Annotated in this window: 95 protein-coding genes, 2 pseudogenes and 1 riboswitch (1 of these 98 running past the window's edge); of the genes and pseudogenes, 15 read left to right on the forward strand and 82 right to left on the reverse strand. The window is 45.4% G+C overall.

Annotated elements, in window-relative coordinates; translation table 11 throughout:
* From DWZ61_RS03145 to DWZ61_RS03175, 7 genes and pseudogenes are all read right to left on the reverse strand, one after another.
* Positions 1-1,033: FUSC family protein (locus tag DWZ61_RS03145; protein WP_147354668.1), on the reverse strand; the 1,033-nt coding region annotated here is incomplete at its 3' end.
* Positions 1,034-1,066: 33 nt separating this feature from the next.
* The gene (locus DWZ61_RS03150; protein ID WP_118537367.1) at positions 1,067-2,110 is read right to left on the reverse strand and encodes a HAMP domain-containing sensor histidine kinase; all 1,044 of its coding nucleotides are present in this window, start codon (positions 2,108-2,110) and stop codon (positions 1,067-1,069) included.
* On the reverse strand, positions 2,110-2,781 hold the full coding sequence (locus DWZ61_RS03155) for a response regulator transcription factor (RefSeq protein WP_118505714.1): 672 nt from the start codon (positions 2,779-2,781) through the stop codon (positions 2,110-2,112). Before DWZ61_RS03155 ends, DWZ61_RS03150 begins: the two co-directional genes overlap by 1 nt.
* An 18-nt stretch (positions 2,782-2,799) precedes the next feature.
* Entirely contained in the window at positions 2,800-4,233 is a 1,434-nt protein-coding gene (locus DWZ61_RS03160; RefSeq protein WP_118537368.1) for a phospholipase D family protein, read from the reverse strand.
* Positions 4,234-4,430: 197 nt separating this feature from the next.
* The gene (cls, locus tag DWZ61_RS03165; RefSeq protein WP_118537369.1) at positions 4,431-5,990 is read right to left on the reverse strand and encodes a cardiolipin synthase; all 1,560 of its coding nucleotides are present in this window, start codon (positions 5,988-5,990) and stop codon (positions 4,431-4,433) included.
* 35 nt (positions 5,991-6,025) lie between these two features.
* Positions 6,026-6,345, reverse strand: a pseudogene (locus tag DWZ61_RS03170) (GTP pyrophosphokinase family protein); the annotation flags it as partial.
* A 124-nt stretch (positions 6,346-6,469) separates the two neighbouring features.
* Positions 6,470-7,723 (reverse strand): ATP-binding protein, encoded by a 1,254-nt coding sequence (locus DWZ61_RS03175; RefSeq protein ID WP_008400146.1) that lies wholly within the window; start codon positions 7,721-7,723, stop codon positions 6,470-6,472.
* Between the two features lie 913 nt (positions 7,724-8,636).
* Here DWZ61_RS03175 and DWZ61_RS03185 point away from each other — a divergent pair.
* The gene (locus tag DWZ61_RS03185; protein ID WP_118537507.1) at positions 8,637-8,825 is read left to right on the forward strand and encodes a LysR family transcriptional regulator; all 189 of its coding nucleotides are present in this window, start codon (positions 8,637-8,639) and stop codon (positions 8,823-8,825) included.
* A gap of 814 nt (positions 8,826-9,639) precedes the next feature.
* A complete protein-coding gene (aroA, locus tag DWZ61_RS03190; RefSeq protein ID WP_118537370.1) occupies positions 9,640-10,980 on the forward strand; it encodes a 3-phosphoshikimate 1-carboxyvinyltransferase in 1,341 nt (446 codons plus the stop codon).
* A 106-nt stretch (positions 10,981-11,086) separates the two neighbouring features.
* Here the strand turns inward: aroA and DWZ61_RS03195 are convergent, their stop codons facing one another.
* The 4 genes from DWZ61_RS03195 to DWZ61_RS03210 form a co-directional block, all read right to left on the reverse strand.
* Positions 11,087-12,193: a dipeptidase gene (locus tag DWZ61_RS03195; protein ID WP_118537371.1), complete on the reverse strand. Its 1,107-nt coding sequence runs from the start codon at positions 12,191-12,193 to the stop codon at positions 11,087-11,089.
* A 113-nt stretch (positions 12,194-12,306) separates the two neighbouring features.
* On the reverse strand, positions 12,307-13,674 hold the full coding sequence (locus DWZ61_RS03200; RefSeq protein ID WP_118537372.1) for a uracil-xanthine permease family protein: 1,368 nt from the start codon (positions 13,672-13,674) through the stop codon (positions 12,307-12,309).
* A gap of 145 nt (positions 13,675-13,819) precedes the next feature.
* Positions 13,820-14,845, reverse strand: a complete 1,026-nt coding sequence (locus tag DWZ61_RS03205) for a GDSL-type esterase/lipase family protein (RefSeq protein ID WP_118537373.1) — start codon at positions 14,843-14,845, stop codon at positions 13,820-13,822.
* 17 nt (positions 14,846-14,862) lie between these two features.
* Positions 14,863-16,209: an MBOAT family O-acyltransferase gene (locus tag DWZ61_RS03210; protein ID WP_118537508.1), complete on the reverse strand. Its 1,347-nt coding sequence runs from the start codon at positions 16,207-16,209 to the stop codon at positions 14,863-14,865.
* 194 nt (positions 16,210-16,403) lie between these two features.
* Here DWZ61_RS03210 and DWZ61_RS03215 point away from each other — a divergent pair, with 194 nt between their 5' ends.
* Positions 16,404-17,165 (forward strand): DUF6062 family protein, encoded by a 762-nt coding sequence (locus DWZ61_RS03215; RefSeq protein ID WP_118537374.1) that lies wholly within the window; start codon positions 16,404-16,406, stop codon positions 17,163-17,165.
* A gap of 39 nt (positions 17,166-17,204) precedes the next feature.
* Here the strand turns inward: DWZ61_RS03215 and DWZ61_RS03220 are convergent, their stop codons facing one another.
* Complete coding sequence (locus tag DWZ61_RS03220) at positions 17,205-17,843, reverse strand: TetR/AcrR family transcriptional regulator (protein WP_022312127.1); 639 nt, start codon at positions 17,841-17,843, stop codon at positions 17,205-17,207.
* A gap of 113 nt (positions 17,844-17,956) precedes the next feature.
* Between DWZ61_RS03220 and DWZ61_RS03225 the strand changes: the two genes are divergently transcribed.
* Complete coding sequence (locus DWZ61_RS03225; RefSeq protein WP_118537375.1) at positions 17,957-18,370, forward strand: hypothetical protein; 414 nt, start codon at positions 17,957-17,959, stop codon at positions 18,368-18,370.
* A gap of 19 nt (positions 18,371-18,389) precedes the next feature.
* Here DWZ61_RS03225 and DWZ61_RS03230 read toward each other — a convergent pair whose 3' ends face one another.
* The 9 genes from DWZ61_RS03230 to DWZ61_RS03270 form a co-directional block, all read right to left on the reverse strand.
* Complete coding sequence (locus tag DWZ61_RS03230) at positions 18,390-19,796, reverse strand: PLP-dependent aminotransferase family protein (protein WP_022312125.1); 1,407 nt, start codon at positions 19,794-19,796, stop codon at positions 18,390-18,392.
* A gap of 9 nt (positions 19,797-19,805) precedes the next feature.
* Positions 19,806-20,651 carry a DUF2225 domain-containing protein gene (locus tag DWZ61_RS03235; protein ID WP_022312124.1) on the reverse strand — a complete coding sequence of 282 codons (846 nt, stop codon included), beginning with the start codon at positions 20,649-20,651 and terminating at the stop codon, positions 19,806-19,808.
* A gap of 87 nt (positions 20,652-20,738) precedes the next feature.
* Positions 20,739-22,433 carry a glutamine--tRNA ligase/YqeY domain fusion protein gene (locus DWZ61_RS03240; RefSeq protein WP_022312123.1) on the reverse strand — a complete coding sequence of 565 codons (1,695 nt, stop codon included), beginning with the start codon at positions 22,431-22,433 and terminating at the stop codon, positions 20,739-20,741.
* A gap of 70 nt (positions 22,434-22,503) precedes the next feature.
* Complete coding sequence (locus DWZ61_RS03245; protein WP_118537376.1) at positions 22,504-24,051, reverse strand: DHH family phosphoesterase; 1,548 nt, start codon at positions 24,049-24,051, stop codon at positions 22,504-22,506.
* Between the two features lie 206 nt (positions 24,052-24,257).
* Entirely contained in the window at positions 24,258-25,436 is a 1,179-nt protein-coding gene (locus tag DWZ61_RS03250) for a phosphoribosylaminoimidazolecarboxamide formyltransferase (protein WP_022312121.1), read from the reverse strand.
* A 78-nt stretch (positions 25,437-25,514) separates the two neighbouring features.
* The gene (locus DWZ61_RS03255) at positions 25,515-26,222 is read right to left on the reverse strand and encodes an IMP cyclohydrolase (protein ID WP_117467003.1); all 708 of its coding nucleotides are present in this window, start codon (positions 26,220-26,222) and stop codon (positions 25,515-25,517) included.
* Positions 26,223-26,427: 205 nt separating this feature from the next.
* Positions 26,428-26,521, reverse strand: a riboswitch (ZMP/ZTP riboswitch).
* A 228-nt stretch (positions 26,522-26,749) separates the two neighbouring features.
* Positions 26,750-29,341, reverse strand: coding sequence for an EAL domain-containing protein (locus DWZ61_RS03260; protein WP_147353691.1), 2,592 nt, complete (start codon positions 29,339-29,341; stop codon positions 26,750-26,752).
* A 268-nt stretch (positions 29,342-29,609) separates the two neighbouring features.
* Entirely contained in the window at positions 29,610-31,067 is a 1,458-nt protein-coding gene (gene guaB / locus DWZ61_RS03265; protein ID WP_022153023.1) for an IMP dehydrogenase, read from the reverse strand.
* A gap of 299 nt (positions 31,068-31,366) precedes the next feature.
* Positions 31,367-31,861 carry a hypothetical protein gene (locus tag DWZ61_RS03270; protein WP_022312117.1) on the reverse strand — a complete coding sequence of 165 codons (495 nt, stop codon included), beginning with the start codon at positions 31,859-31,861 and terminating at the stop codon, positions 31,367-31,369.
* A 365-nt stretch (positions 31,862-32,226) separates the two neighbouring features.
* On the opposite strand from DWZ61_RS03270, the gene DWZ61_RS03275 reads away from it, so the two are divergent.
* Positions 32,227-32,988: a hypothetical protein gene (locus DWZ61_RS03275; RefSeq protein ID WP_118537378.1), complete on the forward strand. Its 762-nt coding sequence runs from the start codon at positions 32,227-32,229 to the stop codon at positions 32,986-32,988.
* A gap of 741 nt (positions 32,989-33,729) precedes the next feature.
* On the opposite strand, the gene gatB is transcribed toward DWZ61_RS03275, so the two are convergent.
* The 14 genes from gatB to gnpA all read right to left on the reverse strand — a co-directional run bounded on the left by gatB (position 33,730) and on the right by gnpA (position 50,434).
* Positions 33,730-35,175: an Asp-tRNA(Asn)/Glu-tRNA(Gln) amidotransferase subunit GatB gene (gene gatB / locus DWZ61_RS03285; RefSeq protein WP_118537380.1), complete on the reverse strand. Its 1,446-nt coding sequence runs from the start codon at positions 35,173-35,175 to the stop codon at positions 33,730-33,732.
* Between the two features lie 5 nt (positions 35,176-35,180).
* The gene (gene gatA, locus DWZ61_RS03290) at positions 35,181-36,614 is read right to left on the reverse strand and encodes an Asp-tRNA(Asn)/Glu-tRNA(Gln) amidotransferase subunit GatA (protein ID WP_118537381.1); all 1,434 of its coding nucleotides are present in this window, start codon (positions 36,612-36,614) and stop codon (positions 35,181-35,183) included.
* A 114-nt stretch (positions 36,615-36,728) separates the two neighbouring features.
* Complete coding sequence (gene gatC, locus DWZ61_RS03295) at positions 36,729-37,022, reverse strand: Asp-tRNA(Asn)/Glu-tRNA(Gln) amidotransferase subunit GatC (RefSeq protein ID WP_118537382.1); 294 nt, start codon at positions 37,020-37,022, stop codon at positions 36,729-36,731.
* 33 nt (positions 37,023-37,055) lie between these two features.
* Entirely contained in the window at positions 37,056-38,792 is a 1,737-nt protein-coding gene (gene aspS, locus DWZ61_RS03300) for an aspartate--tRNA ligase (protein WP_118537383.1), read from the reverse strand.
* A gap of 585 nt (positions 38,793-39,377) precedes the next feature.
* The gene (locus DWZ61_RS03305) at positions 39,378-40,427 is read right to left on the reverse strand and encodes a spermidine/putrescine ABC transporter substrate-binding protein (protein ID WP_118537384.1); all 1,050 of its coding nucleotides are present in this window, start codon (positions 40,425-40,427) and stop codon (positions 39,378-39,380) included.
* Positions 40,428-40,521: 94 nt separating this feature from the next.
* The gene (locus DWZ61_RS03310; RefSeq protein ID WP_118537385.1) at positions 40,522-41,322 is read right to left on the reverse strand and encodes an ABC transporter permease; all 801 of its coding nucleotides are present in this window, start codon (positions 41,320-41,322) and stop codon (positions 40,522-40,524) included.
* 3 nt (positions 41,323-41,325) lie between these two features.
* Complete coding sequence (locus DWZ61_RS03315; RefSeq protein ID WP_118537386.1) at positions 41,326-42,204, reverse strand: ABC transporter permease; 879 nt, start codon at positions 42,202-42,204, stop codon at positions 41,326-41,328.
* Positions 42,179-43,174 (reverse strand): ABC transporter ATP-binding protein, encoded by a 996-nt coding sequence (locus DWZ61_RS03320; protein ID WP_118537387.1) that lies wholly within the window; start codon positions 43,172-43,174, stop codon positions 42,179-42,181. Before DWZ61_RS03320 ends, DWZ61_RS03315 begins: the two co-directional genes overlap by 26 nt.
* A gap of 192 nt (positions 43,175-43,366) precedes the next feature.
* Complete coding sequence (locus tag DWZ61_RS03325) at positions 43,367-44,656, reverse strand: right-handed parallel beta-helix repeat-containing protein (protein ID WP_118537388.1); 1,290 nt, start codon at positions 44,654-44,656, stop codon at positions 43,367-43,369.
* A complete protein-coding gene (locus tag DWZ61_RS03330) occupies positions 44,607-45,080 on the reverse strand; it encodes a hypothetical protein (protein ID WP_243026338.1) in 474 nt (157 codons plus the stop codon). Before DWZ61_RS03330 ends, DWZ61_RS03325 begins: the two co-directional genes overlap by 50 nt.
* Positions 45,080-45,886 (reverse strand): carbohydrate ABC transporter permease, encoded by an 807-nt coding sequence (locus DWZ61_RS03335; RefSeq protein ID WP_022312863.1) that lies wholly within the window; start codon positions 45,884-45,886, stop codon positions 45,080-45,082. Before DWZ61_RS03335 ends, DWZ61_RS03330 begins: the two co-directional genes overlap by 1 nt.
* On the reverse strand, positions 45,879-46,757 hold the full coding sequence (locus tag DWZ61_RS03340) for a sugar ABC transporter permease (protein WP_022153577.1): 879 nt from the start codon (positions 46,755-46,757) through the stop codon (positions 45,879-45,881). Before DWZ61_RS03340 ends, DWZ61_RS03335 begins: the two co-directional genes overlap by 8 nt.
* Positions 46,758-46,830: 73 nt before the next feature.
* On the reverse strand, positions 46,831-48,186 hold the full coding sequence (locus tag DWZ61_RS03345) for an ABC transporter substrate-binding protein (protein WP_118537389.1): 1,356 nt from the start codon (positions 48,184-48,186) through the stop codon (positions 46,831-46,833).
* Between the two features lie 70 nt (positions 48,187-48,256).
* Positions 48,257-50,434 carry a 1,3-beta-galactosyl-N-acetylhexosamine phosphorylase gene (gene gnpA, locus DWZ61_RS03350; protein WP_118537390.1) on the reverse strand — a complete coding sequence of 726 codons (2,178 nt, stop codon included), beginning with the start codon at positions 50,432-50,434 and terminating at the stop codon, positions 48,257-48,259.
* A 289-nt stretch (positions 50,435-50,723) separates the two neighbouring features.
* Here gnpA and DWZ61_RS03355 point away from each other — a divergent pair, with 289 nt between their 5' ends.
* Positions 50,724-51,566 (forward strand): AraC family transcriptional regulator, encoded by an 843-nt coding sequence (locus tag DWZ61_RS03355; protein WP_118537391.1) that lies wholly within the window; start codon positions 50,724-50,726, stop codon positions 51,564-51,566.
* A gap of 76 nt (positions 51,567-51,642) precedes the next feature.
* Here DWZ61_RS03355 and DWZ61_RS03360 read toward each other — a convergent pair whose 3' ends face one another.
* From DWZ61_RS03360 to glnA, 5 genes are all read right to left on the reverse strand, one after another.
* Positions 51,643-52,758 (reverse strand): DUF6056 family protein, encoded by a 1,116-nt coding sequence (locus DWZ61_RS03360; protein ID WP_118537392.1) that lies wholly within the window; start codon positions 52,756-52,758, stop codon positions 51,643-51,645.
* A gap of 38 nt (positions 52,759-52,796) precedes the next feature.
* Complete coding sequence (locus DWZ61_RS03365) at positions 52,797-54,017, reverse strand: LL-diaminopimelate aminotransferase (RefSeq protein ID WP_022312868.1); 1,221 nt, start codon at positions 54,015-54,017, stop codon at positions 52,797-52,799.
* 216 nt (positions 54,018-54,233) lie between these two features.
* Complete coding sequence (dapF, locus tag DWZ61_RS03370; RefSeq protein ID WP_118537393.1) at positions 54,234-55,121, reverse strand: diaminopimelate epimerase; 888 nt, start codon at positions 55,119-55,121, stop codon at positions 54,234-54,236.
* 84 nt (positions 55,122-55,205) lie between these two features.
* Positions 55,206-55,754, reverse strand: a complete 549-nt coding sequence (locus tag DWZ61_RS03375) for an ANTAR domain-containing protein (RefSeq protein WP_022312869.1) — start codon at positions 55,752-55,754, stop codon at positions 55,206-55,208.
* 174 nt (positions 55,755-55,928) lie between these two features.
* Positions 55,929-57,263: a type I glutamate--ammonia ligase gene (gene glnA / locus DWZ61_RS03380; RefSeq protein ID WP_118537509.1), complete on the reverse strand. Its 1,335-nt coding sequence runs from the start codon at positions 57,261-57,263 to the stop codon at positions 55,929-55,931.
* 196 nt (positions 57,264-57,459) lie between these two features.
* On the opposite strand from glnA, the gene DWZ61_RS03385 reads away from it, so the two are divergent.
* Positions 57,460-58,176 (forward strand): hypothetical protein, encoded by a 717-nt coding sequence (locus DWZ61_RS03385; protein ID WP_118537394.1) that lies wholly within the window; start codon positions 57,460-57,462, stop codon positions 58,174-58,176.
* 351 nt (positions 58,177-58,527) lie between these two features.
* Positions 58,528-59,673 carry a DUF3880 domain-containing protein gene (locus DWZ61_RS03395; RefSeq protein WP_118537395.1) on the forward strand — a complete coding sequence of 382 codons (1,146 nt, stop codon included), beginning with the start codon at positions 58,528-58,530 and terminating at the stop codon, positions 59,671-59,673.
* A 68-nt stretch (positions 59,674-59,741) separates the two neighbouring features.
* Here DWZ61_RS03395 and DWZ61_RS03400 read toward each other — a convergent pair whose 3' ends face one another.
* From DWZ61_RS03400 to DWZ61_RS03410, 3 genes are all read right to left on the reverse strand, one after another.
* Positions 59,742-60,281, reverse strand: coding sequence for a hypothetical protein (locus DWZ61_RS03400; protein ID WP_118537396.1), 540 nt, complete (start codon positions 60,279-60,281; stop codon positions 59,742-59,744).
* On the reverse strand, positions 60,278-61,444 hold the full coding sequence (locus DWZ61_RS03405; protein WP_118537397.1) for an AAA family ATPase: 1,167 nt from the start codon (positions 61,442-61,444) through the stop codon (positions 60,278-60,280). Before DWZ61_RS03405 ends, DWZ61_RS03400 begins: the two co-directional genes overlap by 4 nt.
* A gap of 187 nt (positions 61,445-61,631) precedes the next feature.
* Positions 61,632-62,090, reverse strand: coding sequence for a hypothetical protein (locus DWZ61_RS03410; RefSeq protein ID WP_118537398.1), 459 nt, complete (start codon positions 62,088-62,090; stop codon positions 61,632-61,634).
* Between the two features lie 530 nt (positions 62,091-62,620).
* Between DWZ61_RS03410 and DWZ61_RS03420 the strand changes: the two genes are divergently transcribed.
* Positions 62,621-63,766 carry a DUF3880 domain-containing protein gene (locus DWZ61_RS03420; RefSeq protein WP_182426974.1) on the forward strand — a complete coding sequence of 382 codons (1,146 nt, stop codon included), beginning with the start codon at positions 62,621-62,623 and terminating at the stop codon, positions 63,764-63,766.
* 23 nt (positions 63,767-63,789) lie between these two features.
* Here DWZ61_RS03420 and DWZ61_RS03425 read toward each other — a convergent pair whose 3' ends face one another.
* The 9 genes and pseudogenes from DWZ61_RS03425 to DWZ61_RS20440 all read right to left on the reverse strand — a co-directional run bounded on the left by DWZ61_RS03425 (position 63,790) and on the right by DWZ61_RS20440 (position 72,650).
* Positions 63,790-64,620 (reverse strand): Rpn family recombination-promoting nuclease/putative transposase, encoded by an 831-nt coding sequence (locus DWZ61_RS03425; RefSeq protein ID WP_182426975.1) that lies wholly within the window; start codon positions 64,618-64,620, stop codon positions 63,790-63,792.
* A 266-nt stretch (positions 64,621-64,886) separates the two neighbouring features.
* On the reverse strand, positions 64,887-65,345 hold the full coding sequence (locus tag DWZ61_RS19475; RefSeq protein WP_118668973.1) for a hypothetical protein: 459 nt from the start codon (positions 65,343-65,345) through the stop codon (positions 64,887-64,889).
* A gap of 119 nt (positions 65,346-65,464) precedes the next feature.
* Positions 65,465-65,872, reverse strand: a complete 408-nt coding sequence (locus DWZ61_RS03435; protein WP_118537402.1) for an adenylyltransferase/cytidyltransferase family protein — start codon at positions 65,870-65,872, stop codon at positions 65,465-65,467.
* Between the two features lie 88 nt (positions 65,873-65,960).
* Positions 65,961-67,415, reverse strand: a complete 1,455-nt coding sequence (locus DWZ61_RS03440; RefSeq protein ID WP_182426976.1) for a CDP-glycerol glycerophosphotransferase family protein — start codon at positions 67,413-67,415, stop codon at positions 65,961-65,963.
* Between the two features lie 27 nt (positions 67,416-67,442).
* Positions 67,443-68,423, reverse strand: a complete 981-nt coding sequence (locus DWZ61_RS03445; RefSeq protein WP_147354669.1) for a hypothetical protein — start codon at positions 68,421-68,423, stop codon at positions 67,443-67,445.
* Between the two features lie 5 nt (positions 68,424-68,428).
* Positions 68,429-69,523 carry a GT-D fold domain-containing glycosyltransferase gene (locus DWZ61_RS03450; RefSeq protein WP_118537405.1) on the reverse strand — a complete coding sequence of 365 codons (1,095 nt, stop codon included), beginning with the start codon at positions 69,521-69,523 and terminating at the stop codon, positions 68,429-68,431.
* Positions 69,520-71,052: a BCCT family transporter gene (locus tag DWZ61_RS03455; protein WP_118537406.1), complete on the reverse strand. Its 1,533-nt coding sequence runs from the start codon at positions 71,050-71,052 to the stop codon at positions 69,520-69,522. Before DWZ61_RS03455 ends, DWZ61_RS03450 begins: the two co-directional genes overlap by 4 nt.
* Positions 71,053-71,060: 8 nt before the next feature.
* Positions 71,061-71,774: a phosphocholine cytidylyltransferase family protein gene (locus DWZ61_RS03460; protein WP_118537407.1), complete on the reverse strand. Its 714-nt coding sequence runs from the start codon at positions 71,772-71,774 to the stop codon at positions 71,061-71,063.
* 4 nt (positions 71,775-71,778) lie between these two features.
* Positions 71,779-72,650 (reverse strand): annotated as a pseudogene (locus DWZ61_RS20440) (choline kinase family protein).
* Between the two features lie 186 nt (positions 72,651-72,836).
* Here DWZ61_RS20440 and DWZ61_RS03470 point away from each other — a divergent pair.
* Together DWZ61_RS03470 and DWZ61_RS03475 are read left to right on the forward strand one after the other, a co-directional pair.
* The gene (locus tag DWZ61_RS03470) at positions 72,837-73,760 is read left to right on the forward strand and encodes a LicD family protein (protein ID WP_118537408.1); all 924 of its coding nucleotides are present in this window, start codon (positions 72,837-72,839) and stop codon (positions 73,758-73,760) included.
* A 2-nt stretch (positions 73,761-73,762) separates the two neighbouring features.
* On the forward strand, positions 73,763-74,689 hold the full coding sequence (locus DWZ61_RS03475; protein ID WP_172594702.1) for a LicD family protein: 927 nt from the start codon (positions 73,763-73,765) through the stop codon (positions 74,687-74,689).
* 142 nt (positions 74,690-74,831) lie between these two features.
* Here the strand turns inward: DWZ61_RS03475 and DWZ61_RS03480 are convergent, their stop codons facing one another.
* The 30 genes from DWZ61_RS03480 to DWZ61_RS03625 all read right to left on the reverse strand — a co-directional run bounded on the left by DWZ61_RS03480 (position 74,832) and on the right by DWZ61_RS03625 (position 112,025).
* The gene (locus DWZ61_RS03480; protein ID WP_118537410.1) at positions 74,832-75,650 is read right to left on the reverse strand and encodes a flagellin; all 819 of its coding nucleotides are present in this window, start codon (positions 75,648-75,650) and stop codon (positions 74,832-74,834) included.
* Positions 75,651-75,947: 297 nt separating this feature from the next.
* The gene (locus DWZ61_RS03485) at positions 75,948-76,472 is read right to left on the reverse strand and encodes a hypothetical protein (protein WP_118537411.1); all 525 of its coding nucleotides are present in this window, start codon (positions 76,470-76,472) and stop codon (positions 75,948-75,950) included.
* 376 nt (positions 76,473-76,848) lie between these two features.
* Complete coding sequence (locus tag DWZ61_RS03490) at positions 76,849-78,072, reverse strand: ATP-binding protein (protein ID WP_118502212.1); 1,224 nt, start codon at positions 78,070-78,072, stop codon at positions 76,849-76,851.
* A gap of 192 nt (positions 78,073-78,264) precedes the next feature.
* Positions 78,265-78,738: a flagellar export chaperone FlgN gene (locus DWZ61_RS03495; protein WP_118537412.1), complete on the reverse strand. Its 474-nt coding sequence runs from the start codon at positions 78,736-78,738 to the stop codon at positions 78,265-78,267.
* Positions 78,738-79,124: a flagellar export chaperone FliS gene (gene fliS / locus DWZ61_RS03500; RefSeq protein WP_118537413.1), complete on the reverse strand. Its 387-nt coding sequence runs from the start codon at positions 79,122-79,124 to the stop codon at positions 78,738-78,740. The genes DWZ61_RS03495 and fliS overlap by 1 nt, the downstream gene beginning before the upstream one ends.
* Position 79,125: 1 nt before the next feature.
* Entirely contained in the window at positions 79,126-81,264 is a 2,139-nt protein-coding gene (fliD, locus tag DWZ61_RS03505) for a flagellar filament capping protein FliD (protein WP_118537414.1), read from the reverse strand.
* 26 nt (positions 81,265-81,290) lie between these two features.
* Positions 81,291-81,743 (reverse strand): flagellar protein FlaG, encoded by a 453-nt coding sequence (locus tag DWZ61_RS03510; RefSeq protein ID WP_118502204.1) that lies wholly within the window; start codon positions 81,741-81,743, stop codon positions 81,291-81,293.
* Positions 81,744-81,865: 122 nt separating this feature from the next.
* Positions 81,866-83,068: a Wadjet anti-phage system protein JetD domain-containing protein gene (locus DWZ61_RS03515; protein ID WP_118537415.1), complete on the reverse strand. Its 1,203-nt coding sequence runs from the start codon at positions 83,066-83,068 to the stop codon at positions 81,866-81,868.
* Positions 83,055-86,297 carry an SbcC/MukB-like Walker B domain-containing protein gene (locus DWZ61_RS03520; protein ID WP_182426977.1) on the reverse strand — a complete coding sequence of 1,081 codons (3,243 nt, stop codon included), beginning with the start codon at positions 86,295-86,297 and terminating at the stop codon, positions 83,055-83,057. Before DWZ61_RS03520 ends, DWZ61_RS03515 begins: the two co-directional genes overlap by 14 nt.
* Complete coding sequence (locus DWZ61_RS03525; RefSeq protein WP_117464628.1) at positions 86,266-86,880, reverse strand: DUF4194 domain-containing protein; 615 nt, start codon at positions 86,878-86,880, stop codon at positions 86,266-86,268. Before DWZ61_RS03525 ends, DWZ61_RS03520 begins: the two co-directional genes overlap by 32 nt.
* A 1-nt stretch (position 86,881) precedes the next feature.
* Entirely contained in the window at positions 86,882-88,267 is a 1,386-nt protein-coding gene (locus DWZ61_RS03530; RefSeq protein WP_117464629.1) for a Wadjet anti-phage system protein JetA family protein, read from the reverse strand.
* Positions 88,268-88,317: 50 nt separating this feature from the next.
* Entirely contained in the window at positions 88,318-89,571 is a 1,254-nt protein-coding gene (locus DWZ61_RS03535) for an ATP-binding protein (RefSeq protein ID WP_117464630.1), read from the reverse strand.
* Positions 89,572-89,761: 190 nt separating this feature from the next.
* Positions 89,762-89,980, reverse strand: a complete 219-nt coding sequence (csrA, locus tag DWZ61_RS03540) for a carbon storage regulator CsrA (RefSeq protein WP_117464631.1) — start codon at positions 89,978-89,980, stop codon at positions 89,762-89,764.
* Between the two features lies 1 nt (position 89,981).
* On the reverse strand, positions 89,982-90,440 hold the full coding sequence (locus tag DWZ61_RS03545) for a flagellar assembly protein FliW (RefSeq protein ID WP_022313086.1): 459 nt from the start codon (positions 90,438-90,440) through the stop codon (positions 89,982-89,984).
* A gap of 32 nt (positions 90,441-90,472) precedes the next feature.
* Positions 90,473-92,053 carry a hypothetical protein gene (locus DWZ61_RS03550; protein WP_118537417.1) on the reverse strand — a complete coding sequence of 527 codons (1,581 nt, stop codon included), beginning with the start codon at positions 92,051-92,053 and terminating at the stop codon, positions 90,473-90,475.
* A 206-nt stretch (positions 92,054-92,259) separates the two neighbouring features.
* Positions 92,260-94,176, reverse strand: a complete 1,917-nt coding sequence (gene flgK / locus DWZ61_RS03555) for a flagellar hook-associated protein FlgK (protein ID WP_118537418.1) — start codon at positions 94,174-94,176, stop codon at positions 92,260-92,262.
* A 24-nt stretch (positions 94,177-94,200) separates the two neighbouring features.
* The gene (gene flgK / locus DWZ61_RS03560; protein ID WP_118502192.1) at positions 94,201-95,931 is read right to left on the reverse strand and encodes a flagellar hook-associated protein FlgK; all 1,731 of its coding nucleotides are present in this window, start codon (positions 95,929-95,931) and stop codon (positions 94,201-94,203) included.
* A gap of 49 nt (positions 95,932-95,980) precedes the next feature.
* Entirely contained in the window at positions 95,981-96,499 is a 519-nt protein-coding gene (locus tag DWZ61_RS03565) for a flagellar protein FlgN (RefSeq protein WP_022312250.1), read from the reverse strand.
* A gap of 4 nt (positions 96,500-96,503) precedes the next feature.
* Positions 96,504-96,779 (reverse strand): flagellar biosynthesis anti-sigma factor FlgM, encoded by a 276-nt coding sequence (flgM, locus tag DWZ61_RS03570; RefSeq protein ID WP_022312249.1) that lies wholly within the window; start codon positions 96,777-96,779, stop codon positions 96,504-96,506.
* A 138-nt stretch (positions 96,780-96,917) separates the two neighbouring features.
* Complete coding sequence (locus DWZ61_RS03575; protein ID WP_243026340.1) at positions 96,918-98,030, reverse strand: ABC transporter substrate-binding protein; 1,113 nt, start codon at positions 98,028-98,030, stop codon at positions 96,918-96,920.
* Between the two features lie 32 nt (positions 98,031-98,062).
* On the reverse strand, positions 98,063-99,760 hold the full coding sequence (locus DWZ61_RS03580) for a methyl-accepting chemotaxis protein (RefSeq protein ID WP_118537419.1): 1,698 nt from the start codon (positions 99,758-99,760) through the stop codon (positions 98,063-98,065).
* A gap of 104 nt (positions 99,761-99,864) precedes the next feature.
* Positions 99,865-100,890, reverse strand: a complete 1,026-nt coding sequence (locus DWZ61_RS03585; RefSeq protein ID WP_022312246.1) for a branched-chain amino acid ABC transporter permease — start codon at positions 100,888-100,890, stop codon at positions 99,865-99,867.
* A gap of 1 nt (position 100,891) precedes the next feature.
* The gene (locus DWZ61_RS03590) at positions 100,892-101,992 is read right to left on the reverse strand and encodes an ABC transporter permease (protein WP_022312245.1); all 1,101 of its coding nucleotides are present in this window, start codon (positions 101,990-101,992) and stop codon (positions 100,892-100,894) included.
* On the reverse strand, positions 101,985-103,508 hold the full coding sequence (locus DWZ61_RS03595; RefSeq protein WP_347475407.1) for a sugar ABC transporter ATP-binding protein: 1,524 nt from the start codon (positions 103,506-103,508) through the stop codon (positions 101,985-101,987). Before DWZ61_RS03595 ends, DWZ61_RS03590 begins: the two co-directional genes overlap by 8 nt.
* A 232-nt stretch (positions 103,509-103,740) precedes the next feature.
* The gene (locus DWZ61_RS03600) at positions 103,741-104,799 is read right to left on the reverse strand and encodes an ABC transporter substrate-binding protein (protein WP_117464638.1); all 1,059 of its coding nucleotides are present in this window, start codon (positions 104,797-104,799) and stop codon (positions 103,741-103,743) included.
* A 176-nt stretch (positions 104,800-104,975) separates the two neighbouring features.
* Positions 104,976-106,415: a sensor histidine kinase gene (locus DWZ61_RS03605; protein WP_117464639.1), complete on the reverse strand. Its 1,440-nt coding sequence runs from the start codon at positions 106,413-106,415 to the stop codon at positions 104,976-104,978.
* A gap of 27 nt (positions 106,416-106,442) precedes the next feature.
* Positions 106,443-108,047, reverse strand: coding sequence for a response regulator (locus tag DWZ61_RS03610; RefSeq protein WP_118537420.1), 1,605 nt, complete (start codon positions 108,045-108,047; stop codon positions 106,443-106,445).
* A 127-nt stretch (positions 108,048-108,174) separates the two neighbouring features.
* A complete protein-coding gene (araA, locus tag DWZ61_RS03615) occupies positions 108,175-109,671 on the reverse strand; it encodes an L-arabinose isomerase (RefSeq protein WP_118537421.1) in 1,497 nt (498 codons plus the stop codon).
* A 64-nt stretch (positions 109,672-109,735) separates the two neighbouring features.
* A complete protein-coding gene (locus tag DWZ61_RS03620) occupies positions 109,736-110,818 on the reverse strand; it encodes a GntR family transcriptional regulator (protein ID WP_022311774.1) in 1,083 nt (360 codons plus the stop codon).
* An 82-nt stretch (positions 110,819-110,900) separates the two neighbouring features.
* Positions 110,901-112,025 (reverse strand): guanylate kinase, encoded by a 1,125-nt coding sequence (locus DWZ61_RS03625; protein WP_117464797.1) that lies wholly within the window; start codon positions 112,023-112,025, stop codon positions 110,901-110,903.
* A gap of 358 nt (positions 112,026-112,383) precedes the next feature.
* On the opposite strand from DWZ61_RS03625, the gene DWZ61_RS03630 reads away from it, so the two are divergent.
* The 4 genes from DWZ61_RS03630 to DWZ61_RS03645 form a co-directional block, all read left to right on the forward strand.
* Complete coding sequence (locus tag DWZ61_RS03630) at positions 112,384-113,079, forward strand: hypothetical protein (RefSeq protein WP_118537422.1); 696 nt, start codon at positions 112,384-112,386, stop codon at positions 113,077-113,079.
* Between the two features lie 131 nt (positions 113,080-113,210).
* The gene (locus DWZ61_RS03635; protein WP_022311777.1) at positions 113,211-113,681 is read left to right on the forward strand and encodes a helix-turn-helix domain-containing protein; all 471 of its coding nucleotides are present in this window, start codon (positions 113,211-113,213) and stop codon (positions 113,679-113,681) included.
* 153 nt (positions 113,682-113,834) lie between these two features.
* Positions 113,835-114,677: a DegV family protein gene (locus DWZ61_RS03640; protein WP_022311778.1), complete on the forward strand. Its 843-nt coding sequence runs from the start codon at positions 113,835-113,837 to the stop codon at positions 114,675-114,677.
* Between the two features lie 143 nt (positions 114,678-114,820).
* On the forward strand, positions 114,821-115,343 hold the start of the coding sequence (locus tag DWZ61_RS03645) for an EAL domain-containing protein (RefSeq protein ID WP_118502181.1). The gene runs 1,403 nt beyond the window's last position; only the first 523 of its 1,926 coding nucleotides appear in the window; its start codon is at positions 114,821-114,823; its stop codon lies off the right edge, out of view.

Below are 115,343 nucleotides of genomic sequence, written 5' to 3' on the forward strand. Positions count from 1 at the left end.
TTTTTTTAGACATAAACCAATAAAATATAACACAAAATGCTAAAGCAAACACAACACCAAAAACATTTTGAATCACTCTAAGACTAACCGCTCCTTGTAGTCCATAAGTCTCTGCAGCAATGGCTAAAGCACCAAATGTGTTAAATACTGCCTGCCAGCCATATTGTGCTGAAAATCCTACACCGATTCCACCAAGAATTCCTATATATGCATAGATTGACGAAGGAAGCAGAAAATATAATACTGTAAAACATATAACACCTGCAATATTTCCGACAATCCTTTTACGGACTCTGTAGTGCATATCTTCCATAAACGGCAAAATCGCGGACATGGCCGCAATACCAGCCCACATTGCACGTGGCATATTACAAAGTTCTGCAATGCAAAGGACAATCGGTACGCATAAAATCTGACATATCTGCCATTTTGTTCTGGAAGAAGTGATATCAAATTCTTGTATCAGATCTTTCAGATTTCTTTTATAAGTTCTGTTTTTATGATTTCGATAAAATACGAAGCAGGTAAGTGCTGCACCTAAAGCCATTCCGACTAATCGCATCTGATAGCTTTTTCCCGTAACATCATAACCATATAGCAGTAGATACCCAAGAACCAATGTAGATTGATTAAACATGAATGGATTATGGCATCCGAACAGAATCAACACAGCCAGTGCCGCAATATTTAACAGCATTCCCAATACCGGTGAAAACTGATTTGCTAAATGCGGACATACAGTCATAATTACAAAGAACAAAGCCAAAAGCATCGTAGATTGTCCGATGTGGATCCCCAGATCCGCATTTCTAAACACCATGAGACATAATAAGACTACTACACCTACAATGCTGTTCTCCTTTCCAAATAGGATGCTGAAAATACTAACAAAGAAAAAACAAAATGCCATTGTAACAGCTATCTTCACCAGATATACCCACATATGATATAATTTTTCTTTTAGTGTTTCACTCTTTTTCAACAGGTTTTTAGAACCTGCCTGATTTAACTGCAACTCCTGATAAAATGTCATATAAATCCTCCCATCTTCTAATTTATCATAAAACTATATAATCTCATCTTTCTGCTTTGGCAGCTCTACAACAAATCTGCATCCACCATATTCACGGTTTTCTGCTTTGATTGTTCCTCCGGCACTATCTACAATCCGTTTTACAAGTGCAAGACCCAGGCCATTTCCTTCTGCTTTATGAGATCCATCTACCTGATAGAACTTGTCAAATATTCTGGATTTTACATCATCCTCTATTCCTGGTCCTTCATCTTCCAGAATGAACTTAACAGAATCCTGTTCTTGTTTCAGAAACATCGTAATTGTCCCCTTTGAAGGACTGAACTTAATCGCATTATCCAAAAGATTTATCCAGATATGCATAAAAAGTCCTTCATTCCCAGTATATTTAACTTCCTCCAATTCTACCTGAAAACCAATTTCTTTTTCTGTCCATTTTGTTTCCAATGAAAGAAATGCCTGGCGGATCTGTTCATCCAAACGATATTCTGTTTTTTTCATTGGTATGTTCTGATTCTCTAACTTGGATAACAGCAAAATATTTCCAACCAATCCGGAAAGCCTTTGGGTATTAAACAGGATTTTTTCTACATATTCCTCTTGCTCCTGAGACAGTTCCTCTCCCTGAAGAAGCATTGTATACCCTTCAATGGCATTGATCGGGGTCTTAAACTCATGAGAAACATCAGATACAAAATCCATCTGCAGCACCTCTGTTGCACGAAGTTCTTTTGTCATAACGTTAAAACTCTGATAAGATTCTCCAACTTCTGCTATACGGCTGTTCGTTTCCAAATGCTGTTCAAAATCTCCCCGAGAAACTTCCTTCATTGCTTTACTAAGTCTGGTAATTGGTTCCAGTAACTTTGCATTAATAAAGGAAGTGATCAGCCCTGCAATCAATGTATTGAAAATCAAAAGCCAGCCAAGCACAGGTATGCTGCCCGGCAGATGAAAAAAATGATTCAAAAAAGCAAATAATAAAGCAGATATGACTGTTGAAAATACAAGTGCCAGCCAGATTGCACCAGTCAGACAGGATCGGATCCGCAATCCTTTTTCTTTCTTTTGTTCCATTATTTTTTCACCACCTTGTATCCAATTCCACGCATTGTTACGATTTCAAAATCAGGGTTATCTTTCAAACGCTCTCTGATTCTTCCTATATGTACCTCTATCGTATGTGGGTCTGCCTCCGTCTCGTATCCCCATACTTCATCCATCAACTGTTGTTTTGTAAATGTTCTGCCTGGCGAAGCTGCAAGCTTATATAAAAGCAGGAATTCTTTTTTAGGCAAAACAAGACTTTCCTTATCAGTTATAACCGTCATTGCATCATAATCAAACTCTGTTGAACCGATCACAATTTTGTGTTCATTCAGTATCTGTGCACGGCGAAGCAGTGCTCCGACTCTTAAAACCATTTCATTCACATTTACCGGTTTTACCATATAATCGTCACTTCCCGAAAGAAATCCCTGGCGCATATCATCAAAGGAACCTTTCGCAGTGATCATAAGTACCGGTATCTGATATCCTGCTGAACGGAGTTCCGACACCAGTTCATAACCATCCATAACCGGCATCATAATATCGGAAATGATCAGATCAATATACTCTTTATCCAATATTTCTAATGCCAGTGCTCCATCCGATGCACTTTTGACCTGATATCCATTCTTCTCAAGCACTTTTTGGAATAGCTGGCTTAATTCTTTATCATCTTCTACAATCAATATTTGAAACACGATCTTCTTCCTCCTTTATCAGAACAGATATCTTGCCCATCCAAGCAGATGCTGTACCAAAAGTATGTTTCTCTGACGCTTCTTTGTCAATTCAATTGGCTCTACATGATACGGATCACGATAGGTTCCATCTTCCAATACCTGTCGGGACACTCTTTCATATTCCATCATGCCTTCTTCCAACTGTTTATTAATCTCTTTGCTACGTATTACAAGCATCAGTTCCGTATCCAGATACGTGCTTCTCATATCCATGTTAAAGGAACCGATTACGGATAGATCATCATCAATCAGAATGCTTTTTCCGTGGTAAGAATAGCCGCCTTCATACTCCCAGATATCAATTCCTGTATTTAAAATTCTGTTTCTGTTTCTCGCATAATCAGCAGAACCAAACGGATTTCCATTGTTGGCAACCGAATTGGTCATGATAGAAAAATCCGGAACTCTCTCCGCAATCTCTTTCCATGTATTATACATCATATCATTACAGATAATATATGGTGTATGAATTTTCACGCGCTCTTTTGCATTTTTCATTAGTTCTCCCAGTTGATACCAGACTACTGGTTCCTTGGGACCTGTGTGAATAGGATTTGACACTAATGCAATCTTTTCTGTCTCAAAAGTTTCGTCCGTGTAATCGGTATCGCAGATTCTTTCCTTATTCTCTTCAAAATATTTCTGATAGCCGTTCTGCAGCTCTAAAACTGCGTTCTTTACAGATTGTCTATTTGCCAGTTTTTTATTGTCATGAAAATAACCACTGTCTTCTTGTTCCCATATCGTTTCAAAATACTCTAACAACTGGTTAACTGAATTTTCTTTCTCAGGTTCATCGCAAACCACTAACACGTCTCTGTCATAGTTCTTATGTCCCGGAAAATCACCCAGGAAATAATTGTATGTATTTCTTCCCCCAAGAATATATGTCTTACCATCTGCAATCAAATATTTATCATGCATTCTACCCATCATCTTCCATGGTTTCAACGGATTGGCCTTATTATATAGTTTAATTTCAACATTCTCATGGGAAGATAATCCATAGAAATACGGATTTCCTTCCATATCAATCCAGCTCTCCATTCCATCTACTAACAGACGAATATGTACACCTCTGTCTGCCGCATCATGCAGTGCTCCTAAAATCAATTTTCCACTTTCATCGGATTGAAATGCAAAAGTAGAAAGAATAATTTCCTTTTTTGCATTCTTGATCAAACGCACTCTTTGTAAAAGCGCTTCTGGATTCTTTTCTATGATTACTGCCCGTTCTGTATTTTCACTGCATTCGTTCCATGACCCATTTTTTGTTTCTTTTTTGGTTGTATTGGACACTTCCGGCTGCTTTTTATATGCAACGCAGATTCCGAGCAATTCATAAAAAGCCACACATAAAAAAATTGCCAGTATAACAAGAAGGATTTTACATATTTTATGCTTTTTCATTGTACATCACCTGATTCCTTTTTATTTCATACTTATACAATACAAAGTCAATCTCAATTTAACCTCAACAAGGTTTGTTTTTTCATCCATGCAAAATCTTCTTTGTACAACAGACTGTTAGATATAGCAAAAACGGCCTTTCAAAAACAGTTAACTTCTAAATCAACTGTTTTTTGAAAGGTCGTTTCATCAGATTCTTATAGCAATCCAGCAAATAATCTCATAAATAATTGTCCCAGTCGCAAATATGCACTTCGTCCGGTTTGATATTGGTCTGTCACATCACGACATTCTCCCATCGTTCTTATCAGATCATTTTTTATATCCACAACTGCCTGACAATCTGCCATAAAACAGCCGTTTTCAAAATGGTGATATAAACTTCGATAATCCAAATTAATTGTTCCACAAGTTGCCATACAGTCATCTGCCACACTCATTTTTGCATGACAGAAACCAGGAGTCCACTCATAAACACGAACACCATGTTTAACTAATCCATGATAAAAAGAACGAGTTATATTATAAATGAATTTTTTATCAGGAATACCAGGTGTGATAATTCTTACGTCTACCCCTCGCTTAGCAGCCAGACATAACGCATGCGTCATTTCATCTGTTATGATTAGATATGGAGTCATAAACCAACAATATTTTTCAGCTTTATTTATCATACTGATATAAACTTCTTCTCCTACTTGCTCATTATCCATAGGGCTGTCTGCATAAGGTTGAACAAACCCAGTTTGCTGTGCCGCATAATCATAGTGGAAAAGGTATTTACTAAAATCAGAATCATTAGCATCCTTATCACTTACTGCATTCCACATTTCCAAAAATGTCACCGTAAGCGACTGAACAGCATCTCCTTCTAAACGAATACCTGTATCTTTCCACTGTCCATACGGGTGTGTGTAATTAAAATATTCGTTTGCTAGATTATATCCACCTGTAAATCCGACTTTTCCATCAATAACTGTTATTTTTCTATGATCACGATTGTTCAAAAACAGATTTAAACCTGGCATAAACGGATTGAATACACGGCAATGAATTCCTATTGCCTCCATTTTTTTCACAAAATCTGTGTTAATAAAGCCTATAGAACCCATATCATCGTAGAATACTCTAACTTCCACACCTGCTTTTACTCGCTCTTCCAGAACATCTTGAATCTTATGCCATGCTTCAGCGTCTTCTATCGCATGATATTCCATAAAGATAAACTTCTGTGCTTTCTCCAAATCCTTAAGCTGTGCCTCTAATCCTTTCACTGCTTCATCAAAATACACAATATCCGTATTCTGATAGATTGGATACTGCGAATTTCTTTGTATGTAACTTGCTATATTTCCTGCTTTCGGAATTGTTTCTTTTATTCTGCTCAAACACTCCTGACTGTCCGGAAGCATTGGTAACAATTTGCTATCAATTTCTGCATATCGCTCACGCATTTTATGTGTGCCACCATTCAAACCAATCAACAAATACAGGCCTACACCCATAATTGGGAAAATCAGAATTAAGATGACCCAGGGCATTTTCATAGAGGATGTCTTATTTGATGCGTACAATCCCAAAACCAAGATTCCACTCAAAATCCTTGTAAATAAATTTATGATTTCTGCATATTCATTCAAGCGTGTTACGATAGTAATAATAAAAATCACTTCCAGAAGAATGCAGATTATGGAAAAACACAGCCGTTTTACACCATTTTTTGTTTTTGCTTTGCCCTCTAAAGTATCTTGTTTCATATATATTCCACCTTCCTACTTGCTCAGTTTTCTCCCTAAATTTCGTAGAACATACCAATTTTGTCTTTTATTCTCTGCATTTCATTATCTGCTTCAATGATAGCTCTTGCAGAATGAAGTAATTCTTCACTTATCTCATCATAGCCAGGCATTTCTTCAATTCCTTTTTTATAGCGAAGTTGATGTTCCAATGTTGCCCAGAAATCCATACCATTGGTTCGAATCTGTAATTCTACACGCATAGGTGTTTTACCCTTAGCAAAAAATACTGGTATTTCAACAATCATATGATAGCTTCATTCGATTTTTGATTTTTTATATAATCTTTTATTTCAATAACTTTAATATCATCCTGTTATCCTCCTAAATAGATTGAAATATGTCAATGAGTTTTTTTCTTGGACAATAGTAGCGCACAATTCTTTTATTTTCACTCTTTTTTGAAATAGAACAACACCACAGCAACAACTCAAATCGACTTAAAATTCCAGACTATTCGCATTCAGCAAGAAATACTTCATTCCCATGATGACAAAACCTTCATCATTTCTCCAAGGCTTTTTGCTGCCATTTACAATGACGATCTTCTTGAAAGAGTCCGGGATATTACGCAGAGAATTGAACTCCTGCGTCTGTTTTTCTTCCGAAGTCATGTCATATGCAACCTGGATATAGTATCTCTGGTTTCCTTGATTCACCACAAAGTCAACCTCCAACTGCTTGCGAACACGTTTGCCCTCTTTATCCTTATCGAAGATATCCACGACACCCACATCAACATTGTAGCCACGGATCAACAGCTCGTTATAAACAATGTTCTCCATGATATGAGTAGGCTCCTGCTGTCTGAAATTCAGACGTGCATTTCTCAGTCCCAGATCCGTAAAGTAGTATTTCAGATTTGCACCGATATACTTTCTGCCCTTAATATCGTATCGGCTTGCCTTGGAAATCAAAAAGGCATCTGTCAAATAGTCGATATGCTTGGAGATGGTTTTATTAGCATAAGTCATCTGGCGCTCACTGGCAAAGGTATTGGCAATCTTTGAAGGGTTGGTCGGTGCGCCGATTGCAGATGCAAGCACATCAACCAGAATCCCAATCTCATCCACGTTCTGAATCTTATTTCTTTCAATAACATCCTTCAGATAGACATTTGCAAAGATGTTCTTCAGATAGTCCGCTTTCTGTCGTTCGCTCTGGAAACTTACGATCTGCGGCAATCCTCCGTAGATCATGTAGTCATCCCATGCATCATCATAATCGCCGTCATAGACAGAATAAAACTCTGCAAAGGAGAGAGGGTAGATTCTAATCTCATCACCTCTGCCACGGAATTCGGTCACAATGTCGCTGGACAGGAACTTGGAATTACTTCCGGTGACATACACATCAATATTGCTCATGCGGAGCAGGCTGTTCAGCACTTCCTCAAATTGTGACATAAACTGCACTTCATCAAGAAGCAGATAGTATTTGCCATCGTCTTTCATAGCATCTTTGATGTACTTGAAACACACCTTAGGATCTCTTAGTTCCTCATTTTCAATACCGTCCAATGCAATCTCAATAATATGATCAACATCAACGCCGTTCTCCAGTAAGTATCTCTTAAAGATGGTAAACAGCAAAAAGGATTTGCCACATCTACGAATGCCGGTAATCACCTTTATCATTCCATTATCTTTTCGCAGGGTCAGCTGCTGTAGGTAAGCGTCTCTTTTAATCTCCATCGTTACGTTCCCCCTTTCCGTGCATCTGCACACTTTTTAGCAATGAGATTCTATCACAGAACGACGTGAATTTCAATATACATTCCCATTTTATGTGCATCTACACACTTTTATGTAATGTTGATAAATATATTTTCAGATTTTTTTGATTGCAGTGTCTATAATCGACTACTCCAATCGTTATTATAGGTAAACAACAAAAAGAAGATGGTTTCGATGTTTCATTAAATATGTTCGTTAGTCTTTTACGTTGTATGAATGAAAGGGGGCACATTTTATGAAGAAGATTATGAGTCTTTCTTCTGGACTGCCAGCTGATGAAACTCCTCAGACAAGTATACTCGTATGACGAAGACTGTGAAATACCACATCCGGCAGTCCTTCCCTTATTCTGTAGCTTTATTCATTGTTAATGGCTCGCCTGCTGATATTGCTTTCTGATTGAACGAGGGTTTCCTTTTTTGATTGGGAAAACGCAAATTCAGACAATATATGATGACAAAATCCGCATTCCATCTTTCCATAAAAAATACAGCCCTGCCATAAACAGGACTGTATCATAATACCACTTAAAATTACTACTTATCTTAAGGAGCAGCTCTATGTCTGTATCCCGAAAGAACACAAATTGGCGGAATATTCTCAGCTGAGTCTTTCACAGCTTAACGGTTTTAACTGCCTTCTTCGTGATGAAATCGGTTTCTGGACAAATCTGGTAAAGAGCAAAATGCCAGCATCCCGCTTTCTGATACAGACGGATGAATTTGAGTTTGAAGAATTGGTCAGGACTTCCACATTATTATGTTTTTCCAGCAGTAAAACACCCGGCTCAGAGCAGACTCTGAAAGGACGGAAACGGATTCCCCTAACTGATCCTGAAGTAAATGTTACCTATCACCTGATTAGTTCCGCTATGCTATTTAGACAGATTGAATATTTTCAGGCTATCATTGAAACAGGGAACTTTTATCAGGCTGCTGAAAAATGTAATGTTTCCCAATCAGCTATTTCCCAACAGATAAAAAAGCTGGAACAGGAGCTTGGGGTAAAACTTCTTGACAGACATAACCGGACCTTCTCACTGACACCAGCAGGAGAATAGGTGTAATGGTGTCTTGGCATCCTACGAAGTATATAAATGAAAAACTCTGGGTCACGTTTCCCCTTAAAGGCTGTACGAGTGTAATATTCATCTGCTTGTGTATTTCCTCTAAACAATTCTGTATATCCATACATGGTCATTATGGCTTGGTTGACCTTAGTCTTTGCCAGCCAGACTGTTTTTGTAGATAAGTCACAATTCTTTGCAATCTTTGATATTGATAGTTCCTCTACAAAGCCTCTTAACATTTCTTTCCATGTGTCCTCTGAAAGATGAGTGTATCGAAGACTGTCTCCATAATTTTCAGACCATGAACTATTACAATCTTTACATCGGTATCGTTGCATACCTGTGCTGGTATATCCATTTTTCTTGTAGTTGACTGAACCACACTTGATACAACAATAAACCTTGCTGTTTTCTTTTGACACAGGATGCTTATTTGATTGTAGAGGTGTTGTAGGTTCTGTATTTGATATGTTCCTACTTAGTTGATGATAGAGCTGTTTTTGTTCCTCTGGTGTAAGGTTATCTAAAATATCTTGCAGTTCTTTATTGGTGAGTGCCATGGCATGAACCTCCTTGCATAAACAAAATTCATACCCTTAAATGCACCCTATGAATATAAAAAGGCTTCCCAGATTATCTGGAAAGCCTTATGGTATTGTATTTGAATTTGGACTACTTGATTTTCTAATTGCATACGCAATTCGTGAAATGTATAATTATACTGTTGATACATCAGACACACAAATGTAAATAGGGACTATTGTAATATAAAAATATATTAAATTAAAAGGAGCCACTCAACTACATGGCAGATAAAATTTACCGCGTTCCTACTATATATAATGAAATGAAAAAAACAACTGCTCCTCTGACAGTCCGGGTGCCGGGTTCGAAGAGTATCACGAACCGCAGTCTCCTGCTGGCTATGCTGGCAGATGGCGAATCGACCTTGCGCGGAGTATTGTTCTCCGATGATTCCAGGCATTTTCTGCAGTGTGTACAGGATCTGGGATTCGAAACAACAGTGGATGAAGACAGCTACGTGGTCACTGTCAGGGGCCTGGGCGGAAAAATCCCCTGCTCCGATGCTTCCCTGAATGTAGGCAGTGCCGGGACCGCAGCCCGTTTTCTGACGGCTACCCTGGGTGTCTCTGAAGGAATCTTCCATATGGATGCCTCCGAACAGATGCGCAAACGTCCCATGGCTCCGCTTTTATCCTCTCTGAAAGAGCTTGGCTGTGAGATCACCTGCGAAAGGGAAGACGGACATTTTCCCTTTATTCTGACAGCCCACGGGTTCAGACAGGATCATATTTCCATCGATATCGGACACAGTAGTCAGTTTCTCAGTGCCCTGCTGATCGCTTCCACTTTATCCGCGGAGGATTTCACGATCCGGTTGAAAGGTACCCACGGTATGGCTTATATCGAAATGACACGGAAAATGATGGAGCAGTTCGGTGTCAGGGTGGAACATCCCGCCGCAGATCAGTTCCGTATCTGCACCGGTCAAAAGTATCGTGCACTGGATTATCAGATTGAGCCGGATGTCTCTGCCGCCTGTTATTTCTATGCGATGGTACCGTTACTGGGAATCCCGGTCTGTGTAGAGCATGTGCATTTTGAAAGTCTGCAGGGAGATGTGGAATTCCTGCGTATCTTAGAAAAAATGGGATGTACTGCACAGGATACGGAAAAAGGCGTCCTCCTGCTGCCTCCTGCCGGTTTGCCGGACGCCGGATCACAGGCTCCCGCTTTCCACGGTATCACGACGGACATGTCCTCCTGTTCCGATCAGACGATCACACTGGCAGCCATCGCACCGTTTGCCGACAGCCCCACCTGTATCACAGGCATCGGGCACATCCGTTTCCAGGAGAGTGACCGCATCCATGCCATCTGTACAGAACTGACCCGTATGGGCATCCGCTGCGAAGAGACGCAGGACAGCATCACCATCTATCCGGGGACGCCAAAGCCCTGTACCGTAGCCACCTACGACGACCACCGCATGGCTATGGGGTTTGCCCTGACTGGGCTCCGGGCCGAAGGTATCGTGATCGACGATCCCGGATGCTGCCGCAAAACTTTCGAGAACTATTTTGAAGTACTGGATCAGGTGATTGCGAAGATAATCGAAATGTAGGAATAGAATCATCCGTACTCACATAAACTATAAGTGGTTGCGCTGTGTTGCTTGCGAGGTACACAGCCAGGGGAGCCCATGCGTGGGCTCCTTTTTCACGTACAATTCACAAAGCATCCCGATATACCCGCATCACATTTCCCCAGAAAATCCCATCCAGCTGGTTTTCCGTAAAGCCGGCTGTTTTTAGTCTGTCCCACAATACCGGCATTGCCTCCGCACCGGGAAGAGCCGGATTTGTGGGGATGCCGTCGAAGTCACTGCCCAGACCCAGTATTTCCATACCGCCGACATCAGTGATATGTCTTGCCTGCCGTATCAGTGCTTCCCACAGCACCTCTGGATCTTTGCTTCCGCCATCCACCAGAAATTTATCATAATAGTTCAGTCCCATACAGCCGCCCCGCTCCGCCAGTCTGCGGACCCGGTCATCCGTCAGATTCCGGAGGGACGGACATACAGCCCTTGCGTTGGAATGGCTTGCCACGAAGGGCTTCTTCGTACATTCCCATACATCGTCAAAGCCGGCATCCGACAGATGGGAGACGTCCGGGATCATTCCGAGACGCTCCATCTCTGTGACAAAATCGCGGCCGGTTTCCGTCAGACCACACGCCGCATCCCTGCCATCGGATCCACGTATCCCAGTCTCACCTTTCTCCGTCTCTATCGCCGTTGTCGGATTTTCCCCCGCACAGCTGCTCCTCCCGGTTCCCGGTATTTTCTCCTGAACAGATTTCTCCGTTAGTCTCTCATCTACGTCGCCCCTGCTCTGCCCCAGACACCGACGCGTGGCTGGCCACCCCAGTTCATTCCGATAATTCCAGGTTAACGTCAGCATCCGCACCCCCATGTCATACAGTTCCCGTAGCCTCTCCAGACTTCCGCCGCAGACCGCCCCTTCTTCCACCGTCAAAAGTGCCGACAGTTTCCCACAGGCTTCATTTTTCAAAATGTCTTCATAGCACAGTACCGGGACAATCCGGTTCTTGTTTTTCTCCAGCTCCGTCCGGTAGACCTCATACAGAGCACACACCCGCTCCCAGGGTGTCGGTGTGCACTTTCCGATATCCACAAACAGGGCGAAATTCTGCAACAGATATCCGCTCTCCTGCATCCGCTTAAGATCCAGATGGCCGCTGTTTTTCCAAAGTTCCCCGCCCCGGTCCGCCAGTTCGGATATGGTGTCGCAATGCATATCTATGATCTTCATGTTTTCTCCTGATCCCCTATGAAAAAGAGAGCATCCACAGCTCTATGTTCCTGCCATGAATACTCCCTCTTACTTTCTTTGTTCAGTTTATGCTGTTTTCCGCAAAAAATGTCTTAGTTCTCCTGACCCTTTACTGCGAAGCATACGCCGGTGTCATCAGGCTTGTCCTCATCGAACTTGTAGTCCTTGCCGGGCAGTACTGCATTCAGGATAATACCGGTCAGTGCACCAACTGCCAGTCCGGACAGGCTGATGGTGATCTCTCCGATGTGGAATGCGATAGCACCTGCTGCACTGTAGTTGATACCGATGGACAGTACCAGGATCAGAGCGGCGATGATAACGTTACGGCTCTTGGTGAAGTCTACCTGAGTCTCTACGATGTTACGAACACCGACTGCAGAGATCATACCATACAGTACCAGAGATACACCACCACAGGTAGCAGTAGGCATACATCCGATCAATGCTGCTACCTTCGGGGAGAAGGAGAACAGTACAGCGAAGCCTGCTGCAATACGGATAACTCTGGGATCGAATACCTTGGTCAGAGACAGTACACCGGTGTTCTCACCGTAAGTGGTATTTGCAGGAGCGCCGAACAGGGATGCAATAATGGTAGCCAGGCCATCACCTAACAGCGTACGATGTAATCCGGGCTCCTTGATATAGTTGATACCAACAGTGGAAGAAATAGCGGAGATATCTCCGATATGCTCTACCATGGTAGCCAGTGCGATCGGCATAATGGTGATCACGGAAGTAATTAACAGAGAAGTGTTACCATCGGACAGTGCCCAGAAAGCAGTCTCATTCCAGTGGATGGGAAGTCCGATCCATGCAGCCTCCGCAACGGGTGCGAAATCCACACGGCCTAAGATAGCTGCCAGCACATAAGAACCGACAACACCGATGATGATCGGAACGATCTTCACCATTCCCTTACCCCAGATATTGCAGATCACTACCAGTGCGATAGCAACCACTGCGATCAGCCAGTCTGCGGAACAGTTGTCGATAGCGGACTGGGACAGGGTCAGACCGATGGCAATGATGATGGGGCCGGTTACGATGGGCGGGAAGAAACGCATTACCTTGCCGGTACCGAAGATCTTGATTAACAGGGATAATACCAGATACAGCAGACCTGAGCAGGCCACGCCGAAGCAGGCATAAGGAAGCAGTGCGGAATTGTCCGCTCCGTCTGCCATAGGGGCAATCGCGGCATAACCGCCTAAGAATGCAAAGGAAGAACCCAGAAATGCGGGTACCTTTCTCTTGGTCAGCAGATGGAACAGTAAAGTTCCCAGACCTGCAAATAACAGTGTTGTGGAAACATCCAGACCTGTCAGCATGGGTACCAGAATGGTGGCACCGAACATTGCGAACATGTGCTGAAGTCCCAGCAGAAGCATCTTGGGCATGCCCAAGGATCTGGCATCGTAAATGCCGTTTTCGCCGAGTGTAGTCTTCTCGCTCATTTTTCTCCTCCTGTGTCATAGACATGTGAACATGTAACTATTTTTCGTCGCATAAATTCGGGCAGATAGTCCTCTATCTGCCCTCACCTATGTGACTCTATTAGTTACATGATAGCTTTTCACCGTTCTACAGTCAAGAGGAAAATCACTCCACCGCATGCTCTTTCAGGAAATCCAGCCAGATAGGAATATACTGTGCCTTCAGATGCACACCGTCATAAGTATAGGAAGCCACCATTCCACCGGTCTCGTCACAGATCAGCGGATTTACATCCAGGAAAAATATCTTCCGGTCATCCGCCAGCTTTGCGATTTCTGCATTTCTGGCTTCGATTCCTTCGTTGGTGATATAGTCCCCCTGTTCGGAGCGTTCCGTTGTTACTTTCATGATGGCCTGCAGATAGATCACCGCATCCGGCTGCAATTCCTGCAAATGCTGAACCGCTTCCCCGTAAGCCTTCATAAAAGATTCCACCGTACCGGTACCCATTTCGTTGATACCGATCATCAGATAGATCTTGGCAAACTGCTTCTCCGACAAGGCTTCCTCCACCGTGATCTTTTTCTTCTGTCCAGGCACCGATACAATGGCACTGTCGAACATCTTGTAGACTGTCAGTCCGGTGGAAGCATAAAACGTGGACGTCTCCTCCAGTCCGCCGTACTCATACATGCCTACCGTCCGGGAATCCCCGATAAATACCGCATCATCAAAATAACTGTCATCCACCGTGTGATAGACCACTTCCTGCGGTATCTCTTCCACAGGAACCGTCGCGGCGGGATCCTGCGTCTCTGTTCCGGTGGTCTCCGGCATTGCGGCCTCTTCTCCCGTAACGGGACTCTGCACCGTACCCATCGTCTGATCCGTCTGGTTCCCGTCACTCACTGTATCTCCGGTCTGTACGTTTTCCCCCGGCACATTGCCGGATACGGATCCCGTTGCATCACTCTGTTCCCCGGATATTCCCGGCCATTTTCCTTCCACCAGCTGCTCCACCAGAAGCACTCCTTTCGTATAGGTCTCCTGCAGCGGTTCCGTATATACCTGCCAGTTATCCGTCCAGGTAAAGAATACAATTCCCGCCAGCAAAAGACATCCCAAAAAGGAGTATTTATGCAATTTTTCCTTCATTTTCGACCAAATATTTTTATTTTCTGCATGATTCATTGCATAATGACCTTTTCCTAAAAGCTAAAATACATAAAAGGATTATTTCCTTCTAATAAAAGTCTCCAGATGCAATACCAGAAGAGCCCCGCCAGAAGCACCTTCACCGGCAGCTTATCCTGCCACTTATGGTACAGTTTCTCAATGACCGGTGTGCAGGCCAGTCCGGAGACCAGAAGCAGTCCTCCATAGGTACTGAGTGCCTTCCAGGCATCCTCGTAACCGCCGCTGAAGCCCGGTACCAGCCACAGCATCTTATCCAGATAGACCTGTAACTGTGACAGGTCCGTGATAGCAAAGCACATCCAGCTCATTGGGATGACCAGCCACAGATAAATGTGCGGCAGTACCTTCATTTTATGTACAAATTTTAATCTGCCCAGCTGCCGTTCCAGTACGATGCAGATCCAGAGCAGTCCGCCCCAGCAGAAGAAGTTCCAGCCGGCACCATGCCAGAAAGCGGTCAGCATCCATACCACCAGGAGGTTAAAAATCGTGCGAAGCTCTCCCTGTCTGCTGCCGCCTAACGGAATATACACATATCGGCAGAACCACTGTCCCAACGTCATATGCCATCTGCGGTAAAAATCCCGGACACTTCTGGCCATATAGGGTCTGCGGAAGTTGGCCGGCAGTTCGATCCCCATCATCCGGCCCAGTCCCATGGCCATCAGGGAATAGCCCCAGAAATCAAAATAGATCTCCATGGAATAGGCGATGGCTGCCAGCCATGCTAACGGTGTCGAGATGCTTTCAAATCCGGTCACCTGCACCTCGTGCCACAAGATTCCCACCCGGTCTGCCAGTAGCACCTTGGCCGCCAGTCCCAGAATAAACAGCTTCATACCGTCTTCCAGCCTCCGCACCGTGAAAGTGCGCTTCGTCAGGCTGTCCGAGATATCGCCATATCTTGTGATCGGTCCGGAGATCAGTTTCGGGAACATGATCACATAAGTAGCAAACTTCAAAAAAGAATACTCCCTGCTCACCTCTCCCCGGTACACATCGATCTGATAAGACAATATCTGGAAGGTGTAAAAGCTGATCCCCAGCGGCAGCCCCACAGAGCCTCCCCAGTCCTTGAACCAGAGCAGTACCGCCAGATTCGCGCCAAGTGTCAGGATCAGCAGAAGCTTTTTCCGCCACAACGTCTTAGGACTGCGTTTTGCCAGATGAAGACCCAGAAAATAATTGCACAATATAGATATCATTAAAAGGGGAAGATACCTGACGTCTCCCATGGCATAAAAAACAATGCTTCCCACGAGCAGTGTCAGGTTCCTGCATTTGCGAGGTGTGATCCCGTAGACGATCAGAAAGATCGGCAGGAACCACAGCAGAAATTCAATGCTGCTGAATATCAAAAAAATCACATCTTTCTATTTCTGTTTATCTGTCTTACTATCATAGTAGCTTGAAACCGTTTCTATTACAACAAAACAATTCTTAATTTTAAATGACAGAATTTTACAACTGCTTAATCTTTTTGCAATTTTTCACCGCATCGTTTACAATAGTTTTAACACCACAGGGCTGCGCCCGAGAAAGGATATTTTCCATGAAAGAACAGTTATATACCATCCCTTTAAACGATGCCGTAAATGCACAGGACGAATGCCCTTTCTGCTTTATCCACCGCAGTATTGAACAGGATCTTCTGGATTTCGTGTTAGGCTCCGGTTCCTCTTATATGGAAGCGGACATCCGCGAACAAACCGACAAAGCAGGCTTCTGCCGGTATCATTTTCAGAAAATGTTCGACTACGGCAATACTCTGGGCAATGCCTGGATCTTAAAGACCCACTACCAGCGCATGATCCGGGAAATGCAGCAGGAATTTGCCTCCTTCCGCCCCGGCAAAAGCTCTCTCCTGGGTAAATTCAAAAAAGTCGAAGGCAATGAAAATACCATCGGCATGTGGGTCCGTGCAAAAGAGGATTCCTGCTATATCTGTTCCCAGTATAAAGATACCTACGCCAGATATCTGGACACCTTTTTCTACCTGTGGAAAAATGATGAAAGCTTCCGCAATAAAGTTATAAACGGCAAAGGCTTCTGCCTGCCCCACTTCGGCGATCTCTGCGAAGCCGCTGACCGCAAGCTTTCCGATAAGGAAAAACAGGACTTTTACGATCAGTTGCTGCCGGTCATGGAATCCAACATGCAGCGCATTTCCGAAGACATCTCCTGGTTGGTGGAAAAATTCGACTATCGCAACAAAGACGCCGACTGGAAGAGCTCCAGGGATGCCATCCAGCGCGGTATGCAGAAATTAAAAGGCGGATATCCCGCAGATCCCGCCTATAAGATGTCTAAATAACCACAAAATTTTATTCAAAAATACGATGCAATTATGATGCTATTTTTCCGTAATTTCTTCGTCAGAGGGCTGTCCGGACCGTTCCGCCAGTCTTCTGCTTAATTGCAGATACTCCAGAATTTCCTCATACAGCATCTCCGGCTGAAAGGCATCTTCCAGGATTCTCTCATTCATCAATCCCTTAATGGTCAGTTCCATCATCTTACGAAGTTTCACCACGTCTTCCGCAGCCGCATATTTTCCCAGATCCGCTCTGGCATAAATATTCTCATAAGCCTCTTCCATCTGCTGTTTTCGCTCTTCTACCGCCACCAGTGCCTCATTGACATTCTCTGCCTGTGCCCGGTTCAGGAACGGCTGCAGATAAGGATAGCCGCACATGGCATGCATTTTCCCGGTCTCCACCTGCTGCATCAGAGTGAACAGATCCGTCTCCTTCGCATCTACCGCTGTGGACAATTCCAGCAACAGATACCGTACACTGTAGTCATAGACAAAAGCATAGACTCCCAGCTTGTTCTCAAAATAATGAAATAATAATCCCTTACTGATGGCTGCCTCCCGCACGATATCATCCGTACTGGCATGACGGTAACCGTTCAGGGCAAATACCTTCAGAGCTGCATTGATCATCCGGTCCTGTTTTTCTTTTTTTAAATCAAAAAATTTCTCATTCATATCGCAACATATCCCTTTTCATTTTCATCAATAAGGTTTATTATGTAACTGTATGGGCATATGCATGAAATTCAGACCAGTTACATACACTACAACATGGAAGGAGCAACCCTATGGCTAAAAAATTTGGCAAATTTCTGCTGTTTACCGCAGCAGTAGGTACCGCAGCCGCAGCTGCTTACTACTATATGCAACAGAAAGATTCTCAGCTGAAGGAATCTTCCGATGCAGATGATGATTATGATGATTTCCACGAGGATCTGGACAAGAGTACCGAGTTCTCCCGCAATTATGTTCCTCTGAATACACCCGTGCAGACCTCTGCCCCGAAGGAAGAGACAGGCACAGAGTCCACACCGGCTTCCGCAGAGGCGGCACCCGCTTCCGCAGAGGCATCTGATTTCACACCGCTCACCGATCAGGCTACCGGATTATCCGGCGAAGAGGGCGAGACCGTCGAAGACGTGGAAGAGTTCTTCGATGAAGAAGATGCCGAGGACGAAGAGCCTCCCGTAAATGAAGAATAATCGTTCTATTTCGAAGGTCTCAGAGCCATGCTTTTTGCAAGCGTCTGAGACCTTCCTGCATTTCCGCCTCATCAATACTTCCAAAGCCCAACAGCACGGTAGCTTTCCGCATTGTGGCTTCCACCATATTCTCTGACATCCCATAGGCTTTCACTTTCTCCGCCGCTGCTCTCTCCAACAGTTCCTGTTCCGTGACATTCCCTTTCGCTGTCAACAGAAGATGCAGTCCCGCATCCTCCCCGGAGATCACAAACTGCTTCTTAAACGGTTCCAGCCCGGCCAACAGCAGGTCATGTTTGGCCCGGTAGCGCATCCGCATTTTATTCAGATGCCGCTCGAAATACCCGTCCCGGATAAATTCATTCAGGATCCTCTGGTCGATTCTGGACACCGTGCAGGAATAAAAAGAGCAATCCCTGCGGTAGATATCCAGCAGATCCCCCGGCAATACCATATAGCTGACACGGATTGCCGGTGCAATAGCCTTGGAAAATGTACCGATGTAGATCACTTTTCCCTTTTCATCGGAAGATTGCAGGGAAGGAATAGGCTTGCCCCGATACCGGAATTCACTGTCGTAATCGTCCTCGATCAGATAACGATCCGGCTCCCTTTCCGCCCAGCGAAGCAGTTCTGCTCTCCTGCCGATGGTCATGACCGCACCGGTGGGATACTGGTGGGAAGGCATCACATAGGCCACTCTGACAGGCAGTCCCGAAAGTCTGTCCGCCCGCATTCCCTTATCATCCATGTCTACCGTGTGAATGCGATAGGCAAAAGATTCAAAGATGCGGTATGCCCGCTTGTACGTGGGATTCTCCATGGCAATGCCCACATGTCTGCCCAGTATTTTCTCCAATAGCAACAGCAGATAATCGTTTCCTGCTCCTACAATGATCTGTTCCGGGCGGCAGTTCACCCCCCGGGAAGAATGCAGATACCGGCTGATGGTCAGCCGCAGATCATAATCTCCCTGAGGTTCTCCCTGCGCAAACAGGTCACTGTTGTTGTCATTCAGAATATTCTTCGTGATCCGCTTCCATACGCCCACAGGGAAACCGTTCATATCAATACCATAAGGAGAAAAATCAATGCATCCCTCTTCCGGAACAGATTCTTCTCCTGAAGTGTCCGGCTCCGGTTCGTTCTCTTCCCGCGGTTCCATGGCAAATATCCCTTCCAGACGGCAGACAAAATAGCCCTTATAAGGTCGTGCCTCGATATATCCCTCGCTTAACAGCTGGTCGTAGGCATAGTCCACAGTGCTTCTCGCCACCTGCAGATATTCTGCCAGAGAACGCGTGGAGGGAAGCCTCTCTCCTGCCAGAAGCTTCCCTTCCCTGATTTCCTGTCGTATATGCTCATATATCTGCTGGTACAGACATTTGTCACTGTCTGTACGCAGCCGGATCGTCATATCATACATACGGTTATCCTACTTTTTCTGGTTCTTCAGTTCTTCCAGAATCTGGTCTTTTAACTCTCTTGCCTTGTCCTTAGTCCGGGCATTGGCGGAAGGGGACGTCAGGATCGTGGCTACCATACGGCTGGCCACATCATATTTCTGGAATCTGGCAGCAAGTACCGCAATCAGAAATTCTACCGTGATCTCATCCATACCGCACATGGGGAATCCTTCGGTCTGCAGGGCCTCCGTAAAACCAGTGTAAGCGTTCTTCAGATAAGTCTCCTCCATGGTCTTCACTTCCCGGAGTCTGGCCATATCCGTATCCCCGGACTCTTCCAGATGCTCCTGATAACCACGCATCAGCCATCCGCTCTTCAGACAGATATAAGCCTTTTCACTGGCATGGGCCCGTTTTACCACAGCGTTGGCCAGGCAGAGCTTATAGCGCTCAATGGCTTCTTCATAGCTGTAAATATCGTCATCGTAGGTATGCAGCTGCACTTTACTGCTAATATTTTCCTTGATCAGCTTTATATAAACCTTATTCAGGCTGTTGAAATACCGGTTCAGTGCTGCATAGCCGCAATGCGGACACAGAATAACATCATATTTCACCGCATCAATGCCTTCGTATTTTGCACGAAGATCCTGATCGGTACTTAAAAGTCTTGCCTTTCCAGTCTTCATGATCTTCGCCGGGAAATCTTCTCCGCAGACAGGACAGGTAAATGTCTTGTCAAAGATCAGATCCTTTTCTTCTATTTTTTGGGCCTCGGCTGCTGCCTTCTCTTCTTTTTTATCCTGTCCGTAAATGTTCATGTTCTCCAGGTCATCCAGACCCAGACCGGCCAGTCCAAACAATTTGTCCGACATATGTCTCTCCTTTTCTTTTGTACTGTCCATTCCCGGTGACAATACGAATACAACTTTCCCAATTCCCCTTATCGGTTGTCCTACTGCTTACTTAGGCAGTACATAAGAACTCTTCAGAGATACGATACGGTTAAATACCAGTTCTCCCGGCTTGGTATCCTTGTAGTCCACGCAGAAGAAGCCCTGTCTTACGAACTGGAAGCGGTCATACGCCTGTGCCTGTGCAAATGCAGGCTCCAGACGGCACTCTGTCAGTGTGGTCAAAGAATTGGGGTTCAGATTCAGACTTCCGTCTTCATTGTATACACCCTTCTCTTCATCGATGATATTCTCATACAGGCGCACCTGTGCTTTTACAGACTGCTCTGCATTTACCCAGTGGATCGTTCCCTTTACTTTACGTCCATCGGGGCTGTTGCCTCCGCGGCTCTCCGGATCATAGGTACAATGTACTTCCACGACTTTTCCGTTCTCATCCTTGACACAGCCGGTGCATTTTACGAAATAAGCACTCATCAGGCGCACTTCGTTGCCGGGGAACATACGGAAATATTTCTTGGGAGGCTCTTCCATGAAGTCCTCTCTCTCAATATACAGTTCTTTGCCGAAGGGAACCTCGCGGCTGCCCAGAGCTTCGTTTTCCGGATTGTTAACTACAGGCAGCATCTCCGTCTGTCCTTCGGGATAGTTGTCAATTACCAGTTTCACAGGATCCAGAATAGCCATCATGCGGGGTGCCTTTGCCTTCAGATCCTCACGGATACAATACTCCAGCATTGCATAATCTGCGGAAGACTGTGCCTTGGAGATACCGCACAATTCTACGAACTTCTTGATGGATTCCGGTGTGAATCCTCTTCTGCGCAGTGCTGCGATGGATACCAGTCTGGGATCATCCCAGCCGTCCACGATGCCCTGTTCTACCAGCTTCTTGATATAACGCTTACCGGTCACCACATTGGTCAGGTACAGCTTTGCAAATTCGATCTGCTTGGGAGGATGAGGATATTCCAGTTCTCTTACCACCCAGTCATATAAGGGTCTGTGATCCTCAAATTCCAGCGTACAGATGGAATGGGTCACGCCCTCAATAGCATCCTCGATGGGATGCGCGAAATCGTACATAGGGTAAATGCACCATTTGTCACCGGTATTCTGGTGAGACATATGTGCCACACGATAGATGACGGGATCTCTCATGTTGATGTTGGGAGAGGCCATATCGATGCGGGCACGCAGTACCTTAGTGCCGTCCTCGTATTTGCCGGCCTTCATATCCTCGAACAGTGTCAGATTCTCTTCTACGCTTCTGGTGCTGCCGGGATCTTCCTTGCCGGGCTCGGTCAGGCTTCCTCTGTATTCACGGATCTGCTCCGCACTTAAGTCAGAGACATATGCCTTGCCTTTTTTGATCAGCTTTACGGCTGCTTCATACATTTGGTCAAAATAGTTGGATGCGAAAAAGAGTCTGTCCTCCCAGTCTGCTCCCAGCCACTTTACATCAGCCTTGATAGACTCTACGAACTCTGCCTTCTCCTTGGTGGGGTTGGTATCGTCAAAACGCAGATTGAATTTGCCGTTGTATTTCTGGGACAGGCCGTAGTTCAGCAGAATACTCTTGGCATGTCCGATATGAAGATATCCGTTGGGTTCCGGAGGGAAACGGGTGTGTACAGTATCGTATACGCCCTCCGCCAGATCTTTCTCAATGATCTGCTCTATAAAATTCTTCGATTCCTTTACTTCTGCGGAATCTACGATTTCCTTTTCGATCTCGCTCATGGTAATGTCCTTGCCTTTCGTTTACTTAATACTGTTTTCGTATCCTTTATCTTACCACACAAGAAAACTTTTATAAACCCTTCTCTTCAAAATAATTCAGCAAATTCTGCTCCGTCTCGATGAAGATATTGTGCAGATCATCCTCACTGGCCGCCAGATAATCTCCGGCCCTTCCGGTCATATAGCCGTCCTCGTCCCATACCGGGAACACTTTTACCCCCTGTGTCACCCGGATGGCATAGATGCGGAACTCATCCTTCGGCATGCACATGCGCACATATTCCGTGATCAGATGATTTCTGCCGTCCGTACCGTCCTTGACCCTGGGAACGTATGTCATATTCCTGCAGTAGTCCTCGGACACCGGAGCGTCGGACAGTTCCAGGATCCTGTGGAACCGCTCTCCCGCCACCCTGTGAAGTTCACCGTTTCTCTCCAGCGTGTAGCAGATATTCTGTCTGGTATCGATGTCCATGGTGCCGTTCTGGGTGCGGACGGACACCACCCTGCCAAGCTCCGCCAGATCAGAGGCCCTCACACAGGCCAGAGGGATTTTCCTTCTCTGATATCTTGTGCCCTCACTTACCGGGAATGCCCGGTCTTTGGCGTAGAGGATCCGGAACGTATCGAAATACTGCGTCATGCGGTTATTGAAATACGCTTCGGAATGCAGTGTTGGATATTTTTCCTCATATAATTTCATACTGATGTAGCCGCCGGCCTTCTCGTAATGTCCGCCGCCGGAACCGATGCCCTCCGAAAGATAATCCGACAGTTCGCTGGCATTGACCTCCCGGATACAGCTTCTGACGGAAAATTTGTATCCGCCGCTGTCCTCATTATAGACCACGCAGGTATTGACGCCCGCCACCTGCAGGAGGAAGTCGCTGATCAGGCCAAGTACATTGGGATCACAGGGCTGAGAATGGATCACGGCGAACTGGTAATCGTCGTTATAATTGCAGCGCAGCATTGCCACACCGGCAATTTCCAGCTCTCTCAGGGAAATATTGGAATTACGGAACAAGGATATCTGGTTCTTATCAAAATTCAGACTCTCACGCATATCCATGTCCACCGGGTTCGACAGTTCGGAGAACTGGTTGGTATCCATATACAGGCCGTAATACAGCGCAGTTCCCAGATCTCTGTTTTTTCCCACGGGATAATGCATTTCCTGCAGCATTGTCCACACCAGGGTTGCACAGCTTCCCATATTGGGCTGCAGACGCATCCGCTCGGTACAGATGACTTCCAGTGGATGATGGTCGATGACAGCGATCTCCTCCGCCGGGATCTTCGTCACATTGCCGGCACCGTACTGACAGTCCACCGTGATCAGCAGTCCGTCTACTGTATCTTCCATCTGAGGCTGGTACTCCAGCGGAATGTGCAGTTTCTCCACCATCAGCATCAGGTTGGCCTTTCTGACTTTATTCCGTCCGGAATACAGCAGCCTGGTATCCTTTCCCTTGTCCCGGAAAAAACAGTACAGCCCATAGCCGGAGGCTATGGCATCCGCATCCGGATTGTCGTGGCACTGGATCGTCACATGGTCATAGCCCAATAATTCATCCAGCATCATTTCTCTGCTCTTTGCATCCCCTCGTGTGTCCATAACTACGCTTTCCTCTTCTTCCTCAAAAAACTATTCAGAACCACATTCGCAAAATCGCCTTTTCAAGGCTCACCTTTTGCTCATGTGGTTACCTCGCCATATAAATCTCTAAAAGTCTGACCATAAATGGTCAGCTTATTACAGATTTACATGGCTCTGAATAGTTACAGGCAGGTCCTGTTACAGTCCTGCCCGCAAAATCTGTCTTAGTGGTGGAACAGACGGATGCCCGTAAATGCCATCACCATATCATATTTGTCGCAGCATGCAATAACATCGCTGTCACGCACGGATCCACCTGGCTGTGCGATGTATTTTACGCCGCTCTTATGTGCTCTCTCGATGTTATCGGAGAAGGGGAAGAATGCATCGCTTCCCAGAGTCACATCCTGCATCTGATCCAGCCATGCTCTCTTTTCTTCTCTGGTAAATACAGGGGGCTTTACCTTGAAGATACCTTCCCAGGTACCGTCCGCCAGCACGTCCATGTACTCATCGCCCATGTAGACATCAATGGCATTGTCACGGTTGGCTCTGCCCAGGCTGTCTACAAACTGCAGGCCCAGTACCTGGGGAGACTGACGTAAGAACCAGTTGTCTGCCTTGCTGCCTGCCAGTCTGGTGCAGTGGATACGAGACTGCTGTCCTGCACCGATACCGATAGCCTGACCATCCTTGACATAACATACGGAATTGGACTGGGTATATTTTAAGGTGATCAGAGCGATCTTCATATCGATCAGGGCACTCTCCGGGATCTCCTTGTTCACAGTCACGATATTGGACAGCAGATCGCCGTTGATATCCAGTTCGTTACGCCCCTGCTCGAAGGTGATGCCGTATACCTGCTTGCGCTCGATAGGAGCAGGCTGATAGGAAGGATCGATCTGGATGATGTTGTAGGCGCCTTTTTTCTTCTGCTTCAGCAGTTCCAGTGCTTCGTCGGTGTAGCCGGGAGCGATGACACCGTCGGATACCTCTCTCTTGATCAGGCGGGCGGTATCGGTATCGCAGATATCAGACAATGCAATGAAGTCACCGAAGGAGGACATTCTGTCTGCACCACGTGCTCTCGCATAAGCACATGCCAGGGGAGAAAGCTCTCCCAGATCATCCACCCAGTAGATCTTCGCCAGAGTATCACTCAGAGGAAGTCCTACCGCAGCACCGGCCGGAGACACATGTTTGAAAGAAGTGGCTGCGGGAAGTCCTGTAGCTTCCTTCAGCTCTTTTACCAACTGCCAGCCGTTGAAAGCATCCAGGAAATTGATATATCCGGGCTTGCCGTTCAGCACGGTCACCGGCAGATCACTGCCGTCTTCCATGAAGATTCTGGAAGGCTTCTGGTTCGGGTTACATCCGTATTTTAACTGAATCTCGTTCATCTTATTTTTCTCCTATTCTATTCTACGATATTAACTATTCAGAACCTGCATTCGCAAAACGCGTCTTCACAACCTACTTTACATATTCTTATTCACGATCTTTGTCTCATATTTACCGGTCTCGATATCAATGAAACGTACAAACAGAGAGACCTTGTTATCCTCATTCAGGCTGTTCCACAGCATATCGGTAAAAGCATCCATATCATCGGGGATCTCTACCAGTTTCGGCTCGCCCTGGAAGCTGGGCAGCGGATTGCCGTCGTGCATATAAGTGTGAATGAAACGTCCCTCTCCGGGAAGAGGATTCTCATAAGCATAAGTGAAACGCAGACAGGAATCAGGATTGCCGTTGTCACTCTTCAGAATGGACATAGCGTAATTGTACTTGCCGTTCTCGATGTGCATGATACCGGAAATTCTCGGTGTATAGTTGGGGCCGTCCGGCTCGAATTCTCTGCTGCGCAGGGACTGCTCAAAGGTCAGCTGTTTGTCCATTCCCTCGTAGATAGTATCTGTCTGGTCACCGTTGGTCACGATGGTCTTGTTACCAAGGACACGTACGGGTGCGTAGATGATCAGACTGGGATCTTCCAGTTTGGAAGGATCGAAAGCCTGGGTACGGATTCCCTCTCCTTCTGTCACGAACACACGATTGCGGCTGTTGGCGCTTCTTCCCATGATGAAATAAGCGGTCACGGCATATTTACCGTTAGCAGAACGTCCGATCACGATACCTCTGCCGGGATAAGCATTGCTTTTCAATTCCTGTTCCAGTTGTAACATAGTTTTTCCTCCGTTTACTATATATCGCGTAACTATTCAGAACCTCGTTCATAAAATCGCATCTTCGATGCTTTTCTTTTACTCATTGAGGTTACTTCGCCAAAAAATATTGCCGAATGTTCTTACGAATGCCAGCATTCGACGAACACCTGTCAATATTTTATGGCTCTGAATAGTTACAAAAAACCGCCTAAGCACCAGAAATAGACGGTGCCCAGGCGGTCGGCTTTCACTATTCTACACTCCCTGTGGGTATCTCCACTGCAGCAAGCTGCGCTCCGCCAGTCGTGTAGCTGTTTTAATAGTAGCATGGTTCCCCGATACTTGACAAGAGGGATTTTGATAATTTTGTTGCTTCCGTAACAGTTCTGCCCCAAAACATTCATAAAAGCGTCTGCTGCGCAGCCGTCGCTGCTTTGCAGCTCATCTTTTATTCATGTTTTGGGCGCTCCGCTCATAGAATAGCAAAAGCGATGCTCCGTGTGCAAGCACCCGATCATCGCTTTTACTATTCTATGGCTGAACTGTTACTTCACATATTTTGCCTCAAATGCATGCCTCTCCAAAGGACGGTCAAAATAATAGCCCTGAATGTATTTGACCTTCATACCCTGCAATACTCTGAACTGCTCCGGGGTCTCGATACCTTCCACGCAGACGCTGACGCCGATGGTCTCCGCCAGCTCCGCCACCATTTTGATAAAGGACTGGGAGTAGGCATCCTCCGCCAGATCTTTGACAAAGCTCTGATCCACCTTAATGACATCAATGGGAATCTCCCGGATATGATTCAGGGAGGAGTAGCCGGTACCGAAATCATCCAGCGCCAGCGAAACACCCAGAGATTTGATCCGGTTCAGGATCTCCTTCATGCGCTCCATATCGTTGATGGCGAGGCTCTCTGTCACTTCCAGGGTCAGATTCTTCGGGGACAGACCGGTGTCCGCAAGCGCCTTTTCCACCGTCTCCACGATGTCCGGCTGTAGGAGCTGTACTACGGAAAGATTTACGTTCACTTTATAATTCGGATAACCGGATTCGTTCCAGCGTTTGCAGCGGGTGCAGGCCTCGGTCAGCACATAATTGCCGATGGGATTGATCAGTCCCAGATACTCTGCCAACGGGATGAATTCCGCCGGGGAGATAAATCCCAGCTTTGCACTGTTCCAGCGGATCAGTGCCTCAGCTCCGGCGCAGACATCCCTGCCGCCCTGAATATCAATGATGGGCTGATAATAGACCTCGAACTCCCGGTAGCCCTCCACCGTGGCATCACGCATGTTCTTTTCCATATCCAGGCGGCGTCCCGATACGGAATCAATGCCCTCGCAGTAGGTTGCCACCCGGTTCTTACCGGTCTTTTTTGCTTCGTACATGGCAATATCCGCTTTTTTGATCAGATCAGCCACGGAATCCCCGGCATCCGGGAAAGTGACGATACCCATACTCATAGTACAGTAATAATCCGCGTCCTTCAAAAACCAGGGCTTGCTGAAGATCTTTTTAATATCTTCCACAATATTTTCAAACCGGGAATAGCTGTCGGGCGGGATCACGATGACAAATTCATCGCCGCCCATGCGGTAACAGGTATTCTCGATGCCGTTGATCCGTTTTAATGCATGGGAAATGGATTTTAACAGCACATCTCCGTACTGGTGCCCCAGTCCGTCGTTGATATGCTTGAAATCATCCAGATCCAGATACAGCAGAGCACCTTCGCCGCCGGTCTTCTTCGCCTGATCGATCTGTCTTGCCAGATCCCTCTCACAGCACATACGATTATACAGTCCCGTCAGGAAATCCGTATAGGCCTGCTGCTCGATGCGGCGCTGGTACAGTTTTTTATCTGTAATGTCATACAGAGAGTACAGATTGGCCTTTTTACCGTCCACCCAGGCAATCTCCTTGCACAGCAGATCGTACCAGGTCTCCTTCTCCGCATGGTAGACTACACTGACTGACTTGGTTTTTTCCTTGCGGACACTGCTCTGTAACAAAGCATCAAAATTGTGATCCAGCAGTTCCTTGGCAAAGGTATTTTTCAGGATCTGGTTGGCAAACAGCATCCGTCCTGTGGTCTGGTCTGTCACATAAATGGCACAGCCCACGTTGTCCAGAATCTCCTCCAATGCTGCGTAGGAACCAGCCAGGGAATTCTTCTGGATCCTTCTGGTGAGGATGCTCTGCAGGATCTTCACTGCATCCGCTGTGAACTTGATCTCCGCCATGCTCCACACATGCCCCTGGGTTCTATGATTCAGAGACAGCACCATATTTCCGCTCTCCTGCTTCAGGATCGGGAAGATCATCACGGCCTTCATGCCGATCTCCTCGATTTCCTTCGAGCCGGCATTGCCCAGGCTGTCCGTGGATACCACCAGTGGTTTCTCAGCATAAAGGAAGGAATATACTTCCACTCCGTTTATCTTGTCAAAATAAGAAATCTGTCCCGGGGCACGCCATTCACAGACCACGTTCATGGTATCTGTGTCGGAATGCAGTTGAAAAATATCCGCAGTATCTACACGGATATGCTCTGACAGGATCTTCAGCCACTTATTCATGGCAAGTTCAATCTGTTCATCACTGTCTAAGAGCTGGACGATCTCCGTGGTCGCCTCAATAGTATGGAGATTCCGACTCATCTCTTCCTCAGCGGAACGGCTCCTTCTGCTCTCTGCCTCCGCGCTGAAGCAGGACATACGATCTCTGTAAATATCTACGCTGGTATCCCGCAGCAGATCCAATATCTGATAAAAGGAAATGGTGTCGATCTTCTTCAGATCATACACCTGCCAGTACAGGATCGTGTTGTTCTCCACACTGACAGCCACTGCTGCCACATGTCCGCCGTCCGGCAGTTCTTCCACCACCTGTTCCTCCAGTGAACCGGCCTGCACTCTGTCCAGTGCCTGTGCTGCTTTCCTGCGATATTCCGTACTGATCGGATCTTCCCCATCCGGTCTCTTCCATGTCTTGTCCACATACGGCTCCGTCAACACCTGATTCTCATTGTCCAGGCAGACAGCTGCCACGCCTGTCACCTTGCAGAATTCATTCTGCAAATGCTGCAGACGTCTGGGATCGATCAATTCTCGAAATGAAATTTCAGCCACTTTTTTGCTCCCCTGCTTCTCTTTTAAATATTCGGGGAATACGCCCTTCCTCGGCACCCGAACAAATATATTTTACCATGTGACGGGAAATTCATACAAGATATTATTTTACATTTTTTGCCATATTCGTTATATTGCTTGAAAAATTGCAAAGTTTTTGTCAATTATTGCAAATATTTTGAGATTCAAATGATTTCTTTTTCCAAAAAGAGGCGGTTGCAAGTCAGACTTACAATCGCCTCTTTCATTATAGCCTTATTTTCACAACTTATTTATCATCCACGCTGTAGTTCGGAGCTTCCTTGGTGATATGGATATCATGAGGATGGCTCTCCTTCAGGGATGCTGCAGAGATCTTCACGAATCTGCCGGTCTCCTTCAGAGTCTCGATATCCTGTGCACCACAGTAACCCATACCGGAGCGGAGACCGCCCAGCAGCTGGAATACGGTATCTTCCACGCTGCCCTTGTAAGCCACACGGCCTTCAACACCTTCGGGAACCAGTTTCTTCGCATTCTCCTGGAAGTAACGATCCTTACTGCCGTTCTCCATGGCTGCGATGGAACCCATGCCACGGTATACCTTGTATTTTCTACCCTGGAACAGCTCGTATTCTCCTGGGCTCTCCTCACATCCTGCGAACATGGAACCCATCATACATACGTTACCACCGGCTGCAATAGCCTTGGTGATATCTCCGGAATACTTAATACCACCATCAGCAATGATGGGAATACCATATTCCTTTGCCACGCTGTAGCAATCCATGATAGCGGATACCTGAGGAACACCGATACCTGCAACGACACGGGTGGTACAGATGGAACCGGGGCCGATACCTACCTTAACCGCATCTGCGCCGGCCTCGATCAGGGCACGGGTAGCATCACCGGTAGCCACGTTACCTGCGATTACCTGCAGATCGGGATATTTTTCCTTGATCATCTTCAGGCAGTTCAATACGTTCTGGGAATGACCATGTGCGGAATCCAGTACAATAACATCAACCTTGGCTGCTACCAGAGCTGCCACACGATCCAGTACGTTGGCGGTGATACCTACACCGGCGCCGCAGAGCAGTCTGCCCTGGGAATCCTTGGCTGCCAGAGGATATTTGATGGTCTTCTCAATATCTTTGATGGTGATCAGACCCTTTAAGTTGAAGTCCTTATCTACGATAGGCAGCTTCTCTTTTCTTGCCTTGGCCAGGATCTTCTTTGCCTCTTCCAGAGTGATACCTTCGGGAGCGGTGATCAGGCCTTCGCTGGTCATGGACTCTTTGATCTTCTTGGTGAAGTCGGTCTCGAACTTCAGATCACGGTTGGTGATGATGCCGACTAATTTTCTGCCCTCGGTGATAGGCACGCCGGAGATACGAAACTTAGCCATCAGAGCATCTGCATCTGCCAGAGTATGTTCAGGAGACAGAGAAAACGGATCGGTGATGACACCATTCTCGGAACGCTTTACCTTATCTACCTCTTCTGCCTGTGCCTCGATAGACATATTCTTGTGAATGATACCGATACCACCCTGTCTAGCCATGGCAATCGCCATACGATGTTCGGTAACAGTATCCATTCCTGCGCTCATCATAGGAATGTTCAGCTTGATCTTCTTTGTCAGCCATGTGGTCAAATCCACCTGATTAGGGACTACCTGAGAGTAAGACGGTACGAGCAGTACGTCATCAAAGGTAATGCCTTCACCAATAATCTGTCCCATTTTCTTTCCTCCTGTGTTCATTTGATAAGATTTGTGAATGATATCTTGTTGTGTTATAAGTTGTGATTATATTACATATTCGTTGTACTTATAACATTTCCATGAGTTTAGCAGAGTTTCGTAGGACTGTCAACCGGATATCTTATATTTTTTATCATTTAGCAATCATATTACCGCGTTTATTTCTGTTTCTGCAATAAAGAAGGTCCGGCGTATCATGTACACCAGACCTATATTTTTGACTCGCCAGGCATTCAACTGCTTTGATGCTGTTCCCTGCACCGGACTGTTGCGAAATATTATTCGCTGAACACTTTGCGGGGTGCCATGTTTTTGAGCACCTTGACCAGCTCCTCATTAGGGCTTAAGAGGATCTTCTCGCCACCTTCATAGTACATAGCATAACGCCCGTCCGGCTGCAATACCTCGCCGATACTATAATCCTTTTCCTTCACCTGACGGTTTTTGAAGTTATCCAGATGATAGGAGTAAACCGGTGCAAATACCTCCATGCGGTCAAGGCTGTAAGTACCGACACGCTTTCTCTTGCTCTTAGCCATGATCTTGTCCACGGACAGTTCCTTGTCCAGATAGAGGTATTCATATTCCAGATCGGTATACATATTCAGGAAATAAGCTCCCACCCCCGCTGCCAGTGCCACCGGCAGGAAAATGATAAACACGAACATTACCAGACAGCTCAGTACTGTCAGTGCGATCAATAATACCTTTAAAATTTTTGCCCAGGTGGGCTGTTTTGCTTTTACCAGACATTCTACGTAAGAATCACTCATTTTTTGTTTCCTTTTCTCTTCGTTTATTTTATGCAGAGCCTATTCCCTCTTAAGGAAAGCCTTCTCTTCCGGGCCGGTTCTGAAATTGCCCGCGCCGTTCTTCCGTTTCTTTGGGAAATCTCTGTTTACGGCTGTCCGGATTCTGTTTTCTCCTGACAATCGTTTTCTTTTATGATATATCATCTTCACAAAACTTGCAAGGCATGCCCGGATTTTCCCGGCGATTTAATTGTTTTTTTAGATTCCCCTCACACTTCGTTCATTGACTTTCAGATAGCGAACCTTTATCATTAGTATATTGTGAAGAAATTTACCCGGAATGTGGCGTTCTGCCATATTTCGGCAACAGAAAGGCGGATCTCCCCATGGCAGTAATGGATGAATTCAAAGAAGAACGAGAGGCATTGAAAAACGGTACGCCAAAGCAGAAACTGGCGTATTTCTGGTATTATTACAAGTGGCATGTGATCATTGCCCTGGTGGTGATCATTATGATCGTCAGTTTTGTAAAACAGCTTACAGACCGGAAGGATCCCTCTTTTTATGCCGTGATGCTGAATGCCAGCCTCTTAGATCAGATGACCTCGGAACAGCCGGATTTTGTTACGGATTTTGCAGAAAAAGAGGGCATTGATCTGAACACCAACGATATCACTTTTGATACTTCCATCCGTATCGTGGAAGACAGCATGGATGAAACTTCTATCACTTCTTCCCAGAAGCTGATGGTGTATGTGGCAGCCAATGAATTGGACTGTATGATCACAGATTTCACTTCTTTCCAGAAATATGCCAACAGCAGCATGTTTCACGATCTGCGGGATATTCTCACTGATGAGCAGATACAGGCACTGGAACCTTATTTCTATTATGTAGACAGAGAAGTGGTACTGGCCATCGAAGCAGCCAACGATGATATGAATACCGATTATACCCCAGACTATCCCGATCCCCTCCACCCGGAGGACATGCAGGATCCCGTACCGGTAGGCATCTGCCTCTCAGACTGCAAGGATCTGACTGATACTTATTACTTCCGTGGTGACGGCATCGTCATGGGCATCTATGCCAATGCGGAACATGTGCAGACCGCGGTGGATCTGGCGGAGTATCTGTTGAATAAATAGAAAGTTAGCATAGCTACGAGCCATGCAAAAATAGAGTGGAACACCTCGATGGGCGCTTGCGCACAAGCGAGGCTGGTTCACTCTATTTTTATACCGTGACAGCCGTCTATGAAATAAGATTGACAGCGTTCCTTGCTGACAATCTTATGAATAATGTGGCTCATTGCGGAGGGTTTTATCTTCGGGACATAGTAGAAGAAAAATGTAGATTACGCCCCGCTTGTCAGGAACTTCCGGGGCTCAACAGAGAAAAAACACGGATTACGCCCTGCTTGTCAGGAACTTCCGGGGCTCAACAGAGAAAAAACATGGATTACGCCCCGCTTGTCAGGCACTTCCGGGGCTCAACAGAGAAAAAACATGGATTACGCCCCGCTTGTCGGAAACCTCCGGGGCTCAACAGAGAAAAAATGTAGATTACGCCCCGCTTGTCGGAAACTTCCGGGGCTCAACAGAGAAAAAACGTAAATTACAGGGCATTTCGTAACGTAAGCTATAATAAACGCCGCGATGCCCACTGCGGAAGGATGTTCCGTTTGCTGTGGACGTTCGTGGATTTGAAACTGCCATCCGCAATGAACCACGCTATTCATAAGATTGTCAGCAAAGAACGCTGCCAATCTTATTTCATATCGCGGCGTTCGCCGCATCTCGGCATAAGTAAAGACAGCGAATTGTGCGCAAGCGCCCATCGCTGTCTTCACTATGCCTATGCGCGGCTATGCTTTCGTAACTTTCCAGTTACAGCAGTTCCTTCAGCATCTGGTTGACGCTGGCTGGATCTGCCTTGCCTTTCATGGCCTTCATGGTCTGGCCTACCAGGAAGCCGATGGCTTTCTCCTTGCCGTTGTGGTAATCCTCGACAGACTGGGAATTAGCGGCAATGACTTCCTCCACGACTTTACGCAATGCGCCTTCGTCATTGACGGTCTTCAGTCCCTTCTCCTCCACATACTGTTCGGGATCTACATCTTCCTCAAACATCACCTGGAATACCTCTTTTGCTACAGAAGAGTTGATGACTTTGCCGTCTACCAGTGCGATCAGCCTGCTCAGATGCTCCGGTGAGAACCGGATGTCCTCCGGCTCCATCTCTTTTTCTTTTAACAGGCGCATAGTCTCCACCATCAGCCAGTTGGACACCTTCTTGGGCTGGCTTCCCAGTGCCACGGAAGCTTCAAAGATATCTGCCAGATGCTTGGAGCCGGTGATGATATCGATATCATATTCCGGAATATCGTATTCTTCCTTGTAACGCTTCATCTTCTCGGTGCGGAATTCCGGCTGTCTGCTGCGGATGCCATCCAGCCACTCATCGCTGATATAGACCGGTACCAGGTCGGGATCCGGAAAATAACGATAATCCTGTGCATCCTCCTTGGAACGCATGGCGTAGGAATATTCCTTATTATCATCCCAGCGTCTGGTCTCCTGAATGACCTTTTTGCCGGCCTCCAGCAGATCGATCTGTCGTTCCCGCTCCCCCTGAATGGCTCTGGCGATGGCCTTGAAGGAATTCAGGTTCTTCATCTCGGTACGGGTTCCGAACTTTTCCGCGCCCACTTCTCTCACGGACAGATTGACATCGGCACGCATGGAGCCTTCCTGAAGCTTACAGTCGGACGCTCCCAGATACTGGATCAGCAGACGTAATTTTTCCAAATAGGCAATGACCTCCTCCGCGCTGCGCATATCCGGCTCGGATACGATCTCGATCAGAGGCACACCGGAGCGGTTGTAGTCCACCAGTGTGCAATCTTCCCAGTCGTCATGCACCAGTTTACCGGCATCCTCCTCCATGTGGATCTCGTGGATACGCACCGGCTTCGTGTAAGCGTTGCCGTCCTCTCCCGCTACCTCGATTTCAACCGAGCCATTCCTGCAGATGGGCAGATACAACTGAGAGATCTGATAGTTTTGAGGGTTATCGGGATAGAAATAATTTTTTCTGTCAAATTTGCAATACTGTGTAATGGTACAATTCGTCGCAAGGCCTACTGCCACCGCATATTCTACCACCTGCTTATTCAGCACGGGAAGAGATCCCGGCATACCGGTACATACCGGGCAGGTGTGGGTGTTGGGTCTGCCGCCGAACGCCGTGGAACAGCCGCAGAATATTTTCGTCTTCGTGGCAAGCTCTACATGCACTTCCAGACCAATTACTGTTTCATATTGTTTTGCCATGTCGCTTACCTCCTCTGCTCATAGGTATATGCTGCACGGATCAGTGTCTTCTCTTTGAAGCAGTCACCGATCAGCTGCATGCCGATAGGCAGGCCTTGGGAATCCGTACCGCAGGGAACGCTGATACCGGGCAGTCCCGCCAGGTTGATGGAGATGGTGTAGATGTCTCCCAAATACATCTTGATGGGATCCGCCAGACTGCTGCCCAGCTTCGGTGCGGTAGTGGGTGCCACCGGTCCTAAGATCACATCGTATTTTGCAAAAGCTTCGTCAAAAGCCTTCTTGATCAATGCTTTCACGCGGAGTGCCTTCAGGTAATAAGCATCATAATAACCGGAGCTTAACACAAAGGAGCCCAGCATGATACGACGCTTCACCTCGGGTCCAAAGCCCTGGGAACGGCTTCTCTTGTACATGGTATGCAGATCTTCCGCATCCTGTGCACGGTAACCGTATTTCACACCGTCGAAACGCTCCAGATTGGAGCTGGCTTCTGCTGCTGCGATCGTATAGTAAGTGGGAATCGCATAGTCTACCAGACTTAAATCGAACTCCTCCACCTCTGCGCCCTGTGCTTTCAATACTTCCGCTGCTGCCAGTACCGCATCCCTGACCTCGGGATCCAGTCCTTCCCCGAAATAGTCTCTGGGAATACCAATCTTCATTCCCTTCACATCCGCTACCAGCGCAGAGGTGAAATCTGTGTTCTCCCGTTTCATGGAAGTGGAGTCCTTAGGGTCATGGGAGGTGATGGCCTCCAGTACGGTGGCACAGTCCGTCACGTCCTTCGTCAGCGGTCCGATCTGGTCCAGAGAGGAACCATAAGCGATCAGTCCGTAACGGGATACCGTTCCGTAGGTGGGTTTCATGCCGACCACCCCGCAATAGGATGCAGGCTGTCGGATGGAACCGCCGGTATCGGAGCCCAGTGCTGCAAAACATTCCTGCGCTGCTACTGCCGCCGCGGAACCGCCGGAAGAACCTCCGGGCACATGCTCCGGGTTTCTCGGATTCTTTGTCACGCCGTAATAGGAAGTCTCTGTGGTGCTTCCCATGGCAAACTCATCCATGTTGGTCTTACCCAGGATGACCGCCCCTGCCTTTTCCAGATTCAGCACCGCTTCCGCGCTGAAGGTCGGAATAAAATTCTCTAAAATTTTAGAAGAGCAGGTGGTCAGGGTTCCCTCGGTACACATATTGTCTTTGATAGCAAAGGGAACCCCGGCCAGAGGCCCGGTCAGTTCGCCCGCTTCGATTTTTTTCTGTACTTCCGCTGCCTGCTGCAATGCCTTTTCCCGTTCTACGGTCACATAGCAGTGGTAGGTATCTTCGCTGGCTGCGATCTTATCCAGAACGGCCTGCGTGGCTTCCACCGACGTAGTCTTACCTTCCCGGATCGCCTTAGCCAGCTCTACTGCTGTCAGGGATAAAATATCCATATCCATTCTCCTTTTTTAATGTCTGACGGAAAACCATTACCGCCTAAATGCTGTAACCAGATTATAAAGCGGTATTCTACCCGATTTCTAATCGAAAGTCCAAGGCTTTTGACATTAGTCAAAAGTCTTTGGTACCACAAACATATTGTCCTTCTCGCCGGGTGCATTGGCCAGGGTCTGTTCACTCTCATCCCCATTGGTCACCACATCCTCACGGAAGACATTCTGAACCGGGAATACATGAGACATAGGTTCCACTCCCGTTGTATCCAGTTCACTCAATTTGTCGATATAGTCCAGCATTCTGCCCATATCCTTTTTCGCTTCTTCCTTCTCCTCTTCAGAGAGCTCCAGCTTTGCCAGAATGCCTACATATTCTATGGTCTCGTCACTGATTACGTTCGCCATACTAATTTCCATTCCTTTCCTGTTCTTTCCGCACTAATCTCTCACTTTAATGTGTACCTCACGCAGCTGCTGTTCCGTCACTTCGCCGGGAGCCCCGCACATCAGATCCTGTGCATTGCCGTTCATAGGGAAAGCAATCACCTCTCGGATGTTATCCTCGTTCCGAAGCAGCATGATCATACGATCCACGCCGGGAGCCATTCCCGCATGGGGGGGAGCTCCGAACTGGAATGCCTGATACAGTGCTCCGAACTTGGTCTTTAATGTCTCTTCGTCATAACCTGCGATGGCGAAAGCTTTTTTCATGATCTCGATGTCATGGTTACGTACTGCGCCGGAGGAGAGTTCCACACCGTTGCATACGATGTCGTACTGATAAGCCAGGATCTCCAGCGGATCCATGGTGTTCAGTGCTTCCAGACCGCCCTGGGGCATAGAGAACGGATTGTGGGTGAATCCGATCTGCTTCGTCTCGGGATCCAGCTCAAACATCGGGAAATCGTTCACATAGCAGAAACGGTAAGCATTCTTCTCGATCAGATCCAGCTTCTCGCCCAGCTCAGTACGGATATGACCGGCATAGTAGTTCGCCTTATCCTCTTTGTCCGCAATAAAGAAGATGGTATCTCCGGCAGAAAGTCCTGCCATTTCTGCCAGTTCTCCCTTCATCTCTTCGGGAATAAATTTATCGATGGGTCCCTTGTAGCTCATATCCTCTGCCACTTCGAGATAACCAAGTCCACCCATACCAAGAGAAGTCGCAAAGCTTAACAGCTTCTCATGGAAGCCTTTGGACATCTCCGCATGTACTTTGATGGCACGGACAGTTCTGCCGATAAAAGGTTTAAACGTACATCTCTGGAAGAACTCCGTCACATCCATAATTCTCAAAGGATTGCGCAGATCCGGCTTGTCACAGCCGAACTCCAGAATGGCCTGTTTGTAACTGATGATGGGGAACGGTGTCTCAGTGATCCTGCTGCCTTCGGGAGCAAATTTCTCAAAGGTATCATGCAATACTTCCTCACCGACCTTGAAGACATCCTCCTGGGTCACGAAGCTCATCTCGAAGTCCAGCTGATAGAACTCTCCGGGAGATCTGTCTGCTCTGGCATCCTCATCACGGAAGCAGGGAGCGATCTGGAAATACTTATCGAAGCCGGAAGCCATAAGCAGCTGCTTATACTGCTGCGGTGCCTGGGGCAGCGCATAGAATTTTCCTTTAAATTTTCTGCTGGGAACAATATAGTCTCTGGCACCCTCGGGAGAAGAAGCACACAGGATCGGGGTCTGGATCTCCAAAAATCCCATGTCCGTCATCTTCTGGCGCAGATAACTGATCACCTTGGAACGAAATACAATGTTGTCCTTTACTTTTGCATTTCTAAGGTCAAGATAACGATATTTTAATCTGACATCTTCCCGGATCTCTTTAGACGTCTGGATCTCGAAAGGAAGCTGTTTATATACTCTTCCCAACACATCGATCCTGTGTGCTTCCAGTTCGATGGTGCCGGAAGGAATCTTCGGGTTGTAGGTCTCTTCGTCTCTGTGTTCCATAAGACCGGTAATGGACAGGCACATTTCCTTGGTGATGCCCTTTAAAAGCTCCGGCTTACGGATGACCACCTGTAACACACCGTACATATCCCGCAGATCGATAAAGGATACGCCGCCGTGGTCACGGATGTTCTCCACCCAACCTGCCACCTGCAAAGTCTGTCCGATCTGCTGTTCACTGATCTCTTTCATTGTTAAATCTCTGTACATATCGCACCTCCTGTTATATAGTGTCCCGAATGTGCGCTCCCTGTACAGCTTATTTTTGAATACAAAAAGCCCCGGGACATGTTAAAACATATCCCGGGACGAATCATCTAATCCGTGGTACCACCCGAATTGACAGGCGCCTTTGCCTATCCACTCTTGTCACTTAACGCGTGCAACGTGTCATCCTAGCTGCATTTTGATTTCTGCAGTTCAGATCACCTGCTCCGGAGTGTTCCCTTCGCCAACTTCCGCAAACAGCGCTCTCAGTCGGTGACGCTGTATTCCTGTCGTTTCCCTTGGCAAGAGTCTCTTTCATAGCATTTACAAAATAGTTTTTCAACTTAGGTTTATAATATTCGCACAAATCAAATCTGTCAAGCGTTTTTTATTGTAACAGTTCAGCCATGGACATATCCGAGCGCAAAAATCATGCTTGCATGATTTTTCGAACGAATATGTTCATGAGATGAGCGCCGGTTTATGAGCAAAGGTAGTCACGAAGTGACGGAAAGCGTGTCAACGCGACTTTGCGAATGGCGCTGGCTGAACGGAAGATTAGTTGCTGCAACTTTAGTTGCTGCAACTTTAGTTGCATGCACTCTTGAACTGATTCCAGATCTCCGCATGCAGATCCTCTGCCTCCTGGGAGATATTCTGCACGATCTCGCCCTCCGCTGCATCTTCCGGCAATACGATCATTTTCTTCATGTCGTCGGAAATATACTCTTCCGCAGCTTTGTTGGTGCAGTAGTAGCCGATATACTCATAGCATTTCGCCGCATTCTCAGGATCGTTGATATAGTCCAAAAATGCATAAGCCGCATCTGCATTGGGTGCCTGGGAAGGTATAAATCCGGCCATGATGCCGAAGCCCAGTCCCTCCTTGGGATATACCACTTCCAGATCCGGTCTCGCCTGCAGTGCCGCAGATACCTGGGAAGTATACAGGAACGCTGCTGCCACCTCACCGCTGATCAGATAATCCTGCGTATTATTGTCATTGATCACACGGATATTGGGAGCCAGACTCAGAAGCTTCTCTCCTGCTGCCCGGATCACATCCAGATCCTCGGTGTTAAAGGATTCTCCCATGGTCTTTAAGGTGATGCCGTCGATAACACGATAGTTTGCCGTCAGTGCCACGTTATTTTCCAGTGCCGGATTCCACAGATCCTCATAGCCTGTGATCTTCACATCCGTCAGTCCCGGATCGTATACGATCAGAGGAATGCCCGCTCCGTAGGGCACGGTATATTCGTTCTTCGGGTCATAGAACTGAGACATAAATACAGGATTCAGGTTATCATAAGTACTGATCCTGGAAGTATCCAGCTTCTGAGCCAGGCTCTCCTGAATGGCCAGCTCAATGATATAGTCATCCGCAATGACCAGATCGTAATCACTGCCCTTGGTTTCTTCCAGCTTCGCCAGCATATCCTCATCATAGTCAAAATTAGAATAATTGATACGGATACCGGTCTCTTTTTCAAAACCATCTAAAATCTCCTGGGGGAACATGCCGTCCCAGGTATAGAGATTCAGTTCTCCCTTATCTTCTTTACCGCCTGCTCCACAGCCGGTAAACAACGTGGCCAGCATGGTCGCTGCCAACAGCATTGCCAGCTTTTTCTTCATAATCTCCTCCTTCGATACAGTTCTCCTGCATCATCTGCTATACATTTTTATGTTGTTACTTATCCGCAATTGCATTTGTGGAATCGTTCTTTCCTCATTTTCCCCCGGCAGCTTTCTCTACAGCTGTCTGCGACTTACGTCCCAGCACATACGCCCCCGCCAGACACAACAATATCACAAACAGCATGACCGTGGCAAGTGCATTGATCTCCGGTGTCACACCGGTCTTTAATTTCGTGTAGATCTTCACCGGCAGGGTATTGACCTTCGGTCCGGTGACAAAAATACTGATCACCACATCGTCGAAGGACATGGCAAATGCAAGCAGCACTCCCGACAGGATCGCCGGAAGAATCTGTGGCAGGATCACATCCCTAAATACCTGCCACTTCGTAGCTCCCAGATCCAGCGCCGCCTCTTCCAGCGACCGGTCCATTCCCACCAGTCTCGCCCGTACCATAGTGAACACATAGGGCACACAGAACGTGGTATGGGCGATCACCAGCGTGACCATACCAAAGGGCAGTCCCATCAGGGAAAATACGGACAAAAATACCATGCCCAGAATGATCTCCGGGATCATGATGGGGAGTGTGGACACATAGGCCACGGCATCGTCCAGTTTCCGTTTTCTGCGGCTCATCCCCAGTGCTCCCGAAGTGCCAATCAACACCGCAAAGGCACAGCTAAGTACCGCAAGGATCAGGCTGTTAATCAGTGCTTCCCCCAGATCTCTGTCCCGGAACAACTCCCGGTACCATTTCAGGGAAAAGCCTTCCCACACAGAGGTCAGTTTGGAAGCATTGAAGGAATACACCACCGTCAGCAGGATTGGAATATAGGTCAGCACTGTGATCACCGCCACATATACAAAGGGCCATTTTTTCTTTTTCATACGCTACATCATCCCTTCCAGCTGTGAGGTTCCGGTGATCTTGCGGTACAGGCGGATCATCACGGAAGTCAGTATCATCAACACCGCAGACAGCGCCGCCGCAAAAGGCTGGTTCCGCCCCTTGGTGATCTGTTCCTGAATCACACTGCCCACCAGCACGATCTTATTGCCGCCCAGGATATCCGCTATGAAAAACAGTCCCATGGACGGAATAAAGGACAGCACCACACCGGACAAAAGTCCCGGCAGCGTCAGCCGGAAGCTGACGGTCCAGAAGGCTTTCCACGCCGAGGCTCCCAGATCTCTGGAGGCTTCCACCAGAGAGGCATCCAGCTTCTCCGCACTGGAATACACCGCCAGGATCATAAAAGGCAGTAGCGAATAAACCATTCCCACTACCACTGCCGGATAAGTGTAGAGCAGCTTCAACGGCTGCTTCGTCAGGTGCAGCCCCATCAGGATCTTATCCAGCACACCGTTGCTGCGGAAGACAATGATCCAGCCGTAGAGGCGGATCAGCGCACTGGTCCAGAACGGGATCATGATGAGCAGCAGCATTCTCCGTTTCCAGACAGCGTTCATTTTCGCCATGAAATAACCGTATGGATACCCGATCAGTGCCACGAAAAAGGTGGCGGTAAACGCCAGCTTCAACGACTGCCAGAAAGTATCCAGATACAGCGGTTCCAATATTCTTTTGTAATTGTCCAGCGTGAACGTAAAGTCCACACCCCAGACCTGTGCTCTCTGCAAAAAGCTCAAAAGGAACAGATACAGGATCGGCAGAGCCACGAACAGAATCGTGAACACATACATAGGGATCATCAGTCCGACATTCCCGCTTCTCCTGCGGCTGTTACTTGTGATTTTCGTCTTTGTCATTATCTATTACCTTTACTGCGTCTTTCGCATCCCAGCCGATCTGCACCTTCTGTCCCGGCTGTAAGTCATTGTCGATTCCATAGCGGCTGGCGGTCAGAGTCTGTCCGTCCGGCAGGCCAAACAGAATGCGCAGCTGCCCTCCGGCAAAGCTTTTTTCCACCACGACAGCCTCCTGTGTGCAGACTGCCTCCCCGTTCATCAGAATGTTTTCCGAGCGGATGGCAAAAGTCTCCCCATTTTTATGCAGAATATTCGCATTTCCCACAAAATCCGCCACATAGCTGGTCTGCGGCTGATAGTACACCTCATTGGGCGTCCCCAGCTGTTCCAGGATGCCTTCGTGCATGACACCGATGCGGTCCGACATATTGATGGCTTCTTCCTGATCGTGAGTGATGTAAATAAACGTGATCCCCAGCTGCTTCTGCAGACGTTTCAGTTCCAGCTGCATCTGCCTGCGCAGCTTCAGATCCAGTGCTCCCAGCGGTTCATCTAACAGCAATACTTTCGGCTCATTGATCACCGCTCTGGCAATGGCAATACGCTGCTTCTGTCCACCGGACAGCTGATCCGGCATCCGTTTTCCATACCCTTCCAGCTGTACCAGACGAAGGGCCTGCTCCACTCTCTCTGCAATCTCTGCCTTGGGAACTTTTCGGATCTTCAATCCATATCCTACGTTGTCCGACACATTCATATGCGGAAACAGGGCATAATTCTGGAACACCGTATTGACATCCCGTTTGTTCGGCTCACGGTTCGTAATGTCCTGTCCTTCCAGGATCACCTGTCCGGCATCCGGCAGTTCCAGCCCCGCAATAATACGCAGCGTCGTGGTCTTGCCGCAGCCAGAAGCTCCCAACAGGGTAATAAATTCTCCCTGTGCCACCTCCAGATCGATGCCTTTTAATACTTCTGTATTGTCAAATGATTTCCGGATCTGCCGAAGTTGTAATATACTTTCGCCCATGCACCGGCTCCTTTCCTCATTTTCGTATATCATTTTTGATACAGATTCTACCGTATTTTTTTATCTCAGTCAATCCTTTATCCCCAGGCAATAAAAACGATAAAAACAGGCTGCCGGCTTCAGAGCCGCCAGAATATCAGGCATTAAAAAATGCCAAGCCACAGGTTTTCATCCTGGGCTCAGCACCATATTTTACAACTCAACAACCCGGTCATTCACCTGTGTAAAGTTGCCTCCGTCCATATTTTTACGTACAAAAGGAACACCCCTGCGCACATAGTATACATTGTCCTGAAGCAGGGCATCCGGATTCTCTGACGGACTGATCGTACCACCGAGATCATCATAGCTGATATTATCGCGGAAGGTATTATGGATTGCCTCCTGCAGACAGAACATCACACATCCGCCCTCATTCTGCCTGCTGTAATTAGATTCATACACCGTTCCGTCCCCGGAATCCGCATCATATGCCATGCCGTCCTGATTGAGTCTGGTGTCTGTGACTTCATTATAGCGAAACAGGGCGTCCTTGCATTTCCAGGGCCAGATCCCGGCTGCCACTTTTCCCATCCGGTCGCCCGGCTCGCAATAGATCCTGTCATTGATCTCGCAAGCCACAGAGTCTGCCATATTATGCTCCACCAGAGGACGCAGGGCATACATCGGCGTGATCCCATCCCCACCGGCCTCTTTTACATAATTATTCCGTATCTGCATATTTTCATGTCCATAGTTCAGAAAAACGGCTTCCGTAAGCTCTGCCCCCCGGAACTTATCATGGGCATAGGTATAGCCTGCTGCAATTCCCCAGCGGCTGACCCGGTGCACGAAGCATCCTTCAATAACGATATCCCGATACCGTGCCACACCCGTCAGTTCCTCACATTCCGGACGGAGCGCTGTCATATAGATCCCACCGTTGTTCATGTGTTTATCGTAGACATTCCCATGGACATCATGGATCCACAGATTCCTAAGTGTGATGCCACTCCGCACCCCTTTGTCCTTAGCCACCACAGCCACACCGGTACGGTTCATTTTCTCACCCAGACTATAACGCTCTCCCGGGATCATGCTGCCTTCATTCGTGATCTCCAGATCCTCGACCACAATATACTCCGCATCGTACAAAAGCACTGCGGAAGATACATAGCCGTGATACACATGCGTAGGTGCATCCAGCGGGGTCCCATAATCCTGATACCAGATGCCCTGTCCGCAGGCATCGATCCGCGGCGGTGCATCTGCTGTACCGTACGCTCCGATCACGATCGGTGCCTCTTTCGTACCGCTGTCTGTCACATGCAGATATTGTCCGTAAAATACACTGCCCCGCTCCAGCAGGACACGGTCTCCCGGCTGCAGGCTTCTTCGATTAATGGCAGACAGACTGGCAAACGCCGTACTGCACGTCCGTCCGTCATTTTCATCACTGCCTGTTCTCTGACTCACATAATATGTCGCGGATAAGCTTGTCATATGCATCCTCCCGTAACCGTTTCTCAATGATCTGTGACACCTCCTCATAGGTAAAATAATCCCCATGATAGCGTCCGAACAGATCTCTGTTCTGTTCGTAAAAATCCCGTTTCTCCTGCTCCGTGAAATCCGGGCAGAAGCCACCTTCCCGGACCTTCTCACACGGCTGCACAAAATCCAGCTTCAGGCGGGTCAGCTCATATTGCAGATACGCCGGTGCGGAAAAATAATGCGGTCCGTAGAACCGCTGTCCTTCCTGTTCCATTCTCCGCAGCTCTTCGTTGTGCTTCTGTCGTCTGGCCTTTAGTCCCTCCATGGAGGGATCCTCGATCAGGCCCATTCTATGCGCCAAAAGGAAGGCTCCCTGAGCCTTCCTGATATGCGCCTGTGTCATAGTTTCCTGTTTTGGCATTTTCTGTTGCATTATTTCACTGCTCCTGTAATTCCATTTGCAAAACTCTTCTGTAAACACAGGAAGATGATCGCTGTAGGAAGTGTACAGATCAATACTCCCAGCATCAGCATACCATAATCCACACTGTATCCACTCTTCAGATTGGCTACTAACATCGGCATGGTGATCGCCTTGCTGTCCTGTAAAATGATCGTCGGCCACAGATAATTGTTCCACGCATTCATAAATGTAACCGTCATCGCCGCTCCATAGGTAGATTTCATCACCGGAATGAACATCCGGAAGAAAATCTGTATTTCGCTCAGACCTTCCAGTCTGGCAGCCTCGATAATATCATGAGGGAAAGAACGTGCCGCCTGTCTGAAAAGCATGATCATAAACGGAGTCGAGATGGATGGCAGTGCCAGTGCGATCCAGGTATTTACCAGCTTCCAGGAGGTAAACATCTTGAACAGGGGGATCATGATCGCTACGAACGGAAGCATCATTGCCAGCAGCAGAATACTCATCAGAATGTCCTTGCCCTTATCATGATAGATCTCAAATCCATAACCGGCAATGGAACAGATCAGCAGTGTCACAACCGTGATCACGATCGCATTGCGGAAGGAATTAAACATTGCAAGTCCGAGATTCTGCATGTCGACCAGGGTCTTGAAATTCTCGATCATATAGGTACCCGGGATCAAGCGTCCTCTTACCACATCAATACTCTGGTTAGTCGCGCCGCACAGCATATAATACAGCGGAAATGCTGACAGAAAACTTGCTATCACTAAGATCGTGTAGGAAATCATTTGTTTGAATTTAGTCACGTTTGTCACCCACCTTCATCTGAATTGCAGACAGAACCGCTACCATCACAAGTATGCATACAGACAACGCTGCCGCATAATTAAATTTCGGTGTCTCCACAAAGGAGATATTGTAGATGTAATGCGCCAATGTCATTGTAGATTTTCCGGGACCGCCTGCTGTCAGGTTCATAGACTCATCGAACAGCTGCAGTGTTCCCGAAGTAGACATGATCGCCGTCATCAGAATGGTCGGCTTTAACAACGGTATCGTGATCTTCATAAACTGCTGGAACGGTGTCGCGCCGTCGATGTAGCTTGCCTCATATACAGAATAATCGATATTCTGTAATCCTGCCAGATAGAATACCATATTATATCCGGTCCATCTCCAGATCAGTGCGATCACGATGACCCAACGCGCCGGCCATGTACTCTGGAACCAGTCCACAGAAGACAGTCCGATGGCCATCAGCACTCTGTTGACCACTCCATCCGGAGCAAACAATGACTTAAATATCATGGAATAAGATACCAGTGACGTTGCACACGGAAGAAAGATCAAAGTGCGGAAAATACCTTTCCCTTTTATCTTAGGATTATTCAGCAGCTGCGCCAGCATCAGTGCGAGCACAAGCATGATCGGTACCTGAATCACAAAATAAAAGAAGGTATTGAACAAGCATTGCTGGAAGGTTTTATCCTTGAAGATCCTGGCATAATTCGCTACACCATTAAAGACTCCTCCTGTCTTCCGGAAAGAAAGAAGGATGGCCTGTGACATCGGATAGAAACAAAATACAAATATTAAAATCGATGCCGGGAGCAGGAATGCCCATCCGGTCAGATTATGCCTTTTTTCCAAACTTAATTTTGCTTTCTTCTTTTCCATGTTTCTCTCCTACAACAGTACCGGGAACGCACTGCTGCACCCCCGGTACTATCCAGTTTCCATACTCTGGTGATTATTCAGCGATATTAAACTCTACGGTATCCTGAGCGTTTTTGATCTCTGTATCGATATCAGCGTTCTTCTGGACAACGTTGGTGATTGCATCTGTCAGTGCGCTTCTGATGTCAGAGTAGTATGCACCGTAGTCAATTCCGGGAACATGTCCGGCGAACTCTACGATATCCTTGTACACTGCCTGACCGCCGTAGAACTCATTGCCCTCATTATAGGTCTCAGACTGTGCTGCGGGCAGGTAACTTGCGATCGCTCCTGCATTTACCAGCAGATCATCGTATAAATCTACATCCGCACCAAAGGTAGCGTTCAGGAAATCAAATGCCAGATCGGTATTTTTGCAGTTAGAAGATACTGCCCAGCTTGCACCACCGCAGTTAGCGTAGTTGGTTGCGCCTTCTACATCATCTAACTTAGGCATATTCACGATTGCCCATTTACCTGCCTGATCCTCTGCTGCCTGAATGGAGGACATGATCCAGCAGCCCTGGATAACGCCTGCAGCAGTACCCTTGTTCATGGAAGCGATATACTGATCCCAGTCGGTATAATCTGCCATGATTCCTTCATCGATCAGCTGCTTATAGGTCTCGATTGCTTTCTTCAGTGCTGCGTTGTCAACCAGTGTCACCTTTCCATCCACCATGGGAGAAGCGCCTGCAGACTGTAACATCTCGATCACAATCTCAGAACCGCCGGAGCAGGTCAGCATGGGAACATCATTCGCAGCCATTACCTTCTTGGACAGCTCCATGAACTCAGACCATGTGGTATCCTTGAAATCTTCTACCTTAAGGCCTGCTGCTTCTACCATATCGGAACGGATCGCCATGATGGTAGCACCATTATCAAAAGGAATACCATAATGTGTTCCATCTACAGTGGAGTCAGCCAGCTTACCCATAGAGAACTGGGAGAAATCAATTCCGCAGTCATCCAGTGCTGTGAAGATTCCGGGATAATTGGTTGCATTTTTGTGGAAGGAATAATCCTGCATCAGGAAGATATCCGGTAATGTGCTGTAATCACCGGCTTCAGCCGCTGTGATCAGAGCAGTCTCGATATCGCTATATACCTTCTCCTGAATGTCTAACTTGAAGTTAGGATGATCCACCTGATATGCCTTCTCTGCCTGCTTCATTGCATAGACATTGAAGTTAGGATCCCAGCACCATACGGTCAGTGTCTCGTCTTCTGCGGAAGCAGTTGTTTCTGCTGCTGCCTCTGTTTCCTTGGATGTCTCGCTGGGTGCTGCGCTCTGCACATCATTGCCGGCAGGCTTGCTGCCACATCCGGTCAGCATGGACATAGCCATTGCCGCTACTAAGAGCACGCTTAATACTTTCTTTTTCATCTTAAATAACCTCCTTATACTTGTAAAGTACTACCTTATAAAATATGAAACGCCTTTTGCCTTCCATAAGTTACCTGTCTTCCATATCGTCCACCCAACGCATTTCGCCGGGTTTCAGATCCAACACATATGCACATTTTCCTTTGATATACAGCTCTGTGTGCTGTGCCTGTGCCGAGTTGTTGATCACTGCGATCTTGCCGGTCTTCTGGAATACCGTTACTTCGGTATCCACATTCGTTACATAGTAACGTTTCATCTCCTGCTCCATGCCGGCTGCATAATAGATTGCCCGAAGCAGAAGTCTGCAGTTCTGGGGAGAATACGGAAGACCTGCAAAATATACGCTGTGTCCTCTGCCATATTCATTGACCACCAGCTGGCTGTATTCCCCATCCATCGCAAGGATCTGATAATGTCCGCCCTGTGCATAGACGCGGCTGGTGCCCTCGCCGAAATCTAAGCTTCCGTCAATATCCTCTAAGATAAAGTGATCGTCATTTTTCTCATTATATTTGTCCGTGCTGAGAGAGAAGCACATCTCGCGGTCTACACCGAGCACATCGGACAATTGGAAATATCTTCCCTGATACTGATAAGCGGTAGGCTCACCCACACCGATGAAGCCGCCTCCCTGATCCACAAAGCGTCTGATATTGGTCAGGACCTTTTCATCGATCCAGTTCTCCGCGCCGCTGAATGCAGTGTACGCATCCCCGACATTAATGATGACCTTGATTTCCTCAGGGATGCCGTTCCTGACATCATCAAAGGAAATGAACTCGACCTCAAAAGGCATTCCGCTTAAGCATTCCAGTACTCCCTCGGCGGAATAAGTTTCCCTGTGCCAGATCGCATGATGTACCTGATTGGACATCCACCTTCTCTGACTGCCCCAACAGTTCAGGATCGCCACCTTGAAAGGTGCCACATAGGAAGCTGTCCCCTGCATATTTTCATGGATCTCCCGAAACTGTGTTACTACATTTTGTATTTCATCAATGAAACCTGGCCAATTACTTGCCAGCTTCAGATAACCGCCATATCCGATCCTGTCCAAAGGAGACCTGAGTAATGCACGCCTTGCTTTACGCCAGTTATCCCTTGCCTCTCCGATCGGGTCACCGCCCTCGCAGAACACATCCGGGAAAAAGTAAGGCAGCAGCCGTCCTTCGGTATAATCCACTCCCTTGATATCAGAGATCATTCGGAGTGTCACACCGCTTCCGACAGAGCCTACCACTGCATCCAGTCCGATGCCTGCGAAATATTTACCGTAGGGCTCTGTTCCGATCCAATGATCTCCAAGGAACATCATCGCTTCCTTGCCATAAGAATGTACAATGTCTACCAGCTCCTTCGCCAGCGCACATACCTCGATCTGCTGGAACTCTATGAAATCCAGGAACTGTTTGCTGGGAACGCGGAACATGCTGTTGTGATATCCCTGATCCACAATGTACTCCGGGCGGAATTTGTAACCTGCCCATTTTTCAAACTGTTCCAGGATATAGGGGCTCACACTTGCGCTGTATCCAAACCACTCTACAAATTTTTCTCGCTTCTTGTCATCGAAGGTCAGTGTAAACTGATGGAAAAAGGTAGTGAAGCGGACCACATCGATATGAGGATTGTCTTCACACCATTTTCTCAGCTTGTCTTTGACATACTGTTTGGTCTTGGGCTGTCTCACATCGTAAGTGAGCTGATGCGGTGTATCCTTCCAGTCATTCGTGATGAAATTGTACATGTGTACCGGATCCCAGATCAAAAATGCCAGAAAGCTTACCGTATACTCATGATAGGGGATCGTACGGATCTCCACTTCACCGGATGCCTCATCAAATTCCCATGCATCCGTCGGCACCACTTCACCGGTCGTTCTGTCGATCACTTCCCACCAACGCTTCGGATCGTCCAGCGTATTGACCTTAAGCTGCTCCGTATGGAAGCCTTCCATCAGTCGGATGCGGAGTGTTTCCCCTCTGGCGGTGATGCGGTTGCTGATCAGGTATTCCTGCTGGATCTCCTCCGGATGCTTCATTGCCCACGCATTATCCTTTCGCGTGGTATAATAAGTTGCATATTTCTTCACCGGCTCTGACAAAAGTGCTTCCGGCATTTCGGTTCCGTCACAGTCTCTTAAAGCGTCTGCACCCAGAAGATTTTTTAAGCGTATCGTTTCGTCAATGATGTCTGCATCGGTCGGCAGCGTCAGTCTTCCTGTCATCGCATGGTTTCCTCCCATCACTTTTGTACTATCTTGCAGCTGATGACTAAAGTATATCGGCTTCCTGACCTGATATCAATTTCTTTGTTGCTTGTTTTGTTATGTTTATTGCTATTTTGTTACTAAAATAGTGGATTTTTTGAAATGATTATGTATAATATGCTTATCCCAATCATACAGTTTTTTATTTTTTCGTCTTTTTTACGAATGTGTTTGTAAAATATTGTTCTTTTTATATATTCATTATAAAAAATGCTGTGAATTTGAAAAAGTGCACAATAAAATAAGATAAAGAAGGTATCTATTTATGAGTAATGAATTTGTCAATATCGGATCGGCAAACAGTTCCCCGGAACATTTCCAGCTTCGTTATATCTCCATCTCCAAATACGAAGGTGACTGGCAGTCCCTTCCGCATACCCACCACTTTTCAGAACTGTTCTATGTCCTGCGGGGCGAGGGCGCCTTCTATATAGAGAACGAAAAGGTGCCTGTGAAGACGGATGATCTGGTCATCATCAATCCCTATGTAGAGCACACGGAAAAAACACTTCCCAACGATCCCATGGAATATATCGTATTCGGTGTGGACGGACTTGCATTTTCTTTTTCCGGTGCAGGGCAGGACAATCCGAAGGGATACAGCTTCTATAGCTACGGCTCTGATAAAAAACAGTTCATCAACTTTGCCCAGCTGATGATGCAGGAATTCCGCGACAAACTTCCCGGCTTTGAACAGGTGTGCCACGGACTGCTCCAAGTGCTTCTGGTATATATTTCCCGGAAGCAGAATCTGTCCGTCATCTCTGACTCCTCCTTCCAGTTGTCCAAGGAATGTGCTCTGGCGAAGCGTTATATCGATTCCAACTATTCCCAGAACATTACACTGGATTCCCTGGCGGAGATCACACATATCAACAAATTCTATCTGGCACACTCCTTTACCGAATGTGTCGGACAGTCTCCGATCAATTACCTGACAGACCGGAGGCTGGAAGCCTGCAAGGGGCTTCTGGTGTCCTCCAATCTGTCGGTAGCTCAGGTAGCCACCAGCGTCGGCTTTTCTTCGCAGTCTTATTTCTCGCAGATCTTCCGTAAAAAGACCGGCATGACACCGCGCCAGTACCGGAGCCGGTATGCCAGAAAATAATGTGTACACTCATAAAAGACCTCACTGCCGGCGCATCTGCCGACTGTGAGGTCTTTTATAATGGACATTTATTCACTTATTTGATCCAGCCCCAGCATAATCCCAGATATTCCACCAGAAAATACATCCCCCGCAGCCATATCAGCACGGCACAGCCATAGAACATCCAGACATTTTCTTTCTGCCTGTCTGCGATTTTCCCTGCCATGGATAAAATCGCACAAATCAACAAAACCATCGTTCCGAAAGCCGCCCGGTCCGGATAGTGTGGGGACAGGATCATGGCACCCCAGGACAACAGTGCCCCCAGCAATAACAGCACTGTATTTCTGCCCAGGTTTTCTTTCAGAATGCCTTTGCAGACGATCAGTGCAAATACCGTAAGCAGCAGGGCAGGGAACAGATACTCCATAACTCCCTTCGCTTCTGCGTAGCAGCGCAGATACATTCTCCACAGCAGGCTGTAGGCTTCTTCCCCCGTCTCCCCGCTGCGGACAAAATTGCCCGGTGCAGCGATCATCAGAATGGTTCCCGCCAGGCAGCTGATGTTTCCCAGATACATCCACACCGGAGCTTTTTTGTGCTCTCTGTGTCTTAACAGGATCACCAGAAGACTCAGGAGCCATACCGCAGGCCCCATATTCTCATTGCTCCAGCCTGCGATCAGTCCCAGTGGAAGGATCCAGATAACGATCCCCGGCAGATTTTTCTCCTCATATTTCAGATAGCAGAACAAAAATGCCAGCAGAAAACCCGCCATATACAGATAATTCGCTGCTCCGGCTTCCCAGAACATACTCATTTTCCAGTTGGCATTCAGCCCCAGGATCATCCCCAACGCTGCAAACCAGTACGGGAGCTTACGTCTGTCTGCTATCATGCAGGCCAACCATCCCAACAGCAGTGTCATTCCTGTATTCAGGATATCCGCCCAGTGTTCTCCGGCCAGCAGGATCAGCTGCAGCAGTGCATGCGCCATGCTTCTGCCGCCCCAGTTAAAATAATGCCAGATCTGCGCACGGATAATGTCACTGAGATTCCGGATCGGTGTATCCGCATACAATACCGTCGAATACCACTCATCATCCATCATAAATTCGATCTCATAGTTGACGCGCCACACGATCAGTGCTGTCAATGCGATCAGTACCGGGCTGATCCACCGGATTGCTTTTTTCTGCTTTTCCTGCATATATCTGCTCCATTCCTCTTATGGCAAAGAACGGCTGCCTATAACTGAATCTTTTTCAGACGATCCACTGCCTCCACGGTATTCTCATAGCTTCCGAAAGCCGTCAGACGGAAATAATGCTCTCCGCTGGGTCCGAAACCGGATCCGGGCGTACCCACCACGTTGACATTCTCCAGAAGGTAATCGAAGAACTCCCAGCTGGTCATGCCGTTAGGCGCTTTCAGCCAGATATAGGGAGCGTTCACACCGCCGGATACCGTGAAGCCCGCTTCCTGCAAGCCCTTCAGGATATACTGTGCGTTGTTCATGTAATAAGCAACCTGCTCCTTCAGCTGTGCCTTGCCTGCTGCAGAGTATACTGCCTCACCGGCGCGCTGTACGATATAGGGTGCTCCATTGTATTTGGTGCCGTGTCTTCTTGCCCACAGTGCATGGAGGCTCACATCCCCGCTCTTTAAATCCTTGGGGATCACGGTAAAGCCCAGACGTACTCCGGTAAAGCCGGCATTCTTGGAGAAGGAACGGAACTCGATAGCACAGGTTCTGGCTCCTTCACATTCATAGATACTGTGAGGCACATCCGGTTCGGAAATATATGCTTCGTATGCCGCATCATAGAGAATGACAGCGCCTACCTTATTGGCATAGTCCACCCACTCCTGCAGCTGCGCCTTGGTAATGGTGGCACCGGTAGGATTATTGGGGAAGCACAGATAGATCAGATCCGGGGTCTCCTTCGGCAGTTCCGGTGCAAAACCGTTCTCTGCCAGACAGGGCATATAGATCACATCACTCCAGGTCTCGGACTTCGGATCGTAAGTGCCGGTTCTGCCCGCCATAACATTAGAATCTACGTATACGGGGTAAACGGGGTCACATACTGCAATCTTGTTGTCCAGACTGAAGATTTCCTGAATATTGCCGCAGTCACATTTTGCTCCGTCCGATACAAAGATCTCGTCCGGTGCAATGTCACAGCCTCTTGCCTTATAATCATTCTCTGCAATGGCATTGCGCAGGAATTCATAACCAAGGTCGGGAGCGTAACCATGAAAAGTCTCCGCTTTTCCCATCTCATCCACTGCACCGTGCAGCGCATCAATGATAGCGGGTGCCAAAGGCTGTGTCACGTCACCGATGCCCAGACGGATGATCTTCTTGTCCGGGTGTGCTGCGGAATACGCACTTACCTTTTTGCCGATGGTGGAAAATAAATAGCTTCCGGGAAGTTTTAAATAGTTGTCGTTTACTTTAAACATAGTACGTTCTCCTCTCTATTATCCCTGGTGCAGTATTGCTGTCACCTTGCTGGCTTAAATAAGCAATTTTTCCGCACTACGTGCTCTCAAAATTGCAACGAACATTCGTAATCCGGGCTGATCGCCCTACTTACTTATGTTCGTTTACTCCTCTCATAGAAACACGTCTTTGTCTGCAAGCAGCCACGTCGTGTTTCTATGGAGGTGTTTATTCTATCAGATGGAGTACGGGTCCACTTCACCTTCAAATACGATCTTCGCAGGACCGGTCATGTAGACCAGATTCTCCTTGCGGTCCCATTTGATGTGCAGTTCACCGCCTAATAGTTTAACAGTTATTTCCTCGTCCGTCAAACCATTTAGTACACAAGCCACCGCCGTGGCGCAACATCCGGTACCACAGGCAAGGGTCTCCCCGGTGCCTCTCTCCCAGACGCGCATAAACACATTTTTCCGATCCAGAATCTCTACGAATTCGGTATTGGTCCGGTTAGGAAAACAGGTATGATGCTCAAACTTCGGGCCGATCTTCTCAATGTCAAGATCCTTTACCCCTTCCATAAATACGATGGCATGGGGATTGCCCATGGATACACATGTCATGTGGTATTCCGTGTCGTCTACCATGATGGGAGCATTCACTACCGCCGGTCCGTCTGCCGTCTCCTGTGTGGCTTCCACTGTTACCGGCACCTCTGCCGGAGCAAGGATGGGATTTCCCATGTTCACCTGTACCAGCGTCACCTGTCCTCTGTCCGTGGCGGTCTTTCCCTCCACGGTGAGTTTCAGATATTTTATTTTGCCGGCGCTGACGATGGTAATGTCCTTCTTGTCCGTCAGTCCCTTGTCGTAGACATATTTTGCCACGCAGCGGATGCCGTTGCCGCACATCTCCGAACGGCTGCCGTCCGCATTGTACATTTCCATCTCAAAATCCGCTTCTTCCGCCGGATTGATAAAGATCACACCGTCGCCGCCGATTCCGAAATGTCTGTCACTTAAGCTTCTTACGATCTCCGGCTTCTCTTCCGGTGAAAGCTTCTCCGTAAAGCCGTTGACATATACATAATCGTTGCCGCAGCCCTGCATTTTTGTAAATTTCATGGATTGCTGTTCCTCCTGTTGTTCTCTTTCACATATCCTGTCTGTAACGCCCGGATCCCTGTAATCATTTCCGGGCCGTCCTGCTTACTCCGTCATCATGGACAATACCATCTGTGCCGTCTCCACCAGATTGGTACCACTGTCCATACTGGTCTTCTGAAGGTAGCGGTGGGCTTCTTCTTCCGTCATATGATTTCGTGCCATCAGTAATTCCTTGGCATCCTTGATTGCTTTTTCATCCGCTGCATTCCGCACTTTCGGCTGCATACGGCGTTTTCTTCTGCGGCGTTCCACACCTTCCACCATCAGGTTCACGGTATTGATCAGGTCCTGTACCTTTAACGGCATGGAAAGACATACAATGCCATTGCCATAGCATTCACTGATCAGATTCTGGGATGCCATCAGCAGCATCTCGAAACCTTCCGGCAGATCTTCATGTAGTTCTGTGTATATCATGTCCGCCAGCTTGTAGCTGCAGATCACAATACCGTCGTTCAGACCGTCCGCCTGACTGATAGCCTGAGTGCCTGTGGTACAGATACCCGTGACCTGAAAGCCACTGCGCACCAGAATATTCTTGACGCCTTTGGCTTCCTCCAGCTTCGGCAGTACAACAATAATGTTCGTCATCGGCCCACCTCCTTTCTTCTGTGTTTTTGATTCATCTTGTAACTATTCCACCCCTCGCATTCGCAAAACCACACGCTTCTATGCAGCTAGTTTTGCTCATGTACGTGGCGGTGACTCCATTCGAGTCACTTTACGAAGAATAGTCACTCCATTATTACAAAAGAAAGGAATATTTTAATACTTGTACAGATACTCCTGAATCTCCCACTCGGATACCTGAGAACGGTACTCATGCCACTCTTTCCGCTTGGCATCGATGTATTTTCCGGCAATATGATCTCCAAGCACTTTCTGAATGAAAGTATCCTTCTCCAGTTCCTCCACTGCCTCCAGAAGTGTGCCGGGCAGCTGATCGATATGCAATTCCTCACGTTCTTTTTCTGACAGGGCAAAAATATTGGCATTGATGCTCTGAGGCGGCTCTATTTTCTCCCGGATGCCCTCTAATCCTGCACTCAGGCAGACTGCCAGTGTCAGATAAGGGTTAGCAGCAGAATCGGGACTACGCAGCTCGATACGGGTGCCCTCTCCGTCTGCAGCAGCCGGAATACGGATTAAGGGGCTGCGGTTCGTCGTGCTCCATGCAATGTAGACCGGTGCCTCGAAACCGGGTACCAGACGCTTGTAGGAATTCACCAGCGGATTCGTAATGGCTGCCATTCCTTTGATATGTCTCATGATACCGCCGATGAAATAGTAAGCCTCTTCGCTCAGACCATTGGGATCGGAAGCATCCTGGAAAATGTTTTTTCCATCCTTCTGCAAGGACATATTGATGTGCATGCCGGAACCGTTGACACCGAACTTGGGCTTCGGCATAAAAGTAGCGTGCAATCCATGACGTCTCGCAATGGTGCGTACGGCCATCTTGAAGGTCATGATATTGTCTGCGGTATGTAATACCTCATCGTATCTGAAATCAATCTCATGCTGGGCCGGAGCCATCTCATGGTGGGATGCCTCGATGACAAAGCCCATATCCTCCAGATTCATGACAATGTCACGGCGGGCATTCTCACCGAAGTCCAGAGGTCCGATATCAAAATACCCTGCCTGCTCATGGGTGTTGGTGGTAGGCATGGTATTTTCGTCCGTATTAAATAAGAAAAATTCACACTCGGGGCCTACCTCAAAAGTATATCCCATGTCCTCTGCCTGCTGCACCGCACGCTTTAACACATAACGGGGATCCCCCTCGAAAGGCTGTCCGTTGGGACGATATACATCGCAGATCATACGGGCCACTTTGCCCTGCTGGGGTCTCCAGGGGAATATCTCCAGTGTCGACAGATCCGGATACAGATACATGTCGGATTCTTCAATCCGTGCAAAACCGTCAATAGCCGAACCGTCAAACATACATTTATTGCTCAATACGCGGTCCAGCTGGCTGGCTGTCACCGCAATATTTTTCAGATTGCCGAACAGATCCGTGAACTGCAGACGGATAAATTCCACATCCTCTTCTTCCACAAGACGGATGATGTCTTCCTTGGTATAATTATTCATCGTTACCCTCGTTTCTGCGCCGCCTGTCTGCTCCTTTTCCACGGGGCGGACGCATCCGTGAAAAATACTTGTCTTAACTATAGCAATGCCTGTTTTGTCTTGTCAATGTGAAGTTCTCCTTATTTGCTGTACTATGAGTACCGGCCTCCGCATACTATTTATAAAGATCATCCCATCATTCCAAGGAGACTTAAGAATGAGTGCAAATACAAAGATCGTTGTCCTTCGCAGAAAAGAGCTGCTGTATACCGGAATCTTCGCTGCGCTGGGAGTGCTGTTCGTCATATTACTGTTAATGTTATTGCTGCCCGGAAAAGCTGCGGATACCTCCGGGGCACCGGATTCCCCTGACAGTACTGCCGAGACCGTTATGCCGGACAATGTGGCGGATCTCGGACGTATCCCGCAATCCGCACAGACGGAGGATGTCTCCACCGGGGCCGTTGCCGATACCGATGCTGTTCTGGATAATGCTTCCGGGCCTGTCGGTACTGATAATACATATATCCCGGGGATCTACACCACGGAGCTGATCCTCGGCAGCGAGACCGTGAATGTAGAGGTCATCGTAAACGACCACGCCATCACATCTTTAAGCCTGGCAGATCCCGATGAGACCCTGACCACCATGTATCCACTGCTGGAGCCCACCATGGATTCCCTGAGTGAGCAGATCTGCGAGACGCAGGATCTGAGTCAGGTGACGTATTCTGCGGAGACCAGATATACTTCCCTGGTGCTGCTGGAGGCTGTTAAGGCTTCACTGGAAAAGGCAAAGCCCAGTGCCACGCCGGAAGCAACCTCCACCCCGGCAGCTTCCCCGGAGAATTCTGCAGCCACTTCACCGGAAACGGATGGGAAAACCGCGGAACCTACGAAGATGCCGACAGCGGATATCAATCCGGCAGCATAAACACTTAGAAGCTTTGGCACACTACATCCACTGTACACAAAAATAAATGCTGACGCAAAAAAGGGCGCATGCCTCCCGGCATGCACCCCGTTGTGCGTTTTATTGTAATATTTTGTTTGCAACACTGAGTTTATTTTATACTATTTGTGGGGGAGATGCAAGGGAAAATTATTTCTCTTATTTGTATATATTGCAACATTTTCATTAAAAGTATTTTTGTTCAAATTAATTTTAATAAAATGCTTTTGAATAAATCTAAGTACAAGGTTTTCCTTGCCATTTTCGTATATATGTCCCATAATATTTTTATCAACATACAAAGGGTTTTCCCGCCTCAACACGGAGATTTCCATGAACATTTTATTTTACGATATGGGAAGTTACACGTATCAGGATACGCTGTATTATCTGAAGCAGCTTGGCCATACCTGCAAAACGTTATATTACCACTTCCCCAATAAATTCCATGACGATTTTTTCTGTGACCGCTTTGAGAAGCAATTGCAGTCCGATTCCTACGATGCCGTCATGAGCATTAACTTCTTCCCACTGGTCGCAACGCTGTGCCATGCGCATCAGATTCCCTATCTGGCATGGTGCTATGACAGTCCGCTGGAAGAAAAATTGGAAGAGTACTTCTCCTACGATACGAATCGCATTTTCCTGTTCGACCGTATCGAAGCCGAGCATTATCAAAGCCTCGGATATTCCCGGGTGTATCACCTGCCCCTGGCCGTCAATACGGACCGGTTGGACAGACTGCAGTTTTCCCCTGCACAGATGCAAAAGCACCGCTGTGATGTCTCCTTTATCGGCCAGCTGTACGAATCTCCCCTGCAGGTACTTCTGTATTCTGCGGACGATTATATCAAAGGTTACATCGAGGGAATCCTCCAGGCTCAGCTGCGGGTATACGGGTATTATTTTATTGATGAATTGATCACGGACGAGCTGTTGGATTCCGTGAATCAGTCTTTCCGGAAAATAGGGCAGACTTCCCTGACCTTGAACCGCAGAGGATTATCCTTTGCCATAGCCTCAGAGATCACGAACCTGGAACGGTGTTTCCTGCTGGAGCAGATGGGCGAATTGTTCAACACCCACTTCTATACTACGAAACCGCATTCCCTCAGTGACCATGTCATCTCCCTGGGTCCGGTAAAATATATGGAAGAAATGCCCTGTGTCTTCCGCTACAGCAAGCTGAACCTGAACCCCACACTGAAAAGCATCCAGTCCGGTATTCCCCTGCGTGCCCTGGATATCATGGGAGCGAAAGGTGTGCTCCTGTCCAACTTCCAACCGGAACTCGTAGAATATTTCGAGGACGGTCAGGATCTCATCCTCTACAGCAGCATGGAAGAAGCTGTGGAGAAGGCTGCGTATTACCTGGAGCATGACGATATCCGGGAGCAGATTGCACAAAATGGGTATGAGAAGATAAAAGAATACTTCACCTATCCTGATCGTATTCAAAAAATGCTGGCGACTATTTAAAACCTAAAAGGACATCATCAATCCCACTAATGATGTCCTTTTTACTACAATATGTAATTATACAATGTCTACTTCAGTAAATCCGCCAGATATATCTCTCCTTTTTTTAAAATCCTTTTTTTCTTGTATTCCTGAATCGTACTAACCAACATATCAATATCTGCAAAATACTCCCGAACAAATTCTCGGCTTTTAATCTTGTCCTTCATTTTTAGTACCTGTTTACAAAAAACACTAGGTGACATAGAACTGGACTTTTTCATGTACTCTTCGTATTTATCTTCCGCCAAAATTAATAGCATCTCAATTTCAGGAGATGTTACCACATTAATAATGTTATCCACTTTGTGTTCATATGCAGGACTTAATCGAAACCCTTCTGAGTGCGAATCCAAAACCCGAAGTACTGTAATTTTACTCTTAAATTCTTTTCTTAAATATCGCTGTTCAAACACTTTTGCGCTTCTGCAGCGGATAACTTCTTCATTCAGCATTTGTTCCCGCGTGAAAACAAGCAGGTTATTGTCCACAAGCATATCAATAATAGCAGTCTCAGCACCACCTTCGCAGATACATGCAACTATTGGAGATAAAGATGATTCTATCATTTGTTATCCTCCACTATAGTACCTGAAGCCAATGTTTTCTTCAATCTCATAGATGCCTCATAGGAAGGAACCGTCCCTTCCAGCATTCCACTCTGAAATACATCACTTTTTTTAATGTCATTTCGTTTTAAAATATGATGTAATTTTTGGATTGAAATTCCATCGTTATTTCTGGTCACGTAAATTCCGTCATTTCTATCTAACTCATCCAACAGCTCAACGTAATGAGTAGAATAGATTAATGTTGCTCCTCTTTTATTGACTTTCTCGTCCATGAAAAATCTAATCAGGGTTGCGACAATCTCCTTATTGAAATGATTTTCAATCTCATCAACGAGAAAATATCCACCTTTAATCAGCGTCATCCATGCCTGCATAAATACGTTCAGTCCCTTAATGGTGCCCGACGACAAATAGTGGCTTATGTTCTGTATTCCGCGCATAGAAATCGGCTCTTTATATTTCTTAAATTTAACAATTACTTCTGTTTCATTCGGATTAAATTTAATATATTCTATACTAGGATCAAGAAACTGAATTAAAGCAATCGGAAAATCCCCGAATGAATTCAAAATATTAAAATCTGTCCATTCTGTCATATCTCTAAAGAAAACATTTCCGGACTTTCCTAAAGCAATGACTATGCTAACATCATCCTTTAAAAACAAAAGCTGCTCTTCCGACGCATCTCTGGATTGATATAAATCATTATTCGCAAACTGAAATAAATTTGCCTTGGAAGTTATGGATCCCGCCTTACGAATATAAAGTCTCTCATGTAAAATGGTATATCTATCGACCGCGCCCTCCTCTTTTGTTACACCGATAACTGTCTCTAACAAACATACACCGGCTTTTTCATCATAAAAATATGTCTTTAATACTACTTTTGTAGATTTTTCCAAAATTACTTTGGTATCAATGGTATTGATTGCCTCCGCATTAAGCAAACTCATAACAAAAGAAATTAATTTAAGGGTGGTCGTTTTTCCGGATGCATTAACACCAACAAATGATAAAACATTATTTGTATAAGTATTCCCAAATGGATTATAAAGCATTGCTGCATTATCCGGGTATACTCTCTGCTCCGCATTAAAATCAATCACCGCTTTACCTTCAAAAAGAAAGATCCCCTCTGCTTCAATTCTCAATATTCTCATCTTTGCGTCTCCCATTATATCTACATTAATTATGATTTTGTTCTATCATTTTATCATTTTTATTTCTATTTTTCAATGCATAAAAACGTTTTTTCTGTTTTTATTATATACGTATTTTTAAAATAAATTCATCAAAAATGCTGGTGACTATTTAATAGTCCCAGCATTTTTATGTAACGTAATGTTTCTAAACCAAATGGCATTCCGCCAATACTTCCTCCACCGCAGATCTCATAGCAGCCTCCACAGTCTCCTCTGATCCCTGCAGTGATTTCAAATACGGAATATCCGGATAGTGTTCTCTTAAGTATGTCACGTATTTCCTGTCTGCGCAGTAGAAAAACATAGAAAGACTCAGTTGCTTGGATAAGTATTTCTCGTTCTGCAGGTTCTCATGCAACAAAAAGTTCACGAACTTACTGTTGACCAAATTGTAGGAAATGCCGCCCATCAAAGTCGTCTGTTCAAACCCGACAAGATCAAACGTGATGATCAGGTCGAAGGGGTCCTTGGATAACAGTTCATGGGGATAATCTTTTTCGGAATTGCATGTTACGAGTTGCACACTATAATTCTGTTTAAGGTCATCACATAGTTTTTCTGCGTCATACAGGATTTTGGGTGTAATAATTAGTATTTTTAACATTAAGTCCGCTCCTATTTAGACAGTGCATGATCCAGCCATTTCCGCGATCTTTCTCTCTCCTGTCCTAACTTTTCACACACACTATCATAATTGATTTTTTCGAACAGTTTGTATTTGAAATACTTATGCTATACTCGTAATTCCGCCAGTCAAAAGCTCTGGCATAGTGAGTCACGCTACCGACATCAATACCAACAATTAAAGTTTTTTCAGTTATGGGTGCAATCTTTGCGTTTTGTGTGTTACAATTCATTTTAGATACCTCTCTATTTAATAAGATTTTTACTAACCGCCTAAGTCAGTAATCTTATTTTATACTGAGGTATTTTTTTCTCAACCTTCTTTCTTGGAATTCCCTATATTTGAATTATACAGGAAGCTCCTTTAGTATATGTTATATATGCCATATTATCAACGAAGCAATCTCACATTGCACGATATTTATTAAAAACAAATTATTCAAACTGCTTTTAATAAAAAGCTTTTGAATAATCATCTACAACAAGCTTTTCTATACTATGGAGATTTACATGAATATTTTATTTTACGATATGGGAAGCTATACCTACCAGGATACGCTGTTCTATCTGAAGCAGCTCGGACATACCTGTAAGACGGTATATTACCACTTCCCCAATAAATTCCATGACGATTTTTTCTGTGACCGCTTAGAGAAACAATTGCAGTCCGATTCCTGCGACGCCGTTATGAGTATCAACTTTTTCCCGTTGGCAGCCGCCCTGTGTCACGAACATCAACTTCCCTATCTGGCATGGTGTTATGACAGTCCGCTGGAAGAGCGACTGGAAGAATACTTTTCCTACGATACGAACCATATTTTCCTGTTTGATCGCATGGAAGCCACACATTATCAAAATCTCGGATACTCCCAGGTATGCCACCTGCCATTAGCCGTCAATACCGACCGGCTGGACAGGCTGCAGTTCACTCCCCTGCAGATTCAGAAACACCAATGCGATGTCTCCTTCATCGGGCATCTGTACGAATCCCCCCTGCAGGTGCTTCTGTATTCTGCTGATGATTATATCAAGGGCTACATCGAGGGGATCCTCCAGGCACAGTTACGTGTATATGGCTACTATTTTATTAATGAATTAATCACAAATGATCTGTTGGATGCTATAAATCAATCTTTCCGCAAAATCGGTCAGACCACCCTCACGTTGAACCGCAGAGGACTGTCTTTTGCTATTGCATCCGAAATCACGAATTTGGAACGCAGCTTTCTATTGGAACAAATGGGCGAATTATTTAATACCCATTTTTACACTACCAAACCGCATTCCCTAAGCAAGAAAGTCCACTCCCTTGGACCTGTAAAATATCTGGATGAAATGCCCTGTGTCTTCCAATCCAGTAAATTAAACCTGAACCCCACCCTGAAAAATATCCAGTCCGGCATCCCGTTACGCGCCCTGGATATTATGGGTTCCAGAGGTGTCCTGTTATCCAATTTCCAGCCGGAACTCGCAGAATATTTCAACGATGGGCAGGATCTGATTCTCTATAGTAGTATGGAGGAAGCTGTAGACAAAGCCGTCTACTATCTGAAACACGACGATGCTAGAAGACAACTTGCCTTAAATGGCTATGAAAAAATAAAAGAGTATTTTACCTATGAAGACCGCATTCAAAAAATGCTGGCGACTATTTAACATAGTCCCAGCATTTTCAAATTCTACCAATACAGCTTCATATCTCTCTGCACTTCGTTATCCGGCAGTTGAAACATTTCCCGAACACGGGTTACCGTCTCTTCAAAGCTCAAACCAAAGTCCTTGCAAATCCTGATTGTTCCCTTTACCTCCCCTTCTGCTCTTCCTTCTGCTCTTCCTTCTGCTCTTCCTTCTTCTCTGACATCTTCATCATGTAATAATTCTTTCATATACTCTGACCTCCACACTTCATTTCTCCGTGCTCTCTCCACCGCCTGAGCAATCCTCCGGGTCAAGTTTCCTCCGACCTTGCCTGTTTTGATATACTCATAAAGCTCTCTTAAATTCTCCGGTATGTCCTCTGCATCACTCACGCAATTATAAAAAATCTTCTCTGTCCCGTCCTCCAGATATAGTTTCTTATCTTCTGTGCAAAGATTCTGAAAGGAGTACTTTGCATATCCCAGTCCAAAGGGATCAAACGTACAGATAAACAGCACTCTTCCCTCCGGAAGCTCCCGATACGAGTTTCCTTTATTCAAATGATCCATGTCCATACTGGATTGGTAAAATCTGCTTCTCCTCGGCAGTTCCAGACTCTCCGGTGACTGATGATTCAGATTCTGCATCTCAGCATCATAAATACGCTTCCTGTCTCTGGTATACACATCCAGGCGGATCGGCTTGCCCTCCGAGGTATAACGAAACTCCCTCTGGGTCTGTACATCTTCCAGTCTCCCCACCGGCTTTTCCAGCAGGCACTCCAATACCTTCCGGCAAAGTTCCTTATCCTCCATCACTTTGCCAAACATAAAATCATCCGCAATCGTCAGTTCCTCATATCTCTTTGTCATTTGCATTCTCCTTCCTTAATTGGGCAGGAGAACCACTGACTCATCGCAATGAAACTTGCGAATACCTTCCCCTACTCTGTTATTGTCTGTCATTGGGTAACTAAGCAGGGATTCCTCCGAAGTCACAGACGTCAGCTGATGCTGATATAGAAATTTTGAAATAGAAAAATCTGCTTATAGGTAGAGGATAGCAAAACAATATGCGATTGTCAATACATCAAAATAGCAAAATTCCGATGGTTCGGATTTGGATAATATCACCCGTTTTATCTTAAATGACACTCGACAAGCACCTCATCCACTGCCGTTTTCAGGGCAACTTCCATGGAGCTAGCTGCCTCATCCAAACTACGCAGATAAGGAATATCCGGATAGTTTTCTCTCAAATACTTCTCATACTGACTTCCTGCACAATAGAAAAACATAGACAGGCTTAATTGTTTGGACAAGCATTTTTCATTCTGCAGATTCTCATGCATCAAAAAATTTACAAATTTGCTATTAAGCAGATTATAGGAAATGCCGCCCATTAAAGTTGTCTGTTCAAAGCCTGCCAGATCAAAGGTGATGATCAGGTCAAAAGATTCTCTAGATAGAAGTGCGTGAGGGTAATCTTTCTCGGAATGGCAAATTACAGATTGCACATTATAGTATCGATGAATCCCTTCAAAAAGACACTTGACATAGAAATCAAATTGTTTGCTAATAATAAGTATCTTTAACATAATTCTAACATTCCTTGTTCTTTAATTGTCTACAATTTTTTAACTGTTACTATAATATAAGTATCTGTTTATTTCAGAGATGTCAATATCCAATACTATTAGTTGAAGTGGCATGTTCTTCACTCTAATGAAATCAGCTTCTGCTTGATATCAGAAGAACTTATTCCTGGTGTTCTTCTCATCCTGACTATTTTTTTCCCTTTTTCCTTACACCATTCGACAGCCTTTTGAAACCCTTCATGATTTTGATCTTCACCTATTGCAAATACATCAAAATCTATCATCTTAACTATTGCATCTACATCTGTATAACCAACAACTTCATCCACAACGCGTAATGCACCTACTAATTCTTTTCTCTGCTCGGTCGTATACAATATCTTCGCATTGGGTTTTGTTTTCAGAATGAAATCTTCATCCTGTACAGCAACTATAAGATAATCTCCCAATTCTTTAGCATTTTCAAAAAGCCGCAAATGCCCTAAATGAAAATAATCATATACACCAACGGTTAATACTTTAATCATTTGTATAGCCCTCTCACGGTTTCTTTAATACATCTTTTAATGAATTTTACGCTTTTTTCCCAGCAATCTAGCAACCTATCATATCAAACTAAAGCAATGATATAATATCATTATATATCATTTCACCTGCCAAGCATCCGTTCTTAGCTAAATAGTCTAAATGTTTTCCAAAAAAATCAGCTCTTATTTCTTTTTTATCATCCTTCCCATTCAAAATCACATTTTGAAGAAAACTTTCAATCCCAATATAATCTCTTCCATCGCATTGATCATAGGTATCTACTATACTTCTTCCCAATTTATTAAATGTCTGCTCTTCTCTTGTCAAAAATAACAACGGCTTGTTTACATACATATATTCTGCTAAAAAGGAATTTGAATCCATAATCATGCCATCTGAAGTAGCAAATATTTCTAAATAGCTCTCTTCCGCAGACACTCTAGCATTAGGCAATTTTTCCCAAAGATCTATATACCGCTCATAGTCTCCTGCGTCTCTAAAAACTTCTGCTTCAATTGCCCTTGTTCTTAAATTAGGATGAGGTTTAAAAATAAAGCTGATTTGGTTCTCATATTTTTTAGCTAAATAAATCCAAAAGTACATATTCCACTGGAAGGTTGAATACAAGATTCCACCATATCCCAAAAAAGTGTGATGTGGTGCTATTATCACCTTTTTCATGTTTTTAGGATCACATCCCGTAGGATATTTCCAATTTGCCATAAGCATAAGCTGGTCTGATGTATTTTCTATTTTATTATAAAAGAAATCCATTTTAGGAAACCCAGTAAATACTACATTTTCTCCACCCAACAATTGATATTCTCGATATCCCTCATAGTGATACATGGTATCTGTGTAGATATGCCACATCATATTTAAAAACATACTATTATTCGAAGAATTAATCATAAAAGTCCCCTTAGCGTTATCTGCTAATGACATTGCATAAGGAATATAACAATTTAAGATGGTAAATGGATAATTTTCTATCTGATACTCCTCAGGCAAAGATTTGTACCAATGGGTTAAATGTATGACTATATCCGGCTTTCCTATTTCCTCCCACAATCTAACCTTTTTGTTTTTTGAATCATATGCCCGCCTCACATCATATCCACGTTTTTCAAAAAAACTTGCAGTTTTCTCAAATGCATCCTCCATGTTTTCAACTGAACGATCAATCAACGGGCCCACAACCAAATACGCTTCAACGTTTTCATTCATTTTTAACAATCTGTATACAGATTCCGCAGGCCACTCAGCCGCCGAAATTGTCAAAAAGGCTACTTTGATTTTCCTTCCTGTTTTATATTTCTGCTGCACATGGCGTATACCACATTTAATTGCAATTTCGTATATCTGCTTATATAGTTCTTTTCCTCCATCCAATACCGTCTGTAAATCCCAAATTGCCTTTAAATATTTAAATGTGTATTTATCAGAGGTCTCTCCAAAGTTGTTAAAATCACCATTGTCAATTCCATCAAAAAGGTCTTGTATCAATTGTACTTCGTCCTGTATCTCTTGCTTTTTATCCATGTTTTTGTCTCGCCTCATTTTCTTATCTTACATTTGTTCTATTTTTATAAATTCCACCAATAATCGTGTTGCTTTTTCCGCTCCACGTAAACTCAAATGATCCGTATCGAGAAAATCTTCATCATTAAAACCATCTATCTCATTCATATCTAATAACTCTACCTGTTGCGGTAAAGAGTTCAATAGTTCAAAAATATCTTTCTTATAAAATGAATCTATGTATTTTCTATACCACTGTGTAAATGGAAAAATAACAAAGATAGGTCTAATTTCATGTTTTTCTAAAAATTCTACCATATCCCTTACAATTTTGTCATTTTCCAGTCTCGAAAGCTCATGTTTGCGTAGCTTATTATGATCTGCTGCTCTTTTCAAAGCATACTGATTCTTCTCTTCATTATCCTTTTTAGGCCACATAACTCCATGTATTGATAGAATATTGTTTTGTTCTCTTGTAAGGAGTTTGCCATAATAGGATCCTTGCTCTATAAAAGCTCCATTTGACCACTCCTGACAAATTTTTCTAATCAAGTCTTCTGAATACACACTATGTTCATATTCTATTTTCTCTAAAAAATCTATAGAACTTTCAGCTACATAATGATGCATATCATCAAAAAGGGGGCCATATACAGTTGGCATTAAATAATTCATTTGTCTGCTCAGTGAAATATCTTGAAACAACATATAATATCCCATATTAATAATACATCTTCTTATTTGCTTTTTTCCTTCTCTAATTGCTTTTTTAATATGGAGAAAGTCACAATATAAATCTTGCGAAGATATAGAAAAATTTATGACATCTTCGTTTGGAAAAAGTTCTTCAACTACGCCATTCATCGCATGTGATGAGCCTACAACAATCGTTGATGTTCCGATTTCACGATTTTTCTCATGCATGGCCTTCAAATAACAATAATTATAGTTGTTATGTACATATTGAATTGCAATTTGTTCTAATTTATTAAAATAGTTATCTGTTAGAAACTTATTATCTATACTCACTTCTGTCATCCTATTCTGCAAATAATTTCCTGCTCAAACTTTTTATCACAAATTTCTGCAACTATATTTCCACCAATCATTTCATTATTATACTTCGTCTTCACTTCACACCTTCCACCGGATCCATTTAAATACCATTCATATTCCAGATCCACATGTCCGATATCAACCGCCTGATAGCCATTTTTAAACAAATCATATACCAGCACCTCTGCTGTCGGTCCCAAAGCCACCAGAAATAATGTATCTTTTTCTGCATAATTCAGCGCTGCATTCAGTATCTCATCGTACCTGTCAAATGAGCTCGTCGCTGGAGCCTCAATTCTACGTATACTGGCAGCATTGTCAAAAAGATCATTTTCCACCCCAAGACGTGACTGATTTCCCTCTACAAAAATAACCTTTCTTCCTTCCCATATTCTCTGTAACTGGCGAAATCTTTCCAATGGTGCCTGCGTATGATTATCCGCAAACAGAGCATAGGGTCTTGTAATATATGTATTATGGTATGTTCTATTCAAATCAAGCCATTTCCTATGTTCCATGCGCACTTCTTTGGTCATGTAACTCCGAATTCCCTGTTTACCGTCTTCATTATATTTTTCTAACGAGCCGTAGTTATCAGCAACCGCTACCATCAGTCTAGCTTCTTGTAACTGAATAATCTCCTGAAGTCTCCTTGACAATATTTCATCATAATGTTGAAACTTGTGTCTGCTTCGTCCTGCCATCAAATCAAATTCTCCATCGCCAAAACGCACCAGACTTTTACCTTCCTTCACAATTCCATCAATAGTCTCTGAATAATTATAGAAAGAGGGGGAATAATAATCTTCTCCTATTATCTCTCCCATATGCTCATATTTCACATTATCAATAGCTCTATTTACGAAATGCCTGTTGGTGTCAATATTATCAAAACACTGATTCACACTGGAAATCACCTGTTTCTGTCCGTCTATTAATTGTGCCATTAACTGCTCTAATCCCTGATTTTTCTGCTGTAATTGTTCTTTCTCCTGCTTTAGCTGTATGATCTCGTCCAAACATATAGATACCATTTGCTGCAGTTCATCAAAAGCCATTTTCTCTTCCATCATTCTTCCTCTTCCTTTTCATATATCAGTCTATGTGCATCTTTAAAAAAGCTTATTATGATCAACACAATAACTATCCCTATGGGGAATGCTGCAATAATTGATACGGATTGCAAACTATACATAGATTCTTCACTGAAAATCAGCGCTATGGGAAACAGTATAAATACAACTGCCCAAAATGTTTTTATGCGCTTATCCGGTTCTGCATCTGCTCTGATTTTCTTATAAGAATACACTGAAATCACCATTGTAAGAGCATCAAACGTGGTTGCATAAAATGCAATCATTGTAACAGCTAATAGCAATAAAGCAATTCGCGGCAATGGCAATGTTTGGAAAATGCGCAGGATAGCTTCCGCGTAATCTCCTGTGTTTGCAATCATTTCCGATATTGGTACACCTCTTTTCATCTGCTGTGCCAATCCATAATTTCCCAAAATAATGAACGAAGAAAAAGTTCCCAAAAGTCCCCAGGCATAACCTCCCAAAACCGTTTCTTTGATGGTTCTGCCTTTACTGATCTTCCCGATAAAAAAGGGAGTTGCAACACACCACACCATCCAATAGGCCCAATAGTATATCGTCCAATTCTGTGGAAAAGATGTTGTTCTAAGAGGGTCCATCCATGTTGCCATACCCATAAAATTCTGAACGAGATTTCCCATCGCTGAAAACCCGGTTTCAAGTATATAGGTGCACTCTCCTCCCCCAAGCAATACATAAGCAAGCAATGCCAAGAACAAATAAGAACAGCTGGCCGAAAGTCTGGAAACGCCTTTCATTCCAAACCATACTGTCACCGTATAAATTGCTGCAATGACAAGTAATATGAGTACCGTAATTTTGCTGTTTTTCTGCCACTGGAATACGTAACACAATGCACTGGACAGCAATGGTGTCGCCAATGAAAAAGTGGTTGCAGTTCCGGCTATCAGGGCAAAAATAGCAACCAGATCAATCAGTTTTCCCCAGATTCCATCTACTTTCTCCTTCAATAATGACCGACATGCCTCAGAAAATTTCTGACGATTTCTTCCTCTTACATGAAGCATAAATCCGAACGCTACCGCTAATACAATATACATGCTCCACACAATCGGCCCCCAGTGAAACAACGGATAAGTCGATGCCCACTTCTGTATTCCTCCCAGCTCTTCTATGTATGGCTCGTTTGCATATAATGCCCATTCACAGAGAGAATAAAACAAAATATCCGCTGCCATAGTAGATGTAAAAATCATCATCCCCCAGCGAAGTGAAGAATACCGTTTCTTCTCTCCCGATTTCCCCAACAATATTTTACCGAAATCGGAGAATGCCATATAGATACTGCAAAAAAATATTCCCAGTCCAAGTACCGCATAATAGATTCCACACTGATTTCCCAAAAAGGCTCTTACCACCTGTATCATTTGCATACTTTTGTCTGGGAATGTCAAAAATAAGATACTGATTATAATTACGCCAACCAACGGAATAATTATAGCATACCAGTCAATTTCATTGTCTTTTACTTTGTTCTCTTTCATATCATTTCCTACATTATATATTTTCGATAACTCTCATCTATTGTAGCCAATTCTTCTACACTGTCTATTTCTCTGACATCCTGTGACTTCATAGGATACACTTCCAACTCATATTTCTCTGGATAACAGAATATAGGAATGTCATCCCAGTATATCTGTCGATTTTTATGTATATCAAATTCCTGTTCCAAATGTTTTCTCAATCTCATTCCATCGTCTTTGGTCCATCGGGAAATGCTATACAATTGCCCCCCCTGTCTTCCGCCGGTTCTGCTGCACGATATGATCCTGTTTGCCTCTGTCGTAAGCAGCCATTCTTCTGTATCATCTTCTGCCCAAACACAGTTATATCCGGAATGCTGAAAATACGGCGAAAGAATTTTTTCATTGTAAATGACCTGATCTCCGTCTAATATCATTGCCTCTTCCAGGTATTCTCTGGCAGCATATAAAGAAGAGATATTATTACAACTATCAAAGTAAGGATTTTCAATCAATGAAATCATAGGATATTTCTCTGCCAATGATTTAAATTGTTCTTTCAAATATCCCACCACAATATATATTTCCTCAATGTTATTTGCCAAAAGAGCTCGGATAATCGTTTCAATCATGGCTGTCCCATTCACTTTTATTAATGGTTTGGGGATATTTCGAGTAATCGGTAACATTCTGTTTCCATATCCTGCTGCCATTATGATTGCTCTTCTGACACGATTCATTTTTCTATACTTCCTTTATTCCGATTTCAGACTTAACTATGTCAAAATATTCTTTCGCATACTGATATTGCTTTGCAGCATATTCTCCGAACTCTACACCGCACATTCTCTTGTATTCACACCAGTTGCTCCAAAGGAGTCCACATATTGCGATATAACAATATATTTTTATTCTCAATTCTTTAGAGCATTCTTCCTCAAAGTAAAAATCTATCAGTTGATCCATTTGGCTTCTGTTATAGAGAGAATAAATGCCAAACATTGCGATATCCACATGTGGATCCTGCATCCCCGCATATTCCCAGTCAATCAAATGTATTTCATTCTCTACAAGCAGAAAATTATCGGGAACGGCATCTATGTGACATAAGCAACTTTCTTTTGCATATCAACATATTTTTTCAGCTGAAGTACTCTTTTTTTGACAGAATTATAATCCTCATAGATCGTTTGTTTCGTCCATAACGATTCATAATAGTTAATTCTCTCCCACAGATCAAAGGAATGTTCTACACAATACTTTCTTTGGTGAAAATTCCGCAGAAAAATCATACATCTTTTTGCATCGTTATCATTCCCGGCATTACAGACGCATGCATTTCTATAAAATCTAGATATTTTATATCCTGTCTCTTTATTAAAGTAAATAATATGATCACATATATCACTGTCTTTTAACACATTATAGACTGCAGCCTCTCGCTTCCTGTCTATCAGCATAGATGTTCCTACCCCCGGAATTCTGAGAATGTATTCCTCCCCGTCACAGGAAAATAAAAAAGACTGATTTGTCATACCTTTTTTTACTTCAGATATGTTACCTATCTCTGTTTTCGGCAAATTCATAATACCCGAAATAGTGTCTCTCACATCCATATTAAATCATCTGAACCTTTGCAATTCACATATTATCTATTATATCATATATTCAATTCTCCGTATATAAGCCCTGTCATTATTTTCTTTTTCTATTTTGCATTTTTTATCCATCTGTCTCTATCTTTTTATGCTCAGATATGCTATGCTTGATTTGATTTTAACGATACGAGAAAGGGCTTTTGTATGGCTAATTTTCCCCCAAATTATTTTCAAGGTGAAATCCGTGATGATTTTTATATTGAACCTATGATGAAATGTGCCTGGGCCGCTGAGATCGAGGTATTGGAAGTTGTTGCCGAGATATGTAATCGTCACAACATCCAATATTTTGCTGACTATGGCACACTTCTCGGTGCCGTCCGCCACAAGGGATTTATTCCATGGGACGATGATATTGATATTAGCATGTTCCGCAGCGATTATGAACGTTTTCTGAAAATTGCACCTGCAGAGCTTCCTTCAGGATGGCAGATTCTGAACATTCACAATAATCCTTTTCACCACCAGCTTCACACCATTGTGCGAAGCGGACTTAAAATTAACTATTCTCCGGATTATCTGAATCGTTTTCATGGATGTCCCTATTCTGTGGGTTTAGACCTCTTTCCTTTAGATGTTCTTGCACCGACTCCGGATGAGGATCATGCCTTGTGCGAGCTTTTACGAATTCTTGTATATACTGCACGGGTATCCGAAGAGAATCCAGAACTGACGCTTTCTTTATTGACGGACATTGCGAATTTATGCCATATCACCTTGGATCCTTCGCAGAAATTAAAACCTCAACTTATGAAGGCTGCTGATTCTCTTTCCCAAATCTATAATACCAGTGGGGGCTCCGATATTTCTCATTACGCCTCTCACGCTGACAGCGGAGAAAAGTTGCGACTTAAAGCCGAATGGTATCAGGAATGTATTGTACTTCCCTTTGAGACGATTACCGTAACAGCCCCTGCCGGATATGATGAGATTCTCAAAGTAAATTATGGGGATTATATGACTCCTGTCCGTGGTACTCAGGCTCATGACTACCCTTTTTGGAAGAAACAGGAGCGAATCCTGGCGGAATGCCTCATGGAGCAAAACAATACGAAGGAGAACAAATAACTATGTTAACATTTGATGATTCCTACTTTTTAGGAGAAACCAGGGATGGTTTTTATATTGAGCCCATGATGAAATGTGCCTGGGCAGCACAATTAGAGGTTATGTGTGTCATACAACATATCTGTAAAAAATATGATATTCCTTATTTTGCTGATTGGGGGACTTTACTCGGTGCTGTCCGTCACGGTGGATTTATTCCTTGGGATGATGATATTGATATTTGCATGTTTCGTGATGACTACCAGCGCTTTCTAGCGATTGCTCCCAAAGAACTTCCCACAGAATATCATATTAATAATGCGTATACTGAGGAAGAATATTCCTTTGTATTTTCCAGATTATTAAATGCCAGCACCATTTCCTATGATTCAAAACGTCTATCGCAATTCCACCGTTGTCCTTATATCGTTGGAATTGATATCTTCCCATTAGATACATTACCGTTAAGTCAAAACGAGGAATCTGTTTTAAATCAATTGATTGCACTTCTTGTCACAACTGTTGGACGATACGATGAGGCTCCAGAAACAATGAAGAGTATCGTTCCTCAGTTGGAAGAACTCTGTGGACTGAAATTTGATCCCCGGAAAAGTCTGAAGAACCAGTTGCTTCGAACAGCAGATAAGCTTTGCCAGATATACAACGGTACAGATAGCAGCCTAATCTCATATATTCCCGAAAATGCCCAGAAAGCAATTCATCTTCGTAAAGAATGGTATCAGTCTTGTAAATATTTAACCTTTGAAAATATTATTTTACCTGTTCCACAAAACTACGATGCTGTACTCACACAATTATACGGTGATTATATGACCCCAGTGCAAAATACCGCTGGACATGATTATCCTTTTTATAAAAAGCAAACCAATTCTGTTATTGAGAAAATTACTGAAAAAATCTCTAATGGTGAAAAACCTTTCATCATTTAGGTCGTATCACTTAATTTAAAATATGGAGCCTATGATTTTTTGATCATAGGCTCCATATTTTAAACACTTAATCGTCTCCATATAAAAGGAGCTGACTTTACGCCAACTCCTTCTATAATAGCTAGTTGTAATATACTTACGCTTACTGCAGTAAGGAAAGCACTCCCTGGTTAGCCTGATTGGACTGAGCCAACATAGCCTGACCTGCCTGTGCCAGAATATTGTTGTTAGAGTACTTAACCATTTCAGAAGCCATATCAGTATCACGAATCTGGGACTCTGCACTGGTAGTATTCTCTACAACGTTATCCAAGTTGTTGATGGTATGCTCCAGTCTGTTCTGGATAGCACCCAGATCAGAACGCTGCTCACTCAATTTTGTGATTGCAGTCTTGATTGTATCAATAGCACCTTTTGCGTCTCCAGTAGAGCTAACATCAACACCATTAACACCAAGACCAGTAGAACCCATACTAGCGATGGTTACAGAAATCTGATTGTCTGCGGAAGACTCAGCACCTACCTGAAGAGCCACCTGAGAGAAAGTACCATCTAACAGAGATTTCTCATTGAAAGTGGTCGTTGTAGATACACGATCAATCTCATTAATCAGATTAGTTACTTCCTTCTGGATATAAGCCTGATCCTCGGACTGATTGGTTCCGTTTGCAGACTTAACTGCCAGCTCGTTCATTCTCTGCAGCATATCATGAACTTCGTTCAGAGCACCTTCAGCGGTCTGTACTGCGGAGATACCATCCTGAGCATTAGCAGAAGCCTGAGTCAGACCTCTTACCTGACGACGCATTTTCTCGGAAATTGCAAGTCCTGCTGCATCATCTGCTGCTCTGTTAATCTTGTAACCGGATGAAAGTTTCTCAGTAGATTTAGCCTGAGTCTTGGTGGTGATACCTAACATTCTGTTAGAGTTCATAGCTGTAAGATTGTGTTGTACTACCATAATATATTCCTCCTTGAATTGACGAGCGCTTCCCTGCGCTCCGTTGTTTGCTTTGGCAATGTCTGCTCCGGGCTCGCACTTCCCTTTACTTTCATCGCCATTGTCTTCCCTCTCTCCGACGTGCGAAACCTTTGATTGGAAGAAGTTGTTAGGTAAGCATTTGTTTTATTTGCTTTACTTGATAAGTATATCGGAGAGGTTTTTAGAAACTTAACCCCTTTTTACAAAAAATGTTGACTTTTTTATTTTGCTAAGATATATTATATAAAAAGGAAGCAGTTTTTTACCACTTGTTTACTATGTATTCTTGAGTGGGGTACTTGCTTCCTTTTTTATTTCCACCAAATCATATAAATACAATTTTCCGTCTTGTGTCCTATTTACTACCAGCCTCCCCATGTAAACATTATATTCTTCTGTCTTTCTATTGTTATCATAAACTGGTAGCGCAAATCTGACCGTATAATAGTTCCAGCCACCTTTTGCGTCTTTCTTATGTTTACTCTTCTTATTTTCACTATGTATTTTATTGGCAGCTGATTCTACCAGTTCTCGGATTCCTTGTGCTGCATTTGCCTTGGCTTTTGCCCGTGCTCCCCTTATATGTTCTGAATACTTTGAGCCCGTATACTCATCTGCGAATTTAGTTCCTATTTCTATTTTTTCTTTCGTTTGTTTATTCTCAATTATTTCACCAAGGTACTTCTTTAGGTATTCTTTTACTGCATCCCAGTCAATGTCCTGTTTATTCCAAAATATAATATCCGGTATTATAACAATAGCATTACCCTGTTCATCTCTTACTACTTTTACTTCACTCATATGTTTTCCTTTCAGTATTACTCTTTCCAATCAGAAAGTATTTTTATCATTCTATTACCTTCTCATCCAGTGAAATCAATGGTGATACACCTAAAAATTTTTTGATTTGAATTAAGATTTGGTCTGTCTGCCAGAATTGATATTCTGTGAATTTACAATAGCATATTGTTACCGATAAATCAATCATACTTTGTGCAGTACGCTCTGACTACTCTGATTGGCCTGGGTCAGCATGGATTGTCCTGCCTGGGCATTAATCCCCTCAATTGCCAAAGTAAATTTCGGTCGATCTATCCCCAAAGCTGAAGTTACTTCGGCAAATTCTCAAGCGGAAGTTACATATGTCCCTGTCTGATATTCAGGCAGGGACTGTATTTTAGATTATCCAGACCGGTACGATATAATTGTCTCTGTCTATCGCACTAAGTCCCGGTTTCATGCAGATAACTGCGCCCTTCGCACGAGGCGTTGATGCCTTGTCGAGTAATTCAAATACCTTTACCAGCTCTGTTCCGGGATTTGCAGTTTTCTTAATCTCAATCGGATTCAATATTCCATCATGTTCCAGGACAATATCAATCTCCCTGGCATCTTTATCACGATAATAGTACAAATACGGCTCTTTTCCACAATTCAGGTAGGTTTTCCGAATTTCCGCGACCACGTAATTTTCCAAAATGGCCCCGTTCATAGCACCGCATTCTAACGTTTCCGCACTGCTCCATTTCGTCAGGTAACACACCAGACCCGTATCGTAGAAATACAGTTTGGGCGTTTTCACAAGGCGCTTCAACAAATTATTAGAATACGGATGAAGATAAAAAATAATTCCCAGCGTTTCCAGAATTGTCAGCCAATCCTTCGCCTGCGTCTGATTGATATCTGCATCTCTGGCAATCTCTGCTGCATTAACCATCTGCCCACATCTTGCTGCCACCGCAGTAATAAACCGAAGGAACTTAAGCGAATCTATGGCATCCGATAATTCTCTTACATCCCGCTCAATATAAGTAGACAGATAACTGCTGTAAAAAAGCTGACTGTTACTGTTAATACCGCTTACGATCGCAGGCATGGAGCCTTGATAAATCCGTTCAAAGATCTCTCTTGTATCAGCTTGCTCTCTCTCTTTCTGCCTCTCGTTTAAATCCTCCAGATCTACCGTAAACGGTTTCATCGTTCCTCCGGATATCTCTGCCTGTGACAGGGATGTAAGTGAAAGTACTGCCACTCTTCCTGCCAGTGACTCCTGTACTCCCTGCATCAATTTGAACACCTGTGATCCCGTAAGCCAAAATGCTCCCGGCTCATGGTTTTTATCTACATTTATCTTGATATAAGTAAACAGTTCCGGTGCATATTGAACCTCATCAATCAATACAGGTGGTTTATGCAGTTGCAGAAACAGTTCCGGATCGGTCTTTGCAATATTTCTTTCGTTTAAATCATCCAGTGTTACATATCCCCGCTCCGTTCCCTCCATCAGTTTTTGGAGCATTGTCGTCTTTCCTACCTGTCTCGGTCCCGTTACCAGGAGTACCGGATATTCCCTGGTTACCTGTCTTACTACATTCTCCAGATTTCTTTTGATATAACTCATAAAAGTCCCTCTTTCGGCTAATCTTTTTCATGATTATATTTTAGCCGGATTGTTTTAAAATATCAAGCATTTTCCGGCTAATCTATACTCTGATTATATTTTAGCCGAAACCACATTTTTATTCTATCACATTGATTCCGTCATAAAAAAGGGAAGCCGATATCTCTATCTGCTTCCCTTTATCCGTTGTATTTATTGTTTATTGTCGTACATCTGGGGCGGTACATATCCGGCGCCGCTCATGCTCTTGTAGTAGTCAAAGGCGCTCTTGGCACTCTTGCGTCTCTGACCGATTCCGGCACGTTCTCTGGCGAAATAATTCTCGACCAGTTTCTTGTTCCGGGCTTCCTGTGCCTGCACGGACACACTGAGTTCCGTCACCTTTGCCACTTTTGTCTGAAGTTCACGGATCTGTGCTGCGTAGTGCTGCCGGTTGCCCTCCAGTTCCTTTGCCAGTTTTGCATACATGATTTCAAAGCCATCATCTAACCGTACTACTTCATCAATCAGGCGCTGTTTTTCCTCTACCGCCGCATCAAACTGACTGATATCTACGTTTTGCGCAGAGAAGATTTCTTCCTGGTGCTTATTGTATTCCTGAATTTTCTGTAATACTTCCAGCTTTCGATCCAGGCTTTCAGACAATATCGTCAGCTGACTCTCCATCAGATAGCCCCTTTCTCACGATTGACGCGCATGACTTCCTTCCAGTTGTCTCTTACGGAATGCAGATGCATATTGACCTCTTCCAGGATCTCTTTATCTTTTTTTACATTTGCCTCTACCAGTCTTTGGGACAAATAATCATAAATATTGATAAAGTCCTGCGCAACCGGATATTTCGTATCCAACGTCGATTGCAGATATCCAATAATATTCTGTACCTTACGAATGTTATTGTGTGCCTTCTGGATGTCTTTCTCTTCGATTGCTACTTCCGCAATATTGCAGAACTTGATAGCTCCATCGTAAAGCATCAACGTCAGTTCTGCGGGAGAAGCTGTCAATACTTTGCTGTTATTATACTGTGCATAGGCATTGGGTAACGCCATATCATGATCCTCCTAACAAGCTCGTCACCGCACTGGAATTGCTCTGCAGCTTTGCGAGAGCTGTCTCCATCTTGGAGAACTTGGAATACCACTTATCTTCGTAATCGTTCAGCTTCTCTTCCAGTTCGGATATCTTCGTCTTATAATCATTATAATCCGAAGTCATCTTCTTGTCATCATAAAAGTTTCCATAAGAACGATATCCGTCTACAGATTTGGACAGATCACTCATTTTGGTATATAAGTTTTTAGACAGAGAAGAGAAGAAAGCGATTACCGTATCGGGATCATTACTGATCATGCTCTTCAGCACATCCGATTTACCGGAGGTATTGGCATCACCCGGATCACCTGCAATGTGATAAGCATTTTTCTCATTGTCCGGTGCCTCAAAGTAACCCAGGGTCTCAACACCGAAATCACTGAGATACATAGTCTTGCCGTTCACGTCCACGCTGCCGGACATAATACTCTTCAATGCAGAACTGATGGTAGACAAGTTACTATCTCTGCGAAGCAGAGCATCCTTGATCTTGGTCTCGTATTTCTCTACCTCAGAGTCAGACATAGAATCTTTCTCATCATCTGTCAGGGGTTCATACCCTTTGGCAGAATCCGCATTGTACAGTTTGTCCATCTCATTGATGATGGAATTGTACTCCTTCAGGAAGTTCTTCACCATATCATAGATGCCATCTACATCGTCTTCTGTAGTAACAGTGATATCCTCACCGTCTTTCGTCTCACTGAGCGCAGTGAAAGTCAAGCCGTTGATTTCGAAGACATTGCTGTTGCCGGTGAATTCCGCACCATTTAATGTAATCTTGGCATCCTGACCACTGATTTTAGTAGCTCCGGTAGCCGTATAGGTTCCGTTATTGATGGATGTTACAACATCGGACGCGTATTTTGCCTGAGACAGATAGCTGTTATTTACCTGGTCCTTCAATGTCTGTGTGGCTTCTGCAGTATAAGTTGCATTACCGTCCGCATCGGTACCTTCTGTTACAGTAATATGCTTCTGTATATCTGCGATCTTTGTATCTGCATCGGTGATACTCTTCTGTGCGCTTTTCAGAGACTGGGCATCCGTCTTCTTTTCAGACAATGTCTTAATCTCCTCATTCAGCGTATCCAGTTCCTTCTGTGCAGTATCTTTTTCATCACCATCTGTCAGATTCTTGATCTTTTCTTCCAGCTCTGTCTTCTCTTTCTGCTTTGCTTCCAACTGTTTCGTATAGTTTTCTACAGTATCCAGGCTGGAATCCTTATATTTTTCATTGATCTCATCGATCTTCTTCTGTGCATCACTCTTAGTGCTGAGCAGAGACTTATACTGCTCCAGATAACTGCTTACTTTGGATTCAATATCCTTTGTGATACGGCCATCCTTGTTAATATTTGCAAGAGTAGCTGCATCATCTCCGCTTACATAGAAAGCCGCATACTCCTTATATCTGTCCAGTGTTGCCTGATCCCCCTTATCGCCAATCAGACTTGCCTTCAGTCCCAATGCTGACAGCGCTGCGTCACCGGTGCTGTCCGATGCGGTAATACTGAAGTCATTGTCTCGCCCGGATGCGGAGGCACTGACGAAGAATCTCTGGTTCTTCGCATCAAAGCTGGCATTGACACCTGCTTCCTTGATCTTATTCAGCACATCGGAAATGGTACTGTCACCATTTACCGTAATATCCACACTCTTTCCACCCGCAGTGATATTGAAGGTACCTTCTCCGGTCACTCCCAGTTCGCTTAATTTAGATGCAGCAGTCAGACTTCCCCCATCGGCAGCCTTGATCTGTGCGCCGGTGAGATAACCGGTCTTGGCCAGCTTGTTGATCTGCAGGGACTGTACTCCCTTGACGGCATTTTCACCGGTGATCACGCTGACTGCATTACTGTTGGATACTTTTGTGGTCCTCTTGCTGTAAGAAGACGTAAAACGCATATTAGCGATATATTTTGCCTGCAGATTTTTCAGTTTAGTATTTAATTCTTTCCAGGCATCCTGCTTCCACTGCAGTTTGGTCTGTGCCTTTTTGGCATCATCCACCTTGGTCTGTTTGGCAGATACCAGTTCCTTAATGATAGTCTCTGTGTCCATACCGGACATCAGACCAGACATTCTCATTGCCATAATGTGTTCCTCCTGATTCTTACTTCTTATCTCTTCTCATCTACCAGGATACCGGCTAACTCCCACACTTTGGCGATCATGTCCAAAGTCTTCTCAGGTGGAAGCTCTTTGATGACTTTCTTGGTATCCTTGTCTATGATTTTGATCGTTATGCGGTTTGTCGCCTCATGAATACCGAAAACAGCTTCTGAATGGGACATCATGTTCTTATTCAGCTTCTCTACTGCTTTCTTGATCTGCTCGTTGGTCACCTGCTGTTGCTGTTCGCTATTAGCATCGGCAGAAGTATTATTCTGATCCTTGCTCTGCGCATTTTCAACAACTGCGGTGGTCTGGTCAAGTTTATCTGCTGCTTTTACATTGGCAGGATTGTATTCTGAGGGATTCTCCTCTGTAGTTACTTTTGTCACAGTGTTCCTGGCAGCGGCTGTGTTCTGTGCCTGCACTGTCATGAGACTGGAAATCGGTTCTATGGTCATAATGGTCACCTCCGTGTGATAAAAAGCGCCTTCCGTGGGCGCACGACCTTGCTTCTCTAAGGATTGTATCGGTAAATTCTCCTGATAAATTAATAGGTGCTGCAAAAATTTCACGACACCATCTATTCAATAATGCATTCCTGCTCTAATTTTATATTTTTCTCCAGCATATATCGGATAACCTCGCTGAATTCCTTTTCTTCTCCTAATTTCTCCAGACGTTTTTTATCTGTTTCTGTCAATTTTTTTCCATATTGTGAATATTGTTTCAGCGTATCCAGATCCATACGGAAGCTTTCAAATGGAATTTCTGTTTTTTTACGTAAATCCAGAAAAATAAGAAATCCTCCGGCATCTATGTCCCCAAAATGATAATATTTTGCAGCAGGAATTGCATCATAAATCTTTTGGAGCAGTTTTCTTCGTACCCTGTTATGGTATCCTCCCAGGTAAACAAGGAGGCTGTTTTCCTCATGGTATCTGAAAAAAGAAGTAAGGTTTTCAACAGTTATTACCTTCTGTATTCTGCTGAAATCCGAGAAACGAATGTTTTCAATATCCTCTCCCGAAATTCCAATTCCCTGCTTTAAAAGGGACAAATTCATCTCCTCCCCTTCCACCAGCAGGCGCACATCTCCCTTAAAATACACAAAATCAGGGGTTTGATAAATTCCATATTCCGCCAATAGTTCCACTGCATCCATTTCCTTATATTCCTCATCGAACTGCCGAAACACTCTGATAATCCTGCTTTCTATCTGTTCAAAATATTTAGAATCCTGAAAATGTTGAATGGAGAACTCTCTGATATAACAAGGTGTTTTATTTTGTTCTACAGATACACATGCACGAAGAAATTTTTCTGTTTCCTGCAGATTTTCCAATGTTATGTATTCTTTTACCGACTTGTGGTTTTCCAGTCGTTCCAACAGATATCCTACAAAATTTACCGTGACCGGAGCATCTTCATTCAGATATTTTTGAAGAAAGACTCTGTTTTCTTCCTCCAGACCATGCTTTGGTTTTCTTCCTGTATACCGGTAAATTTCATCAATTTGATCCGCATTCATCCGAACCTTTTGTATGAAATGTCCCTGCTTATGGTCCTTCCAGATTACAGTTATCATATTTTTATTTTCCAGTGCATTCATCAAAATATGAATTTTTTCATATTCTGATGAACTCTCATCATAATATGCCGGTATAGATGTTCTCGTAAAACGAAACTCTATCTGTACCTTTCTCCTGTTCTCTCCAATTGACAACAGACTGTTTTCATAGGTATCCAGCAAATGATTTAAAACCATTCTGTCATACTGTACCATTTACATACCTCTCTGCATAACTGATTTTTTCATCTGTCATTACAAGTAATGTCTCCTCCACAAAGGGACTGATATACTGTATTTTATCCGGTGGTGCAGCAATCAATATCTGTAGCGGCAACCGCCGCAAAAATTCCAGAACTCCGCCTATTCTTTCATCATCCATATTATTAAACGCTTCATCAAAAAGCACAAGTCCCACTGCCTCTCCGCCAATATTGTTCTTATACAGCTGGACAAAAGATGCCGCTACGGTGACGTAAAAAGGTGTCTGTGTCTCACCACCGCTCTTTTCCTCACACACCTTTGAATATAAGGAATAGTTTCCATCGCTGTGTATAATGCGTATATCATAATCCATATAAGTACGATAATCCGTAAATTCATCCAGTGTTTTTGTACTATTGTCATTATCAAGTGCCAGCCGTTCGAACAGTTCTTCTATCACTACCTTATGATTCTCATGAAACAGTCCACTGAAAATAGACTCTCCCTGCATCGCATTAAAATCATCCATGATCATTTCATAATATTGACGGTATTTCTTACTCGGCATATACAGGAATTCATACTTTTCATTGCTGAACGTAATATCATTCAATGCCTTGTTTAATTCCTTAAATTCAGACTGGGCTGTCTTCATATTTTCCTGTAGCTTAGACAAAAACTGCTCTCTGAATTCTTCTTCCGCTGCGCTTCTGGCCGTCTCCACCTTATCCTCATACTGCAGCAGTTCTGAATTTTTCAGTTTCAAATACTCCGCTTCAAAATCCCGATATCCTTCCATCGAAGCAGGTGCACCAAAATCATGCGCTGTTTTATATTCCCTCATTACCTCTTTCATAGAGTCCGTTGCCTTATCAATCAGTGTCTGGTTTGCTTTTCTCCTTCGCAAATAATTATCTCTGAACTGTGCATAAGACTTACCCTCTGTCTGTTTCTCATATTCCTGTCTCCATATTGGCAATAAATCTGCATCGTCTGCCCCAAGTTTTTCATAAAATAGTGCTTTTTCTACATGATTTGCCTGATTCTCTGCAATTTTCTGTTTTGTCAGGCTGATTCTTTCCTCCGTCTTACCGGCAGTTCTGTCTAAATTACTCCTTTTTACCGTCAGTTCCTCTAACATTTTTTCCAAGGTAGACAATTGCAGCTGTTTCATGATCATATTGGAATTTTTCTTCAATGTAGCAATGTTTTCTTTGCATTTGTCAATTTCCAGAGAAACCTGCCGCAAATCACCAATAACGTCCAAACGGTACTTAATATCTGTATCCTGATCCGTATTCAGTGGCTCCAGTACATATTCCAGTTGTTTCAGCCTGCTTTTCAAGTCCGCCAGCTGTTGCTTCAATTCCTCCCGCTTCTGTTTTGCCTGTTCCAGTTGTACCTTTATGGCATTCTGTCCAATGTATGGTGTTTCAAAAACGGATGGTTTAATAGCACTCGCTACGTTGTTCTGATACTTCATGCACTCCCTTGTGATTGAGATCCTATAAGTTTTTAGTTCCCGATAATGCTCACACATATGAACTTTTCCGAGAATCATATTGACATAACGTTTTGCGTATTTATTTTTGGAAGACACTACGGTAGCCAGAGATCCTTCCGGTGCGGTATCATATTCTTCCAGATTCTGTGTGTTAATAAGGCCTACTCCATATGCTTTTTTCTCTTTTCGAAGCCTGTCATAAATTCCCAATGCAATATCAAAATTTTCAGGCTCCACCAGAATATAAAATCTCTGCGTGTTTAAATAACCTTCCACAGCATTTCTCCAGGATCCATCTGTAATCTCCAACATTTCACATAAAATACGCGGTTCCGGAGTCCGTCCGATACGTTGAAACTCTTCCTTAATTTCCATTCTTACACGTTCTACATCTTCAGAATACGAAAATTTTTTCTTCATTAACTGTTCAATTTTCTTGTCCAGTTCCTGCTTTTCATCGCTGATTTCGGCTTCCTTTGCTATCGTCTCTGCTTTTTTCTGTAGCACTTTATTTCGCATTAGATTTTTGTAGGAAATAGCCTGCAAAAGTGTGTCCTTTGTCTGCGCCAGATTCATATCATTGTCTGGCATGCACAAGTTTCGATAATAAAGTTTTATAGATGTGTCCACATCCTTTACTTCCAGCAATTTTTTCAACTGCATTCTGGCAGAGTCCATGCTTTCCTGAAGGCTTTCCCGCTCCTTCAGCAAATCTGTCTTTCTGTTCTCCAATAACTGCAGTCGCTTCTCCTGTTCGTCTTTTGCCAGAAAATCTTTATCTGTTGCAAGTTCCGCACGCAAATCATCTCTGATCTGTTGTTTTTCCATCTGTTCTTTTTTCACAGTCTGGATCTGACCGTTTTGTTCTTCCAACCGCAAAGTATCCGTCTGTATCTCAGCCTGCATCTTTTCTATTTCTTCCAGGATAAGATCCGCTTCTACTCTCGCAAGATAATATCCATATTGCTTATCCTTCTGTAATCCATCCGCTGCCTGGGCATGTAAGGAATTGATTTTTTCCAACCTCTCGATACGAATTTTTACGTTTTCCAGTGTACGCTGTAAATCTTGATAAGTCCGGACATTTTCACGTAATACATCAATATTGACTTCCTTCTCATCCAATACATAGGAATACACAAAATCTTTAATATCATCAATCGGTCGAAAAGCCAGAGCCTTGGGAATCAGCCGGAAAAATTTATCTTCGATTCGTCCAAAGCGGTTTTTGATCATTGATCTTGCTTCTTTATCTGTAGTACACCATTGTTTTATTTTAGAACTATTCATTGTCCGAAACTGATTGATAGACTTTGGCGCTTTTCCTTGAAAAAACATAGAGTCCTCGAATCGTACTCCGTCCATCAAATATCTTGCCGTTTTTTCCTGTCCCTCCGAAGCAGAGTCTACCACGGCACCGATCACAAAATATTTATCCTTTTTCTCTTCATAAAATTCCAGTGCAACATGTGCACTGATCTCTCCTGTCCGTTCATAAGGTTTATTTTCTCTTCCGGTCTTACAGCGAATATACCCGGTCAGTTTTCTTTTCCCGTTTTCATGAGCTGCCTTATTAAAATAATTGGTTGAACAAATAATCACGAACTGAATAGCGTCCAAAAGAGTGGATTTTCCAGCTCCGTTTTCTCCGGAAATCAGTGTAGATTTTTCAAGATCTATTGTTGCATTAACAAAGCGATGCCAGTTAATCAATTTCACTCTCGTCAGTTTCTTCACTGTTTTTTCCTCCTCTTTTGTAAATTTCCAGCTTTTCATAAGCTGCCTTAATATCTTCCACGCGAACAGCCATCAGAATAGAGTCAAAGATAATAATCCGGGATTCTTCCTCCGTAAGGCTGGTATCCAATATCTCTATGATCTGAAACCTTTTCAATGTACTGATTGCATTGCGAAAAGTTGTCTTGTCTATCATTTTCTCTCTGATCTTCAGGCTTAAGAATTTTTCATGAATATCCCCCACATTTACAATTACTTCCTCTGTAGTAGAAAGTTCCCTTCTCTTTTCATCATATAAAATTCTGAGAATTAACAAGAGAACCGATTCAAACAGTTTCATATTGTAGCGGTTATAGTTTTGTGGATTGGTTAACTGAACCACACCATATTCTTCATTAATTTCCAAACGGTAGCCCAATAGTGCAAAACATTCCGCAAATTTTTCCTTGTATTTTGTTACAAAATAATAATCTAATCTGGTTGTTTCATTTCTTTTACATAAAAAGCAGGAACTTAGCAGCCGGTTACATATCCGTGAGAAATTATCCCTGTCTTTCTGCAACATTCCGTTTAAAATATCCATCCTACTTTTGTACCTTCTTTCGTATTGTAAAATCCGTAAATTGGTAACCTTCCTTCTGTATGGTCTCTCTTACACTCACTACATACTTCATGTTTTTTCTCTGACCGTACAATCGAACATAAATCATCTTCACGAAATCATCCGTAGTATCTAACGGTAACTCCGAAGCTAACATTTCCGGTCTTTCTCCAAGCTGTTTTTCTACATATCCATCTATTTTCTCCGGGTTCAGGACTCTTGCCAGCTTTTCAAGCATTTTCCTTTTCTTCTCATTCCTGAGTTCAGTGTCCGGTTCCTCCTGTTGGATTATTTCCGGTTCAAATGTTTTCTTTCCTTCAATCGGAGTATAAAAAGATTTCTCATCTATAACTGCTGAACTGTATATCCGGATCAGATCATCCAAAAATTCAATCCTGTAAATTCCACCAAGATCCATGTTTTCCCGATTGATTTTCTCATTCATTTCAGAAAGAATATCCTTGATCTGCCCCCTGACATCCTCGCCGCCAATCAGATAAAACTTGGCACGATTGATAGCTGCCCTCTGATATTGCGTATTTTTACGATTGATTTCTGCCAGGATTTCATCCATATTCTGAAAAGCATCTATGACCTGATGAATATAATGATAGACCAGTTCTTCTGCTTCTTCCGGCGCAATTTCCCGAATGGAAGCCAGTTCCGCACCTGCTTTTTCCACATAAGCCTTACTATGGCTTTTACTTTCCAGTCTCTCTATAATCTCCGGTCGGAATTTAGAGACATTATCTGAAGTGAGCAATCGATGATATGCTTTGTCTACAATATTTTCTATGTAATCGTTGAATAAAACATCCATAATTTCCGCCGGAGTCTTATACTTTGTCAGTTCATCAATATAATGCTTGATTCCGGAACTCAGGTTTTTCAGACCGGTAATCAACATATCTGTATTTTCCACAATTGACAAAAGAACGATTCCCGGATTGTCCGTTGTACCTCGCACCAGGCTATATATAGTGTAAATATATCCCTGATATTCGATTTGCTTACCTTCTGCAATTTCCAACAATGTCTTTATAATCTTGACGGCATATTCCTTAAAATTAACTCTTTGTACATAACTTTTATCTGTCTCGATGTCTATCCATCCATAATTTTCCAGTTTTCGCAACATCCAGTTTGCCTTATCTCTTGCATTTTTTCCCTGGAATTCTTCTTCATCAAAATCCGCTGCCTGGGTCTGTTCAAAATAATATTGCAGTTCCTCCACCACAACATCTCTGTCCACTCCAAAGGAAAGCTGATGATCCATGACGGAAAATAACTTGCAGATACATTCCCAATATACTAATTTATTCGGAGATGCCAACGGTACAAAAAAACGTTCATCTATAATATGAAACACACGTAATCCCTCTTTATTTATGCTTTGTATGGAATCTACTGTCCTAAAAACTATAAGTCCAGACTATTTTCATTCAACAGAAAATCAAAAATACTCATTGTCAATATTCCGTCATCATCATTCCATGGTTTAATAATATCTTTTACAATGATAATCTTTTTAAATGAATCACCTACATTTATCAGGGATGCCTTTTCCTGCATTCTCTTCTCATCATCCGGAAGACTGAATGCTGATTGAATATAATATCGTTTGCTTCCCTTATTTGCTACGAAATCAATTTCCAGTTGTTTTTTTTCCTGCACTCCCTCTTTGGTTCTGTTCCGTTTCATAACCACACCAACATCCACATGAAATCCCCGAACCCGGAGTTCATTATAAATGATGTTCTCCATAATATGAGTCTCTTCTGTCTGTCTGAATCCAAGTCTGGCATTTCTGAGACCTACGTCTTCAAAATAATATTTCAGTGGAGTTCCAATATATTTTCTTCCTTTTACATCATATCGATTGGCCTCGCTTACAATAAAGGCATCCTTAAGGTACTCAATGTAGCTCCGAATGGTATTCAGGCTGATATCTGACTGAATCACACTTTTAAATGTAGCTTCTATTTTCGATGCATTTGTCAGTGAACCGATTCCTGATGCCAGTATATTAATCAAGTCGTTTATTTCCTGAATTTTTTCTATATGATTACGTTCAATAATATCTTTAATGTATGTCTCTTCAAACAATCCGGTAAGATATTCCATTCTCTGCTCATCTGTATTCATCGTAATGGTTAACGGAAGCCCACCAAAATTAACATAAGAACTCCATCCTTCATATTTATCACCATCGAATACATCCATATATTCCTTAAAACTGACCGGAAAAACATGTATTTCATCTCCACGCCCTCTGAACTCGGTGATAATATCTTTTGACAAAAATTTAGAGTTGCTTCCCGTTACATAAATATCTGCATTTTTTATATGAAGAAGAGAATTCAGAACCTCCTCGAACTCTTCCAGGAGTTGGACTTCATCAAGGAAAATATAGTAATCTTTTTCATCTGTTATCCGGCTTTTAATATAATCCAATATTACATAGGGATCTCTATACCTTTTATTTTCCAACATATCCAGTTCTATCGCAATAATATGATCTTCCGGAACATTTTGGGATATAAGATAGTTTTTAAATATGGTAAACAACAGATATGATTTGCCGGAACGTCTTATTCCCGTAATAACCTTTATCATTCCATTATGCATTCTATCTACTATTCTTTGCAGATATAAGTCTCTTTTTATTTCCATGTTTTTCTCCACTTTGATATTTTGAGAACATTGTGCCCTCTTTTTTCAAATTATACTATTATATCTAAGTCCTTTCAATGTATTTTTATAATTTTGGGAAATTGTGCCCTCTTTTTTCAATATGCGTATTCAGAAAAAACTCCGGATTGCATACTCCGGAGTCTGTGTCATTTCCATTATTTTCTTTGTTTTACCCCAACAGGTTCTTCAGTGCTGCCATACCTTCGGCATCCACAGCGGCCTTGTTGGCCTCCTGGATCTGGAGGTAGACTTCCTTGCGGTAGATGGGCACTTCCTTGGGTGCGGTAATGCCGATCTTGACCTGATCACCTTTGACCTCCAGAACGGTGATCTCGATATCGTTGTTGATGACGATTGCTTCGTTCTTCTTACGGGACAATGCCAGCATCTTACTCACCCGCCTTTCCGGATTTCAGGATGTCGTATACCGGATATTTTACCGGGTATTTATCTCCCTCAAGGATGATCTGGCAGGCCTTGCGTTCTTCCACGTTGATCACAAAGGGACCCTGCAGGTTCACCGTCATCTTCGTCAGGTCAGCAGGTACAGTCACAGTAACCATGACCAGAATGTTCTCCGGAGTCAGATTGCCTACACTAGTGAGCAGTTCGTCATCCACTTCCGGATCATACTGAGGGTTGACCAGCAGCGGATCCATGACCGGCATGGCGAATCCGGGTTCTTCCAGAGACTGTAAATAGCGGATTCCTACGTTGCTGCCCTTCTCCTCATCGTGGAGCATGGTAAAATGCTTCAGTTCCGGGAATCCGATAATACCTTTGTCAAAAGTGATGATCTTGTCATCCGCAATCTCAACTTCTCCAAAAAATTTTGTATTGATCTTCATAAAATACCTACGCCTTTCCGTAACCTGTTGTTCTAGATGAAATTCAACAGTGTGGTCTGCATTACTTTACCGGTAGCCATCAGTGCCGCTTCATAGGTCATTTCCGCACTCTTCAGATCAATGACGGTCTCGGTAACATCGATATCCTCGTTTTCACTCTTTAAGGTCTCAAAGGTGGTCTTCTGGCTCTTCATGCGGTTATCGATCAGTTCCAGTTTGCTGCTTCTGGTACCGCAGTTGGTAACGCACAGGTTGGCATCATCCAGATATCCCTGGAACGTAGTAATGCCGCTTTCGAACATCTTCTGGCATTTGTCCTTTGCCAGAGTCAGTGCTTTTTCTACTGCTTCCATCTGCTTCGTCAGGGTCTCTGCATCCGTACCGGTAGCAGTCTCCTGCAGTCCCTCGATCTTGGTCTTCACATTCTCCAGATCCACCACATCCTGCATGGCCTGTACCAGATCGTCCACCGTACGTCCGATACCGTGCTGGAAGCACTCATCTGCAGTGGAATTCACCTGAATGGTCTGGTTGAAGCCTACATCATATTCGATGACCTGTTTTTCGCTCTTGCCGTCAAGATAGGACTTGTTATAATCCGTTACTTTTCCGTCTGCATCGGTACTGGTACATGCAAAATAATGCTCGGGTCTCAGATCACCCTTGACCCAGTGATCCTTCTGATAAGTTACGCGGATCTCACCTTCATTTTTTCCCGAGGTGGAAGGATCATCCTTGCAGGCCATCAGTTTATCATAACGGTTCCTGCCGAGCAGGATCTCACCGGTATCCGGCACATAGATCAGTGCATCATCATTTTTGGCTGCCTCGGTGTAAGGGTCTTCCGTGGAGGACTTTATTGTGAACATAGTGGAATCCCATGTCGGTTCTTTCATTACAGCTTCGCCGGTTACAGGGTCTTTCTCATAGAAAGAAATAGACGGGGCTGCAGCCGGGTTTGCATTCTTGTCTCTGCAGTCATCATAAGCCAGCTGGATACGGTACACCTCGGTGGACTTAATATCCTGTTCCGTGATCTTGCTGTTATTTGCATTATTATAATTTGCAGCAGTAATATCCAGCAATTTTCCGGTGTCGATCTTCGTCAGCTGTGTGATGGAGCTGTTGTCCAGCTGCTCGGTGATCTCATATTTCGTATTGTATTCTTTATCAAAACTCAGAGAAGTATCGGTACGATATCCGGTAAACACATAACGGCCCGCATAGTCTGCATCGCCGGTGCTGTACACTTCATCTCCCAGGGCTTTCAGCTGTTCCAGAATGATCTGGCGGTCTGCGGATTTCAGATCTCCGTTAGATGCCTTGGTGCACTGTTTGATCATATTCGTGATGATCTCTGTCAGGTTCTTCAGTGCATCCTCGGTTACGTCCAGCCAGCTCTCCGCATCCGGAATGTTCTTGCTGTAATACTGCGTCACCTCGGTCACATTGCTGCGTAAACGCAGGGCACGGATGGATACCACAGGATCATCGGAAGGACGGTTGACCTTCTTCTGGGTAGACATCTGGGTGCTCAGCTTATCCTGATATACTTTGTTCGTATTGATATTGGACAGATTATTACGCTGCATGATCTTGTTCGTAATTCTCATTTTCTCCGTAACTATTCAGGATTCTAAAAATCAGAATAACTGGTACGTTATGCTTGTATATAAGTAACAGTTTTCTGATTCGAATGGTGACTCGAATAGAGTCACCACACACGTGAGCAAAATTAGCTGCGTAGCAGCGAGAAAGCACGGATACGTGCGTTTTTGCGAACATATGTGGGAATCCGAATAGCTGCCTCCTTTCTAGTTTAGACTCCGGTCTCCAGAATCAGTCTGTCATAAATCTCCGTCAGTGTCTGGATCATCTTGGAAGCCAGATTGTATCCGTTCTGGTATTTTACAAGATTTACGGCTTCTTCATCCTCGTCCACGCCGGAGATGGAGAGTCTCTGATTGTCAATGGTACCGGATATATCCTTAAAGCTTGCATAAAAAGTATTGGCCCGGGATGCATTCAACGCCACATCTGACAAAATACACTGTAAAAACTCGGAGGCACTATTGCCGCGGAAACTCATCTTGCTCTTATCTGTGGCAAGATTCTTCAGATCGTTCAGCAGGTCATTCTGTTCCACACCGTCAGATGCATTTTTTCGGTTTGCCATCAGGCTGGGATCCTGCTCCATGGCATCCAGAATATCGAAATTCTTCGCTGTCAGACGATAGTAGCTGTCATCGTTGACTTTTACCGTAACTTTACTGTTTTTCTTCTCCTGCTTGTCATATCGCTTCGCCGCATCATCCAGCAGGAACTGCTCACCACCGGTAGCTTTATTACCGGTGAACATCTTCACGCCGGGATCTCCGTTGCCACTGTAACCGGAAGTCAGAATATCGTTGAATTTCTGAGAGAAGGTACGGATCCACTCATTCATCTGGTTCATGTAATAAGGGATGCCCTGATAGGACAGGTTGGTACCGATCTCTGCCTTTTTTCCTACACGGTCATTGGTAATTCCCCGGGGATTCTTCTCACTGTCCGATAAAGTAAATGTATAGGAGTAAGTGGCATTGCCGTTCGCATCATATTCGCAGGTATATTCCCAGGAATCATAGTAGAATTCCTGATTGCCCAGATCCAGGATGCCTCCCTGATCCGACAGATTACATTTATTCAGATCCTGCAGATAAGCCTTGGTTACCTTCACGGTTACCGTATCATGTGTCTTGCCGTCCACCGTGGTGGTTCCGGTAGCTGTCACCTGTCCGCTGAAATTCTCGCCGTTGTTACCGTCACGCATCTGGATCAGTCCTGCCAGATCACCGCCCATGGATGCATTGTACAGGTTGAACTTCTGCCCGTCCGCCCAATAGATCTCATAGAGACCGTCAATGTCTGTCTGGTTGACCTTCTCGTAGGAAGTTCTCGCCACGCATTCCAGACCGTTATAATCACTGCCGTCCACCAGCATCTGTCCGCCTGCGATCTTGACCATATATCTGTTGGCTCCAGTCTCACGGTTCTCGTTGTTGGCATCGATGATCGGAGTCTCCTTGACTTCCACATCCACGATCTTGGATAATTCATCGATCAGCAGGGTTCTGCGGTCACGCAGCTCATTGGCCTTTGTTCCAGCCAGTTCAATGGTGTTGATCTGTTTATTCAGGGAGGCGATCTCACCGGCAAGGGAATTGATCTGATCCACCTTCAGTTTAATCTCCTGATTGATATCCTTCTGTACTTTTTCCAGATTACCCGCCATACCATTGAAATAATCTGTCAGTGCTCCGGCATATCCCACGAACTGGGATTTGGCTGTGGCACTGTTGGGATCCTTCAGGAGTGCCTGCAGTCCGGTGATCATCAGCTGATCGAAGTTCGTCTTGAACCCGGTGCTCTTACCGTCATCATCAAAATACGTCTCCAATTGCTGCATGTAATACTGTTTCATGTCATATTCGCCAAGCAGTGCATTGTTATCCCAATATCTTCCGTCATAGAATTCATCCCGTACACGCTCAATGGCCAGAGTCTCTACACCGGCACCGGCACAGCCATAGGTCTGGAACACCCGCAGCGCATTGGCGGCCTGTTGTGTCACCTGTTGTCTGCTGTATCCTTCCGTCTGTACATTGGCGATATTATTGGAAGTGGTATTCATGGCAGCATTGCTGGCCAGAAGTCCCGTATATGCAATATTTAATCCAAAAAACTGTGAGGGCATAACTTACCTCCTATTTCTTACACATTACACACCCAGCGTGGAAAGAATGTGTTCCAGCATTTCACTGATCACGTTGATATAACGGCTGGATGCGTTGTATGCGTTCTGGAACTTGATCATGTTGGACAGTTCCTCGTCCGTGGATACACCGATAACCTGTTCTCTGGCACTCTGTGTAGCCTCCACAGTGGTGACCTGATTCTCATAAATACTCCGGAATACATAGCCGGAATTGGATACCTGCGATACCAGGTCGGTATAATAATCTACAAAAGTAGTCTTTTTCTGTACATTAGGATTCAGCGTGTAGGCTTCCTCGGTAAATGCCGCTTTCAAAGCATCTGCGGTCTCCTTATCCTCGGAACCGTCTGCCAAACGGAATCCAAGCTTGGAAGGCTCCTTCGTCAGCGCCGGATTTACCTGAAGATTGCCGATGGTATACAGGCTCTCAGGGCTGTCCGGATCTTCATCCTTCATAATCCAATACTCTGTTACACCGTCTTCTCCGATCACCTTCTCATAGCCATCCGTTGTGACCTTGGTAAACAGTTGGATGGGACTGCCATCCTCCATGCGCATATAGCCATTCGGATCCGAGACACAATAGCGGACATTGGGGCGTGTAGTACCATCTGCAAGTTTCAGATCTCCGGTCTGTACTCCTGCAGCCTTCGCCAGAATATCGTTCACCTTCGTCACCACATTGTGGATCATCTGGTCGAACTCACCCTGAATATTCATGACAACGGACTGGGAGACACTGTCGTATTTTCCTTCCGCCAGATCTGTATAATTGGCTCTGTGATCACCTCTGGCCAGAAGCATTGCCTTCAGGCCGCCGATATCTGTGTTCAGGTCGGAAGAAATCTCCACGGAGAGATCAAATACCTCTGCGCCGTCAATATTATAATCTCTGGTGCCATCAGCTCTTACGGTGTAGGTGGCATCCTGCGGCCAGAACGGAGTGTAGAAGCCGGTGGCTTCATCCGTCTTCAGAGCGATCTCATAACAGGTTCCGTCCTTTACGAAATCCACGCCCTCGATCTGTACGGATACACTGCCGTATCGATCTTCGGAAAAGGTCATGTTGGTCAGCTCTGCCAGTTCATCCAGAATCTGATTTCTCGCGTCTCTCAGGTCGTTGGCATGTTCAATGCCGCCACTCTCAATGGCACGGATCTGATCGTTCAGCGTTAATAACTGGTTGCCGTATTTATTGATTTTATCTACATTCTGCTTAATCTGTGTGTTCAGGTTGTTCTGGTAGGAGCTCAATCCGCTGTATACTGCTCCGGCTCTCTGTACGAATTCCGCCGCTCTCTGCACCAGCATGCCCTGTGTTACAGAACTGCTGGGATCCTTGGAAAGCTCCTGAATAGCGGTCCAGAAGTCTGTCATGGTGGTCTGGAATGCCTCGCCGTTCAATTCTCCCAGCTGGCTCTCTACCTCTTCCATGACTTCTGTGGACACTTCATAGAACATACTACGTCCGGATTCCTTGCGGTATGTCTTGTCCAGGAAATAATCTCTGACCTGTTTTACGCGGGAATATGTGACACCCAGACCTGTCTGTTTGTTGGAAATAGACTTAGGGTCTGTCGATAATGTGACATAAGCTCTGTTAGACTGCTGTACCTGTTGTCTGGTATAGCCGGTGGTGTCCACATTAGAAAGATTATGCGCTGTGGTATTCAGCGCATTCTGACTTGTCTGTAATCCGGACGAACCTATATATAAACTACCCATTAATGGCATAAACTTTCACCTCTGTATCAGGGGATCCTCAGATCCCCGGGATCCGGTCTTACTGCTTGGCATCGAATCCATGGTCAATGACCCCCATGGTATTGCCTGCATTGTAAGCTCCCCGGTTGTAATTCGCTGTCTCGGGTGCAGCCTTGGATGCCTGGAGGAGATTCATCTCGAATTCCACCATCTCCAGCGCGCTGTTTAACAGTTCACTGTTCTGCTCGTTCACGCGCTTCAGTCCCCGGACCGCTGCCTGTAATCTGTCGTGGGAATCCGCCAGTGCCTGCTGTTCCGCAGGCCGTGCAGATAACATAGTGATCAGATTCGGCAATTTCAAGTCGTTAACATCCCTGTTCAATACATCGGCTATGTCCGCAGTCACTCCCGCTCTCTGCTTGTCCAGATTGTGGATCCTGCTGACCAGCTCCTGCTCCTCGTCCGTGATCTTTTGTAACTCTGCAAGATCACCGCCTGCAATAATCGGTGTCTTGCGCTGTGATAGCTGAAGCAGAGCTTCGTACTCCGTACTCTCTCTGTCCAGTACATCTATCAGGTTTTCCATTAAACTAGCCAAGGAACTACCTCATTTCTTCCTGCTTTTGAAGCAGCTTCTCCGCAAAGCTTGCATTATCCACTCCATAAGTACCGTTCTGGATTCTTGCTTTAATGGGAGCCGTTAACTCTTCCCTGATGTCAGGTGCTGCTGCCACTGCTGCCTTAGCGGTCTGGAAATCCTTGCCCTGGCTGCTGATCTGCAGTCTGTCCGTGTGTGACGCTGTCTGAGTCTTCTGAGTTCTGCTGACCTTCTGTGACTGATACAGCTGCTGTACCTGTGTATACGCTTCAATACGCATGTCGACTCCTCCTTCCCGAATGTCTTTTGATGTTTCACAATATGTATCGGACGGATTTGCAATTACTTTAGCCCTCATGGAAAAAAAGTAACGATCCGGACCGCCTGCAGGGGAACGTCCGAATCGTCACAAAATCTGTCAATATGCATTTTCGTTGCGGATCTCATCGTCTACCCGCCGTACCCGGTAGGTCTTGTCTCCCACCGTCACGGCGGTCACCGTATCGTCGTGGGCATACAATCCTTCTTCCACATAAGAAAATTTTTCCGGTGTCCTGCCCTCTTCCAGGATCTGGATCAAAGCCTCCACCCTGGGGCCATGCAGTGGATTGCATTCTCCGATGCAGGTGATCTCATCCTTCAGCACGCAGTCCATGGATTCTGTGCTGACACCATCAAAAGACAATATCATAATATCTCCTGCCGCCAGATTGCTGCCGACCCTTTTTCCCGCCGCCCGGATCGCTTCCATGGCGCCAAAGGCCTCATTGTCGTTTTCGCAATAGACCACATTGATATTGTCGTATTTTTTCAGGAAAGCTTCCATGACTTCCTTCCCCTTGGCCTGGGTAAATTCTCCCGATACCTGGTCTAGCAGATCCCAACCGTATTTTGCTGCGCCCTGCTCCAATCCTCTGGTACGTCCGATCTGGGCGGAAGCTCCGATATTTCCCTGAATATTTACAATATGAAGATCCTCCGGTGCAATTCCCTTGCTGATGGAAAAGGAATTCAGCCACTCCGACATTTTCAGGCCTTCCAGTTCAAAGTCCGAACCCACGAAGCAGGTGAACAGACTGTCATCCTCCACATCCACCTTACGGTCCACGATGACCACCGGGATCCCGGCATCCTTTGCTTCCCTGAGCACCGTGTCCCATCCGGTCTCCGTCACCGGTGCCAGCACGATGTAGTCCACCTCCTGCTGGATAAAGGTTCGGATGGCCCGGATCTGGTTGGCCTGCTTCTGCTGACCATCCTCGAAGATCAGGTCGTACCCGGCCTCTTTTGTAAAGGTACTTTTCATGGACTCCGTGTTGGCACTGCGCCAGTCGGATTCCGCTCCCACCTGGGAAAATCCCACCACAATACGGTCTGTCTGTGTATCCTCTGGTGTTGCAATATCCTCCGCAGTGCTTTGTCTGTCGCCGCATCCTGCAAGCAGGATTCCCAGCCCCAGCAGCAGACCCGCCATCCATCGTCTTCCTGTTCTGCATTTCTTCATATCTGTAATGTCATCCTGTTCTGTCATACTTCCCGCCCGGAAATCGCTCTGTCATTCTCTCATTTTCCGGCAGGTTCTTTCTCTGTATGAAAATACGCCACAGAGCTCTCCAGTTCCCCGGAGATCTGTTTCATTTTATCACAGTTTGCGCCCACTGTCTGTATCTGTGTCAGGATTTCCTCAATGTTTGCATTCACCTGCTGGTTGTTGGCAGCATTTTCCTCACTGATAGCACTGAGGCTGCCGATATTGCCCAGAATATCCTCTTTCTGCTGTGACAGACGTCCGGTCTCTCCGGCGATCTTGCGGATCTCTTCCGCAGAATGTCTGATACTTTGCTCTAACTGCTGATACTGCTCTCTGGTTGCAATAATGTGATCCTGTTCCTCCCGGATGATATTCTTTACCACATCCGCCTGTTCCACAGTCTCACCGGATTTCTCCATAATGCCCTGGGCCAGATTTTTGATCTGCTCGGCACCGGCAGCGCTCTGCTCCGACAGTTTGCGGATCTCTTCCGCCACCACGGCAAAGCCTCTGCCCGCCTCTCCGGCTCTGGCGGCCTCGATGGAGGCATTCAGACTTAACAGATTGGTCTGTCCGGAAATGGAGAAGATCAGAGCTACCGCCTCATCGATCTTTTCGATATAATCGTTGGTCTCATGAATCTTCGCTGTAATGGTATTCACGGATTCCACAGAACGATTGCTGCCGGTCATGATCTTTTCCATGCCTTCCCCCGCCTTTTTGCTGTTGTCCTGTATTTCTTCCGAATCCTTCTGCAGCTGTCCGGCACTGACACTGATGTCATTGACCGCCTCTCCGATCTCATCCATACGGTCACTGATATTCTGCACATTTTCCGCCATTTCCTCCGCTGCGGAAGACAGCTGCTCCATCGCCTGACTGATCTGTCCAGCCTGTTCTGTGGTGGCATCGCTTCCCTCTGCCACCTGCCGTACACTGTTTAGAAGTTCTCCGGATACCTCCTGTACACCGCCGATGACCTGTGCCAGATTCCGCTGCATCTGTGAGGTATTCTGTAACAGATTACGGATCTCCCGGACAATACTGTCGGATTCTTTTCTGGCACTCAGATCACCTTCCGCCAGGGCATCCACCCTGCTGCCGGTCTCTTTCATCTTGCCCGACAGTGCTCTGCTCAGGAAAAAGCAGATAACACCAAACAGGATCACCATGCCCACTGCGCAGACCATGAATACAACCTCGATCTCCCACAGGGCATCGGTGATCTCATTTTTCCGTTCCGCCGCAAAAGCCACTGCAGTGATCTGTCCGTTATTCATAATCGGGATATAATAACCATAATAAGTATTTCCCTCAATCACTACATTTTTATCATAATATCCCTCCGTCCCAAGATCCTGATCCATGGGGATTTCACGGATACGATAGTCATTTTCATTTTTAATGGATGTGGTAGCCGGAATGCCGTCTGCAAGAATGGCCATCTCCAGGCCTTCTTCCTTCAGGCTGTCCAGGTACTCATAATAACCGCTGGCATTCATTGCCGTGATCTCATTTTCCTTACAGTATTTTGCCAGATTATCCGCAGTTACATGCAGTGTGGTCTGCACACTGCCTTCCAGATTCGTTCTGGTCAGACGTAAAGATGTGGTACTGAGGATCACTGTTGCCAAAACTACCGGTGCCAGTGCCAGCAGCATCAACAACAGGAACAGGCTGCATCCCTGCTTTTTCAGAGTTTTCTGCTTTTTTACCTTCGTTTTTTTCATAACTTCTACCCCCTGATATTCGGTGGATTCCTTTTACTAGCGGAAAAAGAGTGTGACTGCACACCAGCCACGCTCTTTCCGCTCCTCCCTATTTTCAGCTGCTTTTATTTGTTCTGCAGCATTTTCTTTTTTCTTGCGATGACCACACTCTGTACTACCAGGAACAGACACAGCATAGCTGCAATGGTGATACCGGTCCACCATGCCTGATCCAGACCTGCACTGGATACGATATTCTGGATGGTGCTCAGGGACAATACACCGAAGAAAGTTCCGATGATATTGCCGACACCACCAGTCAGCATCGTACCGCCGATGATGGAGGATGCAATGGCGTTCATCTCCATGCCGCTGGCATGAGAAGCAGATCCGCTTCCTACATGCAGGAAGTACACATAACCGCCGATACCTGCCAACAGTCCGCAGAGCAGATGGGACATGAACTTGGTTCTCTTCACATTGATACCTAACATCAGCGCGCTCTGATTGTTACCGCCTACCGCATAGAAGCTGCGGCCCATCTTGGTCCAGCGAAGCATGATAAACATCAGAATGACTACTAAAAGCGCCACAATCACACCGATCTCCACATAAGCATTGACGTAATTGCCCAGTTTGTTCACGGAGCCCATTCCTGGAACGATCACACGGGTTTCCTTCAAAGCAGTGAAACTTTCGTTGGCCACGTTGAAAGGTTTGGTATTTACGATCGTTGTCATACCTCTGGCGAAGAACATACCCGCCAGGGTCACGATAAAGGGCTGGATATCCAGGTATGCTACCAGGAAGCCCTGTACGATACCGAAAGCAAGGCCAATGGCTACTGCCAGTAACATGGATACAAATACATTACCGCCGCCGAAGTCCAGATATACGGCGCAGCTCATGCTGACCAGTGCCACCACACCGCCGACGGAAATATCGATTCCACCGGTAATCATGACTAAACTCATGCCGCAGGACAGAATGATCAGTGCTGCGTTAGCGTTCAGAATGTTGAAAAATGTCTGAGGTTTTAAGAAGCCTTTTCCCTGGAACACGATGGCTCCGATATACATTACGAAGAATACTACGATCGTGATGGTCAGCAGCAGATTGGTATCTGTCATATTTTTTAACTTCTTACCCATATCAGCCAACCTCCTTTACAGCCTTGCCCTGCTTCAGCTTCTTGCCGAAAGCGGACAGCCATTCTCTTACCTTGGGAGTACTTAAGACTACCAACAGGATAACCACTACCGCCTTGTAAGCAGGAAGTGCATCGGACTGTACGTCGAATTTGTACAAGGTGGTGGTCAGGAACTGGATGACATAAGCACCCAGAATGGAAGCTGCCATGTTGAACTTACCACCGCTTAAAGAGTTACCTCCCAGAGCTACTGCCAGGATGGCATCCATCTCGATATCCTTTGCAATAACGGAGTAGTTGATGGAGGACAGACGGCTTACTTTGATCAGTGCTGCTACCGCTACACACAGTCCCAGGATCACAAAGGTCAGGAACTTGATAAATGTGGGATTCAGTCCGTTTAACTTGGAGGAATTCTCATTGATACCAACAGACTGGGTGTAAAGTCCCAGTGTTGTGAACTTCAATACCAGGAAGATCACCAGTACACAGACCGCTGCAATGAAGAACGGTGTGGGAATGGGAATTCCCGGAATAAATCCACCGAAATAGCTGAAGGTCGGATCACTTACAATAGGAAGCTCGTTGTTGTTGATCCATGCTGCAATGGAACGTCCTGCCGTATAGAGGATCAGGGTCGCTACCATGGGCTGGATCTTGAAATATGCTACCAGGGCACCGTTAAAGGCACCGAAGAGCATGGCTACCACACAGGCTACCAGAAATGCTACGATAATGGGGGCCTGCAGGGTATCGGGTCTGGAATTCGTACCACACAGTACTCGTAAGATCACGCTGCCTGCGATGGCAATGGCAGCGCCCACGCTAATATCCTGTCCGCCGGAAGCTGCAGTGACCAGTGTCATGCCAATGGCTAAAATAGCCAGTTCGGAACCGTAGTCCAGGATCGTCATCAGGTAACCGGACAATACCGGATCTCCTGCGCTGTTATATCCCAGTGTGATCTTGAAGAAACTGGGGTCTACGATCAGATTGAATACTGCCAGGATTATCAGGGCTGCAATGGGAATGAAAATCTGCTGCCGGAACAATCCGCTCAGGAAATTTTTATTACCTTTTTCTACTTTCTTTTCATTACTCATGCTTACTTTCACCTCCGGCAATCGTACTCATAATCTTGGTCTGGGTCAGATCTTCTCCGGACAATTCTCCTACCACCTTGCGGTCTCTCATGACTACCAGTCGGGAGCAGGTACGGAGCATCTCGTCGGTCTCGGAAGAGATGAAGGTCACGCTCATGCCTTCACTTGCCAGCTTCAGTACCAGCTTCTGGATATCCACCTTGGTACCGACATCGATACCTCTGGTGGGCTCATCCAGAATCAGATATTCCGGATGGGTCAGAAGCCATCTGGCTAAGATTACCTTCTGCTGATTACCGCCGGACAGCGACTTGATGGGTGTCTCGGCCGATGCCGTCTTGATATCCAGCAGTTTGATGTATTCGTCTGCAAATTTATTAGCTTCCGCCTTGGAAATAGGGTGGAAGAATCCACGAAGTACCTGTAATGCCAGGATAATATTCTCTCTTACGGACAAGTCACCTACGATACCGTCACGCTTACGATCCTCCGGCAGATAGCCGATTCCACAACGCATAGCATCCAGAGGCTTATTGATCTTGACCTGCTTGCCGTTCTTTTTCACCGTACCGCCGATGACACGGTCAGCACCGAAAATAGCGCGGACGCACTCACTTCGGCCAGATCCCAGCAGTCCCGTAAATCCATTGACCTCGCCCTTCTTAATATAGAAGTCAAAGGGTTTGATTCCGGCATCGCTGCACAGATCTTTGGTCTCAAATAAGGGTTCTCCGTTCTCCGTCTTCTGTTCCGTAGGCTGCTCGCCTTTGATATCGGACAGGTCATCCAGTTCCTTACCCAACATTTTGGATACCAGTTGTACTCTGGGCAGATCCTTGATGGCATATTCACCTACCAGACTGCCGTCACGCATAACAGTGATCTTGTCACACACTTCATATACCTGATCCAGGAAATGGGTTACGAAGATGATACCCACGCCTCTGGCCTTCAGATCGCGCATCAGGCCGAAGAGCTTTGTCACTTCCTGCTCATCCAGAGAGGAGGTCGGCTCATCCAAGATCAGTACTTTACAATCCATATCTACAGCTCTGGCAATGGCTACCATCTGCTGTACGGCGATGGAACAGCTTGCCAGCTGCTGGGACGCTTCCGCGGGGATATCCAGATTCTGTAAGATCTTGTCTGCGTCCTCATTCATTTTTTTCCAGTTCTGATAGATCTTATTGGAACGTCCTATGTACATGTTCTCCGCCACGGACAGATTCGGGCAGAGTGTAATCTCCTGATATACCGTACTGATGCCCAGCTTCTGTGCCTCCTGCGGAGAGTGAATGGATACGGCTTTGTCATTGCCGTCGATGAAGATCTGACCTTCATCTTTGCTGTAGACACCTGTCAGTACCTTGATCAGGGTTGACTTTCCGGCACCGTTCTCTCCCATCAGCGCATGAATCTCACCTTTGTTCAGATGGAAGTCCACACCTTTCAGAGCACGTACACCGGGAAAGCTTTTGTGAATATTTTTCATTTCCAATACTGTGTTATTGTCCAAAAGTTTCACCCCTTAATCTGTAACTATTCAGAGCCATGTAAATATCATGAAATGTTCTTCGAATGCTGGCATTCGTAAGAATATTTTATGATATTTATAGGGCGAAGTAACCACATTCGCAATAAAGTGGGCTCTGAAAGAGCCTTTTGCGAATGGGGTTCTGAATAGTTACTCTTTTGATAAAAGAAGCGCGGAGCTAGCATGCGCCGCGCTTCTGGTCGTTTACGTCAGATTAGATACCGTAGTTGTCTACATCTTCCTGAGTAATGGTGGTTGCATCGAAGCCTTTTTCATCCATGATGATGGTCTTCTCGGAGATGGTCTCGCCGCTCTCCAGCTTCTTGATGATGTCATCGATGTAGGAAGCCTGGAAAGGATTGCACTGTCCATCGTAGTTCCAGTTGCCTGCCTTCAGTTCTTCCAGAGCCCACTTGTTGCAGTCAAAGCCCATAACGATAACGTCTTTACCAACGCCGTGGGAGATATTAGCCTTATCCAGAGCTGCTACAGCACCCTTAGCCATATCATCGTTCTCAGCGTAGATTACGTTGAAAGGAGTACCTGCGTCGATTACGGACTGTACGATCTGCTGTGCTTTCTCTGCGTTCCACTCAGCGGTCTGCTGTGTTACCAGATTGAATCCGTCGTTTGCTGCTGCGTCATCCAGAGCACCGGTACGTCCCTGCTGTGCTGCGGAACCCATAACACCCTGTAAGTGGATAATGTTGTATTCACTTAAGTTCTGGCTCTTTAACCAGTCAACTGCGGTCTGGCCTTCCTTTGCCATATCGGATACGATGGATGCCTCATACAGGCTCTCATCTGCATCAATGGTACGGTCGAAGAGGATAACTCTGATACCTGCATCCTGTGCATCCTTCAATACGGAATCCCAACCTGCGGTATCTGCTGCGGACAGAAGCAGATAGTCAACGCCATCCTGAATGAACTTCTGTGCTGCAGTGATCTGCTCATCGTTCTTTAAGCTGTATGCGAAAGATGCTTCGTAGCCGTTAGCCTCGGTAAAGGTATTCTTCATATCCTTATCGTTTGCGGTACGGTAACCGGACTCGTTGGGGTCGTTATTGATGATGCCGACTTTGATCATATCTCCGGAGGAGCTGGAGCTGGTCGTTCCTGCGCTTGCACTTTCGGTTGCTGCGTTTGCACTTCCGGTTGCTGCGTTTGCACTTCCGGTTGCTGCGTTGCTGCCTGCATCAGAGGAGCCGCATGCTACAAGGCTGAATACCATGGTTGCTGCCATTACTGCTGCTAAAATTTTCTTCTTCATTGTGTAACCTCCCAATTTGTTTTTGTTCCCCAAAGAACTATTTCTTTGATGATCTTATTGTAAAGCGGATCCGGGGAAAAAACCATGAAGATACCTCACGGAAAAGTTGAAATTTTTATGGTAAAAAAAACCACCGGCGTAAAAAGTTGATTTTTTTACGATAGTGGTTCATTTTTTTAATGCTGCGGAAGCCGGACCGTGACACAGGTGCCCTCCCCGTAGGTACTGGTAATGGTGATACCATAGTTTTCGCCGAAATTCAGACGGATACGTTCGTTCACATTGTACAGGCCGTAGATATCGGTCTCCCGGGCCTTCCGGTTGCGGATGCCTTTCCTCACCTGCTCCAGCCGCTCCGGCGTCATCCCCTTGCCGTTGTCCGTGATCAACAGAATGCAATCCTCTCCGTCCAGTTCTCCTTCGATCCGTATCATGCCCTTGCCACGTTTGTTCTTGATTCCGTGGTACAGTGCATTTTCCACCAGAGGCTGCAGCGTGATCTTGGGAATCTGGCAATGGTTTAATTCTTCCGGAACACAGATCTCATATTGAAGGATGTCCTGATAACGCATCTGCTGGATCTCCAGGTAGCTGCGGACGTGCTGCAGTTCTTCTTTTACATCCAGAATATCCTGTCCCTGATTCAATGAGATCCGGAAAAAGTCCGACAGGCTGCCTACCATGCTCACGACCTTTTTCTGTTCTCCCGCTTCCGCCAGCCATACAATGGCATCCAGCGTATTATATAAGAAGTGCGGATTGATCTGGGACTGCAGCAGTTCAAATTCCGCCTTGCGCAACCGGATCTGCTCCGTCTTCACCTGCTCTAACAGTTCGTTGATCTTGTCGATCATTGTATTCAGTGAATCGCTGAGCACCTGGGCCTCCACGCCCCCCGTCACGTCGGAGCGCACCGTCAGGTCACCTTTTGCCACCTGATCCGTCACCTGGGTAAGGCGTCTTATGGGGCTCGTGATACTTAACGGTATATAATAGGATAAGAATAAAAACAGAATCAGTATCAGTGCAAAGGCAATGATGGAGAAACGGATCATATTCACGAAGAAATCCTGATATTGCTGCCTGCTCTCCTGAATCCCCCGGATCTCGTAATAGATGTACTGGGAAATGGTATCACCCACCAGAGACGTCACAATCTGCACATCATTTTCCCAGATTTCCATGTTGTCCTCGTAGCGGTTGCCTTCCCGGATATTGTCCTCGATCCTGCCGATATAGGTCTCCAGATTGTTCAGATATTTTTTGACACTGGTCAGTCGTTTCAGGTTCTCCTGAGATTCCGTCAGTTCTTCCAGACCGGCCACGATGCCATCTGCCTCCACCAGCATATCATGCAGACTGGACTCTTCCAGTGTCTTGTTCCCTACAATCAGCAGATAAGTCTCATAATCGAAATCCTTCTGGAAATCCAGGCTGAACTGGCTGGCCATGACGGAGGAATTGATCATATCCTCGTATCTGCGGTTATTGTTCCATAAATTATAGAAGCAAAAGATCAGGAACAATACAAAAGGCACCAGAAGGCAAAGATAGGAATATCTTATCTTTGCCACCAGTGTCGAATGTTCATACAATTCTTTTATCTTTTTTCTCATAGGAATCCCCCTTATCCATGGCCACGGCTAATTGGTGCCGCCCCGGTACTGGGTAGGGGTCATCCCCTGGGTCTTCTTGAACAGATAGGAGAAATAGTGTGGATCCTTGTAGCCCACCTCCTGGCTGATCAGGCTGCTGCGCTTGCCGGTGCAGCGCAAGAGTTCCTTCGCCTTGTTCATACGATAGTCTGTCAGATATTTGATAAAGCTCTGTCCGGTCTGCTGGCTGAAGATCATGCTCAGATGGTTTGGTGAGAAATTCACGTGGGATGCCAGCAGATTCAGGGAAAGTTCCTCGTCTGCATAATTCTCATCAATGTATTTCATCACCTGTTCCACCACATCATCATACCGGCTGCTGGCAGCCTTATCTCTGACCGCCAGTGCTTTCTGCAGAATTCTGGTAATGTAATGGATCGCACTATCGCTGTCCTGCAGGGTCTTCTCGTCCTGATTGGGTGTTTCCAGTTCCTGCGTATCCGTCTGCAGGCTTTCCAGAAAATCTGCCACACAGAAATAGACATCCATGGTAATATACTGCCTGAAAATATTGGACTGCAGTGCCTTGTTGCTGAGATCCCGGAAAAATTCTTCCACGAAGTAGACCACTTCCTCCCGGTCACCCTGTTTTAAGAATTCCTGGATTCTTGTGCGGTCGATCTGCTTTGGATTGACTTCCTTGATGTCAAAATTATCTTCCTTCTGCGCTTCCTCCGTCATATGTCCGCTGTCCAGGATCCGGCTGTCCTGCACCAGATATCTGTGGGCAAAAGCATGACTGGCCTGTTCAAAAGATGCCGGAAGCTCCCGCAGACGATTCACCGGCTTGCCGATACCACCGAAATACCGCACATGCTCATAGCCTTCCATAATGTCCTTGATCTTTTCTATGTATTCCTGTTGCAACAGCAATAGCTGTTCCTCGGAATCGGCTTTTAGTAAGAATGCTTTTCCTTCCAGATTACGATCAAAGGTGATCACCGTCCTGCCGTCTTCCAGTCCCCGCAGTTCCTGTTCGATCCGGATCAGGCTGCCGGAATACTCATCCTGCGCATGACGCAGAGACTGGGTCTTGAACAGAATAATATTGTACCAGGGTGCCGACAGATCGATCCCCAGAATCTCTGCCGATTCCAACAGTTCTGCCACGGTGCTTTCTCCGGTGACCAGTTCCTGGAACAGTTTTTTCCGCTCTCTGAGATTGTTTTCCTCCATCTCCTGCAAATACCGCTCTCTGATCTGAATGGCTCTGCGCTTCTCCTCGATCTTCGCCGACAATTCATCCAATTCCGCCAGCAGTTCCTCACCATTGATGGGTTTGGACAGATACTGGGCCACTCCCAGCTTGATAGCTTCCTTGGCATATTCGAATTCCTGGTAACCGGACAGAATAATGATTTCTGTGTCCGGAAGCTCCTTGCGGATCAGACGGCTCAATTCCAGGCCGTCCATAAACGGCATCCGGATATCGGTGATCACGATATCCGGACGCAATTTCTGGATCATGGGATAGGCCAGCTCTCCGTCGCCGGCCTCCCCACAGAACTCATAGCCATGAGCCTTCCAGTCAATATTATTTTTGATTCCTTCACGGATGACAAATTCATCCTCCACCAAAAACACTTTTAACATTTCTACGATACCCTTCTTCTATCTGCAGGTAACTTCTACCCGCAGATTCTGCCTGCAGATTTTTATTTCGTTCTCTGCAATACTATTTTCTATTATACACGAAAACAGATTTTTCGGGTAGCATATTTTAGCGGTAGAATACTTCTCCCAGCATCAGGTCTCTCTTCAGATCGCGGATCTTCGTATCCTTGTCGATATATACAGCCTCGATGCCCATCATGGCTGCCCAGTCACCCATCTGCTCTGCGGTCAGATCGTAGGTAAATGCGGTATGATGTGCACCTCCTGCCAGGATCCATGCTTCCGCGCCGGTATACAGATCCGGTTCGGGAGTCCAGAAGTTGGTAGCGGTAGGAAGCTTCGGCATGGGTTTCTCCACTTTCTTGCAGTTCACATCGTTGATGATCAGACGGAAACGATTGCCCATGTCGATCAGGGAAGTAGCGATACCATGACCTTCCTTGGAAGTAAATACCAGTCTTGCAGGATCTTCTCTGTCTCCCATGGACAGGGGCTGGCACTTGATGCTGATGGGACCGTCCGCAATGGTGGGGCAGATCTCCAGCATATGGGCTTCCAGAATACCTTCCTTGCCCTTGATCAGATTGTAGGTGTAATCCTCCAGCATGGAAGTACCCTTGGCATCCTTTTTGCCTGCGGTCATGATCTTCATCAGACGTACCATGGCGGCTACCTTCCAGTCACCTTCTGCGCCGAAGCCGTAGCCCTTCTCCATCAGTCTCTGAATGGCCAGTCCGGGCAGTTGCTTCAACGCACCCAGATCTCCGAAGTGGGTAACGATGGCCTGATAATTCTTCTCTTCCAGGAAACGTTCAAATCCCAGTTCGATCTGTGCCTGTACAGCCACATGTTTTTTAAACTCTTCGGGGTCTCTTCCCTCTAATAAAATATTATATTTCTCGTAGTACTCGTCTACCAGTGCATTGACATCGGATACAGATACGGCATTTACACTCTCTGCGATCTCGTTTACAGGGTAAGCGTCTACTTCCCAGCCAAACTTGATCTGTGCTTCTACCTTATCACCTTCGGTTACCGCTACATTGCGCATGTTGTCAGCCACACGCATGACACGGATATGGCTGCTCTCCACCACGCCGACTGCAGCACGCATCCAGGATGCGATCTTGCCCTGTACCACAGGATCAGACCAGTGGCCTACCACAACCTTACGCTCCATGCGCATGCGGGTCACGATATGACCGTACTCTCTGTCACCGTGGGCAGACTGGTTCTCATTCATGAAATCCATGTCGATGGTGTCATAGGGCAGTTCCTCATTGAACTGAGTATGGAAATGCAGCAGGGGCTTACGATACTCCTGTAATCCCAGGATCCAGGATTTTGCCGGAGAGAAAGTATGCATCCAGGTGATAACACCGGCACAAGTGTCATCCAGATTTGCTTCATTAAAAGTACGGCGGATCAGTTCGTTAGTGATCAGGGTCGGCTTCCATACCACCTCATAAGGTAACACACCGGAAGCGTTCAGGGCATCCACGATCTTGTGAGAATGCTCCGCTACCTTTGCCAGGCACTCGTCCCCATACAAGTCCTGTGATCCCGTACAAAACCAGAATTGATATTTTTTTGTCTGTAACATAAGTAATACCTCCTGTAGTTGAATACAATTTCGATATTACCATATTACAACTTGTATGCTTCTGCTAACAAGTTGTATTTCCTACGACAAGCTCCGGCTGGATGAGAATCTTTCTCTCTTCCGGTCCCAGAGATTCCCCATGAAGCAGTGACAGTAACAGCTGTGCCGCCATTTCTCCCAGTTTTTCCTGGGGATGAACGATAGTGGTCAGTTGAAAACCTCCGCCGATGGCCATGTAGGAATTGTCATAACCGGTGACGGAAATGTCCTCCGGGACACGAATCCCCCGGGCCGTCAGCGTCGGGATGACCTGCATGGCGATCTGGTCATTGTAACAGACCACACTGTCGAGTCTGGTTCCCTTGGAGATCAGACGTCGGATTCCCTCCTGTGGGTGGACTTTACGATCCTCGGTATGGAACCAGATCACCTTGTCCGGATCGTAGAGGACACCTGCTTCCTGCAGGGCCTGTACATAGCCCCGGTGACGGTTCTGTCCCTGGATGTCATCTGCCTTGAACACTCCGGCAATATCGCGATGCCCGGTATCCAGGAGATATTTTGTGATCAGATGACCTCCCCTGCAATCGTCCATCAGCACCTGGGGCTTGTCTTCCATCTGGTCGAAGCAGCCTTGAATAAACACATAGGGAATTCCGTATTCTTCCAGCCGCTCATACAGATGCAGATGTCTGCAGCTGATCTGGCTCTTACTGGGTTCGATGATGACCCCGTCGATATCCTTCTGCAACAGTTCCTCCAGACACCGTGCCTCCTGGCTCCGGGAGTTTCTTGTATTTTTTAATAAAATGCTATACCCCTGTGCCGTAAGAACTTCATCGATGCCCTGAATAACCCGGGGAAAAATATAATCCGACAGATAGGTGGTCACCACGGCAATGTTGTGAGACTTATGCTCCGGGCGGACCCGCTCCGACACAAAGGTGCCTTTCCCGTGTACCGCATAGATGTATCCCTCCTGTTCCAGAATGGCCAGTGCCTTGCGGACGGTCTGGCGGCTCACCTGATAAGCGGCGGCCAGCTGGTTCTCCGAGGGAACACGGTCACCGCTGCGCAGTTCTCCCAGTCGGATCTGTTCCTGTAAATCATGATGCATTTTATAGTATTTCAGCCGTTTTTCTTCCATACGTATCCGTCCGCCCCGCTCCTTCTCTATCCGGTTTTGTACAACTCTATTCCGTTTTCCGGGTATCGCTCCCCGGTACATTTCAGTATTTTTCGCCTTCCAGCAGGATCAACCGCCGGATTTCTTCCGCTCCGCTGACACGTTCCCCTTCTATGGTATCATTATGGATCACATAATCACAGATCTTGCGATTACGCTTCTCCGCATCGATAGACAGGATCCGAAGTGTCTTTTCCTCGGTGTCATAGTCGGAATCAATGATATCGGCGATCAGCTTTTCTTTATCTCTCGCCACATAGATAATATGGGTGGGAAAGGAACGCTTCATGGCAATGGCACCGCACATATCCACGGGGATCACCGCAAACTTTCCCTGATCCAGCAAGGTCTGAATGTCTTCCTTTCTGGTGCCGTACCGTACCCCGGCATAAGCCGTTTTTTCAAAAAAGTTCATCCGGTCGAAGGCTTCCTCCGGGACGTACTTGTGGCCGTAGCGCCCCGGTTCCGTGCAGTAGTTCACCGGGCGGACAAAAATCTCCCCACTCTCTGTCCTTTCGCTCGCGCCTGTCCCTCGGCTACCGCACAAAGCTTCCGTAATCTCCCGTTTGCCGGAGCCGGACGGCCCCACCAGGGCCAGCACCGCCGGAGCAGTGATCTTCTCTGTCTTAGAAGTGGATGCTTTCATGATCTGCTTCACCAGAGAGACAAATTCCGCCATGGTATTTACGGACAACAGCCCCGTCATTTTGGCATTCCAGGGCTTCCGCATCAGCACCGGATACTCCGCCTTGCTCTCCAGAATATTGTGGATGGCATCATCCAGCACAATATCAAAATGGACACGATCCTTGGCACTTCCCAGAATAATATTTTCCGGTGGAAGCTCCGGGAACTGGGTCATGATCTGTTCTGCCCGCACTCCCATAAAATGTGGTGACACCGCAGTAATGAAAAAAACATCCGCGATCTGCATCAGTCTGCGGATCCCTCGTTTCGTCTCCTCGGTCGGGATCTGCCTCCGGTACAGTTCCGGATCGTTATAGAATTCTTTGATCACCGAAGTCCGCCCTTCGTTGGCCCAGGAAGTGATTTCCTCCATGCGATAGGGTTCCTTCGGATGATATTTTTCATTTGCCATACGGATGGCGATACTGTTAAACGGGGCGGTAACATCGTCCCAATCAATACCGATGCTGGGTCTGAGCATGCTGTAGTCCTCACTCTTTCTATGTTCAATACGATCTATCACACCATGTAATTTTAGTGCATTATGCTTTTTGCACATTGTGCATTCCCATTTCCGGAATACTTCTGCTATTTAGCATAGCATAAACGAATACGCAGTACAATCCATACCGTAGCCGCTCTCTCTGGCTCTTCTACCGTTCCAATCGGCATTGTTTATTTTGCCGTACTCTTTTTCCTTGGATATATCATGTTTTTGGGGCTTATCATCCATTTATCATATTTTTTGTTGTAATAATTCACAATCGCTTTTTTCTCTATATTGCCCAATTGTCAACACTTTTGAACTGTGCTAGTATACATGTACAGGAGGAGAATTCATGACCAACCGGGAATTATTAGAGACGATAGTAATTAAATTAGAAAGTATAGACCAACGACTGGGCAGGGTGGAGCAACGACTTGATAAGGTCGAACAGCGACTCGACAGGGTGGAGCAACGACTTGATAAGGTCGAACAGCGACTCGACAGGGTGGAACAACGACTTGATAAGGTCGAACAGCGACTCGACAGGGTGGAGCAGCGACTTGATTCACTGGAGCAAAGATTCGATTCTTTGGAACAACGTGTTTCCAATCTGGAATCCGGTCAGATTGCCATGGAACAGCGCCTTGCCAATCTGGAATCCGGTCAGATTGCCATGGAACAGCGCCTTGCCAATCTGGAATCCGGTCAGATTGCCATGGAACAGCGCCTTGCCAATCTGGAATCCGGTCAGATTGCCATGGAACAGCGCCTTGCCAATCTGGAATCCGGTCAGATTGCCATGGAACAGCGCCTTGCCAATCTGGAATCCGGTCAGCTCTCTATGGCGAATCGCCTTACCAATATGGAGTTGACTCTTGAGAATGAAGTCAGTCGTAATATCTGTACAATTGCAGAAGCTCATTTAGATTTATCCAGAAAATTCGACCGGGCCTTAAAAGTAAAAGAAGATGATGAACTGGTTCGCGTCCGGCTTAATGTATTGGAAAATGATGTCCGAAAAATAAAGCAGCGGCTGGAAATTGCATAGTTTATTCTTATCAGTACCTTATCTTAATGGATAAGGTATTTTTTTGCCCTTCTTTTTGTTGACTTATCAACATCCTTGTGTTACACTTCATAAAGTTGTTGCAGTGTCAACATTTTACAGGAGGAACCTTCATGCAGGATCGTTTTGAAAGATTTGTGGTATCTATCACAGAATTGCACCGTTATCTGCAAAAATTGAAAGAACTGGAAATGGGACAGATGGACTTAAAAGCCGGTTATACCATGTGTCTGTATTATCTGGGAAAACACCCGGAAGGGCTGACCGCCACGCAGCTGACGGAGCTGTGTAAGGAAGACAAGGCCGCAATCTCCCGTACCTTAAGCCAGTTGAGTTCCAAGGGGCTGGTGTCCTGCGAGCTGCCGGAACATAAACGTTCCTACCGCACACTGTATTATCTGACAGAAGAAGGCAATACTGTAGTCAAAAAGATCAGTTCCCGGATCTATTCCGCACTGGCTCACGGCGGTGATGGCATGACGGAAGAACAACGGTTGAATCTCTATGACTCTCTGGAACGGATCTCCCATAATCTGGAGCAGTATCTTACAGAGTTTTCTGTCAAGCATCCCACAGAGAAATGATCCATCCGCAACTCACCCTGACCGGCTTTCCAACAGAATTAACAGCAAGGTGACATGAACGATGTCGTATGTCCATCCCGATGGATGCCCCGGCGCATTTCCGCCCGAAAGAATATTCATCATAACTATATATAGAAAGTACAGGAAACAATTATGGAAAAAATACGTTTTATCACGGACTCCGCATCCGATATGAACAGTTCAAGAGAGGACGTCACGATTCTCCCCCTGCATATCCGCTTCGGTGAGGAGGAATATGCTGACGGTGTCACCATCAGTCATAAGGAATTCTATGAGAAACTGATCGAATGTGATACTCTGCCCACCACCAGTCTGGTATCTCCCGCAGTCTTCGAAGAAGCCTACGAAAAAGCTGTATCGGCCGGAGAAACTGTCATTGTGGTTACTATTTCCAGCAAGCTGTCCGGCACCTGCCAGAGTGCCCGGATCGCTGCCGAGGATTATGAAGGCAAAGTCTTCGTCGTAGACAGTCTGAATGCCACCATTGGGGAACAGATTCTGGTAGAATACGGCCTGCAGCTGAAAAAGCAGGGAATGACCGCGGAAGAGATCGTAAGCGTTCTGCAAGAGCAAAAGCATAAGATCCACACCATGGGACTCTTAGACACTCTGGAATACTTGAAAAAAGGGGGCCGTATCTCCCCCACTGTGGCATTCATCGGGGGCGCTCTGGCCATCAAGCCCGTGGTAGCAGTCGTAGACGGTGAGATCATTATGCTGGGAAAAGCCCGTGGTTCCAAAAACGGCAGTAACTTCCTCATCCGTGAAATTGAAAAAGCGGACGGCGTGGACTTCTCCAAGCCCTTCTGTCTGGGCTATACCGGTCTGAGTGACGAACTTTTACAGAAATACATTCACGACAGTGAGCATCTCTGGAAGGATTATGCCAAGGAGCTTCCCGTCAGCACTCTGGGTGCCACCATCGGAACCCATGTGGGCCCGGGTGCTGTTGCCGTTGCATTCTTCGAACATTAAATCTATTACAATTTTTCCCATTTGCTCAAAATAGGACTAATTTCCCACAGCTGCCCCACTGACAAATTTCTCCTCTTATGGTATTTGTAAATTCATTTTATATTGTTTGTTCATTTTCTACATTACCAGAGAGGAGAATTTTTATGGGGTTGAACCTGTTACTATCCACAAATCATATCGTCATCCACAGTTACTCTCCCGTGGCAGATTTTCTGTTGGTGGTTATGTGTCTTCTGGCATTGTTACTGATCCGACAGACTTTCATTAAACAGAGCCGGACCTTTCGGATCTTCAAGGCCTGTTTTGCCCTGCTTTTCATTGCCGCAGTTTCCAATATCGCCTTTTATTATGCCGACCTTTTTTCCAGACAGAACACCCTTCTCTGGATCCTCCGGGCCGTCTACCATATCAGTCTTCTGTCCCTGTTCTGTCTCTATATTGCTTACCTGAAAATACTGATCGTCTTCCCGAAAAATATCGGCAGGAAATATACCTTTCTGTCCTTCGCCATCCTTGTGGTGACCGGAGTTGCCGATCTGGCATCTCCTCTGACCGGCTGGGGATTTCATCAGGATCATTACGGAATCTGGTATGAAAATATCCTGTCCACTCCTTTTATGGTCGGATATCTTCTGTATCTGGCGGTGATCCTCTTTCTGTTGGTTC

The organism is Clostridium sp. AF34-10BH (assembly GCF_003478095.1).
GTDB classification, from domain to species: domain Bacteria; phylum Bacillota; class Clostridia; order Lachnospirales; family Lachnospiraceae; genus Acetatifactor; species Acetatifactor acetigignens.

What these genes read in the sequence shown, in the direction of transcription:
- DWZ61_RS03150 (WP_118537367.1), bottom strand. Translation starts at nt 2,110, where the DNA reads ATGGAACAAAAGAAAGAAAAAGGATTGCGGATCCGATCCTGTCTGACT.
- DWZ61_RS03160 (WP_118537368.1), bottom strand. Translation starts at nt 4,233, where the DNA reads ATGAAAAAGCATAAAATATGTAAAATCCTTCTTGTTATACTGGCAATT.
- cls (WP_118537369.1), bottom strand. Translation starts at nt 5,990, where the DNA reads ATGAAACAAGATACTTTAGAGGGCAAAGCAAAAACAAAAAATGGTGTA.
- DWZ61_RS03175 (WP_008400146.1), bottom strand. Translation starts at nt 7,723, where the DNA reads ATGGAGATTAAAAGAGACGCTTACCTACAGCAGCTGACCCTGCGAAAA.
- DWZ61_RS03185 (WP_118537507.1), top strand. Translation starts at nt 8,637, where the DNA reads ATGCTATTTAGACAGATTGAATATTTTCAGGCTATCATTGAAACAGGG.
- aroA (WP_118537370.1), top strand. Translation starts at nt 9,640, where the DNA reads ATGGCAGATAAAATTTACCGCGTTCCTACTATATATAATGAAATGAAA.
- DWZ61_RS03195 (WP_118537371.1), bottom strand. Translation starts at nt 12,193, where the DNA reads ATGAAGATCATAGATATGCATTGCGACACCATATCCGAACTGGCGGAC.
- DWZ61_RS03200 (WP_118537372.1), bottom strand. Translation starts at nt 13,674, where the DNA reads ATGAGCGAGAAGACTACACTCGGCGAAAACGGCATTTACGATGCCAGA.
- DWZ61_RS03205 (WP_118537373.1), bottom strand. Translation starts at nt 14,845, where the DNA reads ATGAATCATGCAGAAAATAAAAATATTTGGTCGAAAATGAAGGAAAAA.
- DWZ61_RS03215 (WP_118537374.1), top strand. Translation starts at nt 16,404, where the DNA reads ATGAAAGAACAGTTATATACCATCCCTTTAAACGATGCCGTAAATGCA.
- DWZ61_RS03220 (WP_022312127.1), bottom strand. Translation starts at nt 17,843, where the DNA reads ATGAATGAGAAATTTTTTGATTTAAAAAAAGAAAAACAGGACCGGATG.
- DWZ61_RS03225 (WP_118537375.1), top strand. Translation starts at nt 17,957, where the DNA reads ATGGCTAAAAAATTTGGCAAATTTCTGCTGTTTACCGCAGCAGTAGGT.
- DWZ61_RS03230 (WP_022312125.1), bottom strand. Translation starts at nt 19,796, where the DNA reads ATGTATGATATGACGATCCGGCTGCGTACAGACAGTGACAAATGTCTG.
- DWZ61_RS03235 (WP_022312124.1), bottom strand. Translation starts at nt 20,651, where the DNA reads ATGTCGGACAAATTGTTTGGACTGGCCGGTCTGGGTCTGGATGACCTG.
- DWZ61_RS03240 (WP_022312123.1), bottom strand. Translation starts at nt 22,433, where the DNA reads ATGAGCGAGATCGAAAAGGAAATCGTAGATTCCGCAGAAGTAAAGGAA.
- DWZ61_RS03245 (WP_118537376.1), bottom strand. Translation starts at nt 24,051, where the DNA reads ATGGACACACGAGGGGATGCAAAGAGCAGAGAAATGATGCTGGATGAA.
- DWZ61_RS03250 (WP_022312121.1), bottom strand. Translation starts at nt 25,436, where the DNA reads ATGAACGAGATTCAGTTAAAATACGGATGTAACCCGAACCAGAAGCCT.
- DWZ61_RS03255 (WP_117467003.1), bottom strand. Translation starts at nt 26,222, where the DNA reads ATGTTACAACTGGAACAGGAATTGAAAAGCAATGCTTATCCCGGCAGA.
- guaB (WP_022153023.1), bottom strand. Translation starts at nt 31,067, where the DNA reads ATGGGACAGATTATTGGTGAAGGCATTACCTTTGATGACGTACTGCTC.
- DWZ61_RS03270 (WP_022312117.1), bottom strand. Translation starts at nt 31,861, where the DNA reads ATGAGTGATTCTTACGTAGAATGTCTGGTAAAAGCAAAACAGCCCACC.
- DWZ61_RS03275 (WP_118537378.1), top strand. Translation starts at nt 32,227, where the DNA reads ATGGCAGTAATGGATGAATTCAAAGAAGAACGAGAGGCATTGAAAAAC.
- gatB (WP_118537380.1), bottom strand. Translation starts at nt 35,175, where the DNA reads ATGGCAAAACAATATGAAACAGTAATTGGTCTGGAAGTGCATGTAGAG.
- gatA (WP_118537381.1), bottom strand. Translation starts at nt 36,614, where the DNA reads ATGGATATTTTATCCCTGACAGCAGTAGAGCTGGCTAAGGCGATCCGG.
- gatC (WP_118537382.1), bottom strand. Translation starts at nt 37,022, where the DNA reads ATGGCGAACGTAATCAGTGACGAGACCATAGAATATGTAGGCATTCTG.
- aspS (WP_118537383.1), bottom strand. Translation starts at nt 38,792, where the DNA reads ATGTACAGAGATTTAACAATGAAAGAGATCAGTGAACAGCAGATCGGA.
- DWZ61_RS03305 (WP_118537384.1), bottom strand. Translation starts at nt 40,427, where the DNA reads ATGAAGAAAAAGCTGGCAATGCTGTTGGCAGCGACCATGCTGGCCACG.
- DWZ61_RS03310 (WP_118537385.1), bottom strand. Translation starts at nt 41,322, where the DNA reads ATGAAAAAGAAAAAATGGCCCTTTGTATATGTGGCGGTGATCACAGTG.
- DWZ61_RS03315 (WP_118537386.1), bottom strand. Translation starts at nt 42,204, where the DNA reads ATGACAAAGACGAAAATCACAAGTAACAGCCGCAGGAGAAGCGGGAAT.
- DWZ61_RS03320 (WP_118537387.1), bottom strand. Translation starts at nt 43,174, where the DNA reads ATGGGCGAAAGTATATTACAACTTCGGCAGATCCGGAAATCATTTGAC.
- DWZ61_RS03325 (WP_118537388.1), bottom strand. Translation starts at nt 44,656, where the DNA reads ATGACAAGCTTATCCGCGACATATTATGTGAGTCAGAGAACAGGCAGT.
- DWZ61_RS03330 (WP_243026338.1), bottom strand. Translation starts at nt 45,080, where the DNA reads ATGCAACAGAAAATGCCAAAACAGGAAACTATGACACAGGCGCATATC.
- DWZ61_RS03340 (WP_022153577.1), bottom strand. Translation starts at nt 46,757, where the DNA reads ATGGAAAAGAAGAAAGCAAAATTAAGTTTGGAAAAAAGGCATAATCTG.
- DWZ61_RS03345 (WP_118537389.1), bottom strand. Translation starts at nt 48,186, where the DNA reads ATGAAAAAGAAAGTATTAAGCGTGCTCTTAGTAGCGGCAATGGCTATG.
- gnpA (WP_118537390.1), bottom strand. Translation starts at nt 50,434, where the DNA reads ATGGGAGGAAACCATGCGATGACAGGAAGACTGACGCTGCCGACCGAT.
- DWZ61_RS03355 (WP_118537391.1), top strand. Translation starts at nt 50,724, where the DNA reads ATGAGTAATGAATTTGTCAATATCGGATCGGCAAACAGTTCCCCGGAA.
- DWZ61_RS03360 (WP_118537392.1), bottom strand. Translation starts at nt 52,758, where the DNA reads ATGCAGGAAAAGCAGAAAAAAGCAATCCGGTGGATCAGCCCGGTACTG.
- DWZ61_RS03365 (WP_022312868.1), bottom strand. Translation starts at nt 54,017, where the DNA reads ATGTTTAAAGTAAACGACAACTATTTAAAACTTCCCGGAAGCTATTTA.
- dapF (WP_118537393.1), bottom strand. Translation starts at nt 55,121, where the DNA reads ATGAAATTTACAAAAATGCAGGGCTGCGGCAACGATTATGTATATGTC.
- DWZ61_RS03375 (WP_022312869.1), bottom strand. Translation starts at nt 55,754, where the DNA reads ATGACGAACATTATTGTTGTACTGCCGAAGCTGGAGGAAGCCAAAGGC.
- glnA (WP_118537509.1), bottom strand. Translation starts at nt 57,263, where the DNA reads ATGAATAATTATACCAAGGAAGACATCATCCGTCTTGTGGAAGAAGAG.
- DWZ61_RS03385 (WP_118537394.1), top strand. Translation starts at nt 57,460, where the DNA reads ATGAGTGCAAATACAAAGATCGTTGTCCTTCGCAGAAAAGAGCTGCTG.
- DWZ61_RS03395 (WP_118537395.1), top strand. Translation starts at nt 58,528, where the DNA reads ATGAACATTTTATTTTACGATATGGGAAGTTACACGTATCAGGATACG.
- DWZ61_RS03400 (WP_118537396.1), bottom strand. Translation starts at nt 60,281, where the DNA reads ATGATAGAATCATCTTTATCTCCAATAGTTGCATGTATCTGCGAAGGT.
- DWZ61_RS03405 (WP_118537397.1), bottom strand. Translation starts at nt 61,444, where the DNA reads ATGAGAATATTGAGAATTGAAGCAGAGGGGATCTTTCTTTTTGAAGGT.
- DWZ61_RS03410 (WP_118537398.1), bottom strand. Translation starts at nt 62,090, where the DNA reads ATGTTAAAAATACTAATTATTACACCCAAAATCCTGTATGACGCAGAA.
- DWZ61_RS03420 (WP_182426974.1), top strand. Translation starts at nt 62,621, where the DNA reads ATGAATATTTTATTTTACGATATGGGAAGCTATACCTACCAGGATACG.
- DWZ61_RS03425 (WP_182426975.1), bottom strand. Translation starts at nt 64,620, where the DNA reads ATGACAAAGAGATATGAGGAACTGACGATTGCGGATGATTTTATGTTT.
- DWZ61_RS19475 (WP_118668973.1), bottom strand. Translation starts at nt 65,345, where the DNA reads ATGTTAAAGATACTTATTATTAGCAAACAATTTGATTTCTATGTCAAG.
- DWZ61_RS03435 (WP_118537402.1), bottom strand. Translation starts at nt 65,872, where the DNA reads ATGATTAAAGTATTAACCGTTGGTGTATATGATTATTTTCATTTAGGG.
- DWZ61_RS03440 (WP_182426976.1), bottom strand. Translation starts at nt 67,415, where the DNA reads ATGGATAAAAAGCAAGAGATACAGGACGAAGTACAATTGATACAAGAC.
- DWZ61_RS03450 (WP_118537405.1), bottom strand. Translation starts at nt 69,523, where the DNA reads ATGATGGAAGAGAAAATGGCTTTTGATGAACTGCAGCAAATGGTATCT.
- DWZ61_RS03455 (WP_118537406.1), bottom strand. Translation starts at nt 71,052, where the DNA reads ATGAAAGAGAACAAAGTAAAAGACAATGAAATTGACTGGTATGCTATA.
- DWZ61_RS03460 (WP_118537407.1), bottom strand. Translation starts at nt 71,774, where the DNA reads ATGAATCGTGTCAGAAGAGCAATCATAATGGCAGCAGGATATGGAAAC.
- DWZ61_RS03470 (WP_118537408.1), top strand. Translation starts at nt 72,837, where the DNA reads ATGGCTAATTTTCCCCCAAATTATTTTCAAGGTGAAATCCGTGATGAT.
- DWZ61_RS03475 (WP_172594702.1), top strand. Translation starts at nt 73,763, where the DNA reads ATGTTAACATTTGATGATTCCTACTTTTTAGGAGAAACCAGGGATGGT.
- DWZ61_RS03480 (WP_118537410.1), bottom strand. Translation starts at nt 75,650, where the DNA reads ATGGTAGTACAACACAATCTTACAGCTATGAACTCTAACAGAATGTTA.
- DWZ61_RS03485 (WP_118537411.1), bottom strand. Translation starts at nt 76,472, where the DNA reads ATGAGTGAAGTAAAAGTAGTAAGAGATGAACAGGGTAATGCTATTGTT.
- DWZ61_RS03490 (WP_118502212.1), bottom strand. Translation starts at nt 78,072, where the DNA reads ATGAGTTATATCAAAAGAAATCTGGAGAATGTAGTAAGACAGGTAACC.
- DWZ61_RS03495 (WP_118537412.1), bottom strand. Translation starts at nt 78,738, where the DNA reads ATGGAGAGTCAGCTGACGATATTGTCTGAAAGCCTGGATCGAAAGCTG.
- fliS (WP_118537413.1), bottom strand. Translation starts at nt 79,124, where the DNA reads ATGGCGTTACCCAATGCCTATGCACAGTATAATAACAGCAAAGTATTG.
- fliD (WP_118537414.1), bottom strand. Translation starts at nt 81,264, where the DNA reads ATGGCAATGAGAATGTCTGGTCTGATGTCCGGTATGGACACAGAGACT.
- DWZ61_RS03510 (WP_118502204.1), bottom strand. Translation starts at nt 81,743, where the DNA reads ATGACCATAGAACCGATTTCCAGTCTCATGACAGTGCAGGCACAGAAC.
- DWZ61_RS03515 (WP_118537415.1), bottom strand. Translation starts at nt 83,068, where the DNA reads ATGGTACAGTATGACAGAATGGTTTTAAATCATTTGCTGGATACCTAT.
- DWZ61_RS03525 (WP_117464628.1), bottom strand. Translation starts at nt 86,880, where the DNA reads ATGGATATTTTAAACGGAATGTTGCAGAAAGACAGGGATAATTTCTCA.
- DWZ61_RS03535 (WP_117464630.1), bottom strand. Translation starts at nt 89,571, where the DNA reads ATGGAAATAAAAAGAGACTTATATCTGCAAAGAATAGTAGATAGAATG.
- csrA (WP_117464631.1), bottom strand. Translation starts at nt 89,980, where the DNA reads ATGCTGGCATTGTCCCGTAAGAAGAACGAAGCAATCGTCATCAACAAC.
- DWZ61_RS03545 (WP_022313086.1), bottom strand. Translation starts at nt 90,440, where the DNA reads ATGAAGATCAATACAAAATTTTTTGGAGAAGTTGAGATTGCGGATGAC.
- DWZ61_RS03550 (WP_118537417.1), bottom strand. Translation starts at nt 92,053, where the DNA reads ATGAGAATTACGAACAAGATCATGCAGCGTAATAATCTGTCCAATATC.
- flgK (WP_118537418.1), bottom strand. Translation starts at nt 94,176, where the DNA reads ATGCCCTCACAGTTTTTTGGATTAAATATTGCATATACGGGACTTCTG.
- flgK (WP_118502192.1), bottom strand. Translation starts at nt 95,931, where the DNA reads ATGCCATTAATGGGTAGTTTATATATAGGTTCGTCCGGATTACAGACA.
- flgM (WP_022312249.1), bottom strand. Translation starts at nt 96,779, where the DNA reads ATGCGTATTGAAGCGTATACACAGGTACAGCAGCTGTATCAGTCACAG.
- DWZ61_RS03575 (WP_243026340.1), bottom strand. Translation starts at nt 98,030, where the DNA reads ATGACAGAACAGGATGACATTACAGATATGAAGAAATGCAGAACAGGA.
- DWZ61_RS03580 (WP_118537419.1), bottom strand. Translation starts at nt 99,760, where the DNA reads ATGAAAAAAACGAAGGTAAAAAAGCAGAAAACTCTGAAAAAGCAGGGA.
- DWZ61_RS03585 (WP_022312246.1), bottom strand. Translation starts at nt 100,890, where the DNA reads ATGGGTAAGAAGTTAAAAAATATGACAGATACCAATCTGCTGCTGACC.
- DWZ61_RS03590 (WP_022312245.1), bottom strand. Translation starts at nt 101,992, where the DNA reads ATGAGTAATGAAAAGAAAGTAGAAAAAGGTAATAAAAATTTCCTGAGC.
- DWZ61_RS03600 (WP_117464638.1), bottom strand. Translation starts at nt 104,799, where the DNA reads ATGAAGAAGAAAATTTTAGCAGCAGTAATGGCAGCAACCATGGTATTC.
- DWZ61_RS03605 (WP_117464639.1), bottom strand. Translation starts at nt 106,415, where the DNA reads ATGAGAAAAAAGATAAAAGAATTGTATGAACATTCGACACTGGTGGCA.
- DWZ61_RS03610 (WP_118537420.1), bottom strand. Translation starts at nt 108,047, where the DNA reads ATGTTAAAAGTGTTTTTGGTGGAGGATGAATTTGTCATCCGTGAAGGA.
- araA (WP_118537421.1), bottom strand. Translation starts at nt 109,671, where the DNA reads ATGTTACAGACAAAAAAATATCAATTCTGGTTTTGTACGGGATCACAG.
- DWZ61_RS03620 (WP_022311774.1), bottom strand. Translation starts at nt 110,818, where the DNA reads ATGGAAGAAAAACGGCTGAAATACTATAAAATGCATCATGATTTACAG.
- DWZ61_RS03625 (WP_117464797.1), bottom strand. Translation starts at nt 112,025, where the DNA reads ATGCTCAGACCCAGCATCGGTATTGATTGGGACGATGTTACCGCCCCG.
- DWZ61_RS03630 (WP_118537422.1), top strand. Translation starts at nt 112,384, where the DNA reads ATGACCAACCGGGAATTATTAGAGACGATAGTAATTAAATTAGAAAGT.
- DWZ61_RS03635 (WP_022311777.1), top strand. Translation starts at nt 113,211, where the DNA reads ATGCAGGATCGTTTTGAAAGATTTGTGGTATCTATCACAGAATTGCAC.
- DWZ61_RS03640 (WP_022311778.1), top strand. Translation starts at nt 113,835, where the DNA reads ATGGAAAAAATACGTTTTATCACGGACTCCGCATCCGATATGAACAGT.